At 37.8% G+C, this 95,000-nt stretch carries 56 protein-coding genes, 2 tRNA genes, 3 rRNA genes, 1 pseudogene and 1 riboswitch (2 of these 63 running past the window's edge); of the genes and pseudogenes, 31 read left to right on the plus strand and 31 right to left on the minus strand.

From position 1 onward, the window contains the following. The 3 genes from V4B18_RS02905 to V4B18_RS02915 form a co-directional block, all read left to right on the plus strand. Nucleotides 1-1,828 (plus strand): 23S ribosomal RNA (locus tag V4B18_RS02905); it begins 983 nt to the left of the window's first position. Nucleotides 1,829-1,899: 71 nt separating this feature from the next. Continuing rightward, nucleotides 1,900-2,014: ribosomal RNA gene (gene rrf, locus V4B18_RS02910) — 5S ribosomal RNA — on the plus strand. 108 nt (nt 2,015-2,122) lie between these two features. Then, nucleotides 2,123-2,199, plus strand: a tRNA-Met gene (locus V4B18_RS02915). Between the two features lie 759 nt (nt 2,200-2,958). Here the strand turns inward: V4B18_RS02915 and V4B18_RS02920 are convergent. Continuing rightward, complete coding sequence (locus V4B18_RS02920) at nt 2,959-4,035, minus strand: DUF3792 domain-containing protein (RefSeq protein WP_455476337.1); 1,077 nt, start codon at nt 4,033-4,035, stop codon at nt 2,959-2,961. A gap of 698 nt (nt 4,036-4,733) precedes the next feature. Between V4B18_RS02920 and hisS the strand changes: the two genes are divergently transcribed. Next, nucleotides 4,734-6,221: a histidine--tRNA ligase gene (gene hisS / locus V4B18_RS02925; protein ID WP_455476338.1), complete on the plus strand. Its 1,488-nt coding sequence runs from the start codon at nt 4,734-4,736 to the stop codon at nt 6,219-6,221. 144 nt (nt 6,222-6,365) lie between these two features. Here the strand turns inward: hisS and V4B18_RS02930 are convergent, their stop codons facing one another. Further along, nucleotides 6,366-6,890 (minus strand): redoxin family protein, encoded by a 525-nt coding sequence (locus V4B18_RS02930; RefSeq protein WP_455476514.1) that lies wholly within the window; start codon nt 6,888-6,890, stop codon nt 6,366-6,368. Between the two features lie 194 nt (nt 6,891-7,084). On the opposite strand from V4B18_RS02930, the gene V4B18_RS02935 reads away from it, so the two are divergent. Beyond that, nucleotides 7,085-8,713 (plus strand): alpha-D-glucose phosphate-specific phosphoglucomutase, encoded by a 1,629-nt coding sequence (locus V4B18_RS02935; RefSeq protein ID WP_455476339.1) that lies wholly within the window; start codon nt 7,085-7,087, stop codon nt 8,711-8,713. 18 nt (nt 8,714-8,731) lie between these two features. Here V4B18_RS02935 and fumC read toward each other — a convergent pair whose 3' ends face one another. Continuing rightward, a complete protein-coding gene (gene fumC / locus V4B18_RS02940; RefSeq protein ID WP_455476340.1) occupies nt 8,732-10,120 on the minus strand; it encodes a class II fumarate hydratase in 1,389 nt (462 codons plus the stop codon). A gap of 232 nt (nt 10,121-10,352) precedes the next feature. Here fumC and groES point away from each other — a divergent pair, with 232 nt between their 5' ends. The 3 genes from groES to V4B18_RS02955 all read left to right on the plus strand — a co-directional run bounded on the left by groES (nt 10,353) and on the right by V4B18_RS02955 (nt 13,135). After that, complete coding sequence (gene groES / locus V4B18_RS02945; RefSeq protein ID WP_455476341.1) at nt 10,353-10,649, plus strand: co-chaperone GroES; 297 nt, start codon at nt 10,353-10,355, stop codon at nt 10,647-10,649. Between the two features lie 60 nt (nt 10,650-10,709). Further along, nucleotides 10,710-12,353 (plus strand): chaperonin GroEL, encoded by a 1,644-nt coding sequence (groL, locus tag V4B18_RS02950; protein WP_455476342.1) that lies wholly within the window; start codon nt 10,710-10,712, stop codon nt 12,351-12,353. A 446-nt stretch (nt 12,354-12,799) separates the two neighbouring features. Next, nucleotides 12,800-13,135 (plus strand): zinc ribbon domain-containing protein YjdM, encoded by a 336-nt coding sequence (locus V4B18_RS02955; RefSeq protein WP_455476343.1) that lies wholly within the window; start codon nt 12,800-12,802, stop codon nt 13,133-13,135. Nucleotides 13,136-13,478: 343 nt separating this feature from the next. On the opposite strand, the gene V4B18_RS02960 is transcribed toward V4B18_RS02955, so the two are convergent. From V4B18_RS02960 to murJ, 4 genes are all read right to left on the minus strand, one after another. Next, nucleotides 13,479-14,057, minus strand: a complete 579-nt coding sequence (locus tag V4B18_RS02960) for a NifU family protein (RefSeq protein WP_455476344.1) — start codon at nt 14,055-14,057, stop codon at nt 13,479-13,481. 62 nt (nt 14,058-14,119) lie between these two features. Next, a complete protein-coding gene (locus tag V4B18_RS02965; RefSeq protein ID WP_455476345.1) occupies nt 14,120-14,611 on the minus strand; it encodes a universal stress protein in 492 nt (163 codons plus the stop codon). Between the two features lie 62 nt (nt 14,612-14,673). Beyond that, on the minus strand, nt 14,674-15,744 hold the full coding sequence (gene trpS, locus V4B18_RS02970) for a tryptophan--tRNA ligase (protein ID WP_455476346.1): 1,071 nt from the start codon (nt 15,742-15,744) through the stop codon (nt 14,674-14,676). Nucleotides 15,745-15,820: 76 nt separating this feature from the next. Further along, on the minus strand, nt 15,821-17,392 hold the full coding sequence (gene murJ / locus V4B18_RS02975; protein ID WP_455476347.1) for a murein biosynthesis integral membrane protein MurJ: 1,572 nt from the start codon (nt 17,390-17,392) through the stop codon (nt 15,821-15,823). 678 nt (nt 17,393-18,070) lie between these two features. Between murJ and V4B18_RS02980 the strand changes: the two genes are divergently transcribed. Beyond that, a complete protein-coding gene (locus tag V4B18_RS02980) occupies nt 18,071-18,916 on the plus strand; it encodes a TIGR01459 family HAD-type hydrolase (protein ID WP_455476348.1) in 846 nt (281 codons plus the stop codon). Beyond that, on the plus strand, nt 18,916-19,917 hold the full coding sequence (locus tag V4B18_RS02985) for a bifunctional riboflavin kinase/FAD synthetase (RefSeq protein ID WP_455476349.1): 1,002 nt from the start codon (nt 18,916-18,918) through the stop codon (nt 19,915-19,917). Before V4B18_RS02980 ends, V4B18_RS02985 begins: the two co-directional genes overlap by 1 nt. A gap of 231 nt (nt 19,918-20,148) precedes the next feature. Here the strand turns inward: V4B18_RS02985 and V4B18_RS02990 are convergent, their stop codons facing one another. Next, complete coding sequence (locus V4B18_RS02990) at nt 20,149-20,481, minus strand: TIGR01244 family sulfur transferase (protein WP_455476350.1); 333 nt, start codon at nt 20,479-20,481, stop codon at nt 20,149-20,151. A gap of 630 nt (nt 20,482-21,111) precedes the next feature. Here V4B18_RS02990 and parA point away from each other — a divergent pair. The 3 genes from parA to V4B18_RS03005 all read left to right on the plus strand — a co-directional run bounded on the left by parA (nt 21,112) and on the right by V4B18_RS03005 (nt 23,104). Beyond that, nucleotides 21,112-21,738, plus strand: a complete 627-nt coding sequence (parA, locus tag V4B18_RS02995) for a ParA family partition ATPase (RefSeq protein WP_455476351.1) — start codon at nt 21,112-21,114, stop codon at nt 21,736-21,738. Continuing rightward, entirely contained in the window at nt 21,738-21,977 is a 240-nt protein-coding gene (locus V4B18_RS03000) for a plasmid partition protein ParG (RefSeq protein WP_455476352.1), read from the plus strand. Before parA ends, V4B18_RS03000 begins: the two co-directional genes overlap by 1 nt. Before the next feature lie 713 nt (nt 21,978-22,690). Then, nucleotides 22,691-23,104, plus strand: a complete 414-nt coding sequence (locus V4B18_RS03005; protein WP_455476353.1) for a flagellar protein FlgN — start codon at nt 22,691-22,693, stop codon at nt 23,102-23,104. Between the two features lie 640 nt (nt 23,105-23,744). On the opposite strand, the gene V4B18_RS03010 is transcribed toward V4B18_RS03005, so the two are convergent. From V4B18_RS03010 to V4B18_RS03050, 9 genes and pseudogenes are all read right to left on the minus strand, one after another. Next, on the minus strand, nt 23,745-26,459 hold the full coding sequence (locus V4B18_RS03010) for an autotransporter outer membrane beta-barrel domain-containing protein (protein WP_455476354.1): 2,715 nt from the start codon (nt 26,457-26,459) through the stop codon (nt 23,745-23,747). A gap of 419 nt (nt 26,460-26,878) precedes the next feature. Beyond that, nucleotides 26,879-29,590, minus strand: coding sequence for an autotransporter outer membrane beta-barrel domain-containing protein (locus V4B18_RS03015; protein ID WP_455476355.1), 2,712 nt, complete (start codon nt 29,588-29,590; stop codon nt 26,879-26,881). Nucleotides 29,591-29,758: 168 nt separating this feature from the next. Next, a complete protein-coding gene (locus V4B18_RS03020; protein WP_455476356.1) occupies nt 29,759-32,080 on the minus strand; it encodes an autotransporter outer membrane beta-barrel domain-containing protein in 2,322 nt (773 codons plus the stop codon). Between the two features lie 149 nt (nt 32,081-32,229). Then, nucleotides 32,230-33,192 (minus strand): annotated as a pseudogene (locus tag V4B18_RS03025) (autotransporter outer membrane beta-barrel domain-containing protein); the annotation flags it as partial. A 605-nt stretch (nt 33,193-33,797) separates the two neighbouring features. Then, nucleotides 33,798-33,871 (minus strand) — tRNA-Gln (locus tag V4B18_RS03030). Nucleotides 33,872-33,956: 85 nt separating this feature from the next. Beyond that, on the minus strand, nt 33,957-34,715 hold the full coding sequence (locus V4B18_RS03035) for an iron ABC transporter ATP-binding protein (protein ID WP_455476357.1): 759 nt from the start codon (nt 34,713-34,715) through the stop codon (nt 33,957-33,959). Then, nucleotides 34,712-35,662, minus strand: a complete 951-nt coding sequence (locus V4B18_RS03040) for an iron chelate uptake ABC transporter family permease subunit (RefSeq protein WP_455476358.1) — start codon at nt 35,660-35,662, stop codon at nt 34,712-34,714. The genes V4B18_RS03035 and V4B18_RS03040 overlap by 4 nt, the downstream gene beginning before the upstream one ends. Next, a complete protein-coding gene (locus V4B18_RS03045) occupies nt 35,655-36,611 on the minus strand; it encodes an ABC transporter permease (protein WP_455476359.1) in 957 nt (318 codons plus the stop codon). Before V4B18_RS03045 ends, V4B18_RS03040 begins: the two co-directional genes overlap by 8 nt. A gap of 95 nt (nt 36,612-36,706) precedes the next feature. Further along, complete coding sequence (locus V4B18_RS03050; RefSeq protein WP_455476360.1) at nt 36,707-37,642, minus strand: siderophore ABC transporter substrate-binding protein; 936 nt, start codon at nt 37,640-37,642, stop codon at nt 36,707-36,709. 229 nt (nt 37,643-37,871) lie between these two features. On the opposite strand from V4B18_RS03050, the gene V4B18_RS03055 reads away from it, so the two are divergent. The 7 genes from V4B18_RS03055 to V4B18_RS03085 all read left to right on the plus strand — a co-directional run bounded on the left by V4B18_RS03055 (nt 37,872) and on the right by V4B18_RS03085 (nt 64,411). Then, nucleotides 37,872-43,916: an autotransporter outer membrane beta-barrel domain-containing protein gene (locus V4B18_RS03055; protein ID WP_455476361.1), complete on the plus strand. Its 6,045-nt coding sequence runs from the start codon at nt 37,872-37,874 to the stop codon at nt 43,914-43,916. Nucleotides 43,917-44,562: 646 nt separating this feature from the next. After that, the gene (locus V4B18_RS03060; RefSeq protein ID WP_455476362.1) at nt 44,563-47,970 is read left to right on the plus strand and encodes an autotransporter family protein; all 3,408 of its coding nucleotides are present in this window, start codon (nt 44,563-44,565) and stop codon (nt 47,968-47,970) included. Between the two features lie 723 nt (nt 47,971-48,693). Then, nucleotides 48,694-51,915, plus strand: a complete 3,222-nt coding sequence (locus V4B18_RS03065; RefSeq protein WP_455476363.1) for an autotransporter outer membrane beta-barrel domain-containing protein — start codon at nt 48,694-48,696, stop codon at nt 51,913-51,915. 723 nt (nt 51,916-52,638) lie between these two features. After that, nucleotides 52,639-55,800, plus strand: a complete 3,162-nt coding sequence (locus tag V4B18_RS03070; protein WP_455476364.1) for an autotransporter family protein — start codon at nt 52,639-52,641, stop codon at nt 55,798-55,800. Between the two features lie 726 nt (nt 55,801-56,526). Further along, on the plus strand, nt 56,527-59,631 hold the full coding sequence (locus V4B18_RS03075) for an autotransporter family protein (RefSeq protein WP_455476365.1): 3,105 nt from the start codon (nt 56,527-56,529) through the stop codon (nt 59,629-59,631). 480 nt (nt 59,632-60,111) lie between these two features. Then, nucleotides 60,112-63,186 (plus strand): autotransporter outer membrane beta-barrel domain-containing protein, encoded by a 3,075-nt coding sequence (locus V4B18_RS03080; RefSeq protein WP_455476366.1) that lies wholly within the window; start codon nt 60,112-60,114, stop codon nt 63,184-63,186. An 871-nt stretch (nt 63,187-64,057) separates the two neighbouring features. Further along, nucleotides 64,058-64,411 carry a hypothetical protein gene (locus V4B18_RS03085; RefSeq protein ID WP_455476367.1) on the plus strand — a complete coding sequence of 118 codons (354 nt, stop codon included), beginning with the start codon at nt 64,058-64,060 and terminating at the stop codon, nt 64,409-64,411. A 247-nt stretch (nt 64,412-64,658) separates the two neighbouring features. Here the strand turns inward: V4B18_RS03085 and V4B18_RS03090 are convergent, their stop codons facing one another. From V4B18_RS03090 to V4B18_RS03100, 3 genes are read right to left on the minus strand one after another with little or no spacing between them, the layout of a single operon-like run. Then, the gene (locus tag V4B18_RS03090) at nt 64,659-65,630 is read right to left on the minus strand and encodes a WD40 repeat domain-containing protein (protein WP_455476368.1); all 972 of its coding nucleotides are present in this window, start codon (nt 65,628-65,630) and stop codon (nt 64,659-64,661) included. 10 nt (nt 65,631-65,640) lie between these two features. After that, on the minus strand, nt 65,641-66,669 hold the full coding sequence (locus V4B18_RS03095; protein ID WP_455476369.1) for a CobW family GTP-binding protein: 1,029 nt from the start codon (nt 66,667-66,669) through the stop codon (nt 65,641-65,643). Nucleotides 66,670-66,683: 14 nt separating this feature from the next. Then, nucleotides 66,684-67,430 carry a creatininase family protein gene (locus V4B18_RS03100; protein WP_455476370.1) on the minus strand — a complete coding sequence of 249 codons (747 nt, stop codon included), beginning with the start codon at nt 67,428-67,430 and terminating at the stop codon, nt 66,684-66,686. Between the two features lie 1,511 nt (nt 67,431-68,941). On the opposite strand from V4B18_RS03100, the gene V4B18_RS03105 reads away from it, so the two are divergent. Continuing rightward, complete coding sequence (locus V4B18_RS03105) at nt 68,942-69,202, plus strand: hypothetical protein (RefSeq protein ID WP_455476371.1); 261 nt, start codon at nt 68,942-68,944, stop codon at nt 69,200-69,202. Nucleotides 69,203-69,480: 278 nt separating this feature from the next. Here the strand turns inward: V4B18_RS03105 and V4B18_RS03110 are convergent, their stop codons facing one another. After that, nucleotides 69,481-70,815 (minus strand): NAD(P)H-dependent oxidoreductase, encoded by a 1,335-nt coding sequence (locus V4B18_RS03110; protein WP_455476372.1) that lies wholly within the window; start codon nt 70,813-70,815, stop codon nt 69,481-69,483. Between the two features lie 165 nt (nt 70,816-70,980). Between V4B18_RS03110 and V4B18_RS03115 the strand changes: the two genes are divergently transcribed. Then, nucleotides 70,981-71,451: a MaoC family dehydratase gene (locus V4B18_RS03115; protein ID WP_455476373.1), complete on the plus strand. Its 471-nt coding sequence runs from the start codon at nt 70,981-70,983 to the stop codon at nt 71,449-71,451. 14 nt (nt 71,452-71,465) lie between these two features. Here V4B18_RS03115 and V4B18_RS03120 read toward each other — a convergent pair whose 3' ends face one another. From V4B18_RS03120 to V4B18_RS03130, 3 genes are read right to left on the minus strand one after another with little or no spacing between them, the layout of a single operon-like run. Further along, nucleotides 71,466-72,125: a methionine ABC transporter permease gene (locus V4B18_RS03120; RefSeq protein WP_455476374.1), complete on the minus strand. Its 660-nt coding sequence runs from the start codon at nt 72,123-72,125 to the stop codon at nt 71,466-71,468. Beyond that, complete coding sequence (locus tag V4B18_RS03125) at nt 72,118-73,152, minus strand: methionine ABC transporter ATP-binding protein (RefSeq protein WP_455476375.1); 1,035 nt, start codon at nt 73,150-73,152, stop codon at nt 72,118-72,120. Before V4B18_RS03125 ends, V4B18_RS03120 begins: the two co-directional genes overlap by 8 nt. 8 nt (nt 73,153-73,160) lie before the next feature. Then, nucleotides 73,161-73,979, minus strand: coding sequence for a MetQ/NlpA family ABC transporter substrate-binding protein (locus V4B18_RS03130; RefSeq protein WP_455476376.1), 819 nt, complete (start codon nt 73,977-73,979; stop codon nt 73,161-73,163). A gap of 509 nt (nt 73,980-74,488) precedes the next feature. Between V4B18_RS03130 and V4B18_RS03135 the strand changes: the two genes are divergently transcribed. Continuing rightward, nucleotides 74,489-75,121 carry an SH3 domain-containing protein gene (locus tag V4B18_RS03135; protein WP_455476377.1) on the plus strand — a complete coding sequence of 211 codons (633 nt, stop codon included), beginning with the start codon at nt 74,489-74,491 and terminating at the stop codon, nt 75,119-75,121. Between the two features lie 89 nt (nt 75,122-75,210). On the opposite strand, the gene V4B18_RS03140 is transcribed toward V4B18_RS03135, so the two are convergent. From V4B18_RS03140 to V4B18_RS03150, 3 genes are all read right to left on the minus strand, one after another. Then, nucleotides 75,211-76,242, minus strand: a complete 1,032-nt coding sequence (locus V4B18_RS03140) for an aspartate-semialdehyde dehydrogenase (protein WP_455476515.1) — start codon at nt 76,240-76,242, stop codon at nt 75,211-75,213. A gap of 612 nt (nt 76,243-76,854) precedes the next feature. Beyond that, a complete protein-coding gene (locus V4B18_RS03145; RefSeq protein WP_455476378.1) occupies nt 76,855-77,061 on the minus strand; it encodes a Trm112 family protein in 207 nt (68 codons plus the stop codon). A gap of 13 nt (nt 77,062-77,074) precedes the next feature. Further along, a complete protein-coding gene (locus V4B18_RS03150) occupies nt 77,075-77,737 on the minus strand; it encodes an LON peptidase substrate-binding domain-containing protein (RefSeq protein ID WP_455476379.1) in 663 nt (220 codons plus the stop codon). A 446-nt stretch (nt 77,738-78,183) separates the two neighbouring features. Next, a riboswitch (glycine riboswitch) is annotated at nt 78,184-78,283 on the plus strand. A gap of 137 nt (nt 78,284-78,420) precedes the next feature. Here V4B18_RS03150 and gcvT point away from each other — a divergent pair. From gcvT to gcvP, 3 genes are read left to right on the plus strand one after another with little or no spacing between them, the layout of a single operon-like run. Continuing rightward, entirely contained in the window at nt 78,421-79,539 is a 1,119-nt protein-coding gene (gene gcvT / locus V4B18_RS03155) for a glycine cleavage system aminomethyltransferase GcvT (RefSeq protein WP_455476380.1), read from the plus strand. A gap of 5 nt (nt 79,540-79,544) precedes the next feature. Then, on the plus strand, nt 79,545-79,913 hold the full coding sequence (gcvH, locus tag V4B18_RS03160) for a glycine cleavage system protein GcvH (RefSeq protein WP_455476381.1): 369 nt from the start codon (nt 79,545-79,547) through the stop codon (nt 79,911-79,913). A gap of 5 nt (nt 79,914-79,918) precedes the next feature. After that, nucleotides 79,919-82,714: an aminomethyl-transferring glycine dehydrogenase gene (gcvP, locus tag V4B18_RS03165; RefSeq protein WP_455476382.1), complete on the plus strand. Its 2,796-nt coding sequence runs from the start codon at nt 79,919-79,921 to the stop codon at nt 82,712-82,714. Nucleotides 82,715-83,028: 314 nt separating this feature from the next. On the opposite strand, the gene alr is transcribed toward gcvP, so the two are convergent. Further along, nucleotides 83,029-84,150, minus strand: a complete 1,122-nt coding sequence (gene alr, locus V4B18_RS03170; RefSeq protein WP_455476383.1) for an alanine racemase — start codon at nt 84,148-84,150, stop codon at nt 83,029-83,031. A 707-nt stretch (nt 84,151-84,857) separates the two neighbouring features. On the opposite strand from alr, the gene V4B18_RS03175 reads away from it, so the two are divergent. The 4 genes from V4B18_RS03175 to V4B18_RS03190 all read left to right on the plus strand — a co-directional run bounded on the left by V4B18_RS03175 (nt 84,858) and on the right by V4B18_RS03190 (nt 89,856). Further along, nucleotides 84,858-85,688, plus strand: a complete 831-nt coding sequence (locus V4B18_RS03175) for a ferredoxin--NADP reductase (RefSeq protein WP_455476384.1) — start codon at nt 84,858-84,860, stop codon at nt 85,686-85,688. A 775-nt stretch (nt 85,689-86,463) separates the two neighbouring features. Then, nucleotides 86,464-87,381 carry an oxygen-dependent tRNA uridine(34) hydroxylase TrhO gene (gene trhO, locus V4B18_RS03180; RefSeq protein WP_455476385.1) on the plus strand — a complete coding sequence of 306 codons (918 nt, stop codon included), beginning with the start codon at nt 86,464-86,466 and terminating at the stop codon, nt 87,379-87,381. 711 nt (nt 87,382-88,092) lie between these two features. After that, nucleotides 88,093-89,226 carry a type III PLP-dependent enzyme gene (locus tag V4B18_RS03185; protein ID WP_455476386.1) on the plus strand — a complete coding sequence of 378 codons (1,134 nt, stop codon included), beginning with the start codon at nt 88,093-88,095 and terminating at the stop codon, nt 89,224-89,226. 45 nt (nt 89,227-89,271) lie between these two features. Next, on the plus strand, nt 89,272-89,856 hold the full coding sequence (locus V4B18_RS03190; RefSeq protein ID WP_455476387.1) for a GNAT family N-acetyltransferase: 585 nt from the start codon (nt 89,272-89,274) through the stop codon (nt 89,854-89,856). A gap of 1,223 nt (nt 89,857-91,079) precedes the next feature. On the opposite strand, the gene V4B18_RS03195 is transcribed toward V4B18_RS03190, so the two are convergent. The 3 genes from V4B18_RS03195 to V4B18_RS03205 all read right to left on the minus strand — a co-directional run bounded on the left by V4B18_RS03195 (nt 91,080) and on the right by V4B18_RS03205 (nt 94,300). Beyond that, nucleotides 91,080-92,648, minus strand: a complete 1,569-nt coding sequence (locus V4B18_RS03195; RefSeq protein ID WP_455476388.1) for a DHA2 family efflux MFS transporter permease subunit — start codon at nt 92,646-92,648, stop codon at nt 91,080-91,082. Between the two features lie 19 nt (nt 92,649-92,667). Continuing rightward, the gene (locus tag V4B18_RS03200; protein WP_455476389.1) at nt 92,668-93,765 is read right to left on the minus strand and encodes an HlyD family secretion protein; all 1,098 of its coding nucleotides are present in this window, start codon (nt 93,763-93,765) and stop codon (nt 92,668-92,670) included. Nucleotides 93,766-93,907: 142 nt separating this feature from the next. Beyond that, complete coding sequence (locus V4B18_RS03205) at nt 93,908-94,300, minus strand: Fur family transcriptional regulator (RefSeq protein WP_455476390.1); 393 nt, start codon at nt 94,298-94,300, stop codon at nt 93,908-93,910. 590 nt (nt 94,301-94,890) lie between these two features. On the opposite strand from V4B18_RS03205, the gene V4B18_RS03210 reads away from it, so the two are divergent. After that, nucleotides 94,891-95,000 (plus strand): 16S ribosomal RNA (locus V4B18_RS03210) (it continues 1,380 nt past the right edge of the window).

The raw sequence follows: 95,000 nt of genomic DNA on the forward strand, positions 1-95,000 counted from the left end.
ACTGGCAGACACACGGCGGGTGCTAACGTCCGTCGTGAAGAGGGAAACAACCCTGACCACCATCTAAGGTCCCCAAGTTATGGCTAAGTGGGAAAGGATGTGAGGATCCCAAAACAACCAGGATGTTGGCTTAGAAGCAGCCACCATTTAAAGAAAGCGTAACAGCTCACTGGTCTAAATAAGGGTCCCTGCGCCGAAAATGTAACGGGGCTAAAGCCATACACCGAAGCTGTGGATTTACTCTTATGAGTAAGTGGTAGCGGAGCGTTCCGTAAGCCTGTGAAGGGAGACTCGTGAGAGCTCCTGGAGGTATCGGAAGTGAGAATGCTGACATGAGTAACGATAAAGGGAGTGAGAGACTCCCTCGCCGAAAGTCCAAGGGTTCCTGCTTAAAGTTAATCTGAGCAGGGTGAGTCGGCCCCTAAGGCGAGGCCGAAAGGCGTAGTCGATGGGAACCACGTTAATATTCGTGGACCTGTGGGTAGTGACGGATTGCGTATATTGTAAGGTCTTATTGGATTGATCTTGCAGTGAAGCAGTTCCAGGAAATAGCTCCCACATATAGACCGTACCCGAAACCGACACAGGTGGACTGGTAGAGAATACTAAGGCGCTTGAGAGAACTACGTTGAAGGAACTCGGCAAATTGCACGCGTAACTTCGGAAGAAGCGTGACCCTTTAGCGGGCAACCGTTAAAGGGTGGCACAGACCAGGGGGTAGCGACTGTTTACCAAAAACACAGGGCTCTGCGAAGTCGCAAGACGACGTATAGGGTCTGACGCCTGCCCGGTGCTGGAAGGTTAAGAGGAGATGTGCAAGCATTGAATTGAAGCCCCAGTAAACGGCGGCCGTAACTATAACGGTCCTAAGGTAGCGAAATTCCTTGTCGGGTAAGTTCCGACCTGCACGAATGGCGTAACGACTTCCCCGCTGTCTCCAACGTAGACTCAGTGAAATTGAACTCCCCGTGAAGATGCGGGGTTCCTGCGGTTAGACGGAAAGACCCCGTGCACCTTTACTATAACTTTACACTGGCATTTGTGTCTGTATGTGTAGGATAGGTGGTAGACTATGAAGCATGGGCGTCAGCCTGTGTGGAGTCATCCTTGAAATACCACCCTTACCGATATGGATGTCTAACCGCAGTCCGTAAGCCGGATTCGGGACCGTGTATGGTGGGTAGTTTGACTGGGGCGGTCGCCTCCTAAAGAGTAACGGAGGCGCGCGATGGTAGGCTCAGAACGGTCGGAAATCGTTTGTTGAGTGCAATGGCATAAGCCTGCCTGACTGTGAGACTGACAAGTCGAGCAGAGTCGAAAGACGGTCATAGTGATCCGGTGGTTCCGTGTGGAAGGGCCATCGCTCAACGAATAAAAGGTACGCCGGGGATAACAGGCTGATGACCCCCAAGAGTCCATATCGACGGGGTTGTTTGGCACCTCGATGTCGACTCATCGCATCCTGGGGCTGGAGCAGGTCCCAAGGGTATGGCTGTTCGCCATTTAAAGCGGTACGTGAGTTGGGTTCAGAACGTCGTGAGACAGTTCGGTCCCTATCTGCCGTGGGTGTAGGAATATTGACAGGACCTGTCCCTAGTACGAGAGGACCGGGATGGACGTATCTCTGGTGGACCTGTTGTGGCGCCAGCCGCATAGCAGGGTAGCTATATACGGACGAGATAACCGCTGAAGGCATCTAAGCGGGAAACTCACCTGAAAACAAGTATTCCCTGAGAACCGTGGTAGACTACCACGTTGATAGGTCAGGTGTGGAAGTGTGGTAACACATGAAGCTTACTGATACTAATAGTTCGATAGGCTTGATCGTTCCCATTACCTATATACATTTACTAATGCAGATATAAGAGAGCTTCTCATCGTTTCTATGCGCTTTGCTGACTTGGTGGTTATAGCGGAGCGAACGCACCCGATCCCATCCCGAACTCGGCCGTGAAACGTTCCAGCGCCAATGGTACTGTGTCTTAAGGCACGGGAGAGTAGGTCGCTGCCGGGTCTGCTAAGTGCATAAAAACCTTTCTAAGCAAAAATAAAATTAAAGGTGAAATCACTAAAGGTGAAATCACAATTGAACGTAAAAATAATCTTAATCTGGTCTTAATGGCGCGGGGTGGAGCAGCCCGGTAGCTCGTCAGGCTCATAACCTGAAGGCCGCAGGTTCAAATCCTGCCCCCGCAACCAGTATCAATCAGTGTTATAAAATACTATCAAAAAAAATCTAAGCTCGAAAATACAATAGACAGGTAGATCATATCTTTTAAGAACAACGGGTTGCTCATTTAAAGTCCGTGGAAAACTTAGAGGAAAAAAGTGCGCTATATTATGAAACTTCATGGAAGCTTTTCTGAAAAATTTTGGCGCGCTCTTAACATCTTTAAAAAACAGCATAAAAACATGAAAAATTGTTAGGGCAAAAATGCCCATTCGTAACTGAATAAATAGGAACATAATCATCGCAGATTGTGCTCAAAATATGCTCCTTAATCTTCTTCCTAAAAAATATAACCCCATCAAACGCGCATCTATAGCTTGTAAATAAAAATCTTAAGCACAAACTTTTTGATCTTCAAACACGCTCCTCAGCACAACCCTCTCTCATTATCGTCTATTTTGCTATTAGTTATGGGGAAAAAAGACGCTGTTGGTTCCATAAAAACACACTTCATCTCCTAAATACAATCATAGTGACCAGATCTTCACTGATATCTGCTTTGCAACAGAACTCAACATGAAAATTAATATAAAACCAAAAATTCTGGTTTTTATTCAAGACGCCATTATTAAGCGGCATAATATGAAGCAGAATAAGGAAAAATATATCACTTCTTATCCTATTAAAAATAAGCTAAGCTTAGAAAATTAAGTATTTGGGAAAATAAAAAGCTGCACCAATTGTGCAGCTTTTCTATGAATTTCATATTTTGTGAAGCAAAGATTTTTTTAAATATGTAAAGGGATTTTACGACTTTTGTAGCCATAGTAACCAAAAAGACTGGCAACAATGGCACCTATCAGACTTCCAAAGAAACTCCACCATCCAATGTGAGATGCAGTTTTAGCAGCTTGATCGGCAGTGTCACGAGCATCCTTTGCAAGTGTGTCTAATTTCTTGGATAATGTATCTATCTGCTGTTCAAGAGCCTTTATTGTCTGCTCGGTTTTTGTTTTTGCTGTTTGATAAACATCAAGCGCTTGATCGGTTGTTTTTTCTGCTTCAGCGCGGGTCATGCCATTGTTTATAAGAGCGTTGACAATATCGTCGCGGTCAATGTTTTTTGTGATATCTTGTATATGGTCTGAAAGACGTGTGCTCAAGTTTTTAAGATGTGTGCGATAATGAGAAGGATCATCCTTAAAAGCCATTATAGCAGAGCCGATATCTTTGATAGCGGCCTTATAGACTTGCTTTAAACGGTCAGGGTTGAGAGCGGGGATATCACTTTTATTGAGGAATTCGCGCAATTGGCTGCGCAATTTATCAAAATCAACTCCATTACCGTCTTTCCCATTTAAAAAGTTTTCGCTACCTAACTTTGAAAGCAGAGGAAAGCTATCTGTGTCTAAATTGGCCACAGTTTGCTGTATCGCAGAACCGCTATTTAAAATAGCTTTAGCGCCTAAATTTGCTGCGCTCGAAGCGAAAAAAATCGTTTGGATAGCTATGATAAGTGTTAATAAAGCCCAAGTTAAAAAACCATGAAGTGTGCCTGACATATCTGCAAAACGTCCAGCAATAAAACCTCCGCTTGCTAAGCTGAGAAGCATAATAATCAGGGAACCAATACCAATGGATAGAAAGACGCCCTCAAAAGGAGACGAAGAATAAAGGTCAATTTGCCCTAATCCTAAAGCTACAACCAGAAAAGATAAGCAGATTGAAGTAGCAAATGCTGTCACCAGTCCAGCAAAAACGGCTGACCATGAAATGGGTGTGTGAAGAAAGGGATATTCTGTTTCTATTGATGTTGCTTTAAATAAATGAGTATCACGCTCACCTTCTGGAATACGGATTTCCATGTCTTTATCTCCTTAAATGATGCTGGAGATAAAATGCACTTTTGATAATTATGTTCCAAAAATGGTCAAAACAAACAAAAATAGACATTAATCATTATATTGAAAAGTTGTTTTATTCTTGTAAAATTTCATTTTGTAATGAAATACGCAAAATTTAAAAAATAAATAAAAGGGTTCATAATTATTTTTACGTCAAGCGCACGTAATGTCATAAAATTTAGAAATACGTTTTCAATTCTATTAAAAAACTTTAAAGAAAAATTATTTTAAGTTGTAGAATATTTTGTTCAACTTTTAATTTAATATGGATAATTTTGTAATAATACTCCAGTAGGAGCGGTTATGGATGCTGTATTAGGGTGTAAATGAAAAAACACGAGTTAAAAATGCAGCTTTAAGTGGTCTAGAATTATGCTCATATCTTGTCGGGGTTGATGGAGATCATAAAATGGAAATCTTTTATAAAGAGATCGTACTGATTTTAAGAACGCTATTTCAGTTTTTTCAAGACAAATGGCTATCTTTTATGTCTTAAAAAGATTTATGTATAGTGACTCTAAAGGTGAAGCATCGTTTTTGTAGAGGAAAAGCTGTGCAGTTGCATAATTCTAAATTTATAAAGTCATTGCAGTGTGCTTTTCTATCAGATAGACACGATAGTCACACTCCATGGATACGTATTGTTGTTAGAGAAAAACATGTCATCAAAACAAGAAAAAACCAAAGCCCGTCTACCTCGTGGTTTTGTTGATCGTATTAGTTCACAGTTATACGCAACTGAAACAATGATTGCCCAAATTCGTGAAGTTTATGAGCTTTATGGTTTTGAAGCGCTGGAAACGCCAATTTTTGAATATACGGATGTTCTTGGAAAATTTTTACCTGATTCAGATCGTCCGAATGCGGGTGTTTTTTCCCTTCAAGATGATGATGAGCAATGGATGTCTTTACGCTATGATCTTACTGCTCCTCTTGCTCGTTATTTTGCAGAAAATTTTGAAACTTTACCAAAGCCTTATCGCAGTTACCGTCTTGGTTTTGTTTTTCGCAATGAAAAACCCGGACCTGGGCGGTTTCGGCAATTTATGCAGTTTGATGCGGATATTGTTGGAACACCAACAGTGGCAGCTGATGCAGAAATTTGCATGATGGCAGCTGATAGTTTGGAAAAATTAGGAATCCAGCATAATGATTATGTTATTCGCCTTAATAACCGAAAAATTCTTGATGCAGTTTTGGAACAAATTGGTTTGAGGGAAAGTGAGCAAGCTGAAAAACGTTTAACGGTTTTAAGAGCCATTGATAAACTTGATAAATTTGGTCTTGAAGGGGTACGTTTGCTTTTGGGGCAGGGGCGTTTAGATGAAAGTGGTGATTTTACCAAAGGCGCAGGGCTTAAGGAGCAAGATATCGATCGTATTTTGGCTCTAATTGCTGTTGAAGCGAAAGCTGTTGATGAAGCAATTGATATCTTTAAAAATGTGGTTGGTGATCATCGTCTAGGGTTTGAAGGGATCTGTGAGCTTGAAGAAATGCAAGCCATTTTTAAAGAAAATGGCTATCAAAATCGTATCAAAATTGATCCATCTGTGGTGCGAGGATTGGATTATTATACAGGACCTGTTTTTGAGGCTGCATTGCTTTTTGATGTTTTTAATGATGATGGACAAAAAGTTGTCTTTGGCTCTGTTGGTGGTGGGGGGCGCTATGATGGGTTGGTTGCACGCTTTCGTAGTGAAAATTTTCCAGCAACAGGTTTTTCAATAGGCATATCGCGCTTGATATCGGCTTTGCAAAATCTTGGAAAGTTGTCTGTCAAAGAAACGACAGGTCCGGTTGTCGTTTTGATGATGGATAAAGAGCCAGAGGCTGTGGCACGGTATCAGAAAATGGTGATGCAGCTGCGTAATGCGGGAATTCGTGCTGAACTTTATTTGGGAGCATCGGGGATTAAAGCGCAAATGAAATATGCAGATCGGCGTCATGCACCTTGTGTGGTAATTCAAGGATCACAAGAACGCCAGAATAACAAAATACAAATTAAAGATTTGGTTGAAGGGGCGCGTTTATCTCACGAAATTAAGGACAATCAAATCTGGCGCGAAAGCAGGCCGGCGCAAGTAACAGTTGATGAGAATCAATTGGTCAAGACAGTGCAAGATATTTTAGCAACACAAAAACTGTAAAAGTTTGAGCTCTTCAAATACCAAAATTATTTGTTTAGAGTCGCAAGCTCTAAATAAATAAAACGCAAAAGATATAAATTGGCACAAACCCATCTTGGCAAATAAGGCTTGTGCCGTTTTTAAGTTAACAATTTTAGTTTAGAATTAGCTTTGCAGCGCTTTTAAAACATTTTCTGGTGAAGAAACTTCATAAGGATCTGTTGTGCAATTATCTGAAAAACCTTTTTCTTCGAACCATTGTTCAATGACACCATCGTTCACAACAGCAGCATAGCGCCATGAGCGCATTCCAAACCCAATATTGTCTTTAGCAACGAGCATTCCCATTTTGCGTGTGAATTCGCCTGAGCCATCGGGAATTAATTTCACTTTTTTAATGCCTTGCTCTTTTCCCCAAGCGTTCATGACAAAAGCGTCATTGACGGAAAGGCAATAAATTTCATCAATGCCGGCTTTTTTGAATTCATCATAGAGTTTTTCAAAATTAGGAAGCTGAAAAGTTGAGCAAGTAGGAGTAAAAGCTCCAGGAAGAGAAAAAAGAACGACCCGTTTTCCCTTAAAGTACGCATCACTGTTAACATCTTGCCAACGATAAGGGGTACTACCATCAATTGATTCATCACGCACACGTGTATGAAAGGTTACATTAGGAACTGTTTTTCTCATCATCATTATGCTCCTGTGCTTTTCATGAGAATTATATCTTAAAGCTATCTTTTGTTTAAAGGCGTGTTGTAGAGCACATTTTAAACAATCATATTGCAATAAGTTTGCAAATATTTCCCCTTTGCGTCAAGTAAAATTAATGGTCGACTTTGGTGGATGTTCATCTTAAAATCGAACAAAAATATGAAGGCGCTTTCATGACTATAACTACAGTTTTAACCAGGGCTTTTGAGGATCAAAAACCGGGGACGTCTGGGTTGCGCAAGAAAATATCGGTTTTTCAACAGCCTCATTATGTTGAAAATTTTATTCAGTCTATTTTTAATAGCGTTGGGCCAGTTGGGGGAAAACTTTTTATTCTTGGCGGGGATGGGCGCTATTTTAATCAGACGCTTATTCAGATTGTATTAAAAATGGCTGCAGCTCATGGTGTTGCTTGCGTTAAAATTGGAAGAGGGGGCATTTTATCGACACCTGCTGTTTCGCATCTTATTCGCAAATATCATGCATATGGTGGGATTATTCTCTCAGCAAGTCATAACCCAGGTGGTATGAATGGGGATTGTGGTATAAAGTATAATATTTCCAATGGTGGGCCTGCACCCGATTCCTTATGTGAAGCCATTTTTGAGGCATCGCGATGTCTTTTTTCTTATAAAATCATAGATGCTCCAGATGTTGATTTAGAAACAGAAGGCACAACTTTCTTAAGGTCTATGCGGATCGATATTATTGACCCTGTAGCTGATTATGTTGCTTTAATGCAGGAAATTTTTGATTTTGATTGCATTGCCAAGGCTGTTACAAAGGGATTAACTTTACGATTTGATGCAATGCATGCGGTAACAGGACCTTATGCGCGAGAAATTTTTGAAAAATGCTTGAGATTTCCTGCAGGAACAGTTGTTAATGGTACGCCTTTGTTGGATTTTGGAGGGGGGCATCCAGATCCAAATTTGGTGCATGCTAAAGATCTTTACGATTTATTGATGTCTGGTACAGGACCTGATCTTGGGGCGGCATCTGATGGTGATGGGGATCGTAACCTCATTATCGGTCGTAGACAATTTGTCACTCCTTCGGATTCTTTGGCCATCATGGTTGCACACGCGCATTTCATTAAAGGTTATAGGCAGGGTATTACGGGGATTGCGCGCTCCATGCCAACAGGACGTGCCGTGGATTTGGTTGCTGAAGAACAGGGATTAAATTGTTTTGAAACGCCGACAGGGTGGAAATTTTTTGGGTCGCTTTTGGATGCTGGGAAAATAACTTTTTGTGGTGAAGAAAGTTTTGGAACGGGGTCTAACCATATCCGCGAAAAAGATGGCCTGTGGGCTGTACTATTTTGGCTAAATCTTTTAGCTGTAACGGGAAAAACTGTAGCGCAAATTGTCCAACAGCATTGGTGTACTTATGGGCGTTTTTACACTTCACGTTATGATTATGAAGAAGTCGAGACGGATAAAGCATATGCAATCTTGGAGCAATTGCGTGCGCATTTACCAAAGGCGGGGACAAAAATTGCGGGATTAATAGTTAAACAAGCAGATGATTTTATTTATTGTGATCCAATCGATCAAAGTGTGAGCAAAAGGCAGGGTGTGCGCGTTTTGTTTGAAAATGAAACACGATTGGTTGTACGCCTCTCTGGAACAGGAACGGCAGGATCTACTTTGCGACTTTATTTTGAGCAATATGAAGGGGATGCACGCAAATTCACACAAGATCCGCAAACAGTCCTTCAACCTTTGCAGCGAGCTGCACTTGAATTGTTAAATATAAAACGTCATCTGGGTCGCGAACGACCCGATGTTATCACGTGAACAATTTGTCTCAAGTTGTTATTGTGGGTGAATCATTTTTTTGGGATCAACTAGCCGATCATAATCTTCTCCAGAAACGCCAGCTTTGATAGCTTCAGCGCGCAAAGTTGTATCATTTTTATGCGCCGCTTTGGCAATTTTAGCAGCTTTTTCATAGCCAATTTCCGGCGCAAGAGCTGTTATTAACATGAGAGAGCGTTCCATGAGAGAGTGAATATGAACACGATTGGCGCGTAATCCTTGAATGCAATGCATATCAAAAGAACGCATGCAGTCTCCAAGAAGTGTAATCGATTGCAAAACATTATAACCAATCACAGGTTTGTAAACATTAAGTTCGAAATGTCCTTGACTTGCAGCAAAGGTTACACTGGTATGATTGCCGAAGACTTGGCATGCCACCATCGTCATTGCTTCACATTGTGTTGGATTGACTTTCCCAGGCATGATGGAAGATCCTGGTTCATTTTCTGGGAGGCTTAATTCACCCAAACCTGAGCGTGGGCCTGATCCCAAAAACCGAATGTCATTGGCAATTTTAAAAATGTCAGCTGCTAGTGCATTCAAACTCCCATGAAAATGGGCAAGTGCTCCATGGTGCGCAAGTGCTTCAAATTTATTGTTGGCGGTTTTAAAATTTACTCCTGTCAGTGTGCTGATGCTTTCAGCAAATGCAACGTCAAAACCTTTTGGAGCATTAAGCCCTGTTCCAACGGCTGTGCCGCCTTGAGCAAGCATCTGGACGTCGCTGAGAGCTGTTTCAATGCGTTGGCGGTTACCTTGTAATGCAGCTCGATAGCCTGAAAATTCTTGTCCCAAAGTGAGCGGTGTTGCATCTTGGGTATGCGTACGCCCAATTTTGATGATATCGGCAAATTCTTCTTCTTTTTTTTCTAAAGTAGTAATAAGGGCATCAAGGATAGGAAATAAGTGTTGGCGTGTTTGTAGTGTGGTTGCAATGTGAAGTGCTGTGGGAAAAGAATCATTTGATGATTGGCTCATATTGACGTGATCATTTGGGTGAACGGGAGCTTTACTGCCCAGTTTTCCTCCCAAAAGCACGCTAGCATAGTTAGCGATGACTTCATTCACGTTCATATTGCTTTGTGTGCCAGAACCTGTTTGCCAGACAGAAAGTGGAAAATGCTTATCCAGCGCGCCTGAAAGCACTTCATCAGCGGCAGAAATAATCGCTTTGCCTATGTTTTGCGGGAGCTTTCCTTTTTCCATATTCACAAGGGCTGCAGCTTTTTTGATGAGGCCTAAGGCATGAATTACGGTAAGAGGCTGTTTTTCTATACCAATATTAAAATTATGAAGAGAGCGTTCAGTTTGTGCCCCCCAGTAACGATCCTGACGAACCGAAATCGTTCCAAAGCTATCAGTTTCCTGACGTGTTTCAACCATGATAAAATCCTTTTTTGTTCATTGGTTCTAAAGCAGTAAATAACGTAAAATAGAAAAGGGAAGCAAGAGTTCGCAGTTGTTTAAGATAAATATAAGATAAATATTTGTAGCAAATCCTTGACATCGTAAAGTGGTGATTTTATATTCCAATTATTGTTAGCACTCAAACTCTAAGAGTGCTAACGGAGACTTAAGATTAATTCAATTATGTTAAGTTTTAAGGATTTTGAACATGGCTAATATACAATTCCGCCCACTTCACGACCGTGTCGTTGTCCGCCGGGTTGAATCTGAAAATAAAACCGCTGGTGGGATTATCATTCCTGATACAGCGAAGGAAAAACCTCAAGAAGGTGAAGTTATTGCTATTGGTAATGGCGCTCTAGATGATAATGGAAATCGTGTACCTTTGGAAGTTAAAGCAGGAGATCGTATCCTGTTTGGCAAGTGGTCTGGAACTGAAGTGAAGATTAATGGTGAAGACCTCTTAATCATGAAAGAATCTGATATTATGGGAATTCTGGGCTAATCCAGTTTCTTAATTTTTTGTATTTTGTACTATTTTGATACAACTCCAAGGAGAAATTAGATGGCTGCTAAAGAAGTCAAATTTGGCCGTGAAGCGCGTGAGCGTTTGGTGCGCGGTGTTGATATCCTTGCTAACGCTGTTAAAGTAACGCTCGGCCCTAAAGGTCGCAATGTGGTGATTGATAAATCATTTGGTGCGCCTCGCATCACAAAAGATGGTGTGTCGGTTGCAAAAGAAATTGAACTAGAGGATAAGTTCGAAAATATGGGTGCGCAAATGTTGCGCGAAGTTGCTTCCAAAACCAATGATATTGCTGGTGATGGTACAACAACTGCAACTGTTCTAGGACAAGCTATCGTGCAAGAGGGTGTAAAAGCCGTTGCTGCTGGTATGAACCCAATGGATCTTAAACGTGGGATTGATGCTGCTGTTGATGAAGTGGTAAAAAATCTTTTCAAAAAAGCTAAAAAGATTCAAACTTCAGAAGAAATTGCACAAGTGGGAACCATTTCTGCTAATGGTGCAGAAGAAATTGGTCAAATGATTGCTAGTGCTATGGATAAAGTTGGCAATGAAGGCGTCATTACCGTAGAAGAAGCAAAAACGGCTGAAACTGAATTGGAAGTCGTTGAAGGGATGCAATTCGACCGTGGATATCTTTCTCCTTACTTCGTCACGAATGCTGAAAAAATGGTCGCTGACCTCGATGATCCTTACATTCTTATTCACGAAAAGAAATTATCTAATTTGCAATCTCTTCTCCCAGTGCTTGAAGCTGTTGTTCAATCTGGCAAGCCACTTCTTATTATCGCTGAAGATGTGGAAGGTGAAGCTTTGGCAACGTTGGTTGTTAACAAGTTGCGTGGTGGTTTGAAAATTGCTGCTGTGAAAGCTCCAGGATTTGGTGATCGCCGTAAGGCAATGCTTGAAGATATTGCAATCTTAACATCAGGTCAGGTTATTTCTGAAGATGTTGGTATCAAATTGGAAAATGTCACTTTGGATATGCTTGGTCGTGCAAAGAAAGTGAATATTTCTAAAGAAAATACAACGATTATTGATGGTGCTGGACGCAAAGCTGAAATTGATGCTCGCGTAAACCAGATCAAGGCTCAAATCGAAGAAACAACTTCTGACTATGACCGTGAAAAATTGCAAGAAAGACTTGCTAAACTCGCTGGTGGTGTTGCCGTTATCCGCGTTGGTGGTGCAACAGAAGTTGAAGTGAAGGAAAAGAAAGATCGTGTTGATGACGCCTTGAATGCAACACGTGCTGCTGTAGAAGAAGGTATCGTTGCTGGTGGTGGAACGGCCTTGTTACGTGCTGCAAATGCGTTAACTGTTAAAGGAAGCAATCCTGATCAAGAAGCTGGTATCAATATTGTACGTCGTGCTCTACAGGCACCAGCACGTCAGATTGCAACTAATGCAGGTGAAGAAGCTGCTATTATTGTTGGAAAAGTGCTTGAAAATAATTCAGACACATTTGGTTACAACACTGCAACAGGTCAATTTGGTGATTTGATTGCTTTGGGAATTGTTGATCCAGTGAAGGTTGTGCGTTCTGCTCTTCAGAATGCGGCTTCAATTGCTAGCCTTCTTATCACAACAGAAGCTATGGTCGCTGAAGTTCCAAAGAAAGACGCTCCAATGCCTCCAATGCCTGGTGGTGGAATGGGTGGAATGGGTGGAATGGATTTCTAAGCCCTTTAGTATAACAGTTAAAGGAAACGGGTCAATTGACCCGTTTTTTTTTTATAAAGTTTTTTCTTTTTGTAGAATTTGCATCATGCCGTATAAAATGTCGCTTTGGACATGTTCTCTCACGCAAAAAAATGTCTCTTTTTTATACGACAATTATTATGGTTTTTTTGTTTGTGATGTCTTATTTTTTTAAAAATTATACAAGTGAAAACAATTCTCGTTAATAGTATTAAAAAAATCCGTCAAATGATGGCGAACTTTTTTGCTTTTTCTTCTTATGTTGTTCTCTTTTGCGAATTTAAGTAATTTTCTACAAAACTTTTTTCTTTAGAATATTATACTTTGGTTGTACTTGGGTGAGTATTTTGCTTTAGCCATGGACAAAAAACACTTCTTGTTTTATGACCGCTCACATGATCGTTTTTCTTGGATAACAGGGGAAATATATGAGCCAATATCCAAAATGCCCTCATTGTGGTAGTCTTTATACTTATGAAGAAGGTGATAACTTTGTGTGTCCTGAATGTGCATATGAGTGGCCACAAAAAGCTGAAAGTCCTTCTTTTATTGATGTTGTTTATGACGCAAATGGTAATATCTTGACAAATGGGGATAGCGTTATTGTGATAAAGGATCTTAAAGTAAAAGGCGCTGCATCCATTTTAAAAAGTGGTACTAAGGTAAAAAATATCCGCTTGGTGGATGGTGATCATAATATTGATTGCAAGATTTCTGGGATTGGTCAAATCGGCTTAAAGTCGGAATTTGTTAAAAAAGTTTAATTGTTCACAACTTGGTACATGCTTCCTATTTTGCAAAGTAAATTTGTGAAGTTAAAACTTATTTTATCAAAAATCTCCTTTTAATTTTTTTAAGAAAGTTAATAGAACTTTGTCGCGATATCATTGTAGTAAAGTAGCTTTTTAGCCTTACTCATGTAGTTGTTTCATAAAGTGCCTTTTTAATGCTTGGTCAGATTTGCATTTATTGGCATTTTATCAGGTTGCACTTTTGTTTATTTTTACATGGCTGCAACGTCTAAAACTTCTAGGATATAAAATGCCGTACAAAATCATATTTAAGCACTGCGGTTGAAGGGAGTCAGTCATCCACACGGATTCCTGTTTATTGCGGCATGGCTTCAACGCCTAAAACTTCTGGAATAAAATGTCGTAAAAGATTTTCAATGCCATGTTTAAGTGTTGCGGTTGAAGAGGGGCACCCAGCACAAGCTCCTCTCATATTAAGGTAAACAATACCATTTTCAAATCCACGGAAAGTAATATCTCCACCATCATTGGCGACAGCTGGACGAACACGTGTATCAAGGAGCTCTTTAATTATTAAGACAGTTTCGAAGTCTTTTTCATCATAAAATTCTTTTCCAAGCGCGTGAGCTTGTGCTTTTGTTGTTGCATCGGTGGTAATCACTGGGTCACCAGACAGGAAATGTTCCATGATTGTGCCCAAAATGGCTGGTTTAAGATGCTGCCACTCACCATCTTTTTTCGTTACGGTAATGAAATCATAGCCTAAAAAAACACCGCTGACATTGGGAATGTTAAACAACTTCGCAGCTAAAGGCGAGCTTTGAGCTGTTTCTTCTTGTGAACGAAATTCTAATACGCCCTCAGAAAGAACCACACGCCCTGGTAAAAATTTAAGTGTTTCAGGATTAGGCGTGGCTTCAGTTTGAATAAACATACGTTCTCCTTTGCTATTAAGGACCGGAAAGATAATTAAGTCTAAGACCTAAATATCGTATTTTAGGCGACCGATTCAATATCTTCATCTGCAAGATTGTTCGGGATAACGGTAACGGGGATTGAAAAGGCTGATCCCCGATAGCCAATTAACTGAACCAGTGGTCCTGGTCCCTCTGTATGTCCGCTTGCAGCTAAAACAATAAGAGAGATTTTTTTATCTTGGTCGATTAGTTTGAAAATTTCATCAATTTTTTTGCCTTCACGTACAATCATCTCTATTTCAAGAGCTTTAGGGGTTTGGATTTCATGAGCGACTTGCTCCAACACTTTATAGGCATTTTGTGTTAATTCGGTTCGCATAATGTCGTTTACGCCTAAAAAATGTTGAAATTCTGAACTATCAATGACAGAAAGAAATACCAATGTTCTGTTGGTATTTTTAGCGTGCTGTGCGGCAAAGGCAACGGCACGTCGACATTCTGGTGTTTCATCGATGATGACTAAAATCTTTCGCTTAAGATTTGTTTTTGCATTTTTTTTCTTAGAAACCATAGATTTTCTCTACTTTTTATGAGCGATTTCTTTTTACCCTTTATAGTTTGAGTTTTATTGTTTCACGTATTATGCAAAAATCCAACAATTTCGCGGATTTTTTTCATATTTTTTTCTGCCAGTGCACTGGCACGCTCAGCACCATCACGCAAGACAGAGTCAATATAGTCGCTTTCTTGATGAAGCCGGCGCAATTCCTGTGTTATTGGTGCAAGCTTATGAACGGCCAAATCAGCTAAGGCTGTTTTAAAAAATGAGAATTGTTTTCCGGCAAATTCCAAAAGGATCTTTTCTTTACTGGTTTCTGCAAAGGCAGCATAAATCCCAAGCAAATTATCAACTTCTGGCCGCTCTTTTAGGTCAGTGGGTGTGTCGGGAAGAGGGGTTGAATCGGTTTTTGCTTTGCGTATTTTTTTTGCAATAAGATCGGCATCATCGGTTAAATTAATACGTGAAAAATCTGATGGATCTGATTTTGACATCTTTTTTGTACCATCGCGCAAGGACATAACGCGCATGGCTGTTTTGCCGATAAGAGCTTCTGGCATTGGAAGAAATCCCTGTTTTTTTTCTCCGTCTATTTGCATAGAAATACCAAAATTTAATTCTGCAATGCGGTGAGCATAATCGTTGTTGAATTTTTGCGCAATATCACGCGTCAATTCAACATGCTGTTTTTGATCTTCGCCTACTGGCACATGGGTGGCACGATAGACTAAAATATCGGCAGCCATAAGGCTTGGATAAGCAAAAAGCCCAAGTGATGCTTTTTCGCGATCTTTTCCTGCTTTATCTTTAAATTGCGTCATGCGTTTAAGCCAGCCAATACGGGCAATACAATTTAAAATCCACGCAAATTCAGCATGTTGAAATACTTGTGATTGGTTAAAGATGATTTGTTTTTGGGGATCAATGCCCGCAGCTAAGAAGGCTGCTGTAACTGTTCTGGTTGATGCTCTTAAAGCGTGAGGGTCTGGGTTAACCGTGAGTGCGTGCATATCAACAACACAATACAAACAATCATAAGATGTTTGCAGTTCAACCCACTGTTTGATGGCTCCAAGATAATTGCCAAGATGCAGATTACCACTCGGTTGTACGCCAGAAAAAACAAGAGGTGTGAAAGTTTTCATAGGATAATTCTCTCTTCATGCAGTCATTCATTGAATGTGTTAATGGTAAAGCGCCTTTAAACGCTAAGATAAAATATCATAAGCGTTGTTTAAATTTTTTTAAGGTAAAGAAGAAGGAACGAGAGTTAAGAAAAAAATAGGCGATAAAATATACTGAGAGTATCCCTATCATTATTCCTGCCAAGGTGCTAGCTCGCAAAAAAAGCGATGCTTGTGAGGACAGAGCGAAAGATAAAAAGCCAAGAACACTGATTGTATAATGTAAAATAATCACGTTTAAAAGAGTAGCAATAATCAGTCGCGCAATTCGTTTTATCAGTTGTGCATCGTGTTTCCAATGACCTCGTTTGATGAGAATGCCGCAAAGCAATAATATATTGACCCACCCAGAGGTAATTTCCGCAATAACAATACCCTGCGCTGATAAAATGGGGAATAATGTTAAAGCGAGGCTGATATTGATGAAAACACAAATGCCTGTAAAAATCATGGGTGTTTTTGTATCTTCACGGGCAAAAAAATTAGGAATAAAAACCTTAATCAAAACAAAAGCTGGAAGTCCTATTCCATAAAGCTCAAGTAACTGTGCAACATGATATGTTGATTGGCTTGTAAATTGTCCGCGCTCAAAAAGCAGGCTGACAATGGGGGTGGAAAGCATTAAAAAGGCAACAGATGCAGGTAAAGTTAACAATAAGGTCAATTCAATAGAACGATTTTGCAAATCATGGGTTTCTTTGTGCTGTTTGCTGCGTAATGCCCTTGTTAATTCTGGCAAAAGAACCGTTGCCACTGCAATTGCTATCACACCTAGTGGTAATTGATAGAGACGATCGGCATATACTAAAGAAGAGACAGCCCCCGATTGGCTTGAAGCAATATTGGTGTTGATCAACAAATTGATTTGTGTAATTCCCCCTGTGATTGCAGCAGGGAACGCCAAAGTTAAAAGTTTTCGCACATTAGAGCTAAAATGGGGAAAGCGGAAGGAAATCTTCATTCCGTTTTGACGCAAAGCGATAGCAATCAAAGAGAGTTGGAGTAATCCTGCTGCCATGACACCCCAAGAAAGATTTAATCCAATATGCCAAGCATCAAGTTGGTATATCCATGCATAGGCAAGTACGCCAATCAAAATAATATTTAAAAAGAGAGGGGCAATGGCTGCGACAAAATAACGTCGCAGAGCATTGAGCATTCCTCCCATCATGGCTGCTAAAGACATGCATGTTAGGTAAGGAAACATGATTGCAGTAAAATGAATTGTGGCATTAAATTTCGTTGCATCTTCTGCAAAACCTGGAGCGATAATGGTTCGCACCAAAAAAGGCATACTCAATTCCATGGCAATGGTTAAAAGTAATAGCATTGAAAAGAGAACGCCAAATACCTCTTCTGCGAATTGGCATGCAGTTTCTTTGCCATCTTCGGTAATTTTTTTTGAAAAAAGAGGAATAAAAGCTGCATTAAAGGCGCCTTCAGCAAAAAAGCGGCGAAATGTATTGGGAAAGCGAAAAGCAGCGTTAAACGCATCGGAAACAGGACCCGTACCAAGGGATGCTGCCATCAACACTTCACGTACAAAGCCAAAAATGCGGCTCATCAAAGTTCCAGAGGCAACGGTTGCAAATTTTTTAATTAGGGTCATAAAAATACATCGAGCTCGTTATATAAGGAGAGGTGGTAAAGAGATAAATAAAAACCATTTTAGATCATAAAAATTTGATCAGTATGTCAATATCATACACACCTTCAAAATGTTTTACGATGGTGTTTATATTTCTGTCAACAAGCGTACAGCTAAAGCATTATCTCCTTTTATTTTGCTACATTATGGGTTTCTCCGTAAATAATAAAATATTCTTCCAATAGTTCATATGTTTATTCCGTATAAGAAGTTCATATATTTTTGCTTTCTAATATGTGGTATTTTTTTAGATGTGTTATAAAATAGTGAGGAAATTTCAAGGGGTGTATTCTTATTGAGAGTATTATTCTGTCAGCGATTTCATTTTATCTCTTGATGAGAGATGATGGGGAAAAGTTCTTCATCAGGAATTAATGCACTGTAGTTGTTATGCTTAAATTGCTATCTGCTTGTAAAGAAGAAGACTCTCACTAAAGCTTTGTGGCTTTAGTAAAACTAGCTACAAAAATAGGGACTTTGCTGTAGATTTCATCATAAATGATAAAATTTGTATGCGTTAAAGTGAATGGTAAAAAAAGAAGCAATATTGAGAAAGCAGATGACAGGAAAACTATCTTTCGGTAAGTAATTCTGAGTTAAAACACATTTTGAAATGGTGAATATATAAGCAGGTGTAACATGAATGAGCTCGCTCATATTAGTAGTATTATAGCGAATTATGATGCTGTTTTTTGTGATGTTTGGGGGGTAGTGCATAATGGTGTACATGTATTTGAACCAGCGTTGAAAGCGTTGCTCAAGATTCGAGAGATGGGAAAAAATGTTATTTTTTTAACCAATTCACCTCGACCAAAAGACGATGTGATTGCTCAGTTAGAAAGCATGAACATTTGCAGTGATTATTATGATGCAATTATCACTTCTGGTGATGTAACACGCAATCTTATTCGTGTCGCTCCGCGTAAAGTTTTTTTTATTGGTTCGCAGCATGATTTGGTTTTGTTTGAAGGACTGGATTGTGAATTGGTTGAGGAATGGGAAGCATCTGTAGTTGTTTGTAGTGGTTTTCTTGAAGATCTTGATGAAACACCACAAGCTTATGAAATGATGTTCCATCGTATGTTGGCACGAAATTTGCCATTTATTTGCGCCAATCCTGATATTGCTGTACATTATGGAGATCAGGAATTTTGGTGCGCTGGTGCACTTGCACGGCTTTACCAGAAATTAGGAGGTGAGGTGCGTATCGCTGGCAAACCCCATACGCCTATTTATGATTGTGCTTTTGAAATGCTTCAACAAATCCGCGGGACAGTGGAAAAAAGTCGGATTCTTGCTATTGGAGATGGTCTTTTAACCGATGTTAAAGGCGCAATAGATTTTAGTCTTGATGTGCTTTATATCATGAGTGGTGTTAACCGTCATGATTATGTGAAAAACGGTTTGGTGGATAAAGAAGCTTTATGCTCATTTCTTGAAAACTATGGCTATCATCCACAAGCAATAATGTGGGCACTGCAGTAATGTCTGATTTTTTGCGTCTTCAGAGTATTGATAAGCTTCCTTTAGCTTGGCGGGGGGGAGTTTTGGCACTTGGAAATTTTGATGGTGTTCATTATGGGCATCAAGCGGTGCTCAAAAAGGCGCTCGATTTAGCGCATATAAAAAATAAACCAGCTCTTGTTTTAACATTTGAACCCCATCCGAGAAGTTTTTTTCAACAGTCAATGCCTGTTGATCGTTTAACAGAGGCTGTTCAAAAGGCTGAAATTTTTAAAATTCTTGGATTTAATGGTGTGGTTGAGCAGCTTTTTGATGCAAATTTAGCTGCTCTTTCAGCGGATGAATTTATCAATGTGGTTTTAAAGCAAGCCTTTGATGTTTCGGTTGTGGTGACGGGGGAAAATTTTCAATTTGGTTATCAAAAAAGCGGAAATTCTCATCTTCTTTATCAAAGGGGGGAAGAATGTGGATTTGAAGTTGTTCAAGTTCCGTGTCTTTCTAGCCCACAAGAGACACAACAGAAGATGATTTCTTCTAGTTTTATTCGTCAGCTTCTTTCACAAGGTCAGGTGGAAAAAGCCGCGCATTTGTTAGGGTATCATTACCGCGTGTGTTCAGATGTTGTACAAGGTGAACAGCTTGGTCGTCGTTTGGGTTTTCCTACTGCAAATCAAATTTTACCTTCTCAAACAAGTTTGGCGCATGGTGTTTACGCGGTGCGATTACGGCGTGCCAACGGTGTTTTGCATGATGGTGTTGCAAGTTTTGGATGTCGTCCAACGGTTATTGAAGATGGAGCGCCGCTTCTGGAAACGTATTTGTTTGATTTTAATGGTAGTCTTTATGGAGAAAATTGCACTGTTTCTTTTTTACAGTTTTTGCGAGGGCAAGAAAAATTTGATGGGCTTGAATCTCTGATTGCACAAATGAAACGCGATGAAAAAGCTGCAAGAGAAATTTTGGCAATAGTGCAGCCATTATCGCAGTTGGACAGGCGGCTTACTTTTAAAAATATGCTTTAATATGATCTGAAAAAGATATAAGAGCCGCAACAATAGCGCTTAAACTAACCGTGATAACAAAAAGATATTCTAGAATATCGTGGAGTATGTGGAGTTTACGTTTGTGAGAAGGAGAATTGAATTTTTGAAGATCTGACTTAGTCATTTCTTTCCCTTATTTATAATCCTATGATTTTTATTTCAGTTTTGAGATTTATCGCTTATTTCTTTCTGATTTGTTAAAACAAGTGGTTAATAAAGGCGTGCTAAACGATAAAGATGCATTGAGCGTCCACCGTAGTGGCAATAGGCGAGAAGGGGTAGAGAGGCTGTTGTTAAAATTTCTTTCATAGCTTCAATGTCTGATTTTTTATAGTGAGAAGCGACAATAGGAATGTGATAAGCAGTTATTCCATATTTTTGTGCTGCTGCTTTAATAAGAGAAAAATCAGGTTGATGAGGATCTTCTTGATCAGGGCGGTTGCAGATAATTGTTTTAAAGCCTGCTTTTGCCAGTGGTTCGATATTTTCGACGCCAATTTGGGCGCTAATAAAAATATCAGGTTCAATTTGTTGCAAATTCATTCTTATTGTTTCCTAATAAGCACATCTTTATAGTGCTTTTAAAATAAGAACATTATGAAGGTGAGATGTCTAACAATATCTTAACAAAAATGTTTTACCTGTTGAGAAAAATAACTTGGTTAAAAAAAACGAAATGCATAGTGCAAGCTATGTTAATTTTTGAGCCTATGGTGATCTTTTTTACTTAATATCTTTTTTATCTGAGTATGAGCGGTATCATTCGTTTGATATGTTTGTAAAGTCGTATTTTGGGGGATGTTTTTACGAAGGGATTGATTTCGTTTTATGAAGATGCTGAAAGAGATTTCGCGATGCTTTAAGGGATTTTTTTAATTTTTACCAAAAGGACTTTTAAAAGGATACAAGATTGTAGGCTTAAATGCATCAACTTGGTAAGGGTTGTTGTATTGAAAGTAAATGCACTTCTTTCTCTTATTGTCGCTTATCTTTCACTTTGCTAAGCTTTAAGTGAGTGTACTTTAATGTTGTTTAATCAAGATTGTATTATGAGACATGTTGTGGCTTTTATCTTGGAGTCAGAGAAGTGATAGCTTTTGATTTGTAAGATGCTTGTATGCTTTGTTATTTTCTGTATAACCGTAAAAACGATAAAGCTGAAAGGCGGAATTAATGATAATTGGGTTATTGAATCAAAAGGGTGGTGTGGGGAAAACCACGTTAAGTATAAATCTTGCTGCCAGTTTTGCACGTGCTGGGGCACGTGTGTTGTTTATTGATACAGATCCACAAGGCAGTGCATTAGATTGGGCTGCAGCCCGTGAAGATGCTCCTTTGTTTTCTGTTGTCGGTCTGCCGCGCGCAACAGTTCATAAGGAGATTGCGCAGATCGGTGAGGGCTACGATCATATTTTTATTGATGGTCCTCCACGTGTAACGGATCTTGCACGCAGCGCCATTATGGCTTCAGATTTGGTGCTTATTCCAGTCCAACCCAGTCCTTATGATATTTGGGCGGCTGATGGGATTGTAAATCTTATTGATGAAGCGCGCGTGTATAAAGAAAATCTGAAATCTGTTTTTGTTATTAATCGTAAAATAGTAAATACTGCGATAGGGCGTGACGTAGGTGAAGCTCTTTCAGTTTATCCAGTACAGGTTTTCTCTTCTAGCGTTGCACAGCGCGTGGTTTTTGCAGAAGCTGCAGCGCAGGGAAAGGCGGTTTATGAAATTGATCAGCAAGGATCAGCTGCAGCAGAGATTGAAGCGGTCGCTGCTGAGATAAAGGAATTCGTTTGATGAGCAAAAAAATTAAGATTGGTACAAAGCCGACTAATAAATCAATTCCTGCAACAGTTGATGCATGGGTGGAGAGCCGTCAAGCTAACGGGGATGAACGTATGAAGCGTCTTACGATTGATGTGCCAGAAAGTTTACATCGCTCCATTAAAATGAGTTGTGCAAGTCGCGGAACAAAAATAGCAGACGAAGTGCGTGAATTGCTTACACAGAAATACGGAAAATGTAAAAATATATGATAATAGGCTTTTGTATCAGAAGATTACATTGTAAACAAAATGATAAGAATGCTAATGTATTAGGTTTGTTGTTTGTTGCATGAAAAAATTGTGGAATTTGATGTTTCTCATGAACATTTAAAATGACAAAAAAGCCTCTCTTTTAATCACCTGATTGTAAAGAGAAGCGAATGGTTAAGTTAAAAAAGAAATCTACAGCTAATTCATTTAAAATGTTCTTTATTGACAAATTGTGTTTTGTACAGAATACTGTATGTATGCAAACATAGTGCGTAAGAACAAACAAATCTTAGAGAAGAGGAGCTCTAAATTTATATATGTCTTACCGTCAAAAGCACGGTAAGACATAGCACTTAAATGCATACGAAACTAAACGCCATGGAGGGCAAAAATGTCAACGCATTTTAAAAAATTCAGATCTTCTATATTGCAAGTTTTTGTCAAAAATATGACATAAGCAGCGTACGAGTTTGAAAAGCTTTAGCTTTTTGTGGAATTGGTATTGTACCAAGATTGGTTTTTAAACAAATAAAGAAATGTTTTGATGAAATGGATTGAAAGTGAAACAAATTCAAGCTTTTTAAGGATTGTTGTGCTGGTGTCGATGTGGTTCTTCGCAAAGTGAATTCGATTTATGTGTTAACATCGAAAGAGAAGCTCTTGATCATTTTCATTGCAGATTAAGAAGTAATATTGTTGAAGGGGAAATAAAGATGATTGCGTCAAAAGAGAAAATTCCTGATAACGATCATATTTGTCGTGATTGGGCGATGACAAAATTTGTCGCTGCGGTCAAAGGATTGTCACAAGTGATAGATTATGAAAGCTCTATGTTAGAGAGCCATGGTGTTCCAGATTATGAAGAAATAAATTTATGCAAAATACGCGGCTTGCGTGATCTTAATAAATCTATAAATGATGTAAAACGCTACATGAATCAAGATATTGAAAATGAAATAGAAAGTTTATTAGCGGATTTACAGAAAAAGGTACACCGTAATAGTGAGTTTTTGCAAACGCACTTGGATGCGGTTAATGATCTTTCGCAAGCATTGCAAGTCGCTGTGCGCACAAAAGAAACAGATGGATCTCGTATTCCATCAGTATCTTCTGTTCTTAGTGATTAAATAATTCTGATGGAGATGTATTTGTTTAGTGATTTTAAGGCACTTTAAGAATATCTGATACCACTTATAGGTGCAGTCTTAGTTATTTATTGCAAAAAATGCCTCTTACTTAAATTGTTTTTTACAAGAGGGGATGAGGGTATCTTGTGCTTTTATTTATTGATGGAGGCAGTTTTTTCTTGATAATAGGAATTTCTGTTTTCTTCGGAGGAGGGTGTTTTTGTATGGTATATTTCCTATAAAACGCCGTTATGTTTTATGGGAAACTATTTTACTGATTTGGTCATTCAAAGAGAAAATTTGCTTGTGTAGGTACGGAGAATGGTATTGATATTATTCGATGTGCAATGCAATGTTAATAATGCGGTGTTAATTTTGTAAGTAAGATTTTTTCTGTATTTGCAGAGCCAGTGATGCAAAAGCTCCTTTCGTTGCATTTGAATAAATTATGCACATCTCAATTGTATTGTTTCGCTCAATTAGAGATAGGGCGACATTTTTTTGCCATTCAACTTTCTAGGAATTATTTTTCTGATTATAGCACGTAGCTTATTAGAATTTTGATTAAAAGATAGCTTTTATCAAAGCAAAAGGCAGCAAAAAGTGCTGCCTTTGAGAGAATTTATAGATTAGTTTTGTTTTAAAAACTATAGCTTATCCCACCAAAAAAGTTGGTTCCAGATCCACCAGCTTTCTGGAGTTTATGCCGATAGCTAACGCCACCATGAAGTGCAATATTTTGCGCGAAGCGCGCATTAATACCAACTCCACCTTCAATAGAAGAACCCATCGAATCAAGATGGAAAGTATCGCCAATCTTTATTGCACTTTCATCACCAAAAGCTTTGAGAACATTTAGTTTACCGTAGAAAGAAAAGGCATTGCCTTCACTCAGATTGGTTATGGTTTTCATTAAACGTCCACCAATACGAACCAACCACTGATGAGGATTTTTCATATCCACTTCAAAGCCTTCAGCATCTGATATGGTTTTAAACAGCAGATTTTGATAAATGATCTGTGCTTGCGGCTCAAATACCAATTCTTTCATGCCTGTCGCTAATTTCTGACCAATGGTAGAAGATGCACTAAATATTTTGGTATCATCAAGCTGTGTGGTTTTCCTAATAAGAGGTGCGGTAATTTCTCCTTTTACAGCTCCATAGGAAACGAATGTGTTTACATAAATACCACTGTCATGCTGAATACCACCATAGCCCGTAATCAGCCATTTATCAAGGGTCGTTTGTTCAGAGCCTTCCATACCCTTTGGAGTGAAAGAGACTTTTCCATATGTTCCCAAAAGACCAAAATCTGTGGTTATGTCGCCACTTTCCAGTGCAGCTAATGTAACACCAGCTTGTAAAGCGTAATAGTTTACATCAGCGTCATAGCCGTATTGTAGTGGACCTTGGTTTGAAGATAAGGTAACTCTATCATTATAAGCAGATAAGAAAATCCCTTGTTTTTTTTCATTTTTTTCTGAATCAAGCACTGCTATGCGCATGTTGTCTACCATGATACTCTGATTGTTTGCATCAGTATATCCAGCAGAAAATAGAGTATTTGGCATAACTAGGTAGTTTGCTACTTGTGGTAAAACTGCTCTGACTTTTCTGTTACTGTCAACATACTCATTCTGTAAACGGTAGTCCCAGAAACTATTATTTCCTCCACCAAGCATGTTTTGGCTGGCATGAGACTTTCCTGGTTCATAGGCTGTGAGCACATATTTATAAGGCGAGCCTTTCATTGTCATGTAGTTGCTCGCTAGTTTGAACGAATTCTTATTCGCTTCTCCAGAAACCTGAATGAGTGAAATCCCTTGTGTTGAAGAAGGGGCAGAGGTTACATTTTCTTTCCAATCAGAATCGCTATTTGTTAATTTTTCTTCCTTTCCAAGGAGATTAATGTAGACTTTGGTTGTTCCTAGTACACCACCATTGATCAACACGCGATCAGTTTTCTGTTTATTCACTGGAGTGTTGTTGCTCCATTTAGAGTTTAAATAAAGCTCAGCATTGCCCTCTGCACCATAGACTGCCGGAGCATTTGAAAATCCGTTTTCTTGCTGTGGATGAGATCCGATATACAAGACTTGGTAATGATCACTCTGTGGCTTTTCAAATACGATAGAGCTATTTTTAATGTTAAGCAGAGAAAGGTTAGAGTATGATTGTGCATCAATGCCAAGGGATGAGTAATCAGATTGATCATCACTATAATGTGTTGGATTTTTGCTAGGTTTTAAGACCCATTTTGTATTATCATCCAGATTAAGAACTGCTTTGCCCTTTCCTAATGTTTGTGCTCGACCTTCTAGGTGGGAATTTTTTGCAGTTAATAAAAGAATAGGCACTCTCTCATCATTTTTTTCATTTGCTCGATCTCTGTTTCTTTGTCCAGTTTGTAATAAAACATCAGCAGAGATTGTTGAATCTTGAAGGCTAGCTACACCACCTGTGAATATTGCGTTAACGCCAATACCATTTTCAACAGTGAGTTTTGTATTTTCCAATGTTACTTTATTTATAACATTTTGATGAAGGGTATGATTATCCCCATCTTCAATACTTTGTGTAGATTCTTCTTCGAGAGCAGAGAGGTTACTCTGGAATAAGACACCATAAGCCTCGTGATCACCTGTAACATTTACAGTTGAATCCCTAAGGGTGATAGTGCTGTCAGTGAGTAACAAACCAGTTTCTACTGCTGTTACAGTAATGTTTGTAGCATCAATGTTTCCTCCATTTGAAGCGTTCAATCCAATGACATCTGAAGTGATCGATCCTCTTATTATATTTACTATTGTACCTGCTCCCCATACATCTACGGGAACAAACGAATCTTGAAGTTTAACGTCATAAAAAACTTTAGTCCCTTCATTGTAGACTAAAATCTTAGATTCTGTTTCAGATTTTTCGTCTAAACGTTCCATAGGTGAATCTTGGGTTGACGTTTTGGTGTTTCCAGATCCCGTTGAAGAAGCGTGCGCTAGAACTGTAGACTCAAGCGTTGCAGCGCTAGGTTTATCAGATTTTTGAGATTCTGTAAGTTTTTTTAGTTTTTCCTCTTCTTTAGACATTTTTGCAAGCTTTGCTTGCATTTGTTTATCTTTTGCAAGCTTGAGAGCTTTTTTCTCTTTAAATTTAACATATTCTTTATATTTTCCAGGGCCATATAAGTAATAATGAATACCATAGGGAGCTTTTTCAGAAGCTTGGCTTTTGAATGAAGAATTTTTGCTTAATTTAACCGTATCATTCTCAATCGTATTATTATGAGCGTGAGATAAACTAGAGGATGAGTAAAGTAGAATTCCAGAAACTGTATATAATAACAAGTTTTTTTTCATATAAATCTATTCCCTAAATACTTACCCCCCTCTTTAAACAAAAAGCTAAGGGGCTTTTAATTCATTGTGTTTTTATTGTAAATATCAAAACAAATTGTTTCTCATCATTTTTTGTATTTTGAATAGATTCTTCGTTAATAATGCGGTGTTAATTTTGTAAGTAAGATTTTTTCTGTATTTGCAGAGCCAGTGATGCAAAAGCTCCTTTCGTTGCATTTGAATAAATTATGCACATCTCAATTGTATTGTTTCGCTCAATTAGAGATAGGGCGACATTTTTTTGCCATTCAACTTTCTAGGAATTATTTTTCTGATTATAGCACGTAGCTTATTAGAATTTTGATTAAAAGATAGCTTTTATCAAAGCAAAAGGCAGCAAAAAGTGCTGCCTTTGAGAGAATTTATAGATTAGTTTTGTTTTAAAAACTATAGCTTATCCCACCAAAAAAGTTGGTTCCAGATCCACCAGCTTTCTGGAGTTTATGCCGATAGCTAACGCCACCATGAAGTGCAATATTTTGCGCGAAGCGCGCATTAATACCAACTCCACCTTCAATAGAAGAACCCATCGAATCAAGATGGAAAGTATCGCCAATCTTTATTGCACTTTCATCACCAAAAGCTTTGAGAACATTTAGTTTACCGTAGAAAGAAAAGGCATTGCCTTCACTCAGATTGGTTATGGTTTTCATTAAACGTCCACCAATACGAACCAACCACTGATGAGGATTTTTCATATCCACTTCAAAGCCTTCAGCATCTGATATGGTTTTAAACAGCAGATTTTGATAAATGATCTGTGCTTGCGGCTCAAATACCAATTCTTTCATGCCTGTCGCTAATTTCTGACCAATGGTAGAAGATGCACTAAATATTTTGGTATCATCAAGCTGTGTGGTTTTCCTAATAAGAGGTGCGGTAATTTCTCCTTTTACAGCTCCATAGGAAACGAATGTGTTTACATAAATACCACTGTCATGCTGAATACCACCATAGCCCGTAATCAGCCATTTATCAAGGGTCGTTTGTTCAGAGCCTTCCATACCCTTTGGAGTGAAAGAGACTTTTCCATATGTTCCCAAAAGACCAAAATCTGTGGTTATGTCGCCACTTTCCAGTGCAGCTAATGTAACACCAGCTTGTAAAGCGTAATAGTTTACATCAGCGTCATAGCCGTATTGTAGTGGACCTTGGTTTGAAGATAAGGTAACTCTATCATTATAAGCAGATAAGAAAATCCCTTGTTTTTTTTCATTTTTTTCTGAATCAAGCACTGCTATGCGCATGTTGTCTACCATGATACTCTGATTGTTTGCATCAGTATATCCAGCAGAAAATAGAGTATTTGGCATAACTAGGTAGTTTGCTACTTGTGGTAAAACTGCTCTGACTTTTCTGTTACTGTCAACATACTCATTCTGTAAACGGTAGTCCCAGAAACTATTATTTCCTCCACCAAGCATGTTTTGGCTGGCATGAGACTTTCCTGGTTCATAGGCTGTGAGCACATATTTATAAGGCGAGCCTTTCATTGTCATGTAGTTGCTCGCTAGTTTGAACGAATTCTTATTCGCTTCTCCAGAAACCTGAATGAGTGAAATCCCTTGTGTTGAAGAAGGGGCAGAGGTTACATTTTCTTTCCAATCAGAATCGCTATTTGTTAATTTTTCTTCCTTTCCAAGGAGATTAATGTAGACTTTGGTTGTTCCTAGTACACCACCATTGATCAACACGCGATCAGTTTTCTGTTTATTCACTGGAGTGTTGTTGCTCCATTTAGAGTTTAAATAAAGCTCAGCATTGCCCTCTGCACCATAGACTGCCGGAGCATTTGAAAATCCGTTTTCTTGCTGTGGATGAGATCCGATATACAAGACTTGGTAATGATCACTCTGTGGCTTTTCAAATACGATAGAGCTATTTTTAATGTTAAGCAGAGAAAGGTTAGAGTATGATTGTGCATCAATGCCAAGGGATGAGTAATCAGATTGATCATCACTATAATGTGTTGGATTTTTGCTAGGTTTTAAGACCCATTTTGTATTATCATCCAGATTAAGAACTGCTTTGCCCTTTCCTAATGTTTGTGCTCGACCTTCTAGGTGGGAATTTTTTGCAGTTAATAAAAGAATAGGCACTCTCTCATCATTTTTTTCATTTGCTCGATCTCTGTTTCTTTGTCCAGTTTGTAATAAAACATCAGCAGAGATTGTTGAATCTTGAAGGCTAGCTGTGCCCTTTGCTTGTACAGTGCCAATACCAATACCATTTTCGACAGTAAGTTTTGTATTTTCCAATGTTATTTCGTTGATATTATTCTTTATGAGAGCAATGTTATCTCCCTCTTTAGCTCTAGCTGCATGTTGCTCTCTGGATGTATCGGTAGTGTGATGCTTAAAAAAGACACCATAAGCTTCGTGATTACCTGTCACATTTACAGTTGAATCCCTAAGGGTAATGGTGCCGTCAGTGAGTAGCAAACCAGTTCCTACCGCTGTTACAGTAATGTTTGTAGCATCAATGTTTCCTCCATTTGAAGCATTCAATCCAACAAAATCTGAGGTAACCGATCCTCCCATTATTGTCAGTACTGCTTCTTTCCCTTCTACATTTACGGGAGAATACTTGTCGTGAAGCTGTACGTCATGCACAGCTTGAACGTTCTTTTCATTCACTTTAATTGATTGTATGTTTCTAGATTCTATGGAAGGTTTAGGCTTTGCAGAGTTAGCTTTTTCAATTGTGGGCGGTGTAGGAGGATAAGCAGAAAAAGATCTTATCGTTAAAGGATCTGCAACATTGTTTTTAGAAAATGAAGATTGCGAAGAATCATAGTTCACACCTCCCATTACAGATTCTTTAGGCATTCTTTCCTCAGGATTTTTAAGATCTTTTCGTCTTTTTTTAGGTTCCGTCTCTTTATCTCTTTCAGGAATGTGTGTTTCAGATGTGTAGCTTACATTTAGTGCAGGTTGAGTTGTTGAAGACGGATAAGTTGCAAGCCCAAAATTTTTAATTTTAGATGTAGCTACAGGAGGCGGCACAATATTACTATAAAAAGCATAAGATATGCTAGAATGGGAGCAAACAAAAACCCCCGATACTGTACATAATAAAAATCTCTTTTTCATGTAAACACATTCCTAAATATCATCCCCTCTCTTTACGAAAATATATAAAGCTTTAATCTATTATATATTTTTCATAAAAAACAAAACAAGATGATATTTTTTCATAAAAAACAAAACAAGATGATATCTAGGAAGATCTATATTTAAAAAGGTAAAATTTATGAAATTTTAAAATCTATAACATATTTTACCGGAGAAATTAAACCCAGATAATCCAGCATTTTGGATTTTGTGCTGGTAGCTGATGTCTCCATGAAGGGTGATATTGCGCGACAATTGTGCATAAGCACCAACCCCCCCTTCAATAGAAGAACCCATGGAATCAAGGTAGAAAGTATCACCAATCTTCACTGTTTTATCATTACCAAAGGCTTTAAGAACATTCAGCTTACCATAGAAAGAGACAGTATGGTCTTTTTCGGAGGAGAGTACTGTTTGTGTTAATTGTCCACCAACACGTACCAACCATTGATGTGGATTGCCAAGATCGACTTTAAATCCATCGACATCTTGAATGGTATCGAACATGAGGTTTTGATAAACAAGCTGTGCTTGTGGTTCAAAGACCAATCCTTTCTTGTCGGTTGCTAATTTTTTACCTACGGTAGCAGATGCGCTTAATGTTTTTGTTTCGCTGATGTTTGCAGTTTTTCCAATAAGGGCTGTGGTAATATTTCCCTCCAAAGCTCCATAGGAAAAGAGTGCATTCACATAGATGCCGCTCTCATGTTGAATGCTGCTATATGCGGCGAGGGACCATTTATCGAGCTTACTTTCTTCAGCACCTTCCATGTCTTTTGGAGTGAAAGCTAGTTTTCCATATGTACCCAAAAGACCAAAATTTGCGGAGATATTTTTGTTTTCCAGTGCGGTTAGTACGACACCTGTTTGCAATGCAGTATAATGAATATCGGCATCGTATCCGTATTGTTGTGGAGTGCGACGGGAGGATAGTGTCGCTTTGTTGCCGTAGGCAGAGAAGAAGATACCTTGTTTTGCATTATCTTTTGATGCTGATGCTGGGCTATTTTGGGTTTCAGATACTGCTGCTCGTGTATCGTTTAACAGTGTATTTTGACGGCTTACATCTACAATGCCCGCCGAAAACAAAACGTTTGGCATCACTAAATAACTCGCCACTTGTGGTACAACAGCTTTAATTTTTGCTTCAGGATCAAGATAAGCATTTTGCAAGCGGAAATCCCAGAAATTTTCATTTTCCCCTAAAAGGCTTTGTGCAACATTAGCTTTTCCACGGCTTGATGTTGTTCCATAAGCATTCAGTTTGTATTGATAGGGGAGACCACCCATTGTGGTGTAGCCATTTGCTAATTTAAAGGAATTTTCACTAGCTTTTCCAGAGACTTGAATAAGTGAGAGGCCGCGCGTATTCAAGGGAACAGCATCACTTATCTTTACATCTTCATCTTTTAGAGGGTTGTTGAGATAAATTGTTGTAGATCCTGATACATTCCCATGGACAAGAAATCGATTGGTTTCTTGCTCTTCTTTTGGAGCGCCATCACTCCATTTTAGATTGAAGTAAATCCTTGCATCGCCTATTGCATCATAAACTGTTTTTGCATCAGAATCAGATATTGTGTTTCCCTGTGGGTTAGGATCTTCAACGGCTGTTTCCCTTTTCCCTACAGTGAGTGTTTTGTAACGTCCCTCAATAGGTTTCTTAAATATAATGGAACTGTTATCTAAATTTAATATTGAAACTCTTGAATGCGCTCTTTCATCGATATTGAGTAATGTATAGGAAAATAAGCTACCTGTAGTTTCTAACTCGTTTTCACTAGTTTTTAAGAACCACTTACTGCCATTCTTTAAATTTAAAATCGTTGTGCCGCTCTCTGTTGTTTTTACTTTACCTTCTAAAATTGAATGATCAGCGGTTAAGGTGAGGGTGTATGAAGAAGGAGGAACAGAAAGTCCAGGTATAGGTCTGTTCATATCTTGAAATAATAAATCAGCACGAATCTCTGAATTTTTAAGTTTTACGTTACCATCTACAGTTGATCCTATGCCCATACCATCTTGAACAAACAATTTCGTATTTATGAGCTCTACATTATTAACAGTTTCTTTTTCTCCTTTGTGAAAGATGATTCCATAAGCTGCATGGCCACTTTTTACATTTACAATTGAATCTTTGGCGTTAATGCTGGCATTTGCGACTTGCAAACCTCTCATTAATGCCCTCACATTAACTTCTTTAAGGTTAATGCGCCCACCTTTTGATGCAGAAAGTGCAACAAGCTCAGAGCTTGCTTTTCCTTTTGTAATCGTTAGCTCTGATTGTGGCCCGACGACATTTACAGCAGTCGTTCTACCACGAATATGAACGTTAGTTAAAACCTTATTTCCTTCTTCAACTTCAACGAGAGGATGTTCAATAAGGGCAGTATTTGCATAAGCCAAATTGAAATGAGATAAAATTAATGTTCCAGCAATTGTACTCAATAAAAAATTCTTCCTACGCATAAGCATGCCCTTAATGTTTATATGTCCTTAGTGCTTATTCCATCTTCTTGATGGTACAAGTATCGAGGACGGATTTATATCATTGTGTATTTTTTTGTAAATATAAAAACAAAAAATTTGTATCGTTTTTTATATTTTAAACACAATATTTAAAATCTATAATGTATTTTGTTGGAGAAATTAAACCCAGATAATCCAGCATTTTGGATTTTGTGCTGGTAGCTGATGTCTCCATGAAGGGTGATATTGCGCGACAATTGTGCATAAGCACCAACCCCCCCTTCAATAGAAGAACCCATGGAATCAAGGTAGAAAGTATCACCAATCTTCACTGTTTTATCATTACCAAAGGCTTTAAGAACATTCAGCTTACCATAGAAAGAGACAGTATGGTCTTTTTCGGAGGAGAGTACTGTTTGTGTTAATTGTCCACCAACACGTACCAACCATTGATGTGGATTGCCAAGATCGACTTTAAATCCATCGACATCTTGAATGGTATCGAACATGAGGTTTTGATAAACAAGCTGTGCTTGTGGTTCAAAGACCAATCCTTTCTTGTCGGTTGCTAATTTTTTACCTACGGTAGCAGATGCGCTTAATGTTTTTGTTTCGCTGATGTTTGCAGTTTTTCCAATAAGGGCTGTGGTAATATTTCCCTCCAAAGCTCCATAGGAAAAGAGTGCATTCACATAGATGCCGCTCTCATGTTGAATGCTGCTATATGCGGCGAGGGACCATTTATCGAGCTTACTTTCTTCAGCACCTTCCATGTCTTTTGGAGTGAAAGCTAGTTTTCCATATGTACCCAAAAGACCAAAATTTGCGGAGATATTTTTGTTTTCCAGTGCGGTTAGTACGACACCTGTTTGCAATGCAGTATAATGAATATCGGCATCGTATCCGTATTGTTGTGGAGTGCGACGGGAGGATAGTGTCGCTTTGTTGCCGTAGGCAGAGAAGAAGATACCTTGTTTTGCATTATCTTTTGATGCTGATGCTGGGCTATTTTGGGTTTCAGATACTGCTGCTCGTGTATCGTTTAACAGTGTATTTTGACGGCTTACATCTACAATGCCTACGGAAAACAAAATGCTTGGTATTCTCACATAAAATTATGCTATTTTTTGTTTTAAAAACAGGCGATTTTTTTGGAAAAAGAGATATTTTTTTGTCGTAAAAGAGGAATTTTTTATTTTGGTAAAATCATGGTATGTCTAATTTTTGAAAACTTTTAGTTGTAAAATTGACATATAATACTTTTTATTGTATATTTATAAAATATAATCAATGAAATTTTGTATCTTTAGAATCAGTATTTTTCCTAATTTTTTTTAGCTAATTTGAAATTGGATATTATGGATAATCCAATGCTTATTTATGAAAGAGATGATAGGAAATTTACCAAAAGAAGTTTTGATGGTTTATTTTATTAAAGCTTGTTGTTAAGTTATTATCCATGCCAAAATTTGCGCTGTGCGTAATGATATATGCTAATTATGTAAAAATTACATTTTCAAATCACAAATGAACGCATCTTTGAGTTTAATCGAAAACAATATAATATCATCTTAGTTTCAGAGAACTTGCAGGATGGTTAGCGATGAAGGAATAAACAATTTACAGAGAAATTTAGGACGAATCGTATAGCAAAACAGATGAGCCTAAAACCTTAAGATTTTTAAATTTTTACATAAACATCGGTTTTGTTTAAAACTGGCTGGGGAACCTGGATTCGAACCAAGATTAACGGAGTCAGAGTCCGCTGTTCTACCATTAAACTATTCCCCAACAAAGTGGTGTCGCCATTTTTAGCAGATTTTATAGTGTGCGCAAGTTCAAAAAGAATCTTTGTGATTATTGGTGATAAGAGAACTCATTGATAGTAAAGAGCGATTGGTATGCCATTGATTGTTTCAATCTGAATATCTACATCATAAATGTCTTTAAGAATTTCTGGCTGCATAATTTCTTTTGGTGTTCCACAATAAGCTGCTTTACCATTTTTAAGTGCAACGATTATATCTGAATATGAGGATGCAAAATTAATATCATGCATAACGATGAGAATGGTTTTTTTGAGTTCATTAGCTGTGCGGCGTAATTGTTTCATCATGGAAACGGAATGCTTCATATCAAGATTATTTAATGGTTCGTCTAACAGAAGATAATCGGTATCTTGACAGATGACCATTGCTATAAAGGCTCGTTGGCGCTGTCCTCCAGAAAGTTCATCCAAAAAGCAGTTTTTTAATTCTTGTAAGCCGAAATATCGGAGTGCGCTCTCAATAAATTGTTTATCTTCGTTGTTATATCGACCTTTGGAATAAGGGTAGCGCCCAAAACTGACTAAATCATGCACGGTTAAACGAACGGACAAAGGATTGTCTTGACGCAGGAGTGAAAGCTTTTGAGCCAAAACATCGTGTGGTGTTTTATAAATATTTAAGCCGTCAACACTGATCGTGCCTTTATGGCAGGGAAGAAGACGTCTTATTGTCATCAAAAGAGTTGATTTTCCAGACCCATTTGGGCCAATGAGGGAGATAATTCCCCCTTTGGGGAGACGAAGGCATAAATCATCGATGACCAATCTAGCTCCATATGCTTTGGAAAGATGATTGATTTCAATCATTTTAATTTTCCCTTCATAAGTAAAATTAAGAAAAAGGCTCCTCCACAAAATTCAACAATAAAGCTCAAACGTCCTGCCATATGAAAAATTTGCTCTAGTATAAATTGTCCACCTACCAAACAAATAATGGCCAATAATATTGCAATTGGCACAACAACACTATGTTTTGCTTGAGGTGAAAGTTCATAAGAAAGGTTAGCAACTAATAGTCCAAAAAAAGTGACAGGTCCGACAAGTGCTGTAGAAATGGATACAAGGATAGAAACAAGAATGAGGATAGCTGTCGCACTTTTATGATAATCAATTCCAAGATTGAGAGCGGTTTCGCGTCCCAGAGCAAGAATATCAAGCATATGGCGTAAGCGCCAGCCAATGATGCTTACAATTAAAACAATGATTGTAGAAAGACCTATTAATGATCTATTGAATTTGTTAAAATTTGCAAACATGATGTCAGTTAAATTCATCATTTGGTCTGGGTTTAGTTGTAACTGCATAAACATGCGTAAGCTGAAAAAAAAACCGCCTAAAATAACACCGATCAATAGTGTCAAATGAAGCCCTTTTAGGTTGCCTGAAAATAACCAGCGGAAAAGACCTATTGAAAAGAGAATGAGAATGAGAGCCTCAATGACCAATTGTCCTTCTTCATTTAAAAAAGGTACAGAAAGAGAGCCGAGAAAATAAATCGTGATGGTTTTAATTAAAATATAAAGCTGATCAAAACCCATAATAGAGGGGGTAAGAAGACGATTATTGACGATTGTTTGGAACAAAACGGTAGATACTGTAATTGCATAAGCAATGAGAAGAAGAGATGCAAGTTTTGTGAAACGGAATGGCCACGTATAAGTATTGATATTCCATGTCATATAAAGGCTGATTACGATGCACGCCATTATGGTAAGAGTTGTCAACACAAGTATTGTTGCTTTCTTTTTACCCAAGACGATTTCTCCAACGTAAAAGAAGTATAATAAAGATAAAGCTACCGATGATTCCCATTATAGTGCTAATAGGAATTTCCAGGGAATGATGGATGATTCGTCCTAAAAGGTCGCAGATTAATACCAGTCCTGCTCCGCTGATTGCTACCCAAGGAGCTGTATGACGCATGTTATCGCCCATGAAATTTGACACAATATTGGGAATGATGAGTCCGACGAAAGGAATTCGGCCAATTGTGGAAACTGTGACGGCGGTGATAGAGGACACAATAAAAAGACCAAAAAATATAACGGTACGATAATTAAGTCCAAGATTGTTGGTAAAATCTTCTCCCAGACCTGCGACTGTAAAGCGATCAGCGGTGAAATAAGCCAGAATGCATAAGGGCAAAGATAGCCATAAAAGTTCATATTTTCCATCGAGAATCATTGCAAAACTGCCAAATAAATAGGCTTGAAGAGAGGGAAGTAGCATCTCATGATCGGCAATAGCGTTGGTTAAAGAACCAATAACATAGCCCAGCATAATGCCTGTGAGTGGAACCATGAGGACAGATTTTAGAGGAATTTGGCGCAATATAAACATAAAAAGCAACGCACCACTCATAGCAAAAATTGTAGCGACAATCATTTTCCCTAAAACAGGTATGTCAGGAAGAAAAATCATAACAAAAAGGATGCCGAGAGATGCAGATTCAACAGTTCCGGCGGTTGATGGTTCAACAAAGCGATTGCGTGCAAGCAATTGCATAATCATGCCCGAGAGTGCAAGTGCTGCGCCTACCAAAAGTACTGAAATTGTACGGGGAAGACGTGTTTGCCAAAAAATAAGCCATGCATGTGGATCACCTGAGAACAGATCAGAGGGTGTAACATCAGAATAACCAACAAAAATGCTAAGGATAGACAATAGAACGAGAATCGTTATGGCTATCCAGTAATTTTTCATGTTTAGGTATTTCCTAACAAAAAAGTAGAGGTTATTTATTGAAAACCTCTACTCTTAAATTTTATTTCCATGATAAGCAAGCTATTTGTACGTGATTATTTACCTTTTATAAAGGCTTCTTTGATTTGTTTAGCTGCTTCGTTAAGCCCTGTTAGTCCACCGCTAGCACGGTACCAGCTCCAAGAATCTAAATAAACAATTTGATTTTGTTTTCCAGCTGTCGTGCGTTGAACAAGCTCATTGTCGAGCAGCTGTTCTGCTGATTGTCCTTCTCTTCCGATTGCTGCATCTCGATCAATCACTAACAACCAGTCAGGGTTCGTTTCGAGAATAAATTCAGGAGAAATAAGTTGTCCATGTTTTTGTACAGTTAATTTATCGGTTGCAGGAGCAATTCCAAATTCTGAATGGAGAATATCAAAACGAGACTGAGGACCAAGAGCACTGATTTTCCCACCAGAAGTCATTAATATAAGTCCTGTACCTTTTCCTTGAGTACTTTTACGGACTGCAGCTAAATTTTCATTGAGTGTTGTAATCTCTTTTTCAGCTTCTTTTTCTTTGCCAAAAATTTTTCCAAGAATTAACACATTACGTTCAATATCTTTAAGAGAATTTTTATTGCTTACTGTTAGATCAATGGTTGGCGCAATTTTAGACAAATCTTTATATTTTGTTTGAGTCCGTGAAGAGATAATAATAAGATCTGGTTGAAGGGCAGCAATTTTTTCATAATCTGGTTCAAAAACGGTACCGATTTTTTCATATTGCGCATTATCAAATTCTTGCAAATATATAGGTTTTTTTCCTTCAGGAACACCAGCAACGGCTTTGATTCCAAGATGATTCATATTATCAAGCGATGCAAGGTCAAATACGACAACCTTTTTAGGAGAGGTTGGAACAGGAGTCGTACCTGAAGCGTGATTAATAGTTACCGTTGTCTTAGCATTGACTGTTGCCCATGAAGTTGTTGCGAAGCTTATCATAGCAGCTAAGACGAAAGCAGACCATTTTAGATATTTTGTCATCGTCATTTCATCCTTTTATCTCAAAAATGTTACAAAGGTTTCCCCCTTAGAAAGTTTAATTTAGACATTTTTATGAGTAACGCAACAAATTAATAAAAAACATTATGTTATAAAATTGTTTAATATATGTTGCAAAATGTATTGTAAATCGTATATGTGTGTCTTACTTCGTGCTTACTAGTGCTCTTACAAAAAATATCAAGGTTTATTTATTTAGAAAGTTGGACAAATGATTAACGTATTTAGAAATCATGCGCATTTGTGTGCTATTACAACAAGTGTTTTCTTCTTTTTACAAGGTGTGGATGTTTATGCGGTAAATGATGCTGCGGCAGAAGGTTCTATGCTGCTTTGGCCTTTAGAAAACGCAAAGAAAGTTAAAAGCGAAGATTGTATCTTTAAAAGTTATGCAGTGAATCAAGGTCCTATTTCTTGTAAAGATGGTAAAAGTCACACAATGACAGGAGGTGCTATTGTTGTGACGAGGTATGGTGATGATGCTGTGCAGGTTGTGGGTAAGAGTAGGGGCGCATCCGGCTTAGCAAACGGTGAGGCTGGGAGGCTTGCAAAAGGTGATGTCGATGCAGTTGGTAAGACGGCGGTTAAGATTCGGAGAACGTCTATCCGGGGGATAAATTCTACTGAGGAACGTAGTAATGGTCTTTTAAATCAAGGGTCACAAGGTTTGGGGAGTGGGTCACAAGGTTTGGGGAGTGCTGTATTTGCAACAGCTAATGCCAAGGTTGATTTGGAAGAATCAAATATCCAATCTTTTATTGTTGGGCTTGATGCACAAAAGGGTACGCAGACTAGCATGAAGAATGGAAAAATCAGTAAGTCTCATATAGGTGCTGTGTCCACTTCGGGAGCTTCCATTGATTTGAGTGGTGTGAACATTGATGTATATAAAACAGGTGTTTTGAGTGTTGGATCTGTAGTAAACATGCAATCTGGGTCGATTGTCGTTAAAGAAAGTGGGGCAGCAGTTATATCAGAAGGGGGAGCTGTTAAACTGAAAAGTGTTAAAATTAGTGTTAACGAGGAGGGAAAAGCAAAATCTACTGATTCTACTCGAGTATCAAATTCTAATAACGAAGTAAACTACGGCTTCAGGCTATATGATAGCTTTCTTTCTATAGATAAAGGGAGTTTTGATAGTAATAATGCCGTTATTTTGAGTGTCAGTGGTAGTCCCTTTATTGTTGATTCTGTTAGTGGAGAAGATGTTTATTCCGGATATGTCACGACTGCCTTTAAAAGGATTAACCAAGAGGACAAGAATGGTGCTGACAAGAGGAATGATGCTAAGAAAGTTCAAGGCAGTGATAACTCTGATCTTGATGTTTTTGGTGATGTTGTCAGCGTTATTAACCGTGTTAATGCAAACAATATGCGTATGGGTTCTTGGAAAATTAGCGCTAGTATGAGCCACACAAATATTACTTCGTCTGGTAAAGATTCCTATGGTGTATTTTTTACAAATAAAACGAAAGCAGTAAAATCTAAGCAAAAAGACACGGTTGATGCAACAATTAAGACAGGGGCGCGTGTGGTTTTCTTCGATAATGTTAATCTTACAGTTTCGGATGGGATAGGTATTTATGGTGAAGGATTAAATGGTCACATCGTGGTAAAAGGAAAATCAAGGATTGCTAGTTCTCTATTGTTAGGAGCTGGACCTTCTTCCGAGCTATCGATTTTTTCTAGTGGTGCTACGCTTATGGGAGGAGCTCGCATTGATAAAAGTGGTGATGCAAAGCTTTTTTTAGGTGAAAATACGAATTGGTCTTTAGTGAAGAGTAAACATAAAAATTGGAAATTTTCGAATGAAAATTGTGTAGATTCATGTATTTCATCTATAAATTTTTCAAATAGTTCTGTTAAATTTTTTCCTCCCAAAAATAAGGAAGACGGTTATCAAACGCTTCTCATCGGAAAAGGAAATGGTACAGTTTACACTGCTGGTAATGAAGCTGCACTTTACTTGAGTGCGGGGATTATTGCTGGTGTGTCGAGTAGCGATCAAATGTCTGATAGGGTTTTGATTCATGGTGATGTTTCTGGAAAAACTAAATTATATGTGAATAACTCTGTTAACAGAAAAGGAAACTCAAATTTAGATAGCGCAGAGGAAAATAAGGATGCACTTTACAGTGTTTCAGTTATTCAGGTTTATGGAGACGCAAAAAAAGATTCTTTTGAGTTGCAGGGTGGTTATGTCACGCTAAAAGGTTCGCCTTATCAGTATGTTCTTCGTGCTTATGGTCCGACTGTCACTTCGGGAGTGCGATATTTAAATGATGAATCTGTAAGCAAATCAAAGATGTGGGATTTCCGTTTAGAAGGTAAAACAGAGAGTAGATATGGTGGGGGAATTAATTATGGTGCAGAGTATGTCACAGAAGAAGATATGTCTGTATATCTTCTTAATCCTTCTGATGGTAGATTAGGTTTAGAAGATAATGGGTACCAAGTAGTAAGTTATGTTGATGCTGCAGATACTGCTTCTGAAGAAAGTACTGTTCAGGATTCTCGTCCTGTAGGACGTGTTCTATTAAATGCAGCACTTGGTCGTTCTGAAGGAGATGCTACTGAAGATGTAGTGGTTGCTCCTCCATCTAGTGTGCCTTCATCTACGTCTGCTAAGCCTACTACTACAGCTGCGTCTGCTAAACCTGCTACAGCTACGTCTGCTAAACCTACTACAGCTAAGCCTGCTAGAGCTGCTACAGCTGGGCTTGCTAGAGCTGCGTCTAATACATCTATTAAAGTTGTGTCTAATATACCTGTTAAAGTTACGTCTGCTAAAGTTGGGAGATCTGAAGTTACTCCATCTACTTCTTCTTTGCCTGTTGTCCCTGCTGCTACGGATGTTGCTGTCTCTAAGGAAACTACAAAACCTGTTGCACGTGTTCTATCTACGACGTCTGTATCTGCTGAGCCTACCGTTAAATCTGCTGTGTCGGTATCCCCTAAGTCTACAGTTGAATCTGCAGCGTCTGTATTTTCTGCGGCGTCTGTATCCTCTATGCCTGTCGTTGGATCTGCTTCACGTCCTAGTAAGTCCTCTGCTGTTTTTGCATGTTCTGTTAATGAAAATGATGCAAAAGGAACAAGTTCTCAATCTTATTTCTGGTGCCAAAATGGTACGTCAAATGAAATAAAGGGACGTACTTTAAACATGACTGATAGCAATATGCATGCTGTATATGCAAAGGGAGGAAATCAGGAAACTGTTGCTAAAATAGGTCAACAAAGATCAGATAACGGGAAAAGTCAGGTATTAGGTCACAAGACAATTATTAATGTAGAGGATGTGACTATCACTGGGGTAGGTTTTTCGAAGGAAAATAATGTTAGTTCGAAAGAAAATAATGTTAATTTGACTAACATTAAACCAGATAATTTTGTGAGTGCTGTGCTTGCAAAAGAAAATGCAGAAGTTATTGTTAAAGGAAACAAAACAAGCATTAAGTCTTTTCCGATTGGACTTGAGGCTCAAGCTGGTGGATCAGTCAATATGACAGATGGGAAAATCGATGCCCTTTATGTTGGTGCTATGGTTGGTCCTAAATCGTCTGTTAAGTTGAATAATACAAAAATTAATGTACAAGGTTCTTTGGCTACTGCTGGTTTAAGTGCTAACGGTGGTGCAGTGGTAATGGATTCTGGACAGATTGAATTTGAAAAAGGAGTAGGGGTTCTGTCGGAATTGGGAGGGGATGTTAAATTAACAAAAGTTCGTATTGTAGGAAGACGCAACAGTGAGGATACGGATTCTAAAACGACTTTGGGGAGAGAAGCTTTTTTATTAAGAAGTGGTAGCTCTATTGATTTTGAACGTGGGAGTGTTTTGGTTGAAGGCAATCATGGTCTGCGGTTTAAAGATGTTAATGGGAGCGCTAAGGCTAGTAGTAAAGCTAATATCACTTCTTCAATTATCACAGTACACAGTAACAACGACAAAAACAAAGACAAATTTTATGGTATATATTTTGATGGATCTGAGGCAAAACCGAGGGAATCGCGTGTTAAGCTTGTAAATGCTGTCAAGGAAAATACTAATGCACAAACTGGGAATGCGATACAAGAGCTTCGTGGAGAAGTATCTGTATCAGCTGATCAAAATATCAATAGTAATGAAATTTCACAGGTAAGTAATGGGAGCTCACCTGTACTAAATAATGAGGTCTCACGCACACTAAGTAATGGGGTCTCACGCGTACGACGTGCAGTTGAAAAAAGTATTACATCTCCAAAAGATCAAAATCTTACTGATAAGTCAGTGATAGTTTCGTTGCGAAATACTAAATTCAGAGTTTTCGATGGTGTGGCTGTTTATGGTTATAATTCTGAAGGTACTGTTTTTTTAGAAACGAAATCAGTTCTTTCCGGTGATTTCTTATTAAAATCTGAGAATAATTCTAATCTGTCGATTGTAGCTAATGATTCTGTTGTAATTAAAGGTGCAGTTCGCGTTGATAACAGTTCCCGTGCCAAAATTGCTTTGCTTAAAGGATCGCAATGGTTTTTAGATGGCGGTAACAGTACAGGACGCCAAGATGCTGAAAGAGTGGATTGCTTAGATACATGTATTTCAGCTGTAACTCTTGGAGATGCGGCTGGTATTAGATTTTTTTCTTTTGTAGGGACAGAGAATCCATATCGCACACTCCGAATTGGGAAAGGAAATGGTGTTGTTTACAGTGCTTCTAAGGATAGTTGGCTTGATATAAATGTTGATCTGGATCCTGAAAATTACTCGAATGATAAGCAAGTTGGTGACCGGATTTTAATCCATGGTGATGTTTCTGGAAAAACGGATGTGAATGTGGGTCATTATCCTGCTAAGAAAAATAGAGGCCTTGAGGACGAGCTTCCTTATAGTGTTTCAATTATTCAGGTTTATGGAAAAGCAGAGAAAGATTCTTTCCGGTTGCCGGATGGTGGTTATGTTACGATAAAGGGCTTACCTTACAAATATACTCTTCGTTCTTATGGTCCGGATGATGCTCGTGAAGATGTCGTGTATTTTGATAAAACATTGGTTGAAGATGGAAAAGAATTTTGGGATTTTCGCTTAGAGAATCAGTATGTTAATGGAACAGATAGCACATCTCCTAGTGGTGCGTCTTCCAGTAGTGCGTCTTCCAGTAGTGCGTCTTCCAGTAGTGCGTCTTCCAGTAGTGCGTCTTCCAGTAGTGCGTCTTCCGGTAGAGTATCTTCCAGTAAAGTATCTTCCAGTGGTGCATCTTCAGGTCGTATACCTTCTGCGGGCATTGTTCCTTCTAAACAACGTCCTGTGATAGCTGTTGTTCCACAAGTTCCAACTTATTTGCTTTTACCAAATAGCTTATTTCATGCTGGGTTAATGGATATCAGCAATCAAAGCAAACAGTTAGAATCTCTGCGAGCTATTTCCGATAGTAGTTTGTTGGAAACTCATGAAAATCCTGCTTTGTTCTTGCGTGGCTATGGTAGTAGTTATAGTTATGCTTCAAATCTGTCTGCGTTGGAATATGGTTATGGAAGCGAGCTTGATTATAATGCTGTCGAGGCAGGTGTTTTGTTGAAGAAAATTGAGAGTTCGCAAAGTGATATATCTTTAGGGATTATGGGCTCTTATGGAAAGCTTTCTCTGCAACCTCTTAAAGTTGAACAAAGTGAAAAAAGTACATTTGATAAATGGTCGGTTACAGCATATGGTACTATGCATCATGACTTGGGCTTTTATGTAGATGGTCTTTTATCCTATGGTTTGTTTAAAGGTGATGTTCTCACCCTTGCACGGGGTAAGACGGCAACGTTGGAAAGTAACCCTTTAAGCGTTTCATTAATTGGAGGTCAGTCATTTACGACAGGATATGAAGGTCTTGTTTTAGATCCGCAGGTTCAGGTTGTTTACCAATATCTTCAATTTAAAGAGGTACGTGATGTTGACAATGTTGACATTAAGATGAAGAATCTTGATCAATGGGTTGTTCGTGTCGGTGGACGTTTGATAAAGAGCACTGTTGGATCTGAGGATGCCCGAGCTGTTTCTTTCTACGGTAAGCTTCATCTGGTACACGATTTTGGTAAGAAACAAACTGTTCACTTTAAAGATGCTTTCCAATTGGGAGCTTTTGGTTCTTCTTTAGAAGCCGGATTAGGATTTAATGTCAAACTTTTCACTAATTTTGCGCTTCATGGCGATGTTGTTTATCAACATCGGCTCAACAAAGTTGGCTTCTCTGGAGCCAGCTTCTCTGGTGGATTGCGCTACCAGTTTTAAATAAATGTAATGTAAACTTTGATATAACAAGCAAAAGGCAGCACATTGTGCTGCCTTTTTTGTTTATGACAATTTGTATTATTTTATCAAAGATCTTCGTCTTTTTTGATTTTCGAGTAAAAGCACTTGGTAGCTGTATTTATTGGCCTTTACGCTAAAGTAGCTTTTCTTAAAATTTTGAATGATAATAATGCACTAAAATGATCAGTTTTATTCTAGAATATTTTTAATGGTGAAGAGCTCAGGGTTCGTACACATATTGTACGATATCTTGCTTTATAGTAGTTCTGATTAAGAATGGGCTTTTTAGAATAAATTTTATTGCTCTATTGGTCTTTTGCGTGCAAAAGCGCGCGGCTATTTTGTCAATTTTTGAAAAATCTACAAAGAAAGTTACAACTTTTATAATACATTATGTTTTTATTTTCGCTTTACACAATGTATATAATGGTCTATACACCTATTAGTTGTTAATGATTTATATTCTTTTATAGGTAGTTTTTTGTTGCTAATAAATTTCTTTGTGAGCTTATTTGGGTAAATCATTGCAACAGTCAGATGAACGGTAAGTATTTCTTTTTATTTTATCAATGTTTTTAAGAGTGTTTATTTTTAATCAGAGGGGAAGAAAAGTTTTGATGAGGCTATGACTAAAGTATTTAAGAAACGTGTACATTTATGTACTTTCACAACAGTTGTTCTTTTTTTTTTACAAAGTGGAGTAGGGGTTGTTTCAGGTGCAGAGGGATATCAATATGATGACGGGGAAAATTCTTATTCCCGCTATGATTTCTCTGAGAGTTCGGGTAGGGATTATTTTTCTGATGGAGGTGAAGGTTATTATAGCAGTGAAGATGAAAATGCTATCCTTGGGCATTATGCCTCTGAGAAGGGGGATGCTTTGTATGAAACTCCTTATGGCAGCTTTAACAATAGTCCAAGTTTTAGGAGAAATAATACTTTTTCTAATATTTCTTATGCCCCTGGATATACTGTCATCGGGGGTGATGGTTATGATGATTCCGCAATTCCTTCTGCTGATTCCTTAACATGGTATGATGGGATTCCCGATGGGGTTCCCTTTAATGGGGGTGTTTCTATTCCTAATAATAATCTTTATTCTGGTGGAGGTGCAGTTCACTGTACTAGTAATGACAACCTTTGTGTCCGCATTATGCACAATCCAGCGGATCATGTTGATTCTTCTCCTTATAATCGTGCAACTTTATCACGTGAAAATAATCATATTACCTTACCTTATCACATTACTGTTGAGAATAAAGATCAGGGTTCCACAGTTGTGTATGGCGATGGCATGAAGATTGTTATGTCTGTCAAAGACAGTGCTGACGATGAACTTGAGCCATATTGGAAGTCAAATTATTTATGCAATAATTGTGGAGATAATACCAAAATTGACAATGAAACTCTTATGATTACTAAAGAGAATGTTGGTAAAACTGGTTTTAGTCATGTTGCTATTACGGTAAAGGGAGGCGAGGGCACACAGGGGGAAGTAACAAAAGCAAAAATTACGGGAAACAATGTGAAGATTGCTAGTGAAGTTTCGGAAACACCTTATACGTATGCTGTATCTGCAACACAGGACGGAGAGGTTGATTTAACAAATCTTACTGTCAAAAATGCAAAGATTGCTTTTTATGCAAATAATAATGGAAAGATTAAAGTAAATCATGTGAATGTTGAGGAAAGTAATGCTGCTATTAAAGCAATAAATAAAGGGCTTGTTGCTTTGTATAATGTAAAAATTAATACAAGCGGGAAGAATGAGAAGGTCAATATTTCTAGTGCTTATAATTCAGAAGTTATCGTGAATAGTGGAACAATTAACTTCATGGATAGCTATGGGTTTTATTCAGTGCGGGACGGGAAGATAGCTCTTAGTGATGTGACTATTACTGGAGAGAGTCAAGAAAAAAATCTAAACAATTATGCGATTTTTTTCTTGGATAAAGGTGGTATTATTGATGCGAATAAGGTGATTGTTAATGCTAATAATATGCATGGCATAATGTTAGAAAATACACAGAATGATCCTAATTCGGTTCCATCGCGTGAGGACTTATTGGGTGACGATGCTATGAGCCGAATTAATATTCGAAATTCTTCTTTTAAAGTGCATGGTGACGGATCTTACGGCATATATTTTCGGGGAGAGAAACAGTGGGACAGGCGCGAAAATGCAAAAATTTTGGAAAAGGAACACTCTTTACGTAGTTTGGATTCGGTCACTTTATGGAATACGACGTTTTTGGTTGATGATATAGCTATTCGTAGTATTAATGCGGCTTATGGTATTGTTAATTTATCCCAGAGCACTGTGGTTTCAGAAAATTTATTGTTAAAAGCTGAGGGAGGGAGTTTGATAGAAATTTTAGCTGAAAACTCTTCTCTTAAGGGAAGTGTTCATGCCAATGACGATTCTGTTGTCAAATTTTATTTAGATGAAGATTCGAAGTGGATTTTGCGAAGCAAGCCTAATTCTATTGATGATTCATCCATATCATTCGTAAGTCTTATAAATGGCTCTGCTATTGATTTTGAAAAACCAAAATCTACTCAAGATCATTTTTATCAAACACTCCGTATTGGAACAGGAAAGGGTGTAGTTTATAAAACAGATGATAAGGCTCAGATTTACCTTAACACATATTTGGCTTCTGATGGTTCGCATGATAACCGACAGACGGATCGTGTTTTAATCCATGGTAGTGTTGAGGGAAAAACTACGGTTCATGTACGTGCGGTTTCAGAAAATTCAGAGAAATATGCAAAAAATAATAAAGATAGTGGGGGAATTTCGCTTATTCAGGTTTCTGGAATGGCAAAAGAAAATTCTTTTGAGCTAGATGGTGGTTATGTTGCGTTGGAAGGTTCACCTTATGCGTATAGGCTTCATGCTTACTATGGTTTAGGATCTGATTTAGAAGGGAATTTTGCTCAAAGATTGGTTGAAGGTGAGGGAAAATTTTGGAATTTTTATCTCAAAAGTGCATATGTGAAGCCTAAGCCTGATCAACCTGAATTTAAGCCTGAAGCTGAAAAGCCTGATTCTGACCTTGGGGTAAAAGTGGTTGTTCCGCAGGTTCCGACTTACTTGCTTTTGCCAAATGCTTTGTTTCATTCTGGCTTGGTGGATATCAGTAATCTCAGTAAGCGTTTAGAAGCTATGCGAATTTCTTTTGAAGAACCATCGAAAAGTGGTGAGGGTTCAGCCTTTTTTGTTCGTGGATATGGTGGTAACTACCATTATAGCTCAGATCTGCCTGTGTTTAAATATGGTTACGGAGGCGATCTTGATTATAATGCTGTCGAGGCAGGTGTTTTGTTTAAAGCCATTGAGAGTGCATATGGCACGACGTCTTTTGGCGTTATAGGAACCTATGGCAAACTTTCTCTGCAACCTGTTGATGTTGAACAAAGTAAAAAAAGTGCCTTTGAGAAGTGGATGCTTACAGCATATGGTAGCATGCAGCATGATGGAGGAGCTTATGTCAATGGTCTTGTCTCTTATGGTTTATTTCAAGGCGATGTTTTCACTCGTGCACGAGGCAAAACTGCAACGTTGAAAGGTCATCCTCTCAGTGTTTCGGTAATAGCGGGTAAAGCACTGATGGTAGGATCGAGCGGTCTTGTTTTCGATCCGCAAGTTCAGGTTGTTTATCAGCATCTCCAGTTTAATCATGCGCATGATATTGACAATTTTGCTATTAAGTTGGGTAATCTTGAGCAGTGGGTGACGCGTGTTGGTGGGCGCTTAACAAAAACACTTTCTGCCAAGGAAGATGCACGCGTTTTATCATTCTATGGTAAGTTGCACTTTGCTCATGGTTTTGGAGACAATCAAACTGTTCACTTTAAAGATGCTTTCCAATTGGGAGCTTTTGGTTCTTCTTTAGAAGCAGGGTTAGGGTTTCATGCTCAATTGTTGCCCAAGCTTACACTGAACGGTGATTTGATGTATCAGCACAAGCTTACCAAGGCTGGTTTTTCTGGAGCTACTTTTTCTGGGGGCTTGCGCTACCAGTTTTAAATAAGTTCTACATAATATAACCTTTGATATAAATAAAAAGGCAGCACAGTGTGTTGCCTTTTTATGTAGGATAATCTGTATTCTTTCATCAAAGGATCTTCACTCTTTTAATATTGATGAAAAGATCTACGATATTTTTCTTTTTGATTACAGAATAAAGTATCTGATAGCCGTATCATTTTTCTTTACGCTAAAGCGGATTGGTTTAAATTTTTTGGATAGTAATGATGCGATGCATTCATCAGTTTTATTCGAGAGGATTTTTATAAGCGTTTGTTGCTTTTTCTCAAATTGGAGAGTGCAGTATCAGCGTACAATATGAAATATCCCATCCACTGTGTCAGTTTATAATAATTTGATACTAACGAAAGCGAAGATTTTTAAAAGCCAGTTCTTCTCTTTATTTTAGTTATTTTATTTACAACTTTTCGCTTATTAGCTCTTTCAGGGTTCTAAGGACGTGTTGTGGCTTCCGTTACACGTTATGGTTTTATTTTTTCTTTACACATAATGCACAATGTATTATACCCTCGATGGTTGTTCTGAATGATTCTTCATTTATTAAAAGTTGTGGTATTGCGAGCTAAGTTTCTCGCCGAGCTTGTTTGAATAATTCATGACATTAGTCAAGCATTAGGTGCGTCTTTTTTATTTTGTATTGGGAGATGTTTACGAGTGCTTTTGTTTTTAACCAGAGAGGGGAAGGGAAATTTTTATGGAGTTATGATTAAAGTGTTTAAAAATCATGTACGTTTATGTGTTTTAACAACGGCTATTCTTTCCTTATTCCAAAATAAAGTAGTGGTTTATGCAAATGCTGGGGAAAATGGGGGTGGTAGCTATAGCTACAGTGGGGATGGTGGTTCTTCTTATCCTTTTGATAAATTCTATAGCTCCAATGGTTATTATAATAACATTGACGGGTATTCTTCTAGTTTTCCTATTGGCGTCTATTCTAGTTCGCCTAGCGTGCCTAATTCCATTAATGGTTTTAGCGCTGGCACAGATCCTAATGCCCCTAGCGAGTATTCTGGTTATGGCTATGTCGAAACAAATTATGATAGTGTTTCTAATGAAATAGAGGAAAAACCTCAACCATATTTTGGATCATATTATTCATGCACTAATTGCGGAGATAACATCAAAATTGATAATCTGACTCTGATGATTACTAAAGCTAATGCTGATGGAATTGGTTCTAATCATGTTGCTATTACGGTAAAGGGAGCTGAAAACAGTGGGGCTGTAAAAGAAACGAAAACACGAGTTACAGGAAAAGATGTAACTGTTGTGAGTCAAATTCCGGAAAAAACTTATAAGTATGCTATATCTGCATTACAGGGCGGAGAGATTGCTTTGACTAATCTTACCGTTAAAAATGCAAATACTGCTCTTTACTCTAATGGTGGGAGAATTCAGGTAAATAAAGGGGATATTGGAGAGAGCCGCGCTGCTGTTAAAGCAACAGGGAAATCGACGTTTATTGATTTATATGATGTAAACATAAATACGAGCGATGAAGGTGAGGAAGAGGCCAGTCTTTCTAGTTCTTATGGTGCAGAAGTTAACATGAAGGGTGGAGCAGTCGATTTCACGGATAGTAATGGAGTTTCTTCGATACAAAACGGAAGAATGTTTTTCTCTGGTACTAATATTACTGGAAGGGGCAAAGAAAACAATCCCAAAAAACATGCAGTTATTCTTGTGAAAGAAAATGGCTTTGTTGGTTTTAAGAATGGAAGTATTAAGGCTATTAACCTTCATGGCATGTTGCTAAATAACACAACTATACATGATGCAAATAATATACGCAATGCAGCTCTTCTTAAAGATCATGATTGGTTTAGCGATGATAATTATAATGAGGGTAATATTAGTGAATTTTTAAATAATAGTGAATCGCCATATGGTGGGTTTGGGGCTAAGATTTTGATTAAAGAATCTCATGTTGTAGTGCATGGCGATGGATCTTATGGCATATCTTTTCAGAACGGCAAATTAGCGACAGAGCAAGATAATGAAGAAAAACCGGAAGAAATGAATCTCCCCAGAGCTAGCATTGTTAATATGAATAAAACAGCATTGGTAGTTGAAGATACAGCTATTTATAGTGGGGATTTTTCTCATGGTGCTGTTGATTTGGTGAATAGCACCATAAATTCAAAAAATTTATTAAAAGCTAAGAAAGGTGCTGTTCTGCAAATTTTCGCAGACAGGTCATCTACTCTTAAAGGAAATACTTATGTAGATAGCAGTGCTGTTGCAAGTCTTAATTTGAATGGAAAATCAAAGTGGATTTTACAGCAAAAGCAAGAGGACAATTTGTCTGAGTCTGCTCTTGCAAATACTTCATCTATTTCATCAATTAGCTTGATTGATAGTTCTATTGAATTTGAACAACCACGTTCTGCTTCTACTTATCATTATCAAACACTTCGTGTTGGACAAGGGGGGGGTGTTGTTTATCGTGTGGATGAGAGTCCAAGTGAAGATATAGATGCAAATGCAAGTATTTTTCTTAATACATATTTGGCTTCTGATGGTTCGCATGATAATCGACAAACGGATCGTGTTTTAATCCATGGTAATGTTGAAGGAACAACCACAGTTCATGTACGTGCGGTTTCAGAAAGTTCAGAGAAATATGAAAAAATTGATAAGGATAGTGGGGGGATTTCGCTTATTCAGGTCTCTGGAGAGGCGGAAGGCAATTCTTTTAAGCTAGCTAATGATTATGTAACGTTAAATGGTTTACCTTATGCGTATAGGCTTTATGCTCAGTATGGTGAAGAATCTGATTTAGCAGAAAATAGTTTTTCTAAAAGATTAGTTGAAGGTAAGGGAAAATTTTGGAATTTTTACCTCAAGAATAATGCATATGTGAAGCCTAAGCCTGATCAACCTAAGCCTGATCAACCTAAGCCTGATCAACCTGAATTTAAGCCTGAAGCTGAAAAGCCTGATTCTGACTTTGGGGTAAAAGTGGTTGTTCCGCAAGTTCCGACTTACTTGCTTTTGCCAAATGCTTTGTTTCATTCTGGCTTGGTGGATATCAGTAATCTCAGTAAGCGTTTAGAAGCTATGCGAATTTCTTTTGAAGAACCATCGAAAAGTGGTGAGGGTTCAGCCTTTTTTGTTCGTGGATATGGTGGTAACTACCATTATACTTCAGATCTGCCTGTGTTTAAATATGGTTACGGAGGCGATCTTGATTATAATGCTGTCGAGGCTGGTGTTTTGTTTAAAGCCATTGAGAGTGCATATGGCACGACGTCTTTTGGTGTTATAGGAACTTATGGCAAACTTTCTCTGCAACCTGTTGATGTTGAACAAAGTAAAAAAAGTGCCTTTGAGAAGTGGATGCTTACAGCATATGGTAGCATGCAGCATGATGGAGGAGCTTATGTCAATGGTCTTGTCTCTTATGGTTTATTTCAAGGCGATGTTTTCACTCGTGCACGAGGCAAAACTGCAACGTTGAAAGGTCATCCTCTCAGTGTTTCGGTAATAGCGGGTAAAGCACTGATGGTAGGATCGAGCGGTCTTGTTTTCGATCCGCAAGTTCAGGTTGTTTATCAGCATCTCCAGTTTAATCATGCGCATGATATTGACAATTTTGCTATTAAGTTGGGTAATCTTGAGCAGTGGGTGACGCGTGTTGGTGGGCGCTTAACAAAAACACTTTCTGCCAAGGAAGATGCACGCGTTTTATCATTCTATGGTAAGTTGCACTTTGCTCATGGTTTTGGAGACAATCAAACTGTTCACTTTAAAGATGCTTTCCAATTGGGAGCTTTTGGTTCTTCTTTAGAAGCAGGGTTAGGGTTTCATGCTCAATTGTTGCCCAAGCTTACACTGAACGGTGATTTGATGTATCAGCACAAGCTTACCAAGGCTGGTTTTTCTGGAGCTACTTTTTCTGGGGGCTTGCGCTACCAGTTTTAAATAAGTTCTACATAATATAACCTTTGATATAAATAAAAAGGCAGCACAGTGTGTTGCCTTTTTATGTAGGATAATCTGTATTCTTTCATCAAAGGATCTTCACTCTTTTAATATTGATGAAAAGATCTACGATATTTTTCTTTTTGATTACAGAATAAAGTATCTGATAGCCGTATCATTTTTCTTTACGCTAAAGCGGATTGGTTTAAATTTTTTGGATAGTAATGATGCGATGCATTCATCAGTTTTATTCGAGAGGATTTTTATAAGCGTTTGTTGCTTTTTCTCAAATTGGAGAGTGCAGTATCAGCGTACAATATGAAATATCCCATCCACTGTGTCAGTTTATAATAATTTGATACTAACGAAAGCGAAGATTTTTAAAAGCCAGTTCTTCTCTTTATTTTAGTTATTTTATTTACAACTTTTCGCTTATTAGCTCTTTCAGGGTTCTAAGGACGTGTTGTGGCTTCCGTTACACGTTATGGTTTTATTTTTTCTTTACATATAGCACGTAATGTATTATACAATTATTAATTGTAATTAATAACTATTAACTTATTAGGAGTTATTGTTGGCGGCAGATTTTCTGCTGAGTTTGTTTAGATAATTCATGACATTAGTCAAATGAGCATGAGACGCACCTTTTTGTTTTTGTGTTGAAAGATGTTTTCACAAATATTTTTAGTTTCAACCAGAGGGGAAGGGGGAGTTGATGGAGTTATGACTAAAGTGTTTAAAAATCATATAAATTTATGTGCTTTCACAACAGCTATTTTTTCTTTGTTTCAAAATGGGGTGGCGGTTTGTGCCAATATAGAGAACAGTGATGCTGATAAAAGAGGGAAGGGTTCTTATGTGATCACGGTTTCTTCTTCTGATAAGCTCAATGTTTTTTTACCGAATTTTAACAGTTTTCTTGATGGTCGTCCTATCGATGGAGATGTTCGTTTCGATGATAGGGATAATTCTCATGGAGAAGAAGATAGTTCCAAAAGCTATTTCGGCAGTTCTTTCGTTGAAATGACTAATGATAAAAATGGTAATCGTGTTGATATTCACTGTGATTCTAATCGCGGTATTTGTGCTAGATACCAACATAATCCTAAACGTAATAACGCTTATCAAGACATTGATCGCGGTTTGGTTGCTACCTACTACTATTATAACTATTATAATGCTACCTCTAATGAGATGTTTCGGAAAGATCAGCTACACAAATATGAATGCAATAACTGTGGAGAGAAAAGCAGAATTGACGAGTATTTTTTTAAGATTACTTCTGATGATGTTGATAAAGTTCTTTCTGATCATTCTGCTATTTGGGTAAGGGGAAAGAGTATAGGGGGGGAAGTAAAAAAAGCAAGAGTTAGTGGAAACAAGGTAAAAATTATCAGTGAAGTTTCGGAAGCGCCTTTTGCGTATGCTGTATATGCATTCCAAGACGGAGAAGTTGATTTAACAAATCTTACTGTCAAAAATGCAAGGATTGTTTTTTATGCAAATAGTAATGGAAAGATTAAGGTAAATCATGGGGATATTGAGGGACGTAATGCTGCTATTAAAGCAATAAATAAAGGGAGTGTTGCTTTATATAATGTAAAAATGAATACGAGCGGTGTGGGTGAGAAGGCTAGTATTTCTAGTTCTTATGATTCAGAAGTTTGGATGAATGGCCAGTCTTTTGATTTTATGGATAATAATGGCGTTTATTCAGCGGAGAATGGGAAAGTGTCTTTTGAGAATGTTACTATTACTGGAAGGGGCGGAGAAAAAAATCGAGGTGACTATGCGGTTTTTCTCATGGATAAAGGGGGAAATGTTGAGTTTAAGGATGGAAATATTAATGCTACGGATTTCCATGGCATAGTGTTAGAAGATACAATCAGTGATCCTAATGCAATTTTGGTTTCTAGAGAGGGAGGAACTGCGACTGCGATTTATATTAAAAATTCTTTTTTTACAGTGGATGGAGATTCGTCTCATGGTATTTATTTTAAAGGAAGCGATAAAAATTTTAAAAGACCAAGTGGTGAAGAAACCTTAGAGGAAAAAGTTAAAGTAGAAGCTGTTGATTTGCGCGATACAACGCTTTCGGTTAAGGGCTCAGCGGCAGCTGTTTATAGCGCTAATACTACTTATGGTCTTGTTACCTTATTACAAAGTGCTATTAATTCAAAAGATTTCTTGCTAAAAGCTGAGAAGGGTTCTTCTGTGCAAATTTTTTCTCAAAGTTCTATTCTTAAAGGACGCACTTTTGTTGATAAAGATTCTGTTGCTAGGCTTTATTTTAGTGGTGGTTCGACATGGATTTTACCACAAAATCAACGTGATAATTCGCATGAATCTAATATTTCATCCGTAGATCTTAGCAACAGTTCTATTTATTTTGAAAAACCAAAGTCTGCTCAAGATCACTTTTATCAAATACTTCGTATTGGGACAGGAAGGAGCGTAGTTTATAAAGCAGAAGAAGGTGCGCGGATTTCTCTTAATACATATTTGGCTTCTGATGGTTCGCATGATAACCGACAAACGGATCGTGTTTTAATTCATGGTAGTGTTGAAGGAACAACTACAGTTCATGTACGTGCGGTTTCAGAAAATTCAGAGAAATATGAAAAAATTGATGAGGATAGTGGGGGGATTTCGCTTATTCAGGTCTCTGGAGAGGCGGAAGGCAATTCTTTTAAGCTAGCTAATGATTATGTAACGTTAAATGGTTTACCTTATGCGTATAGGCTTTATGCTCAGTATGGTGAAGAATCTGATTTAGCAGAAAATAGTTTTTCTAAAAGATTGGTTGAAGGTGAGGGAAAATTTTGGAATTTTTATCTCAAAAGTGCATATGTGAAGCCTAAGCCTGATCAACCTGAATTTAAGCCTGAAGCTGAAAAGCCTGATTCTGACCTTGGGGTAAAAGTGGTTGTTCCGCAGGTTCCGACTTACTTGCTTTTGCCAAATGCTTTGTTTCATTCTGGCTTGGTGGATATCAGTAATCTCAGTAAGCGTTTAGAAGCTATGCGAATTTCTTTTGAAGAACCATCGAAAAGTGATGAGGGTTCAGCCTTTTTTGTCCGTGGATATGGTGGTAACTACCATTATAGCTCAGATCTGCCTGTGTTTAAATATGGTTACGGAGGCGATTTTGATTATAATGCTGTCGAGGCAGGTGTTTTGTTTAAAGCCATTGAGAGTGCATATGGCACGACGTCTTTTGGCGTTATAGGAACTTATGGCAAACTTTCTCTGCAACCTGTTGATGTTGAACAAAGTAAAAAAAGTGCCTTTGAGAAGTGGATGCTTACAGCATATGGTAGCATGCAGCATGATGGAGGAGCTTATGTCAATGGTCTTGTCTCTTATGGTTTATTTCAAGGCGATGTTTTCACTCGTGCACGAGGCAAAACTGCAACGTTGAAAGGTCATCCTCTCAGTGTTTCGGTAATAGCGGGTAAAGCACTGATGGTAGGATCGAGCGGTCTTGTTTTCGATCCGCAAGTTCAGGTTGTTTATCAGCATCTCCAGTTTAATCATGCGCATGATATTGACAATTTTGCTATTAAGTTGGGTAATCTTGAGCAGTGGGTGACGCGTGTTGGTGGGCGCTTAACAAAAACACTTTCTGCCAAGGAAGATGCACGCGTTTTATCATTCTATGGTAAGTTGCACTTTGCTCATGGTTTTGGAGACAATCAAACTGTTCACTTTAAAGATGCTTTCCAATTGGGAGCTTTTGGTTCTTCTTTAGAAGCAGGGTTAGGGTTTCATGCTCAATTGTTGCCCAAGCTTACACTGAACGGTGATTTGATGTATCAGCACAAGCTTACCAAGGCTGGTTTTTCTGGAGCTACTTTTTCTGGGGGCTTGCGCTACCAGTTTTAAATAAGTTCTACATAATATAACCTTTGATATAAATAAAAAGGCAGCACAGTGTGTTGCCTTTTTATGTAGGATAATCTGTATTCTTTCATCAAAGGATCTTCACTCTTTTAATATTGATGAAAAGATCTACGATATTTTTCTTTTTGATTACTGAATAAAGCATCTGATAGCCGTATCATTTTTCTTTACGCTAAAGCGGATTGGTTTAAATTTTTTGGATAGTAATGATGCGATGCATTCATCAGTTTTATTCGAGAGGATTTTTATAAGCGTTTGTTGCTTTTTCTCAAATTGGAGAGTGCAGTAGTATCAGCGTACAATATGAAAATCCCCCCACTGTGTCAGTTTATAATAATTTGATACTAACGAAAGCGAAGATTTTAAAAAACCAGTTCTTCTCTTTATTTTAGTTATTTTATTTTACAACTTTTCGCTTATTAGCTCTTTCAGGGTTCTAAGGACGTGTTGTGGCTTCCGTTACACGTTATGGTTTTATTTTTTCTTTACATATAGCACGTAATGTATTATACAATTATTAATTGTAATTAATAACTATTAACTTATTAGGAGTTGTTGTTGGCGGCAGATTTTCTGCTGAATTTGTTTAGATAATTCATGACATTAGTCAAATGAGCATGAGACGCACCTTTTTGTTTTTGTGTTGAAAGATGTTTTCACAAATATTTTTAGTTTCAACTAGAGGGGAAGGGGGGAGTTGATGGAGTTATGACTAAAGTGTTAAAAAATCATATAAATTTATGTGCTTTCACAACAGCTATTTTTTCTTTGTTTCAAAATGGGGTGGCGGTTTGCGCTAATACAGGGAACAGTGATGCTGATAAAAGAGGGAATGGTTCTTATGTGATTACTGTTACTCCTATACGCAGTGGTACTTCTGTACCTAATGTCAATCATTCTTTTGAGGTTCTTGGGGAATTTTCTGCCAATGAATATGGTCATTATTATTATCCTCATTTCAATAATGGCTCTTCTGAGTATGGTCATAATCCTCCTAATTTCTCTGGTGAGGGGATTACGGATTATGGCTATATTTTAATCGACTATTATAATCCTAATAATGGGGTGGTTCAGAAATCTAAGGATAAATTACGTTACATATGTGATAGTTGCAAAGAAGACAGCATCGATAATTATTCTTTTATGATTATGGAGCAGCTTATTGAGGGGACTCAAAGTTTTCCTGCTAAAGATCCTCCTGCTATTGCTATAGAGGTAAAAGGAGGAGCAGAAAATGGGAAACAAGCGAAAAAGACAAAAGTGACTGGGAAAGAGGTAACTGTTAGCAGTAAAATTCAAGGTAAATCTTATAAACGTGGTGTATCTGTATCAAAGGGTGGAGAAGTTGCTTTGACAAATCTTACCGTAAAAAATACAGAAGTTGCTCTTCATGTGAGTGATGGAAAAATAGAGGTAAATGGAGGTGTTATTAAAGAAAGTGGCATTGCTGTTCAGGCAATAGGAGAGCCAACGGTTGTTACCTTAAATAATGTAAAAGCTGAGACAAAAAATGGACAGGCGAGCATTTATAGTTTTGGTAGTTCAAGAGTTCAAATGAAAGGTGAATCAATTGATTTTCTGAATAGTTATGCAGCTTATGTGATGCGATATGCAAGCGTGAGTTTCGATAATGTTACTATTACTGGAAAGGGCGAAGAAAAAAATCCTAAAAATCATGCAGCTTTTTTTGTGCATGATGGTTCTATTGATTTTCGGGAGGGAAATATTAATGTGATGAATCTTCATGGCATGTTGCTAAAAAATCCCGACATTACATTGCATGAGGACGCGTTGAGGAGTGTAGATGGAGATACGAATTCATTAAAGTTAGATAGTAGGTTTGGATCTAAAGTCCATATTAAAAAATCTAACGTTACAGTGAAAGGTGACGGATCTTATGGTATATATTTTCAAAAAGATAAACTAATAACAGAGCAAGATAGTGAACAAAAACTAAAAGGGGTAGTTTCTCCTAAAACTAATATTGTTCAGATGGGGCACACAACATTGGTAGTTGATGATGCAGCTATTTATGGTGGGGACTATTCTCATGGCGTTGTTGAGTTATCTCAGAGCACTATGGCTTCAAAAAATTCACTATTAAAAGCCGAACATGGTGCTTTTATAAAAATTTTAGCTGATAAATCTGTTCTTAAGGGAGGTACTCGTATTGTAGATAGTTCTATTGTTGAACTCTATTTGGCTTATCAGTCAAAGTGGATTTTACAAGAGAAGCTACGGAAAGATTCTCATAATGGTTTATCATCTATTTCATCACTAGTCGTTTGGGATAGTTCTATTGATTTTGAAAAACCAAAATCTACTCAAGATCATTTTTATCAAACACTCCGTATTGGAACAGGAAAGGGTGTAGTTTATAAAACAGATGATAAGGCTCAGATTTACCTTAACACATATTTGGCTTCTGATGATTCGCATGATAACCGACAGACGGATCGTGTTTTAATCCATGGTAGTGTTGAGGGAAAAACTACGGTTCATGTACGTGCGGTTTCAGAAAATTCAGAGAAATATGCAAAAAATAATAAAGATAGTGGGGGAATTTCGCTTATTCAGGTTTCTGGAATGGCAAAAGAAGATTCTTTTGAGCTAGATGGTGGTTATGTTGCGTTGGAAGGTTCACCTTATGCGTATAGGCTTCATGCTCAATATGGTGAAGAATCTAATTTAAAAGGAGATTTTTCTAAAAGATTGGTTAAAGGTGAGGGAAAATTTTGGAATTTTTATCTCAAAAGTGCATATGTGAAGCCTAAGCCTGATCAACCTAAGCCTGATCAACCTGAATTTAAGCCTGAAGCTGAAAAGCCTGATTCTGACCTTGGGGTAAAAGTGGTTGTTCCGCAAGTTCCGACTTACTTGCTTTTGCCAAATGCTTTGTTTCATTCTGGCTTGGTGGATATCAGTAATCTCAGTAAGCGTTTAGAAATTATGCAAACTGCTTTTGGGGGGGTGTTGAAATGTGATAGAATTTCAGCCTTTTTTGTCCGTGGATATGGTGGTAACTACCATTATACTTCAGATCTGCCTGTGTTTAAATATGGTTACGGAGGCGATCTTGATTATAATGCTGTCGAGGCAGGTGTTTTGTTTAAAGCCATTGAGAGTGCATATGGCACGACGTCTTTTGGCGTTATAGGAACTTATGGCAAACTTTCTCTGCAACCTGTTGATGTTGAACAAAGTAAAAAAAGTGCCTTTGAGAAGTGGATGCTTACAGCATATGGTAGCATGCAGCATGATGGAGGAGCTTATGTCAATGGTCTTGTCTCTTATGGTTTATTTCAAGGCGATGTTTTCACTCGTGCACGAGGCAAAACTGCAACGTTGAAAGGTCATCCTCTCAATGTTTCGGTAATAGCGGGTAAAGCACTGATGGTAGGATCGAGCGGTCTTGTTTTCGATCCGCAAGTTCAGGTTGTTTATCAGCATCTCCAGTTTAATCATGCGCATGATATTGACAATTTTGCTATTAAGTTGGGTAATCTTGAGCAGTGGGTGACGCGTGTTGGTGGGCGCTTAACAAAAACACTTTCTGCCAAGGAAGATGCACGTGTTTTATCATTCTATGGTAAGTTGCACTTTGCTCATGGTTTTGGAGAAAATAAAACTGTTCACTTTAAAGATGCTTTCCAATTGGGAGCTTTTGGTTCTTCTTTAGAAGCAGGGTTAGGGTTTCATGCTCAATTGTTGCCCAAGCTTACACTGAACGGTGATTTGATGTATCAGCACAAGCTTACCAAGGCTGGTTTTTCTGGAGCTACTTTTTCTGGGGGCTTGCGCTACCAGTTTTAATTTGGTCATTAATTTTCTTAAAAGTCGCAAGTATAGCTTGGGGCTTTTTCTTTTATCAGTTTTACTTTGCTAACAATTTTGAAAATAAGATCTTATTTAATTAAAAAGTATTCTTTAGTTTAGCTTCTATGATTTTTTCTTAAAATAAAACTGAATTGGATTTTTATATCTCAATTTAGCATTTGCATTGCATTTTATGATTTATGAATTCACCAAAGCTGTTTTGGGATGGCGGCTTTTATGGGAATACATTTTATTATTATTTTTCAGATACTTATTATCAGTTCTTCATAAAAATTATAAATTAAAATTGCGACTTTTTTCGTATTTCTTTGATTCTATCTTTACATAAAACACAAAATGTATTAATAGAACACAAAATGTGTTATATGAGACGCACGCAGCTAAAGAGACTTAGCAGAATGCGTGTTTTTGTTTTTAATGAGCAGGGGAAGAAAGTTTGTAAAAGCAATGATTAGAATGTCTAAAAATCATCTACCTTTGTGTACTTTCACAACATTTATTCTTTTCTTTGTGCATGATGCTGATACTAGTGCGCAGCCTTCTAAAGAGACTTCATTTGAATGTAAAGAAGATGGTTCATCTTATCGGTGTAATGATGGTAAAACGCACAGCATTTCTAAGAAAACTTATCAGCAAAATGGGAAAGACCTTAAAATAGCTATCGAGGCATCTGGGAAAAATACAGCGATTAAAGCAGATAATATAACTGTTAGCTCTGCTAATGGTGCAGACCGCGACTCGGAAAAGAGTCCTTGGATGTGTGGTGTAAAGGTATCAGAGGGAGGAGCAGTTACTTTAGATAATTCAGTTTTAAAAGATGTCTTCGTAGGTGCGAATGTTCATCATGGTAAACTTGAGATGAAAATCGTGTCGATTGATGCAGCTAAAATAGGTGTTGGTGTAGTCAGTAAACAATCATCTGTCGCTTTAACCAATACAAAAATTAAAACAGGTGATGGTGCGATAAGCCTTTTGAGTCAGAGTGGTGCAAACCTTAAGATGACAGGAGGATCAATTGATTTTACAAATGGTACCGGAGTTCAAACAGGGGGAGAGGGGAAAGCCATTTTAAATAACATTTCCATTACCGAAAAGAGCAGTCGAACGACAAATATGGGCAATGGTAATAAAAGTGCAGCCCTACATATGCTTCAAGGTAGTGGCAGTCTTGAGATGAAAAACGGTAAGATTGATGTTGATAATGCCCATGGTCTTTTATTAGAGGGAATTGATAATCATGCTACCATAAAGGATTCCACTATTGTCGTGAAGGGTAATCCATTTTACGGTATGGCTTTTTTTTGGGATGCTACATTTAAAGATTCGGGACAAATAGTCATGCCTGGAAAGGGCAAGGTCAATCTGGAAGGGACGACCATTACAGTTCCAAACGGTACTGCTATTTATAATAAAAACTTTGAGACTTCTCTTAAGCTTTCAAAAGACACGAAAGTTTCTGGAGACTTATTACTGGTAGTTAAGGATAATTCTTCCATAAAGATTGAAGCTGACGCTTCTATACTGAAAGGAAAAGCTCGTGTTTATGATAATTCTACTGCGGAAATTAAATTAATGAATTATTCCAAATGGGTTTTATCGAAACACAAAAATGAAACACTTGAAGATTTGAGTGTTATGGATCTTTCATCGCTACATATTACTAATAGCTCTATTTATTTTGAAGCACCAAGATCCAACGAACTTTATCATTATCAAATACTTTATATCGGGAAAGGAAGCGGTGTTGTTTATACTGCGCAAGGTGATGCACGTCTTTATCTCAATACATATTTGAATGAAGGGGGAGACCTTGTAAATCAAAATACTGATCGGCTTTTAATCCATGGTGATGTTTCAGGGCAAACAACAGTGTATGTGCAAGGCGTTCTAGGACATAGTAAGGGAGCCGTTACAGGTCAAGGCAGTAGTAAAGGGATTTCACTTATTCAGGTTTCTGGAAAAGCGGAAGAAGATTCTTTTCAATTAGGTGGTGGTTATGTTTCGCTTGGCGATTCACCTTATCAGTATCGTCTTGTTGCTTATGGTCCAAATTCTACTTTAGGACCAGCAAATACTGATTTATATGCTGATCAAAGATTGATTCAAGGTTCTGCACCGTTTTGGGATTTTCGTCTTGAAAGTAAGGTTGTTTATCCTACTTCTCTTCCCACTCCTGATTTAAATTCTATTCCTAATTCTGATCCAGAGAATCATGATCACGCTTCTACTAATAATACTTTTAATACTGTTACTGAAAGTGATCATCATATTATTACGTCCGAGGTTAGTTCTATTGATCCTCAGATTGAAAAAAATCCAGAATCTTCAGATCTTCCTCGTATTCCTGATGAACATGAACCTGAGGTCACTTCTCTTACACCTCCTGTTTCTTCTAAACCTGATGAGCCTGATGAATTTCCTGCTGTCTCTAATCCTATACCTGAGGATCCTTCTGTTACATCTGCTGCTCCTGCCATGCCTGAGCCCAATCTTCCTGTTGCTGTGCCTGTGAAACCTTCAGTTGTATCTACTTCGAAACCTATTTCGCATTTTCCACAACATGTGAGAGTTGTTGTCCCGCAAGTTCCGACTTATCTGCTCTTGCCAAACAGCTTATTTCAAGTTGGTTTGATAGATATCAGCAATCAAAGCAAGCAGTTGGAGATTCTGCGGACTATTTTCAGTCTATCCTTGAAAACGGATGAAAATCCCGCTTTTTCCCTTCGTGGTTATAGTGGAAATTACCATTATGATTCAAATTTGTCTGCACTTGAATATGGTTATGCCGGCGATATTGACTATAACGCTGTAGAGGCAGGAATTTTGCTACAAAAAAGCGAGAATAAATACAGTACTACAGCCTTTGGTATCATAGGGACTTATGGAAAATTGTCTATGCAACCTCAGGATGTTGCTCAAAGTCAAGAAAGCACATTTGATAAATGGACAGTTACAGCGTATGGTAGCATGCTGCATGATACAGGCTTTTATGTAGATGGCATTTTATCTTATGGTTTATCTCAAGGTGATGTTTTCACTCTTGCGCGAGGCAAGACAGCGACGTTAAAGAGCAGGGTTCTGAGTAGTTCATTGACCGTTGGTGAAGTATTTATGACAAAATGTAAAGGTTTTGCTTTTGATCCGCAGGTTCAGATTATTTATCAATATCTCCGATTTAAAGAGGCGCATGATATTGATCACTTTGATATTGATATGGGAAAACTTGATCAATGGATGGTGCGTGTTGGTGGGCGTTTAACCAAGACAATTGCTGTGATCGAAAAAGCACCTGTTGTTTCTTTTTATAGCAAATTTCATTTTGCTCATGATTTTAGTAAAACAGGATCTGTGCATTTCAAAGATGCTTTTCTGTTAGGTTCTTTTGGTTCTTCTTTGGAAGCTGGATTAGGTTTAAATGCTCAATTATCTCAAAATATTACACTTAATAGCGATTTTGCTTACCAATATAAACTTACCAAGGCTGGTTTTTCTGGAGCTATTTTTTCTGTTGGTTTAAATTATCAGTTTTAGCTATATTTTTTAGATGAGTAAGAGATACGTTTCTCTTTGTTTAAGAAAGGAGAGAGGATTGTAATCAAAATGTTAAAAAAATTTTCTTTATGGATTTTAGCAGTAACTATTTATGTTTTTTTGTAAGTTGTAGATGCCAATGCAAGTTTTTGGAGGGGTAAACATTAGCGTGTTATTCCTGTTGCTGAAGCAGCGCAAAAAAATGTTAAGAAAATGGCGGGTAGCGATCATCGGTGTTCAGAATGAAAATGATGACAAAAAGAAAAACTCATAGCTGGAAAACTTGAGAAAGAAAAATTCGGGATTGATGAGTTGAACAAAAAGTAAACTTAACGGTTTTTTGAATTTTGTTTGGGGGATGGTTTTAAATGCTAAGGTGTATATTTTGCATATTATTGAAGTAGCTTTTTTAAAAAACGATTTATAAATTGTTAGGAACGAATAGCTTGTTATCATTAATGTGATGGCAAGCTGCTTTACTGGAGTTTTGAGAAAAAGCAGGTCGCTTTTTGGAGATGATTTTCAGCTGGGTGTTTTTAATTTTTTAGAAGCTGAATTTGCTGTTTATTTACGATTATTTTCCAACATATTTACAGTGGTATGCTTTGAGAGCATAAGCTTAAAAGAGCTTTTTTACTCATTTGTATTATCAGTTTTAAATCATTTTTATGCGTTTTTTGCACATTTTATAATCTATGATTGTCTCTTCTTTACATATTTCACTATGGTTTTCATTTACATTAGACACAAAATGTGTTATTATTTTATGGTGTCCAATAAGTGCATTTTCATATTTTTAAGGTGTTTATTGGATGCTTTTTGAGCTTTGCTCGTATTTTGAAGAGGGGAGAAAGAAGTTTGAGGTGATGTTATGAGTAAAATGTTTAAAAAGAATATATCTCTATATATTTTTGTAGTGTCTCTTTGTTCTTTTTTGCAAGTTACGGATGCTAATGCAAATTTTGAAATGAAGCAGCCTCAATATGTTATTCCCACTGTTATGTTAGCAGAAGAAAATATGATGGCAGTGCATAGAGCTGTCTTTAGTGTAGATGAAAGTGCTGAAAAAAATAAAGAATTTATCGACGTAAAGTTTGAAAAAGCAGTGGGTTACAGGACTAATAGTAGTAGGGTTGCAAGAATAGGAAGTGATCTTAAGATTTTTTTTAGGAATGTCTTTTCAAGTGTTTTTAGATGGTTTTCAAGTATTGCTAGAGTGATTTAAGAAGCGAAAGTGTAAGCTTCATTTTTTGTGATTATGGAGGAGCATATTGATATTACGAGTGTTGAGAGCAAGCCGTTTTTCTTGGCAATTTTGAAGGTAAAGCGGCTTGCTGTTTTTTAGGTATTATTAGAGTTTAGTGCGTTTAGTCTTTTAAGCATAACGAGAGATCGGATTTTCATATTAAGTCATATTGGGAAGTTTTTTCTACTTCTTTTAAACTGCAGTGACGGTTGTTTTTAGTATTTTCTTAAGTAGTAATGTTTATAATGCCGCATTCACCACTTTCGCTCCCAAAGGCGAGATTATGGCCTGTTTTATCCCAGCTTAGTGCGGAAATAGCACTTTTCCCACAATTTTTTAGTTGGATTTCTTTTCCATCATGAAAACGTGCGCATGAAATCATTCCATCATTAAAGCCTATTGCGACAATTTCTTCATTTGGGTGGCATGAGACTGTGCTGACAAGTGCATTTGCTCGTGTACCAAGTTCCAACGGTGTTTTTCCTATAGGTCCATCTTTTGTATGAAAAGGCCAGACAATAGCTGCTGATGCACCTGATGTTGCTAGCCATCTTCCTTTTGGGCTCCAAGACCAGCTTTTAACTTTGCTTGGATAGCCGCCCATGTGTAAATGTTGATTATTTGCGAGATGCCAGCCATGTAGGGCATTTTCTTGCATAGTAGAAATTACATAACGGTTGTCTGGTGAGAAAGTGACACCAAAATGTGCTCCTTTCCATACCAATGTAGTTGGTGCTGCTTGCGTTGATAACCAATGGAGGGTAATACCATTGTAATGGGCAACAGCAAGTCGTAAACCTTTTGGTGCGAAAGCAAGACTTTCCACGCTACGTTCATGAATAAGCTCTTGTGATCCTTTACAGACATTTGCCGTTGTTAGACGAGAAGAAGCAAAGGCAAAAGCTTTTTGTGGTCCAAAAGCAACATTGCTTATCCATTTTCGTTCTTGCCTCCCTAAAACTTTGGTACAACCATCGGCTGTTGTTTGGCAAGCCTTTCCATCTTCTCCACCTGTGATGATAGCTGTGTTATCATGAGAGAAATCACTTGAAATTATGCCTTGATGAACTTCAATGGTTTGTGGGACTGAGCTTAAAAAAACAATAAAACCTTCCACCGAAACGAAAGCTGGTTTATCGTCTATAAAACCGCAGGAAAGACAATAGCTTTGGAGATCATAATTGATAATACTTGGCATTTTCACTCACTTATGCGCAATTTTCAAAACCAGTTTTCAGTTTTTTGGCATCGAGGGTGCGGCCAATAAGAACAAGTCGACTTTCACGTTTTTCATTTTTACGCCATGGACGCTGATGTTGTCCCTCAAGGATCATGTGTATGCCTTGAATGACATAACGATCATTATCTCCTTGAAATGCAATAATACCCTTTAAACGCAAAATATCAGGACCTTGTTGCTGCGTAATCTGTTGAATCCATGGGAAAAACTTTTCTGGTTTTAAGGCACCTGTTTTAAAACTTAAAGAAGTTATCGTAATGTCATGAATGGTAGATGTATGGTGATGTTCATGATCATGATTGCAATTGGCATCGCATACATGGTTTGAATGTTGGTGGTTTAAAAAATGAGGATCATTATCTAAGATGCGTTGTAGATCAAAGGAACCGCGATTGAGGAGTTTATCAAGAGGGATATTGGCGCGTTCTGTTGCATAAAGTGTGGCACAAGGATTAATTGCAAGAATGAGCGATTCAGCGTTTGCGCGTTCTTCTGCACTGACAAGATCAATTTTATTTAATAAAATGATATCAGAGAAGGCAATTTGTTCTTCAGCTTCACGGCTTTTTTTAAGTTGGAGCGGAAAATGCTTTGCATCAACAACTGCTATGACACTGTCGAGTGCAGTTTTTTCATGTACGGTATCATCCATAAAAAAAGTTTGTGCAACGGGAGCAGGGTCAGCAAGTCCTGTAGTTTCTATGATGATGGCATCAAATCGGTGAGAACGTTGCATCAGGCTTTCTAAAACGCGAATAAGATCACCACGCACGGTGCAGCAAACACAACCATTATTCATTTCATAAATTTCTTCGTCCGATTCAACGATAAGGTCATTATCGATGCCAATTTCACCAAATTCATTGACAATAACTGCATAACGTTTGCCATGGTTTTCGCTAAGAATGCGATTGAGAAGAGTGGTTTTTCCCGATCCAAGGTAGCCTGTGAGAACTGTAACGGGAAGTTTATTGGATGTATTTTGTGTTTTTTCCATGGTTGTGCCTTTTATCACAAGGTATTTATTTTAAATCGACTGATATCATCAAGTAAACCACGAAGCCCACAAAGAACATGAGAAAAAATTGCTTTTCCTGCTTGTGATGTTGCTTTACTTGCATTACCTGCCACTCCTTGCGGGTTAAGATCACGCATTTTCCACCCAAAGGCATGAGGACCATAGGCGCGTAAATACTGATAATTGGCAATCATATCGGCTTGCTTATTATGAAAATTTTCTGCCTTTTCTAGACGCACTTTTTCTGGCGCTAAATAAAGCATTAAAGAGGTTTCGATAAATCCTCCATGGATATCAAGATGGGATTGAGATGGATTCATTAATCCTTGTGGTAAGCCAAAACGACTCCAGCTTGTTGCTACCGCAAGCATTGAAAAACGTCTTCGTAATTCGGTAATAACAATACTCATTAAAGGAGAATTGCCTCCGTGGGCATTGAGAAGAAGAAAACGTTTGATACCTTTGCGATAGCAGTTTTCACCAATGTTTATCCATCGTTCTACAGCATCAGAAAAGGTGAGCGTTTGTGTGCCAGTAACATCCATGTGTTCTACTGAATAACCAATCTTTTCAACTGGCAAGAGCGCGATATCAAATTGCTTTTTTGCTTGTAAAGTGAGTTTTTTTGCAAAAGCTTCAGCGATAATCCAGTCAGTTTCAAATGGAAGATGATTCCCGTGATATTCGTGTGCACCTAAGGGCAAAAGAGCAAGGAAAGGCGTATCGGAGTCGGATATCATAATTTATTGCCAAAAAGAAAAATTAATAGCTATAGGATCTTCAAAGATGGTGAAATTGTTCTTCTCGACCCTAATCTATATGTAAGAAAAATACAAATAAGGACGTTTTTGTATCAAATATATATGTAACAAAATTTAGAGTTTTGTTAAAGTGAAACATCACTGAAAAATTTATATAAAATTTCAGTAGAATATCAAGATTTTTTTCTTCAAAGATTAAGTATATTTTGTGAAATTTTCTGATTAGTGCTGTTGTTTTTAAAAAGCTAATTTCAAAAGACTATCGAATACTCCGTGTCATCAAATTATTCAAATTCCAAGTTAAGGTAGAACTGCAAAATCTTCCCATTGCTGTTATGGAGATAAAAGGCAAGATACGGCTATTGATGCGAAAAGTATGACTATAAGGTCTTTGATTTCTAATCTAGATTCTAGGATCATCTTTTTGAAATGTCTGTAAAATGTATCAAAATAGTAAAAATCTTTATTGGGTTATTTTTTGCATTTGGTTGTTTTGGCCTTTAAATAGTGTGGTTACAGTTTTTTTATTTAATGGTAGAAAGTTGGTGTAATGGGGGGAATAATTTGAGGAGGTTTGGTTAATATTGATGCGCTGGAGAGCAATCGTACGCTTATCTACAATATACAGTCATTAAGATGATGGATGATAGGGGGAATTAAGAGAGATCAGGATCTATTTTTAAGTTGTCATGATGCTTAGAATGATAGGTCGATTGGTCGATTTTATAAGGGGTGATGCAGTCTGTTTAGAAGCGGGCAAATTTTACTATTTGAGATGTGTTTGTTCGCTTATAAGAAGAGCAAAAAGAGTTAAAATGAAGGAAATGATTATAAAAGATTGTATAGTATATTAGCTTAATTTATTACAATATGTGCTATATTATCATAAGTATTTACTCTATTTTTGATTTTATTAACAAAGAACCAAAATATTTTTCTTTGATTTATGTCTAAAAGTCGTTTTATGAATGTTTTGTTTTTTCTGATGCAAAAATGAATCTTCTTAAAAGTTTTAGTGACAATAATGCACTGTAGATTAGCGATAGAGTTTATTTTGATCCTGTAAATTTTAATAATGTTACCTTAGCAATTATGCGCAATTTCTTTACAATATTGAGTTTTATGGGAGCTGATCTTTATACGAGCTTATTTAAGTTAGCATTTCAGAAAAATATTTTTTGATTATATTTAATAAAAAAGTTTAATTATGTCTTTTTTGTGTCTTGCCATGTAATGCATAATGTATTATATACGTAATGTTAATAATTATAGAACGTATTATATCTAATTGTATTATTTTAAATTAAAATAAATAGTTAAATGTAAATTTTGTTATTTATATATTATGAATATTATTTAGCTTTTTCAGTAACGAAAAAGATGGAGCAAAATGAGTTATGTTTAAATTATTTAAAAATTGTATATGTTCGTGTGTTTTTATAACATTAATTCTTTGTTTTTCACATATTGTAGAGAGTAATGCGAATGTTGTGAGAGCTCAATTTCAAGAAGAAACAGTTCTTGCTCTATCAGAAAAAAATGCAGTTATGAGGGCAAGAGATATGGACATGGCTGTTATCCGAGATACTGGAGAACAAGACGGATTGGCTTTTGGTAAAGTTGAGAAAGTATCTTTATTTAAACAATATGCAGGAGTTTGGGGAGGTGTAGGGGTTGTCTCATTGCTAACAACTTTATTGGTGGGAGATCTCCCTAACATTTTGGTAGCTCTTTTGGCATTACTACTTTAATTCATTAATAGCCTATCTATCGCGTTAATAAGCTTCGTTAATTATTTCATTATTTTTGAAAAACAATATCTATCTGGTGTGGTTTGTACTACATTGGGAGAGGAAGGAAGATTACTCAATTACATTATTGAAAACAATATGGAATACTTTTTTCATGTATATATATTGGAGAAAGTTTACAATTCTCCAGTTTATGTTCTTCTTTTTCAAGAAGGTTGGGTCAGAGTCTTCGTTTACAAGCCTACGAATCTTTTGCAATAAAAAGGCAATAGAGTTTTTTAGGCGTTAGCGGGGGGAGAGGGATTTAATAAAAGATCTTGTTTAGCCCGAAGTCGTGCAATCCACTGGTTTTCTCGAATGGTGGTGTTATGCACTGTGATAAGCTCATTCTTTTTAATTTCAGCTGTAACTGTCGCTTTTTCCAAAAGACCGCACGGAATGGCTTGGTGGGCACGTGCTTCTGCAATGTTCATGATCCAAGCACGATAACTGTAAAGACCGATAAAGTCTAATTTATCACCAGGATGTAAATCTTTTTTAGCAACAGCACAGACCTCCACTACTGGATGATTAAGCGGTACCATATCTTTTTTGCCATAAAGCATAATGCGTGCACAGGTTAGAGGAACTTCCATTGCTGTTAAATGATAGGGACGATGAAAGGTGAAGTAAGGTCCATGACCAATTTTTAAATCTTCCATACGTTCGCGTAGACGTGGATGTGCTATTTCTGCAATTACAAAAACACCAGGAGAAACTCCTTGACCTATTGAATATTCTACAACACCATATTTGTTCAAGATACCACCGTCCTTTTTGGGGATAAGCACTTTGCTTAAATCTTGGAGTGCTGCTTGTGGTCCATGCATTCCAGGGCAATCGGGAAGAAGTCCGGTTGCATTGGCAATAGCTGCCATTTCAACCATTGTTTTAGAGCCATCAATAAACTCAACCAACATGCGCACATTCATATTACGTTGTAATGCTTCTTCTTCGTAAAGATCAGGTGTGGCATCAAAGATAAGTGGGTTATTTTTACCTTTACCGGCTGCAACAATCTTGTGTCCAAGAGCTGAAACAAATTCAATGAGTTCCATGCAGGAAGAGGGTTCATCACCGGCGCCAAGTGTATAAACGAGACCTCGCTTTTCCGCTTCATGTTTTAAATAAGCGCCAATCGTAACATCTGCTTCAACATTCATCATAACAAGATGTTTATTGTTCTCAAGTGCTTTGAAGCCAATTTCTGCACCAGCTTCTGGGTATCCTGTTGCATCAACAATAATATCAATTTGTTCGTTACGCAAAATAAGATCAATGTCATCTGTGGCTGCAATCAAGCCTTCTTCAATGGTTTTTGTTAAGGCATTGGTATTTTCAACTTCACGCACATGACCAGTTTCGCCATAGGCTAGTGTTGCTGCGTCAAAAATACGTGATGGTGTTCGGGTAGCGACGGCTGCAACGGTTATACCATCCATATGTGCAACGCTTGATAGTAAATCTGTTCCCATTTCACCACAGCCAACCAGTCCAATTCGGATAGGATGATGATGTTCTGCACGCTGCTTTAAATCACGCGCCAAACCCGTCAGGCTCACATTGCTTGCCATTGTCTTGATCCTATTTGTTATTGTTTTTTCCCATTTGAAAACTACTTTGCCAAAAAAGATATTTGCCTATTATTAAGACGCGTTTACTCTTGATGCTCTAATCAATGGGTTTTATAAAAGCAAGAGGGCGTGAGATCTTTTATCAAATAAAACAGGAATGGCGTTATGCAGCGAAAAATAGCAGTGCACGATATAGCAAACTTTATAGGGAAAGAAGTTGGCTTATCGCAGTGGCGTCTTGTCACACAAGATATGGTTAATCAATTTGCATGCGCAACAGATGATCATCAGTGGATTCATGTGGATGAAGAAAGAGCAAAAGAAACGCCCTTTGGTGGCACTATCGCTCATGGTTTTTTGACATTATCTCTTTTGTCTACTCTGGCTTATGAAGCACTTCCTAAGCTGGAAGATACAACAATGGAGATCAATTATGGTTTTGATAAAGTGCGGTTTATGAACCCTGTAAAGACGGGAGCGCGGGTACGCGCTCGTTTTGTTTTGAGTGATGCTGAGATTCGCCCTTCCGGTCGGGTTATTTTTCATTATGAAGCCACGATAGAAATTGAGCAGTTAAAAAAGCCAGCTCTAACTGCTCAATGGCTTATTATAGCTATGATTGAGAAAAAAAATTAAACGTAAAAATTATTTTAGTGCTTTGCTTTATTAAGTTTTTGTACAATTTTATCGGAAGACCATTGGATAATAACATTCAAAATAATTAAAAGGATGATAACTATTGTCATAATAAAGGTATTATAACGTTGGTAACCATAGCGAATTGCCATATCTCCTAAACCGCCTCCTCCTAGGTACCCTGCAAGTGAAGTGGCTCCGATAAGAGAGATGATCATGACTGTAAATCCTGTAATTAAGTGCGGGAGTGCTTCAGGGATAAGAACATATCTAACAAGTTGAAGATGATTAGCTCCCATGGAACGAACGGCTTCAATTAAGTCATTTTCGACTGTTCTAAAAGAAAGTTCTGCCATTCGTGCATAAAAAGGAATGGCTGAAATGGTGAGGACAAAAATTGCAGAAGGCATTCCTACGCCGCTCCCTACAACTATACGGGTGATAGGTAAAAGGTAAAATGCAAGAATAATAAAAGGGATTGCGCGAATACTATCAACAATAAGGCTTAAAGGACGGTTTATAAGGCGTGATGCAAAAAGCCCTCCGCGTGCGGTTGTATAGAGCAGAAGTCCGAGCGGAAGTCCTACAATAAGTGCTATCAAAGAAGCGCTTATTGTCATTAATAATGTATCAAAAATAGCACGGGTTAGTTCATGAGAGAGGATATTAAACATAGCCTAAAACCTCGCAATATTGACCTTTTTCTGTCAACCAATTGATAGCTTTTTTTAAAATTTCTTTATCTTGCCCAGGAAGACCAAGGAATAGACGGCCAATGGTTTCACCTTGGATTGTATCAATACCACCATGCAAAATACGCGCTCTTAAACCGATTTCATCTTCAAGAAGACTGAGAAAAGGTTGTTGAGCAATTTCACCTGCAATATTAATTTCAATGACAGCTTCTTGCCCTGTTGGTTTAAGTTTTTTTACAAATTTTTCAGGAAGTTGTGGTGTAACAAGCTTAAGCATGGCAATGGTTGTCTCTTCTTGTGGTGATGTAAAAATATCTTTCACACATCCTTCTTCCACAATGCATCCTTGATTGAGAACAACAACACGATGCGCAATGGTGCGCACAACTTCCATTTCATGGGTAATGAGTACAATAGTAAGATTGAGACGCTTATTAATATCGGCAAGAAGCTTTAAAATAGATTGTGTTGTCTCAGGATCAAGAGCAGATGTTGCTTCATCTGATAACAATATTTTGGGATTAACTGCTAAAGAGCGTGCAATTCCTACGCGCTGTTTTTGCCCTCCTGAAAGTTCTGCGGGATAAGAATATTCTTTACCACATAGTCCTACTAATTCAATAAGTTCAAAGGCACGTTCACGACGTTGTTTTTTGTTTATGCCTGCTAATTTTAATGGTAATTCAATGTTATCAATTACTTTTTGCGATGATAAAAGATTGAAATGTTGAAAAATCATGCCAATGCGTTGACGATAAGGTACCCATTCTTGCTCAGAGAGATTTGAAATATTAACACCTTCAAAAAAAAGAGATCCTTCATCAATGCGTTTTAATCCATTTAAGCAGCGCATAAGCGTAGATTTACCTGCTCCACTGCGTCCGATAATACCAAGAATTTCACCTGCATGGATATCGAGAGACAAATGATTTATTGCTAAATTTTTAGCTGTTTTTCTAAAACGGCAGCTGATGTTTTTTAAGGAAATAAGAGCGGGATTGTCCATTTATATTTTTACCAAGATGTTTGGGCAGCTATGCCAAAAATTTCTTTAATTTTTGCACGGACAGCTTCACTATTGTAGGAGGAAACCAATTTTTGAACCCATGGCTTGTCTTTATCAGCGCTACGCACCACGATAACATTGTTATAAGGATTATTTTCTATTTTTTCCCATGCAATGGCATCTTTTTGCAAATCTAATCCGGTCGTCAAAGCCCAATTCGTATTTACAATCACGATATCAAAATCATCAATTGCACGCCCCAAAATACCGGCATCTAATTCACGGATTTTAAAATTTTTTGGATTTTCAATGATATCCAGTGGGGATGCGAGAATATTTTGGGGATCTTTTAATTTAACAAGCTCTAAAGAATTGAGAAGAAGTAAGGCTCTTGCGCCATTTGATGGATCATTAGGGATGCCAATTTTTGCTCCATTGCTCAGCTCTTTTATATCTTTAATTTTGTGCGAATAGATACCCATGGGCGTAATAAATGTGTATCCCGCAATTGAAAGTTTATAGCCATGATTTTCAATTTGATTGTTAAGATAAGGTGCATGCTGAAAAGCATTTGCATCAATATTTCCTGCATAAACAGCATCGTTGAGTAAAGCGTAATCAGAAAAATAGATCAGTTCAATGTTTAGATTCTCTTTTTTGGCTTGCTCAATAGCAACTTTCCAAATGTCAGCTTCCTCTCCTTCCATAACACCAAGCTTGATGTTTGATTTATCTACTGCCATTGAAAAGGCTGTAGACAAGAAAATTGCAAAAAGAGAAAAGAGTAATCTGATAGTGGTATTCTGAAATAATTTTTTTGATATCATGTACATTTGTCTTTCTTTTGCAAAAGATTTTTGAGGGAAAACTCAATATACTTCTCATTATTCTAGGGAGATCAGAAAGTATAAAAGCTTAATATAATATGCAATTACTTTTATTCAAAAATAATATTGTAGCCTTTTATATTGTAAGCATTTTGAAGAGAACAACAGGGATTAACAGGAAGCTCTTATTTCAAATTCAGGTGATGAATTTTTATGTTGCGATAATTTGTGGGGAACCAATGGTAATTTTAAAACTTCTTTAAAGTATGGTTATCTGAATAAGAAAGCGATCAGATTGTATTATTGCAAGCTGGCAATTCATGAGTTGCACACTACAGTTTAGACAATAAATCCACGTGTATCGAGCGGTAAAGGACAAAATAAAAGAGTTTTTTCAAAATGTGGTGTATCTTAAGGAAGCGATTGATCACCATTATTGAAATCAAGTAAATTTTGCAAAAGCAAATATAAATATTTTGTCCTCATATTATGAAGAGGAATAAGAGATAGTGCTAAATAAGAATTTGTTATCAACCACGACGGTTATATTATCTTTGGTAGGATTATGGTTTGGAGTGTCGGTATCTTATGCAAATGCTGCAAGAGCTGCCCGTATAGCAGCGGGGCATGCAATTTTGCATACGAACCCTGCTCCAACTTACAAAACTATAGCAATAATTCCAGCTGGAGCGAAAGTGCAAGTTAACGGCTGCTTACCCGATAAAACTTGGTGCTCATTTCAATATAATGGAATAGTTGGTTGGGCATCTGCGCGTTATTTAAATACCAACGATGTTCCTACGATTTCTTTTACATCTACGCGTGTGAAATCAGATTCAATGATGAAAACACGAGAAAAGAATAGTATTAAACATGTTATCCCTAGTCCCAAAGCTATTATGAAACCTCAAAAAATAGGACAATGGGTACAAAGTCGCTACATAACAGATGTGCCCGTCAATCACACAGGCATAAAAAGGGATGAGCGGACGATTTTGGATCCTTCAACACAGGTGCAGAATATATCTGTAGAACACGTGGCCGCTTATAATCCTTTATTTCCCGATGACGTTAATTATAAAAATTTTGAACGGAACGAAACGCGTTATCGTGTTGTGACATATCCTGTTCCATACAGATGAAAGATAAAGAAAATTTACTATCGTTGAGATTGCGGAAAAGAAACATAGCAGCATAAAACATTTTTTTGTTTCATGCTGCGCTTTTTCTTTTAAGTTATTGATTTAGGATTTATCAGATTACGAGAGACAAGCAATTCAGCAATTTGAACTGTATTTAATGCCGCTCCTTTTCTTAAATTGTCGGCAGCAATCCAGAAAGCTAGACCATTTTCAACGGTGATATCTTCGCGAACGCGGCTAATAAAGGTATCATCTTCTCCTGTGCATTCATAGGGAGTTATATATCCGCCATCTTCATGTTTATCAATAAGTTGACAACCAGGTGCATCGCGCAGAAGATTTTGCGCTTCATTGGCACTTAGTGGTTTTTCGAGTTCAACATTAACGGCTTCAGCATGACCGATAAAGACAGGGACACGGACAGCTGTTGCTGTTAATTTGATTTTAGGATCAAGAATTTTTTTCGTTTCAACCACCATTTTCCATTCTTCTTTGGTATAGCCATCTTCCATGAAAACATCGATATGAGGGATGACGTTAAAAGCAATGCGTTTGGTGAATTTTTTTGATGTGATTGGATCGGCAACGAAGACTGCTCGTGATTGCTCAAATAATTCATCCATTCCTTGCTTACCAGCTCCAGAAACTGATTGATAAGTGGACACCACAACGCGTTTAATTGTTGCTGCATCATGGAGAGGTTTTAAAGCTAAAACAAGCTGAATTGTTGAGCAATTAGGGTTTGCTATGATATTGCGCTTGGAAAACTCACTAATAGCTTCAGCATTAACTTCGGGAACGATCAACGGGATATTAGCGTCGTAACGCCAGGTGGATGAGTTGTCGATCACGATACAACCTGTAGCAGCGATTTTAGGGGCATATGTTTGGGAAATACTTCCTCCCGCTGACATGAGGCATATATCTGTGTCGGAAAAGTCGTATGTATCAAGTGCTTTTACTTTTAAAGTTTTGTCGCCATAAGGAACAGTCTGCCCTAATGAACGCCGCGATGCTAAAGGGATTATTTCATGAGCAGGGAAGTTTCGTTCTTCCAAAATCGTTAGCATTTCACGACCAACATTTCCAGTAGCGCCGACGATTGCAATTTTAAAACTCATTTTTAGCACTCCTGTTCCTCTCCACTTTTCTCCTTAGGCTACACTCAGGAGAGGGCGAGTTTGCCAAGGAATCCTAAATTGTATTGTCGGTTTTCATAGGTTCATTGTTTACACACGCCAACAATAATTCGTAAACACTACTGATCGGCTCATTTAAATGCACCGTCTTTTTGGTTCATTGAAAGCTGAGAAAGTTTGGATACTTTATGTCAAGCCATGCGAACATCTTCTTAACAATGCTTTAGTCTAGTCAATCGCTTATCTTCTGTCAATTATCTCCCTTGAGAAATTTAAATTTTGTAATGATTGTTCCTCTCATTGCGCTGGTAAAATTTTTATATTTCATTTCCTACTTTTTACTTTATTGTTCTCATTTCCAAAAATCTCTTCCTCATGTTAAAAACTACAATTGAGATTTTCATTTTAGATAAGTAATGGGATTGTGTATTTTTCGATGACGTCAGTTTTGTCGAAAAAAGGAATTTACTTGAACTTTTCCTATTGTTTAAAATAAGAAAATACTGAAAAAGTTCAGTCAATACAAAGAGATCTGTTGATAAAGAAATAATTGGTAAGAGTTTTTTGCAATGAGAGAAATTTAGTGCAGATGCCTTATTTTTTTATGTGCTGCTTTTCATTTTGCTGCAAAGAGCGCGCTTCTGAGGCAAGCATAATGGGAATGCCGTTACGAATAGGGTAGGCAAGTTTTGCTTTGAGTGAAATTAGCTCCTGCGTTTTGTGATCCAAAGAGAGCGTTCCCTTTGTAATTGGACAGACGAGTAACTCTAACATTTTGGGATCAGTGGTTATTTTTTTCATATTTTGAAGTTTATTAATTTAGATGATAATGTGTCCCTGCTTGTTTCATGAGCGAGCGTTCGGTTAAAGCGAGAAGAGTTTGGGCGCGGCTTCCAATATCGGGCGCTTCTAGCAGAGCTTGCTTTTCTGCTGGTGTAAAAGGGATGAGAGTTGAAAAAGCGTTAACCAATATTGTCGTGGGTGTTTGTAGGATACTGCTCCAGTTATATTCTATTTCATGTATTGTGAGATATTTCTCAACAATGTTTAATAAATTTTCTCGATTAATCTCTTCTGAGATTTTTGATTCTTGTAAATCTTTTGTATTTGATTTAATAGAGGCGGTTCTATAGGACTTTGTGTTAGCCAACTCTTGTTCTAAGGTAAAGCGGCAAATCCCCTGTAATATTATGAAAAGCCGCCCGTTTCCAGTTTCATTGTAATTTGTAATGCGCCCTATGCAACCTGTTTTGTAAAGTTCTGTAGACAGGCAGTCTGTTCTTGATGGAAGTGGCTGAACAATACCTAACAGGCGATTCGATAACATCACATCTTCAACCATTTCGAGAGCTTCTGGTTCAAAGATATTGAGTGATAGAACTCCTCCTGGTAGTAAAAGTGCCCCTTCTAAAGGGAAAAGAGCAATTTGTTTTGGTAAATCATTTTCATCATTATAAAGGACGTTACCAGCTTTCATCAGTGTTTTTAACCTTATGTTCCGATGAGGTTGAGTGCGTAAACAGTTGCAGTTTTTAGTGATAAAAAACCGCCCTCTTTCGCGTTAAGATCATGAGCGATAAATACTTTGAACCAATATTTATTGTTAAAAGACAGCAAAATTTACGACTCCAAGCTAGATAATGTAGGAGAGAATGTCCCTTTTTAATCCTTTTTGTTGGCGAAACTTTGCATAGTTTTCAAGTGGTGTTTTTATCTGTAATCCCTGCAATCTTTCATCTCCTTGTTCACTCAAAGTGCGAGACCACTTGCAATTTATAATGTTTAAGATATTGGCATTATAAGTCCTTTAAAATAGCCTGTGCAAGTTAAAAAATTAGGACATTTTATTCATTTTGCAGATGACAGGGTGAAAAAGATAGTTTATAGACCAAAGCATGTCGAAAAGAGCATTATTGCTTCTTTTATTCTTTTGCGGGAGAGTGCAGATTGCGAGCTTTCGTACTTGCCGCCGAAGGGGAAAACAGCCCATAATCTCTCAGGCTTTAGGGACCGTAAAAGGAGAAAGGCAGATCTGGAAAGTCGGGATGATCCGCGCCGAAGGTGTTAAGCGAAAGCTCTTTTCGCGAGTCTCTCAGGTTTGTGACAGAGGGGTGCAGGAACGACTACATAGTGTGAGCGTTAGCACGCTTTGGAGATATTATGGGCACATTACAAGAATTTGGAACATCATCTTTAAAAACACTTCCTCTCTATGAATTGCATGAAAAAGCTGGAGCTAAGTTTGGTGCTTTTGCTGGTTGGAACATGCCTTTGACTTATCCTCTTGGGGTTTTGAAAGAACATCTTCATACGCGTACCCATGCGGGTCTTTTTGATATTTCTCATATGAAATTAATTAGCATTGAAGGGGCGCAAGCAATTGAATTTTTATCATATGCACTTCCTCTTGATGCGTCAGCTTTAAAGATTGGCCAATCACGGTATAGTTATTTGCTCAATGAGCTGGCTGGTATTCTAGATGATCTTATCCTTACTCGTTTGGCAGAATCTCGTTTTATGCTAGTCGTCAATGCTGGTAATGCGCAGGCTGATCTTGCTGAGCTTAAAAAACGTGCTGTTGGTTTTGAATGTCAAGTAACTGCTCTTGAAAGAGTCTTACTTGCTCTTCAAGGACCAGAAGCCGCAGCGGTTATAGCTGATGCAGGTTTAGCTGGTAATCAATTGTTATTTATGCAAGGATTTGAACCACAACAAGATTGGTTTGTGACGCGTTCTGGTTATACAGGAGAAGATGGCTTTGAAATTGCTCTTCCAGAAGATCAAGCACGCGAATTGGCTAAAAAATTACTAAGTGATTCTCGCGTTGAGTGGATTGGTCTTGCGGCGCGCGATAGTCTTCGGTTAGAAGCAGGGCTGTGTTTGCATGGTAATGATATTACGTCTGACACTACACCTATTGATGCTGCTCTGACATGGGCTGTTCCAAAAGCTGTTCGAGAAAAAGCACAATTTTATGGAGCAAAGGCTTTTCTTGAAGCTCTTCAAAATGGACCTTCTCGTTGTCGTGTTGGTCTAAAACCACAAACGCGCCAACCCATTCGTGCTGGAGCATTGCTTTTTGATGATGAAGGAAATCAGATTGGGGTGGTGACATCGGGTGGTTTTGGTCCATCTTTTGATGGTCCTGTTGCGATGGGTTATGTTCCTGTTGCTTGGAAAAATATTGGAATGGAAGTCTTTACTGAGTTGCGCGGTAAAAAGATTGCGCTGTCTGTTCATTTACTCCCTTTTGTTGAACAACGTTACTTTAAAGGATAATTTTTATGTCTAAAATTTACTTTACAGAAGATCATGAATGGCTCAGCGTTGAAGGGCAAGTGGCTACTGTTGGTATTACGCATTATGCTCAAGAGCAGTTAGGTGATTTAGTTTTTGTTGATTTGCCACAAAGTGGAACGCAGCTTGCTAAGGGAGATGCTGCTGCTGTTGTGGAGTCGGTCAAGGCTGCTTCAGATGTTTATGCACCTCTTGATGGGGAAGTAGTTGAAATTAATGAGGCATTGGCAAATAGTCCTGAATTGGTAAATCAGAAAGCTGAAAAAGAAGGTTGGTTATGGAAAATGAAATTACAGGATGAAACACAACTTGAAGGGTTGTTGGATGAAGCCGCTTATAAAACACTGATTGGATAAGTGCTATGCAGGAATGTTCTTTTTCTTCGCGGCATATTGGGATTCGTCCTGATGAAGTACAAAAAATGCTTGATGTTTTAGCGCTTGATTGTGTTGATACATTAATCGCTCAAGCTGTTCCTCAGTCTATCTATTTGGGGCGCTCACTTAATTTGCCAAAGGCTGCTAGTGAAGGACAGGCTTTGGAAGAATTGTCTCAAATCATGGGAAAAAACCATGTGCATAAAAGTTTTATTGGGCAGGGGTATCACGGAACATTTGTTCCCCCTGTTATTTTGCGCAATCTTTTTGAAAATCCAGCTTGGTATACTGCTTATACACCCTATCAAGCAGAAATTAGCCAAGGCCGTTTAGAACTTTTGTTTTATTTTCAAACTTTGGTTAGTGAATTAACTGGTTTGCCTGTTGCAGCTGCTTCACTTCTTGATGAAGCAACGGCTTTAGCGGAGGCTAATGCGGTGGCTGTACGCTTTGCGCGTGGGAAAAAAACAAAAATTTCCATTCAAAGTCTTTTGCATCCTCAAACTCTGAGTGTTGCGCAAACACGTGCAGAAACACAAGGCATTAAAATTAGCGAAAAGAGTGAAATTTGTTCTGAGACGGCTGCAATTGTTTTGTCTTGGCCAGATACAAAAGGTTCCTTTAACGATTATACTGATATCATTAGGCAAGCAAAGGCAAAAGGAGCGCTGGTAATTGTTGTGGCAGATCCTTTGGCGCTAACCTTAATGGAAGCGCCAGCTAAATGGGGTGCCGATATTGTTGTTGGCTCTATGCAACGTTATGGGGTTCCAATGGGTTTTGGTGGACCTCATGCAGGTTATCTTGCGGTCAGTGATGCTTTAACGCGCTTAATTCCAGGACGTATTGTTGGTCAATCTGTGGACACACGGGGACGTATTGGTTTTCGTTTAGCGTTGCAAACACGTGAACAACATATTCGACGCGATAAAGCAACATCGAATATTTGCACAGCACAGGCTCTTTTAGCAAATATGGCAACCGCTTATGCTGTTTGGCACGGGCCACAAGGTTTGCAAGCAATTGCTCAGAGAATTCATCGCTTAACGTGCCGTTTTGTTGCTAGTTTAGAGGCGGCTGGCATTTGTTGTGAAGGAGAATATTTTTTTGATTGCGTAAGCATTTTTGTGAAGGGAAGAGCTAAAGAGATTGCCGCTCAAGCAAAAATGGGAGGACGTCTTGTTCGTATTCTCAATGATGATACAATTGTGATCAACTTTGATGAATTGTCAACGCAAGAGGACGTTTGTGCGCTAGCAGAGCTTTTTGGTGCACAATTAGTTGATCAGACTTCTCCACGACTTTTTGGGAGAGAACGTGATGGAACTTTTCTTTCGCAGCCATTTTTTCATGCGGTTCATTCAGAAACAGAGATGATGCGCTTTTTGCGTCGTTTATCGGACAAAGATTTAGCATTGGATCGAGCAATGATTCCGCTTGGTTCTTGTACGATGAAGCTTAATGCGGCAGCTGAATTGATGCCTTTAAGTTGGCATACAGTTGCTCATATGCATCCCTTTGCTTCTCAAGAGGATACAGCAGGTTATAAGGAAATGATCAACCAATTAGGTGCGTGGTTGTGCGAAATTACAGGGTTTGCACAAGTATCTTTTCAGCCAAATTCTGGTGCTCAAGGGGAGTATGCTGGGCTTTTGGCAATAAACCGATATTATCAATCACGCGGAGAGCATCAACGCACAGTTTGTCTTGTTCCTGCATCAGCACATGGAACGAATCCAGCATCAGCTCACATGGCGGGAATGGAAGTTGTTGTGGTAAAATGTTTGAGCGATGGTGATGTTGATATTGATGATCTCAAGATGAAAGCGCAATCGCATAAGGATCGTTTAGCGGCTTTAATGATTACCTATCCTTCAACCCATGGTGTTTATGAGGAAAGCATTAAAGAGATTTGCTCTATTATTCATGAAAATGGGGGACAAGTTTACTTTGATGGTGCTAATCTTAATGCACTTGTTGGGCTTGCGCGCCCAGCAGATATTGGGGCTGATGTTTGTCATATGAATCTTCATAAAACATTTGCAATTCCTCATGGAGGAGGTGGACCAGGTGTCGGTCCGATAGGGGTGGCAGAGCATCTAAAGTCATTTTTACCAGGTCATGAACAAGAGGGGACGACTCATGCAGTTTCGGCTGCTCCTTACGGAAGTGCATCTATTCTCGTTATTACGTGGATGTATATTCGGATGATGGGGGCTGATGGTTTGAAATATGCGACACAAATAGCAATTTTGAATGCTAATTATGTTGCTGCGCGTCTTTCACAGGCTTATTCTATTCTTTACAGAGGCAAGCATGGGCGTGTTGCTCATGAATGTATTGTAGATACACGTGTGTTGAAAGACCAATATGGGATCAGTGTTGATGATATTGCAAAACGCTTAATTGACTATGGATTTCATGCGCCCACGATGTCATTTCCAGTTCCTGGAACTTTGATGATTGAGCCAACGGAATCAGAGCCAAAGGCAGAGATTGATCGTCTCTGTGATGCTTTGCTCTTGATTGCTGAAGAAGCGCAAAAAGTTGGTGAGGGGGTTTGGCCAAAAGACGATAATCCGTTAGTAAATGCTCCACATACATTAATAGATACTGTGGATGATGCTTGGGTGCGGCCTTATTCACGACAAGAAGCTGCTTTCCCTAACAACTCTCTTGATCCAGCATATAAATACTGGCCTCCTGTTTCCCGTATTGATAATGTTGCGGGAGATAAAATGCTTATTTGTTCTTGCCCACCATTGGGGAATACATATTAAATTTATTTATGCATGTTGATGACGAAAAGGTTCACACATTTTGTGTGGAGTTTTTCGTCGTCACTTATATGGATTGCGTGATATTATTTTATTGCTTTTTGTTGAGCTGGTCACACCCTTAAAAAGAGATTGATAATTTCTCTTATCTCTGTTTTGTTGAAGTATTTTTAGAGACAATATTGTTAAACAGAAGTTGGTTCAAGGATGTTCTGGACAATCGTTACAGTTGGCTATTGTAAGATGTTTTTTTAAAAGAATTTATAAAACCATTTTTAAAAAAAACGGTAATTTTATTGCTTCATTTTTTAATGATTTTAAATGTAAATACGTTTATAGCGAGAGCCTAGGGAAGTTAAAATTTCATAAGGGATGGTGTTAGCATCTGCGGATACTTGTTCAATAGTTTGATGTGTTCCAATAAGTTCTACCCAGTCACCTCTTTGAGGCTTTTTACCTTTAAGATCTGTAGCGTCAACGATAATGGAATCCATAGAAATGTCTCCGACGATAGGTAGTCTGTGTCCATTATAATAAACAGCACCTTTATTGGAAAGTGTGCGCAGCCAGCCATCTGCATAGCCGATAGAAATTGTTATGAGGGTGCTTGGCCTGTTGGTGATAAACGTGCCTCCATAACCGACAGGTGCTCCTGCATCAATGTTGCGGCTTTGAATAATTTGGGCTTCAAGCTTTAAAACAGGCTTAAGTATTGTTGTATATTTAGTGTGGGGATGGATTCCATAAAGTGCAATACCTGGACGAACAAGATCAAAATAGAAATCTGAACCAAGAAAAATACCTCCAGAATTGGCAAATGAGGCCTTACAGGTAGGAAGTTTTGCGAGTGCTGCTTTGAAGGTTGCTAACTGGGTATAATTGGATGAATGTGTATCATTTCCTCCATTAGCGAGATGACTGATAATATATTTTACTTCTGCTTTTTCGAAAAGAGTAGGCTGTTTTATCAATTGTTCTAATTCTTTTTTATCCAGTCCTAAACGGTTCATATCGGTATCAATTTGAACGATTGCGGGAAATTTTTTTCTTTTGTTTTGACAAAGTGTTTGCCAGCTTTGGATTGCACTCCAAGAATTAAGAACGGGGACAATACCAGATTGTGCGACAAATTCTTCTAAATTGTGTGGAATTCCGTTAAGAAGAGCAAGCGTGACATCTGATGGTAAAATGGTTTTTAATTGGAGCGCTTCCACAATTTGTGCAACAAAAAAGGTGCGGCAACCAGCTTGATAAAGTGCAGGGACAATTTTATTAGCACCAAGTCCATAAGCATTCGCTTTTACAATGGCTGAGCATTCTGCTGGAGCAACATGTTGTGCTAAAGTTGTATAATTAGCGATAAGAGCACCAACATCAATGGTTGCTATAGCTGTATAGTGGAATGGTGCACTTGTTTTATCATCAACGGATTTATTCATTTTAATTTTATCTGGTCTATGAAATATGAAATTCTCTCTAGTTGTTGCATAATCATATGTGGAAAGGGTATGAATATTGCTTTTGGTTTTCAAAATTGTTAACAGCTTATACTCAATTATGCACCACAAAGGCAATCTTTTGATATAGAATGCTCAATTTGTGCATATAATCAATAAACGCTTTCGTCTTTATTTGTTTGCCTTAATTGTGTTATATAGTTTAAGTCATTTTGTTATTGAAGATTTACTCTAAAATATTACTTTTTATCCTGATAAATACAAATATTTTCAAATTGTTGTTGCATTTTTATGGATCCAACCAATTAGGGTGTATTCGTATGAGCATTATTGCCCATTGCTTCAATGGTTCATATTATTGTTTTTTAAAATGCCTATATTGTGTTTTCTTTTTCTCTTTTAATAATGACGCGATCTGGTTCTTATATGCATGATTACGCGCTTTTAAAATAGAATGTCAAATGGTGTCTATTGAGAATAATTATATTCTCGTGTAATAAAAAATTTATTTCTCTTATTTTGCATGATACGCTTTTATTTCAGGTTTTCTATTTTGGTTAATTTTGATAAAAAGTGTTAATTAAGACGTTGATGTTTTAAGAGAAATGTTGGCAGATGGTCACATGACTATTATATCATCTTTACGATATGAGATTTAATGTTCAATAAGAGATATAGGGAAGAGTTGTATGAGTACGTCTGCCACAAAAACTCAGCCAAGCACCAGCGGCGTTGCATCAAATTTTCCGATTCCTGAGAATGTGTTTGCTCTCACTGTTCAAGAGATTCATCATTATACAGATCATTTGTTTAAATTTCGCCTAAATCGTCCAGAAAGCTTTCGTTTTCGTTCAGGTGAATTTGTTATGATTGGCTTGCCAAATGCAGAAAAACCGATTTATCGTGCTTATTCGATTGCAAGCCCATTTTGGGATGAGCAACTTGAATTTTTTTCCATCAAAGTTCCAGGAGGGCCACTAACTGAGCATCTCCAAAAAATTAAAATTGGTGATACTGTTCTAATGCGAAAAAAATCTACAGGGACACTGGTTCTTGATGCTGTTATTCCTGGAAAGCGTCTTTATCTTCTTTCAACGGGAACAGGTGTTGCTCCTTTTGCAAGTTTGATCCGTGATCCTGAAACTTATGAAAAATTTTCAGAAGTAGTGCTCATTCAAACAACTCGTAAGCTAGATGAACTTACTTATGCAAAGGATCTTGTTGCTTCTTTAAAACAAGATCCGCTGATTGGTGCGTGCGCACAGCAACTGAAATTTTACCCCATGACAACTCGTGAACCATCTGAGCATATGGGGCGCATTACTACTGTTATGGAGAGTGGTGCCTTTTTTGAAACAACTGGTTTATCCAAAATTAATCCTGATGAAGATCGAGTTATGATTTGTGGATCGATGGCTATGTTAAAGGATTGTGCAAGAATGTGTGAAGCTTTTGGTCTTGTTGAGGGTGCAAATAATGCACCAGCTACTTATGTTGTAGAGCGTGCTTTTGTTGGATAAAAACAAGTTGTTCGTGTTTGTATGGGATGTTCATGTGTGGCTCATGCTCAAGTTTCATGCTAGATGGAATATGCTGTTTTAGAGCTGTCCTCAAAATTGCTGATGCAGAATAGACTGGATAATTGAAGTTAATGGGTGTGGAGAATTATTTAAACCAAACTATGATTAGCAATTTTATTGGATTAAGGAGGTACAGCCTTTTGCTGCGCTACTATATATTAGTCAAAGAGAATAGATGGACGCTAAGATTTGCATAATGGGTGAAATAGGTTCTTTAGAAGAGAAAATTTAAGATATGCGTAGCTTTTTTAATATTGTTAAAGCAGTGAATTAATAATAGCTTTGTCAAAGAAGGTTTAATTAAATTAATTCGTTGTTGGATACTTTATGATTCATGATGTGTTTTTCTGCTGTATGTCCAGTTTATTCATGGTGAATATTTTTAAAAATTATGTCTTATTCAACAATTAATTTTGGAGTTTAGATATTATTATTTTAATGATATTTAAGTGTCTTTAATGCCTACAACGTAACCTTAAACGCTCTTCAATTCTTCTTTATTGGGGAAGCACAACAAGGCATTTTTTAGATCATTTGTGAACAAATATGATGGTTTGTTCCTAGAAAAGTGATAAATAAAAGGAAATTATTTAGGGTGCGTAGCGTGCTTTTCTCTTGGATATAATATTGTCAATATAATTCGATTAAGCACAATATGCAAAGAAGTAGATGAATAGGTCTTGAAATTGAATGAAACGCAGGTTATGGCAAGATCATGGAAAAGAATTTTAGAGTTGCTGCTGTCTATTGCTTTGCAGATTTGAAGCATTATCGTCAATTACAGAAACCTTTGCAGGATTTATGTCAAGCAAAGGGTATTAAAGGTACTCTGCTTTTAGCAAAAGAAGGAATTAACGGTACCGTTGCTGGTTCTTGTGATGCGATTGAGGCATTGGTAAATTTTATTACAACCGAGCCAGCATTTCAAACGCCAGAGATTAAATATTCGTGGGCATCAAAAATGCCTTTTCATCGTTTAAAAGTGCGGTTGAAAAAAGAAATTGTTACCATGGGAGTTGAGGGGGTTGACCCCTTAAAGGTTGTTGGAACCTATGTGGAGCCAGAAGATTGGAATGCTCTTATTCAAGATGAGGAGACAATTTTAATTGATACGCGTAATGATTATGAATATGCAATTGGGAGCTTTCAAGGCGCGATAGATCCAAAGATTAAAACGTTTCGTGAATTTCCTGAATGGGTTGCAAAGCATGAAGCTGATTTAAAAAAGAAAAAGAAGATTGCCATGTTCTGTACAGGTGGCATTCGGTGCGAAAAGTCAACGGCCTATGTGCGTGGGCTTGGTTATGAACAAGTCTATCATTTAAAAGGTGGAATTCTCAAATATTTGGAAACCATTTCAAAAGAAGAGAGTTTGTGGCAGGGTGAGTGTTTTGTTTTTGATGAGCGTGTTTCTGTTGGGCATGGTCTTGAGGAATGTGGACGTCAATTATGTCATGCGTGCCGTAGCCCTCTTAATGCTGAAAGCAAATTGTCGCCTCATTATGAAGAAGGTGTTTCGTGCGATTCTTGTTATAATATGCGAAGCGACATGGATAGGGAGCGTTTTCGAGAACGTCATAGACAATTCCAATTATTAAAATTGCGTTCTACGCATCATTCTCACCAAGAGTAATAAGGATGTAAAACGTTTAAAATAAAGCTTTTGTTTCTTTCTCTTTCAGGAGAGGGGTATTTTAAGCGTTAGTAGAAAAGTGTTTTGGCTGAACCGATATCCAGCTTTTTTTGTGTTTAACCCCTTGATTTAGTGTACAAAAGACGCTGGTTAAGGTGGTTTAGCGGCTTGAAGAAATCATCGCTTTTTTTACGTCATTTTGTGCTTTAAAATTAAAAAATATTTAAAATTAAAAAAGTGATTGAAATGAATAAAGATTAGCCTTATAAGTAGCATTGCCCAAAGTCGCACGTGCCTGTGGGTGTCCGCCAGTTCTCAAATGGTGAGGTTAACTGGTACGGTACCTGGAACTAACCGCTCCAGTCATTCTTACGGCCAATCGGAAGAGTGAGGACATCTTGAAGCAACGACGGTGCGGGCCTTTCTGGTGTCTTCCAGCTATATAAATGCTGGGATAACTATAGAGGCACACCTCATTGCCTTCAGTGCGGAAGTGGTTTTCTCATTCCAATCAAAAAGGCAGATAAAGTTAGGAACAACGCGGTTTTCGCGATGTTTTTCGCTGCATGCAATGCTGGTTTTTATCTGATTATTTATTTAAATAATCAAGGGAAGAGTGAAGTATTGTGTGTTTTGTCCTTTGGATATTGGTGGCTCTACGATGTTTTGATGTAGAGCTTGGGGAATTAATTCCCTTGGGAGAATTGGCATATGGCAACGCAACGTATTCGCGATTTTCTTGCAACACATCGCTCTGAAGGTCCATGCTTAATTGTTGATCTTGATGTTGTTCGTGAAAATTATTTAAATTTTGAAAAATCTCTTCCGCAATCTCGTATTTTTTATGCGATAAAAGCAAATCCTGCGCCTGAGATTTTGAGTTTGCTCGCTTCTTTAGGATCCTCTTTTGATGCAGCTTCTGTTGCAGAAATTGAAATGGCTTTAAAAGCAGGGGCAACGCCTGAACGTATTTCTTTTGGAAATACAATAAAAAAAGAGCGTGATATTGCGTGTGCATATGCATTTGGCATTTCGCTTTATGCGGTTGATTGTATTGAGGAAGTGGAAAAAGTAGCTCGTGCTGCCCCAGGATCTCGTGTTTTTTGTCGGGTTCTCACTGATGGAAAAGGTGCAGAGTGGCCATTATCACGTAAATTCGGTTGTGTTCCTGATATGGCAGTTGATGTGTTACGTCGGGCTCATCAATTGGGTTTACAAGCGCATGGTGTTTCTTTTCATGTAGGCTCTCAGCAAACAGATCTTAGCGCATGGGATCGTGCTTTGTCAGATGCGGCGACGGTTTTCAAACGTTTGGAACAAGAAGGAATTTCGCTAAAATTGGTTAATATGGGAGGCGGTTTCCCAACGCGTTATTTGAAAGATGTTCCTACAGCACAAGCCTATGGTACGGCTGTTTTTGATTCATTAAAAAAATATTTTGGTAATCGTATTCCTGAGACAATCATTGAGCCAGGGCGTGGAATGGTTGGTAACGCTGGTGTTATTCGCACAGAAGTTGTTCTTATATCTAAGAAAGCTGATAACGATAATGTCCGATGGGTTTACCTTGATGTTGGTAAATTTAATGGTCTTACTGAGACTATGGATGAAGCAATTCGTTATCCTATTGAAACATCTCATGACGATAAGGCAATGGAGCCTTGTATTTTAGCCGGTCCGACATGTGATTCTGCAGATGTTCTCTATGAAAAAACACCTTATCTTTTGCCTTTATCTCTTACGGTAGGAGATGAGTTATTGATACATGGAACTGGTGCTTACACAGCGACTTACGCGTCTGTTGCATTTAATGGTTTTAAGCCTTTGCAATCCTATGTGATTTGAGTCTTTCTTTATGATGATAAAGGTATAGTGGGGCGTGTGATAAAGATGAATATGATTAATTTTCAAACAAAAGATGGTGCGTTTTTTACACTTACATGCGAGCAAGAAGCTGATAAGCCGTATCGGGAATGCTTGCTTGATTTAGTTCTGGGAAAAGGGCGTAAGCGTAAATCGTCAGAAGCTTTACGTCGTGGTCGGTTGGCTGCATGTGGGCTATCCTTTGTTGTCAAAAATGCGCTTGGAGAGCTTGTGGGTAGTGTACGTCTTTGGCATGTTCGGTTTAAGAAAGGGAAAAATGGTACACAGCATGCTTTGCTTTTGGGACCTTTGGCTGTTTCAGCGGAATATTCTGGTATAGGGATAGGATCGGTTCTTATGCAGTATGCAATTGAAAGAGCAAAAAAACTTGGTTATGGCGCTATTTTACTTGTGGGTGATTGTAAATTTTATCAGCGTTTTGGTTTTTCAAGTAGTTTAACAAAAAATTTGGCAATGCCTGGTCCTTATGAGAAACATCGTTTTCAAGCGTTGGAATTAATACCAGAATATCTTTCCACGTGTCATGGCACTTTAGTTCCTAGTGGCGAAAGGGAAGATTTGAGTCGTTTTCAGCATCATAAAGTGGCTTAAAGATTTTATTTTCCAGCAGTGGTGGCATTGGGAAAACTGTCCATTTTTATTCGTGGAAAGGTCTTTTGATAAGATGCAAAGTCTTAGGATAGTTTTATTGCACAGCGCAATTTTTCTTTCATTTACATTTTTATATCTTTGATATTTTTAGTTAATTTATTGAGTATATTCAGTATCTTACATTGCTTTAAGGTGCTTTTAGCAGAGCCATTGACGTTATCTTTTTTTGATATTTTACAGAGTTTTCTAGTTAATTGGTGTTGAAAAAAATTTCTTAATTAGAAGCCAAGATGTAAGGCGAAGAATAGCTAAAATTGTGTTAAAATCTGCTTTTAAATGGCATATTTTTAAATTACGGCGCATAAAGAGATTAGCTTCTTTTGTGATTATGGATGTATTTACAACGATTAAAGCATCTCAGTAAGTTTGTATTTTCAGATTTTGTGAATTGAAAATGATTATTTATTAATAGTGAAGGGTACACTTAAGCATGTCTCTTACATAGCATCTTCTGGTGCATTAAATGAGGAAAAATATTGGCTTTTAATAGTTTAAACAAGTGTAGATATGTCTACTGACAACTGACAATGCGAAGGACTAGTAGTGTGCTTAGCAGTTTTGAAGCCAGCCATGATAGGAAAACGGGGTGAGCGTTGGATGATAATACATTGATCAATTTTATAGTTATATTTAGAAAAAACAGTTTAAGAATTTTTGTACGACTTTTGTTTGTATTGTAATAACAATAAGTTGTGGGAGAGAGGCTTGTTGTAGTAGGATCAAAATTATATATCAGCTTCTTTTGAGTTGAATAAAACAACAAATTTACGCGTTTAAGGATAATTTTTTTGAAGATAAGAATGCTCTCACAAAGGACATTGTGATAAAAATGTAAGCATTGTTCCAATAATTTTTTTGTTATGCGATAAGGAAACAAAATAAATCTAATAGAAATGGCTACTTGATCTATACGGTATAGGAACTTTAAAGTATTTTAGATAAAGTGAAAGCTTTGTTTGTTATAGTATAAAACTTTACAATTATTCATTTGAGGATGATCTTTGCAAGAACGCAACTATCTCGCATTTTATTGAGCTTTGATCAGGAATAATAATTCAGCACCAAATGTTGTATCATAATGCTATAATTTACAGGAGATAAAGTTACAAGTAATATAGAAAAGCGATTGACTAGAGAGAATACTTTTCTCGACTTTCATAAGCTTAATGCTTTGGAGTATTGGTGGATGGTGATCCTTTTCTTAGAAAAATGGTCATGAATGTCAAGATGCTAAAAATGGTTGCTATTATAAGGAAAAGGTCGCTAAAAGCCATAACCATTGATTGTATGCGTGCTATATTAAAAAGTTGGAAAAGAGCAAGAGTATGCGGATCAAAAGTTGCAGTTTTAAAGTACATAGTAAGGTTTGAAAGCATTTCAGTTGCTTGACTATTTCCTGGTCGGAGAGTTTCGGCTATTCTTGCATAATGCAAGTCTGTGCGTTTCATTAAAAGAGTATTGATGATAGCAAGTCCCACGGCACCACCAAGGTTACGTGTGAGATTAAAAAGTCCAGAGGCGTTTTTCATTCGTTCTGGTGGGAGTGATCCGAGGGCAATATTATTAATAGGGACTATACATAACATAGCAGAAGCACCACGGAAAACTTGAGCCCAAAAGAGTTCTTTAAAACCCCAATTATCTGTGATAGAGCTAGCTATCCAAGTTCCTAATGCAAAGCCAAAAAGTCCTATTGCCATCATCAAACGTGGATCGATTCGTGCTGAAAGAAATCCAGCAAGGGGTGCGGTTAATAGCATGACCAATCCTGAAAGGAACAATGTTTCTCCGATCATGAGGGCATCATAATGGCGGACTTGGCTCAAATAGACAGGATAAAGGTATGTGAGTCCATAAAGACCTATTCCGAGCGTAAAAGAAAAAATAGCTGCGGTTGAGAAATTAAAATTGGAAAAAGCCGAGAGATCCACAATGGGTTCTTTTGCAGTAAAAGTACGCCAGAAGAATAAGATTGCAGACAAAATCATGACAATGAATAATTTTAGAATCAGATCGTCATTTAGCCAGTCATTACGCGCTCCCTCTTCTAGAACATATTCCAAAGTTCCTAGAAAAACAGCCATAGAAATGAGGCCTAACCAGTCAAATTTAGATATTAAAGAGTGATCCGCTTTATCAAAGTCAATTAATTTCCAAGCAAAAATTGAGATAACAATCCCGCAAGGAACATTGATGAGGAAAAGCCAGTGCCATGATAAGATATGGCAGATGTAGCCTCCTACTGTTGGACCAATAGTGGGCGCTAACGTTGCTACTAATCCAACGATAGGGATAACAATTGGACGCTTGGAAGGAGGAAAAAGTATATAGGAGGCGACAAAAACGCTAGGAATAATACCCCCACCAATAAAACCTTGTAGTGCGCGGTACACAATCATCTCTCCAATAGATGTTGCTGTTGCGCAAAGAATAGAGGTAATTGTAAATCCGATAGCTGATATGCTAAAGAAAACGCGTGTTGAAAGCAATCTTCCCAAGAAGCCAGAAAGGGGCAACATGATGACTTCAGCAATAAGGTAGGAGGTTTGAACCCATGAAATTTCTTCAGAACTTGCTGAAAGACCAGCCTGAATTTCAGCTAAAGAGGAGGAAACAATTTGGATATCCAATATAGCCATAAACATACCAAAGGCCATAGCAATAAAAACTAAGACTTTGTGGATTTCTATGCGCTCTTGAGGATGTGTGGGCTCTAGCATGGAAGATGTCATAATAAGATCATTTGCTTTTTTATAAAAGGTTTTTATCTTGCGCCTTTGTCCGTGTATCAATTTCTACTGAAACGCTCATTCCCGCTCGGATATGACCAGTTTTTAATACTTCTTCTGGAATAGAGATGCGTACTGGAATGCGTTGGACAATTTTTGTGAAGTTGCCGGTGGCATTTTGTGGAGGTAAGAGAGAAAAAACAGCTCCTGTTGCGGGTGCAATAGAAAGAACTGTTCCCGTAATAAGATCTTTTTTAAAGGCATCAACAGTGATATAAGCCGTTTGTCCAGCACGAATATTCTGCAATTGTGTTTCTTTATAATTTGCTTCAATATAGAGCGCGTTGATAGGAACCAATGCAGCAAGGTGCTGTCCATTAACAACAAAATCGCCTGTCTTTGCTGTTAAATTTCCGATAATTCCATCAAATGGAGCTCGTAGGATTGTTGAATCAAGATCACGCTCTGCTTTATCGCGCATGAGTTCAAGATTTTTTGTTTGACTTTTCATTTCATTTAGTTGTGCTTCTAACACTTGAATATTTGCATGTGCTGCGGCTATTTGCGCATCTGCACGAGTGACATTGGCTTTGGCTTGTTCATAAGCTGATTTAGCACTGTCCACATTGGATTGAGAGACATAACGATCAGCTTTAAGTTCTGTGGTACGTTGCAAGGTAAGTTGTGCATTTGTTGCTATTGCTGAAGCAGCAGCTTTTTGTGCTTTAGCATCATCTAAAGCACTATGAGCTGCTGTAATTTGCGCATTAATCCGTATAAGGGTTTTTTGCTGTGTATCGAGTTGTGCTTTTGTTTGATCCAATGCAATTTGATAATCGCCACTTTCTAAACGAAATAGAATATCACCTTTTTTAACGGTTTGGTTTGCTTGAACAGAAATTTTTTCAATATATCCGGGTAATTTAGGAGCAATAGCCGCGATGTCTCCTTGCACATAAGCGTCGTCGGTTACAAGCATATATCGCCACTGTGTCAACCACTTGTAGCTAAACCATAATGCGCAAAGGGTAATAGTAAGAAGAAGAGCTTTGATTATTTTTTTTCGTTCTATTTGTTTAAAGTATTTCTTTGTTGAAACGATTGTTTCAGATGTGAACATGATTATACTTTCAATTAATGGACAAATGAGTAAAATAAACTCATCACTACACTAAAATTAATAGCACCTGTAGCAGAGGTGATAAGAACATTTCAAGAAAAAATAACCGCGGGATATAATAACTAATACACCCGTGAAGATGTTACTTTATTGTACACTCTTTGCAAATTCCTCGTATTTCTACGGTGCTTCTCTGCGCTTGAAAATCAGCAGCTTGAACCATTCGCTTAACACTATATGCAATAGCTTGATTCTGCATTTCGCTAACTCTACCACATTTATCACAAATTGTAAAAGTTATAAATTCATTTTGACAATTTTCAGGATGTACACAGGCCATAAAAGCATTTACACTTTCAAGGCGATGAATATATCTTAATTTTACAAGTCTTTCTAATGCACGATAAACTTGTGGAGGGGCACGAAATCCTTCTTCGCGTAAGCGATCAAGAATCGCATAAGCGCTTAAAGGTCCTTGTGCATTTTTTAAAGTGTTTAAAACTAGTATTTGGTTGCGTGTAAATTTAGATGGCATTGGCACCTTCCTTTTTACTTCATCAGAAGCATAAAGTGTGCGAAATATTTGTGCAATGGTGATTATAAGTACGTATTTTTATATTCCCTCTTTTTAGGTAAAATATGAAAAAGTTATTTATTTTAATTTTTATTAGAAAGTTGTGTTGACTCTTTGCCAAAAAGGGTTCTATATAGCGTTGTAACGAGAGTGGTTTCTGCTTGCGGCGGGGGTTTTTTGCTCTTGTTTACAATGAAAGATTTACCATATATTTTACGGCTATTTTGGGCTGAGAGTGTCTTTGACTTTTGCGCTTTGGCGTTTATGTGTGGTTTTGTTTTATGAAACGGTTTTTTGACTGTTTGTTCTTTGACAAGAGAAGAAAGAAGAAAGAGAAACGTGGGCGGCATAGTCTGCAGAGATTTTGAAGTTTTGCTTTGAAATTTCGTGAAAGAATATGGCGGCACGTTTTTTCAAGAGAAGATGTTAATACCGGATCTAATGTCATGTTAGATTGGTGTGTAAATATGTTCTCGTCGATTCAAGCGTGACCATTAATTGGTCGCTTTGTTATAAAGCGAAAGACCAAGATAAAGCCAAATCAAATTTTCAAATATGAGAGTTTGATCCTGGCTCAGAACGAACGCTGGCGGCAGGCTTAACACATGCAAGTCGAGCGCGCTCTTTTAGAGCGAGCGGCAAACGGGTGAGTAACGCGTGG

This window comes from Bartonella sp. B17, assembly GCF_053795755.1.

What these genes read in the sequence shown, in the direction of transcription:
- V4B18_RS02960 (WP_455476344.1), bottom strand. Translation starts at nt 14,057, where the DNA reads ATGTTTATTCAAACTGAAGCCACGCCTAATCCTGAAACACTTAAATTT.
- V4B18_RS03070 (WP_455476364.1), top strand. Translation starts at nt 52,639, where the DNA reads ATGACTAAAGTGTTTAAAAATCATATAAATTTATGTGCTTTCACAACA.
- V4B18_RS03145 (WP_455476378.1), bottom strand. Translation starts at nt 77,061, where the DNA reads ATGAAAAAAATAACCACTGATCCCAAAATGTTAGAGTTACTCGTCTGT.
- gcvH (WP_455476381.1), top strand. Translation starts at nt 79,545, where the DNA reads ATGTCTAAAATTTACTTTACAGAAGATCATGAATGGCTCAGCGTTGAA.
- V4B18_RS03050 (WP_455476360.1), bottom strand. Translation starts at nt 37,642, where the DNA reads ATGACAAAATATCTAAAATGGTCTGCTTTCGTCTTAGCTGCTATGATA.
- V4B18_RS03100 (WP_455476370.1), bottom strand. Translation starts at nt 67,430, where the DNA reads ATGATATCCGACTCCGATACGCCTTTCCTTGCTCTTTTGCCCTTAGGT.
- V4B18_RS03060 (WP_455476362.1), top strand. Translation starts at nt 44,563, where the DNA reads ATGACTAAAGTATTTAAGAAACGTGTACATTTATGTACTTTCACAACA.
- V4B18_RS03055 (WP_455476361.1), top strand. Translation starts at nt 37,872, where the DNA reads ATGATTAACGTATTTAGAAATCATGCGCATTTGTGTGCTATTACAACA.
- gcvT (WP_455476380.1), top strand. Translation starts at nt 78,421, where the DNA reads ATGGGCACATTACAAGAATTTGGAACATCATCTTTAAAAACACTTCCT.
- V4B18_RS03195 (WP_455476388.1), bottom strand. Translation starts at nt 92,648, where the DNA reads ATGACATCTTCCATGCTAGAGCCCACACATCCTCAAGAGCGCATAGAA.
- murJ (WP_455476347.1), bottom strand. Translation starts at nt 17,392, where the DNA reads ATGACCCTAATTAAAAAATTTGCAACCGTTGCCTCTGGAACTTTGATG.
- V4B18_RS03175 (WP_455476384.1), top strand. Translation starts at nt 84,858, where the DNA reads ATGAGTACGTCTGCCACAAAAACTCAGCCAAGCACCAGCGGCGTTGCA.
- V4B18_RS03065 (WP_455476363.1), top strand. Translation starts at nt 48,694, where the DNA reads ATGATTAAAGTGTTTAAAAATCATGTACGTTTATGTGTTTTAACAACG.
- V4B18_RS03085 (WP_455476367.1), top strand. Translation starts at nt 64,058, where the DNA reads ATGAGTAAAATGTTTAAAAAGAATATATCTCTATATATTTTTGTAGTG.
- V4B18_RS03000 (WP_455476352.1), top strand. Translation starts at nt 21,738, where the DNA reads ATGAGCAAAAAAATTAAGATTGGTACAAAGCCGACTAATAAATCAATT.
- V4B18_RS03005 (WP_455476353.1), top strand. Translation starts at nt 22,691, where the DNA reads ATGATTGCGTCAAAAGAGAAAATTCCTGATAACGATCATATTTGTCGT.
- V4B18_RS03130 (WP_455476376.1), bottom strand. Translation starts at nt 73,979, where the DNA reads ATGATATCAAAAAAATTATTTCAGAATACCACTATCAGATTACTCTTT.
- hisS (WP_455476338.1), top strand. Translation starts at nt 4,734, where the DNA reads ATGTCATCAAAACAAGAAAAAACCAAAGCCCGTCTACCTCGTGGTTTT.
- V4B18_RS02965 (WP_455476345.1), bottom strand. Translation starts at nt 14,611, where the DNA reads ATGGTTTCTAAGAAAAAAAATGCAAAAACAAATCTTAAGCGAAAGATT.
- gcvP (WP_455476382.1), top strand. Translation starts at nt 79,919, where the DNA reads ATGCAGGAATGTTCTTTTTCTTCGCGGCATATTGGGATTCGTCCTGAT.
- V4B18_RS03110 (WP_455476372.1), bottom strand. Translation starts at nt 70,815, where the DNA reads ATGGCAAGCAATGTGAGCCTGACGGGTTTGGCGCGTGATTTAAAGCAG.
- V4B18_RS03190 (WP_455476387.1), top strand. Translation starts at nt 89,272, where the DNA reads ATGAATATGATTAATTTTCAAACAAAAGATGGTGCGTTTTTTACACTT.
- groL (WP_455476342.1), top strand. Translation starts at nt 10,710, where the DNA reads ATGGCTGCTAAAGAAGTCAAATTTGGCCGTGAAGCGCGTGAGCGTTTG.
- V4B18_RS02930 (WP_455476514.1), bottom strand. Translation starts at nt 6,890, where the DNA reads ATGATGAGAAAAACAGTTCCTAATGTAACCTTTCATACACGTGTGCGT.
- V4B18_RS03140 (WP_455476515.1), bottom strand. Translation starts at nt 76,242, where the DNA reads ATGAGTTTTAAAATTGCAATCGTCGGCGCTACTGGAAATGTTGGTCGT.
- V4B18_RS02955 (WP_455476343.1), top strand. Translation starts at nt 12,800, where the DNA reads ATGAGCCAATATCCAAAATGCCCTCATTGTGGTAGTCTTTATACTTAT.
- trpS (WP_455476346.1), bottom strand. Translation starts at nt 15,744, where the DNA reads ATGAAAACTTTCACACCTCTTGTTTTTTCTGGCGTACAACCGAGTGGT.
- alr (WP_455476383.1), bottom strand. Translation starts at nt 84,150, where the DNA reads ATGAATAAATCCGTTGATGATAAAACAAGTGCACCATTCCACTATACA.
- V4B18_RS03075 (WP_455476365.1), top strand. Translation starts at nt 56,527, where the DNA reads ATGACTAAAGTGTTAAAAAATCATATAAATTTATGTGCTTTCACAACA.
- V4B18_RS03020 (WP_455476356.1), bottom strand. Translation starts at nt 32,080, where the DNA reads ATGCGTAGGAAGAATTTTTTATTGAGTACAATTGCTGGAACATTAATT.
- V4B18_RS03150 (WP_455476379.1), bottom strand. Translation starts at nt 77,737, where the DNA reads ATGAAAGCTGGTAACGTCCTTTATAATGATGAAAATGATTTACCAAAA.
- parA (WP_455476351.1), top strand. Translation starts at nt 21,112, where the DNA reads ATGATAATTGGGTTATTGAATCAAAAGGGTGGTGTGGGGAAAACCACG.
- V4B18_RS02920 (WP_455476337.1), bottom strand. Translation starts at nt 4,035, where the DNA reads ATGGAAATCCGTATTCCAGAAGGTGAGCGTGATACTCATTTATTTAAA.
- V4B18_RS03095 (WP_455476369.1), bottom strand. Translation starts at nt 66,669, where the DNA reads ATGGAAAAAACACAAAATACATCCAATAAACTTCCCGTTACAGTTCTC.
- V4B18_RS03010 (WP_455476354.1), bottom strand. Translation starts at nt 26,459, where the DNA reads ATGAAAAAAAACTTGTTATTATATACAGTTTCTGGAATTCTACTTTAC.
- V4B18_RS02935 (WP_455476339.1), top strand. Translation starts at nt 7,085, where the DNA reads ATGACTATAACTACAGTTTTAACCAGGGCTTTTGAGGATCAAAAACCG.
- V4B18_RS02985 (WP_455476349.1), top strand. Translation starts at nt 18,916, where the DNA reads ATGTCTGATTTTTTGCGTCTTCAGAGTATTGATAAGCTTCCTTTAGCT.
- V4B18_RS03015 (WP_455476355.1), bottom strand. Translation starts at nt 29,590, where the DNA reads ATGAAAAAGAGATTTTTATTATGTACAGTATCGGGGGTTTTTGTTTGC.
- V4B18_RS03080 (WP_455476366.1), top strand. Translation starts at nt 60,112, where the DNA reads ATGTCTAAAAATCATCTACCTTTGTGTACTTTCACAACATTTATTCTT.
- V4B18_RS03200 (WP_455476389.1), bottom strand. Translation starts at nt 93,765, where the DNA reads ATGTTCACATCTGAAACAATCGTTTCAACAAAGAAATACTTTAAACAA.
- V4B18_RS03205 (WP_455476390.1), bottom strand. Translation starts at nt 94,300, where the DNA reads ATGCCATCTAAATTTACACGCAACCAAATACTAGTTTTAAACACTTTA.
- fumC (WP_455476340.1), bottom strand. Translation starts at nt 10,120, where the DNA reads ATGGTTGAAACACGTCAGGAAACTGATAGCTTTGGAACGATTTCGGTT.
- V4B18_RS03090 (WP_455476368.1), bottom strand. Translation starts at nt 65,630, where the DNA reads ATGCCAAGTATTATCAATTATGATCTCCAAAGCTATTGTCTTTCCTGC.
- V4B18_RS02980 (WP_455476348.1), top strand. Translation starts at nt 18,071, where the DNA reads ATGAATGAGCTCGCTCATATTAGTAGTATTATAGCGAATTATGATGCT.
- V4B18_RS02990 (WP_455476350.1), bottom strand. Translation starts at nt 20,481, where the DNA reads ATGAATTTGCAACAAATTGAACCTGATATTTTTATTAGCGCCCAAATT.
- V4B18_RS03185 (WP_455476386.1), top strand. Translation starts at nt 88,093, where the DNA reads ATGGCAACGCAACGTATTCGCGATTTTCTTGCAACACATCGCTCTGAA.
- V4B18_RS03115 (WP_455476373.1), top strand. Translation starts at nt 70,981, where the DNA reads ATGCAGCGAAAAATAGCAGTGCACGATATAGCAAACTTTATAGGGAAA.
- V4B18_RS03125 (WP_455476375.1), bottom strand. Translation starts at nt 73,152, where the DNA reads ATGGACAATCCCGCTCTTATTTCCTTAAAAAACATCAGCTGCCGTTTT.
- V4B18_RS03120 (WP_455476374.1), bottom strand. Translation starts at nt 72,125, where the DNA reads ATGTTTAATATCCTCTCTCATGAACTAACCCGTGCTATTTTTGATACA.
- groES (WP_455476341.1), top strand. Translation starts at nt 10,353, where the DNA reads ATGGCTAATATACAATTCCGCCCACTTCACGACCGTGTCGTTGTCCGC.
- V4B18_RS03045 (WP_455476359.1), bottom strand. Translation starts at nt 36,611, where the DNA reads ATGAAAAATTACTGGATAGCCATAACGATTCTCGTTCTATTGTCTATC.
- trhO (WP_455476385.1), top strand. Translation starts at nt 86,464, where the DNA reads ATGGAAAAGAATTTTAGAGTTGCTGCTGTCTATTGCTTTGCAGATTTG.
- V4B18_RS03035 (WP_455476357.1), bottom strand. Translation starts at nt 34,715, where the DNA reads ATGATTGAAATCAATCATCTTTCCAAAGCATATGGAGCTAGATTGGTC.